The sequence below is a fragment of the Cellulosimicrobium funkei genome (assembly GCF_900155925.1).
Classification (GTDB): domain Bacteria; phylum Actinomycetota; class Actinomycetes; order Actinomycetales; family Cellulomonadaceae; genus Cellulosimicrobium; species Cellulosimicrobium funkei.
Genome location: NZ_FTMI01000003.1, coordinates 284,472 through 395,253, shown reverse-complemented (window position 1 = coordinate 395,253; position 110,782 = coordinate 284,472). Strand labels below are relative to the sequence as shown.

108 protein-coding genes, 1 tRNA gene and 1 riboswitch (1 of these 110 running past the window's edge) are annotated in these 110,782 nt (G+C 76.0%); of the genes, 48 read left to right on the top strand and 61 right to left on the bottom strand.

The genetic code is table 11. The features are described 5' to 3' along the window. The first annotated feature begins 97 nt into the window (after positions 1 to 97). Positions 98 to 490 (top strand): DUF7660 family protein, encoded by a 393-nt coding sequence (locus BXA05_RS09930; RefSeq protein ID WP_143311119.1) that lies wholly within the window; start codon positions 98 to 100, stop codon positions 488 to 490. Positions 491 to 763: 273 nt separating this feature from the next. Then, entirely contained in the window at positions 764 to 1,186 is a 423-nt protein-coding gene (locus tag BXA05_RS09925; RefSeq protein WP_076404874.1) for a hypothetical protein, read from the top strand. A 61-nt stretch (positions 1,187 to 1,247) separates the two neighbouring features. Here the strand turns inward: BXA05_RS09925 and BXA05_RS09920 are convergent, their stop codons facing one another. Next, a complete protein-coding gene (locus BXA05_RS09920; protein ID WP_076404873.1) occupies positions 1,248 to 1,772 on the bottom strand; it encodes a putative immunity protein in 525 nt (174 codons plus the stop codon). A 261-nt stretch (positions 1,773 to 2,033) separates the two neighbouring features. Here BXA05_RS09920 and BXA05_RS09915 point away from each other — a divergent pair, with 261 nt between their 5' ends. Further along, positions 2,034 to 2,792 (top strand): DinB family protein, encoded by a 759-nt coding sequence (locus tag BXA05_RS09915; protein WP_076404872.1) that lies wholly within the window; start codon positions 2,034 to 2,036, stop codon positions 2,790 to 2,792. A gap of 30 nt (positions 2,793 to 2,822) precedes the next feature. On the opposite strand, the gene BXA05_RS09910 is transcribed toward BXA05_RS09915, so the two are convergent. After that, entirely contained in the window at positions 2,823 to 3,296 is a 474-nt protein-coding gene (locus BXA05_RS09910; RefSeq protein ID WP_076404871.1) for a hypothetical protein, read from the bottom strand. Between the two features lie 37 nt (positions 3,297 to 3,333). Between BXA05_RS09910 and BXA05_RS09905 the strand changes: the two genes are divergently transcribed. Next, positions 3,334 to 3,774 carry a pyridoxamine 5'-phosphate oxidase family protein gene (locus BXA05_RS09905; protein WP_076404870.1) on the top strand — a complete coding sequence of 147 codons (441 nt, stop codon included), beginning with the start codon at positions 3,334 to 3,336 and terminating at the stop codon, positions 3,772 to 3,774. Between the two features lie 21 nt (positions 3,775 to 3,795). Here BXA05_RS09905 and BXA05_RS09900 read toward each other — a convergent pair whose 3' ends face one another. From BXA05_RS09900 to BXA05_RS09890, 3 genes are all read right to left on the bottom strand, one after another. Further along, the gene (locus tag BXA05_RS09900) at positions 3,796 to 4,539 is read right to left on the bottom strand and encodes a hypothetical protein (protein ID WP_076404869.1); all 744 of its coding nucleotides are present in this window, start codon (positions 4,537 to 4,539) and stop codon (positions 3,796 to 3,798) included. Positions 4,540 to 4,689: 150 nt separating this feature from the next. Beyond that, on the bottom strand, positions 4,690 to 5,328 hold the full coding sequence (locus BXA05_RS09895; RefSeq protein ID WP_043651674.1) for an FMN reductase: 639 nt from the start codon (positions 5,326 to 5,328) through the stop codon (positions 4,690 to 4,692). Positions 5,329 to 5,478: 150 nt separating this feature from the next. Continuing rightward, the gene (locus BXA05_RS09890; RefSeq protein WP_034656123.1) at positions 5,479 to 6,666 is read right to left on the bottom strand and encodes an LLM class flavin-dependent oxidoreductase; all 1,188 of its coding nucleotides are present in this window, start codon (positions 6,664 to 6,666) and stop codon (positions 5,479 to 5,481) included. 365 nt (positions 6,667 to 7,031) lie between these two features. On the opposite strand from BXA05_RS09890, the gene BXA05_RS09885 reads away from it, so the two are divergent. Then, entirely contained in the window at positions 7,032 to 7,376 is a 345-nt protein-coding gene (locus BXA05_RS09885) for an RNA polymerase-binding protein RbpA (RefSeq protein WP_021483180.1), read from the top strand. An 86-nt stretch (positions 7,377 to 7,462) separates the two neighbouring features. On the opposite strand, the gene BXA05_RS09880 is transcribed toward BXA05_RS09885, so the two are convergent. The 10 genes from BXA05_RS09880 to BXA05_RS09835 all read right to left on the bottom strand — a co-directional run bounded on the left by BXA05_RS09880 (position 7,463) and on the right by BXA05_RS09835 (position 19,859). Then, on the bottom strand, positions 7,463 to 8,281 hold the full coding sequence (locus BXA05_RS09880) for a polyprenol monophosphomannose synthase (protein WP_076404868.1): 819 nt from the start codon (positions 8,279 to 8,281) through the stop codon (positions 7,463 to 7,465). Next, entirely contained in the window at positions 8,278 to 9,942 is a 1,665-nt protein-coding gene (gene lnt, locus BXA05_RS09875; RefSeq protein WP_143311118.1) for an apolipoprotein N-acyltransferase, read from the bottom strand. Before lnt ends, BXA05_RS09880 begins: the two co-directional genes overlap by 4 nt. Positions 9,943 to 10,334: 392 nt before the next feature. Continuing rightward, positions 10,335 to 11,975 carry an amidohydrolase gene (locus BXA05_RS09870; protein ID WP_076404867.1) on the bottom strand — a complete coding sequence of 547 codons (1,641 nt, stop codon included), beginning with the start codon at positions 11,973 to 11,975 and terminating at the stop codon, positions 10,335 to 10,337. Between the two features lie 218 nt (positions 11,976 to 12,193). Then, complete coding sequence (locus BXA05_RS09865) at positions 12,194 to 15,166, bottom strand: DEAD/DEAH box helicase (RefSeq protein WP_076404866.1); 2,973 nt, start codon at positions 15,164 to 15,166, stop codon at positions 12,194 to 12,196. A gap of 50 nt (positions 15,167 to 15,216) precedes the next feature. Continuing rightward, the gene (locus BXA05_RS09860) at positions 15,217 to 16,281 is read right to left on the bottom strand and encodes a diacylglycerol/lipid kinase family protein (RefSeq protein WP_076404865.1); all 1,065 of its coding nucleotides are present in this window, start codon (positions 16,279 to 16,281) and stop codon (positions 15,217 to 15,219) included. A gap of 43 nt (positions 16,282 to 16,324) precedes the next feature. Then, positions 16,325 to 17,068: a twin-arginine translocase subunit TatC gene (gene tatC, locus BXA05_RS09855; protein ID WP_043660075.1), complete on the bottom strand. Its 744-nt coding sequence runs from the start codon at positions 17,066 to 17,068 to the stop codon at positions 16,325 to 16,327. Positions 17,069 to 17,104: 36 nt separating this feature from the next. Continuing rightward, a complete protein-coding gene (gene tatA / locus BXA05_RS09850; RefSeq protein WP_043660072.1) occupies positions 17,105 to 17,398 on the bottom strand; it encodes a Sec-independent protein translocase subunit TatA in 294 nt (97 codons plus the stop codon). 125 nt (positions 17,399 to 17,523) lie between these two features. Beyond that, positions 17,524 to 17,850: a hypothetical protein gene (locus BXA05_RS09845; RefSeq protein ID WP_076405032.1), complete on the bottom strand. Its 327-nt coding sequence runs from the start codon at positions 17,848 to 17,850 to the stop codon at positions 17,524 to 17,526. A 10-nt stretch (positions 17,851 to 17,860) separates the two neighbouring features. Further along, positions 17,861 to 18,883, bottom strand: coding sequence for a helix-turn-helix transcriptional regulator (locus tag BXA05_RS09840; protein ID WP_076404864.1), 1,023 nt, complete (start codon positions 18,881 to 18,883; stop codon positions 17,861 to 17,863). Beyond that, entirely contained in the window at positions 18,876 to 19,859 is a 984-nt protein-coding gene (locus BXA05_RS09835) for a helix-turn-helix transcriptional regulator (RefSeq protein WP_244550433.1), read from the bottom strand. The genes BXA05_RS09840 and BXA05_RS09835 overlap by 8 nt, the downstream gene beginning before the upstream one ends. Before the next feature lie 125 nt (positions 19,860 to 19,984). Here BXA05_RS09835 and BXA05_RS09830 point away from each other — a divergent pair, with 125 nt between their 5' ends. The 10 genes from BXA05_RS09830 (at position 19,985) to BXA05_RS09780 (ending at position 29,618) form a co-directional block, all read left to right on the top strand. Next, positions 19,985 to 21,154: a DUF3866 family protein gene (locus BXA05_RS09830; protein ID WP_076404863.1), complete on the top strand. Its 1,170-nt coding sequence runs from the start codon at positions 19,985 to 19,987 to the stop codon at positions 21,152 to 21,154. Then, positions 21,151 to 21,918, top strand: coding sequence for a DUF4129 domain-containing protein (locus BXA05_RS09825; protein WP_076404862.1), 768 nt, complete (start codon positions 21,151 to 21,153; stop codon positions 21,916 to 21,918). Before BXA05_RS09830 ends, BXA05_RS09825 begins: the two co-directional genes overlap by 4 nt. Further along, positions 21,915 to 22,451 (top strand): hypothetical protein, encoded by a 537-nt coding sequence (locus tag BXA05_RS09820; RefSeq protein WP_076404861.1) that lies wholly within the window; start codon positions 21,915 to 21,917, stop codon positions 22,449 to 22,451. The genes BXA05_RS09825 and BXA05_RS09820 overlap by 4 nt, the downstream gene beginning before the upstream one ends. Continuing rightward, on the top strand, positions 22,448 to 23,446 hold the full coding sequence (locus tag BXA05_RS09815) for an AAA family ATPase (RefSeq protein WP_076404860.1): 999 nt from the start codon (positions 22,448 to 22,450) through the stop codon (positions 23,444 to 23,446). Before BXA05_RS09820 ends, BXA05_RS09815 begins: the two co-directional genes overlap by 4 nt. After that, entirely contained in the window at positions 23,443 to 24,792 is a 1,350-nt protein-coding gene (locus BXA05_RS09810) for a DUF58 domain-containing protein (RefSeq protein WP_076404859.1), read from the top strand. The genes BXA05_RS09815 and BXA05_RS09810 overlap by 4 nt, the downstream gene beginning before the upstream one ends. Positions 24,793 to 24,794: 2 nt before the next feature. After that, positions 24,795 to 25,343, top strand: coding sequence for a hypothetical protein (locus BXA05_RS09805; RefSeq protein ID WP_076404858.1), 549 nt, complete (start codon positions 24,795 to 24,797; stop codon positions 25,341 to 25,343). 111 nt (positions 25,344 to 25,454) lie between these two features. Then, positions 25,455 to 26,033, top strand: coding sequence for a Dps family protein (locus BXA05_RS09800; protein ID WP_021483850.1), 579 nt, complete (start codon positions 25,455 to 25,457; stop codon positions 26,031 to 26,033). Between the two features lie 169 nt (positions 26,034 to 26,202). Then, positions 26,203 to 26,691, top strand: a complete 489-nt coding sequence (locus BXA05_RS09795; protein ID WP_083711782.1) for a VOC family protein — start codon at positions 26,203 to 26,205, stop codon at positions 26,689 to 26,691. A 753-nt stretch (positions 26,692 to 27,444) separates the two neighbouring features. Next, on the top strand, positions 27,445 to 28,890 hold the full coding sequence (gene argG / locus BXA05_RS09785) for an argininosuccinate synthase (protein ID WP_076404857.1): 1,446 nt from the start codon (positions 27,445 to 27,447) through the stop codon (positions 28,888 to 28,890). Positions 28,891 to 28,961: 71 nt separating this feature from the next. Beyond that, on the top strand, positions 28,962 to 29,618 hold the full coding sequence (locus BXA05_RS09780) for a YigZ family protein (protein ID WP_076404856.1): 657 nt from the start codon (positions 28,962 to 28,964) through the stop codon (positions 29,616 to 29,618). 432 nt (positions 29,619 to 30,050) lie between these two features. On the opposite strand, the gene BXA05_RS09775 is transcribed toward BXA05_RS09780, so the two are convergent. After that, positions 30,051 to 31,472 (bottom strand): UTP--glucose-1-phosphate uridylyltransferase, encoded by a 1,422-nt coding sequence (locus tag BXA05_RS09775; RefSeq protein WP_076404855.1) that lies wholly within the window; start codon positions 31,470 to 31,472, stop codon positions 30,051 to 30,053. A gap of 92 nt (positions 31,473 to 31,564) precedes the next feature. Between BXA05_RS09775 and BXA05_RS09770 the strand changes: the two genes are divergently transcribed. Further along, on the top strand, positions 31,565 to 33,106 hold the full coding sequence (locus BXA05_RS09770; RefSeq protein WP_076404854.1) for a lipase maturation factor family protein: 1,542 nt from the start codon (positions 31,565 to 31,567) through the stop codon (positions 33,104 to 33,106). Between the two features lie 60 nt (positions 33,107 to 33,166). On the opposite strand, the gene BXA05_RS09765 is transcribed toward BXA05_RS09770, so the two are convergent. Together BXA05_RS09765 and BXA05_RS09760 are read right to left on the bottom strand one after the other, a co-directional pair. Continuing rightward, complete coding sequence (locus BXA05_RS09765) at positions 33,167 to 33,787, bottom strand: L-threonylcarbamoyladenylate synthase (RefSeq protein WP_076404853.1); 621 nt, start codon at positions 33,785 to 33,787, stop codon at positions 33,167 to 33,169. A 74-nt stretch (positions 33,788 to 33,861) separates the two neighbouring features. Next, positions 33,862 to 34,842 carry a threonine ammonia-lyase gene (locus BXA05_RS09760; protein WP_244550432.1) on the bottom strand — a complete coding sequence of 327 codons (981 nt, stop codon included), beginning with the start codon at positions 34,840 to 34,842 and terminating at the stop codon, positions 33,862 to 33,864. 94 nt (positions 34,843 to 34,936) lie between these two features. Here BXA05_RS09760 and BXA05_RS09755 point away from each other — a divergent pair, with 94 nt between their 5' ends. Next, positions 34,937 to 35,860 carry a LysR substrate-binding domain-containing protein gene (locus BXA05_RS09755; RefSeq protein WP_061268459.1) on the top strand — a complete coding sequence of 308 codons (924 nt, stop codon included), beginning with the start codon at positions 34,937 to 34,939 and terminating at the stop codon, positions 35,858 to 35,860. A 19-nt stretch (positions 35,861 to 35,879) separates the two neighbouring features. Here BXA05_RS09755 and BXA05_RS09750 read toward each other — a convergent pair whose 3' ends face one another. Continuing rightward, on the bottom strand, positions 35,880 to 36,734 hold the full coding sequence (locus BXA05_RS09750) for a UbiA family prenyltransferase (protein ID WP_076404852.1): 855 nt from the start codon (positions 36,732 to 36,734) through the stop codon (positions 35,880 to 35,882). A 108-nt stretch (positions 36,735 to 36,842) separates the two neighbouring features. Between BXA05_RS09750 and BXA05_RS09745 the strand changes: the two genes are divergently transcribed. The 5 genes from BXA05_RS09745 to BXA05_RS09725 all read left to right on the top strand — a co-directional run bounded on the left by BXA05_RS09745 (position 36,843) and on the right by BXA05_RS09725 (position 40,726). Beyond that, complete coding sequence (locus tag BXA05_RS09745) at positions 36,843 to 38,021, top strand: type III polyketide synthase (protein ID WP_076404851.1); 1,179 nt, start codon at positions 36,843 to 36,845, stop codon at positions 38,019 to 38,021. Next, on the top strand, positions 38,018 to 38,569 hold the full coding sequence (locus tag BXA05_RS09740) for an isoprenylcysteine carboxyl methyltransferase family protein (RefSeq protein ID WP_076404850.1): 552 nt from the start codon (positions 38,018 to 38,020) through the stop codon (positions 38,567 to 38,569). The genes BXA05_RS09745 and BXA05_RS09740 overlap by 4 nt, the downstream gene beginning before the upstream one ends. Further along, positions 38,566 to 39,696 (top strand): NAD(P)/FAD-dependent oxidoreductase, encoded by a 1,131-nt coding sequence (locus BXA05_RS09735; RefSeq protein WP_076404849.1) that lies wholly within the window; start codon positions 38,566 to 38,568, stop codon positions 39,694 to 39,696. The genes BXA05_RS09740 and BXA05_RS09735 overlap by 4 nt, the downstream gene beginning before the upstream one ends. A gap of 106 nt (positions 39,697 to 39,802) precedes the next feature. Further along, positions 39,803 to 40,165, top strand: coding sequence for an ACT domain-containing protein (locus BXA05_RS09730; RefSeq protein ID WP_034652603.1), 363 nt, complete (start codon positions 39,803 to 39,805; stop codon positions 40,163 to 40,165). A 54-nt stretch (positions 40,166 to 40,219) separates the two neighbouring features. Then, positions 40,220 to 40,726, top strand: a complete 507-nt coding sequence (locus tag BXA05_RS09725; protein WP_143311117.1) for a hypothetical protein — start codon at positions 40,220 to 40,222, stop codon at positions 40,724 to 40,726. A gap of 45 nt (positions 40,727 to 40,771) precedes the next feature. Here BXA05_RS09725 and BXA05_RS09720 read toward each other — a convergent pair whose 3' ends face one another. Genes BXA05_RS09720 through BXA05_RS09700 form a run of 5 tightly spaced genes read right to left on the bottom strand, consistent with a single transcriptional unit; the run spans position 40,772 to position 49,292 of the window. Then, positions 40,772 to 41,407, bottom strand: a complete 636-nt coding sequence (locus BXA05_RS09720) for a GNAT family N-acetyltransferase (protein ID WP_083711780.1) — start codon at positions 41,405 to 41,407, stop codon at positions 40,772 to 40,774. Further along, positions 41,404 to 43,620 carry a penicillin acylase family protein gene (locus BXA05_RS09715; protein WP_083711779.1) on the bottom strand — a complete coding sequence of 739 codons (2,217 nt, stop codon included), beginning with the start codon at positions 43,618 to 43,620 and terminating at the stop codon, positions 41,404 to 41,406. The genes BXA05_RS09720 and BXA05_RS09715 overlap by 4 nt, the downstream gene beginning before the upstream one ends. Before the next feature lies 1 nt (position 43,621). Further along, a complete protein-coding gene (locus BXA05_RS09710; RefSeq protein WP_083711778.1) occupies positions 43,622 to 46,171 on the bottom strand; it encodes a GNAT family N-acetyltransferase in 2,550 nt (849 codons plus the stop codon). Continuing rightward, positions 46,168 to 47,730 (bottom strand): lysine N(6)-hydroxylase/L-ornithine N(5)-oxygenase family protein, encoded by a 1,563-nt coding sequence (locus tag BXA05_RS09705; protein ID WP_076404846.1) that lies wholly within the window; start codon positions 47,728 to 47,730, stop codon positions 46,168 to 46,170. The genes BXA05_RS09710 and BXA05_RS09705 overlap by 4 nt, the downstream gene beginning before the upstream one ends. After that, positions 47,727 to 49,292: a pyridoxal phosphate-dependent decarboxylase family protein gene (locus BXA05_RS09700; RefSeq protein ID WP_076404845.1), complete on the bottom strand. Its 1,566-nt coding sequence runs from the start codon at positions 49,290 to 49,292 to the stop codon at positions 47,727 to 47,729. The genes BXA05_RS09705 and BXA05_RS09700 overlap by 4 nt, the downstream gene beginning before the upstream one ends. Before the next feature lie 182 nt (positions 49,293 to 49,474). Between BXA05_RS09700 and BXA05_RS09695 the strand changes: the two genes are divergently transcribed. From BXA05_RS09695 to BXA05_RS09675, 5 genes are all read left to right on the top strand, one after another. Beyond that, on the top strand, positions 49,475 to 51,151 hold the full coding sequence (locus BXA05_RS09695; protein ID WP_076404844.1) for an NAD(P)/FAD-dependent oxidoreductase: 1,677 nt from the start codon (positions 49,475 to 49,477) through the stop codon (positions 51,149 to 51,151). 92 nt (positions 51,152 to 51,243) lie between these two features. Beyond that, positions 51,244 to 52,815: an ATP-binding protein gene (locus tag BXA05_RS09690; protein ID WP_244550431.1), complete on the top strand. Its 1,572-nt coding sequence runs from the start codon at positions 51,244 to 51,246 to the stop codon at positions 52,813 to 52,815. Continuing rightward, on the top strand, positions 52,812 to 54,143 hold the full coding sequence (locus tag BXA05_RS09685; RefSeq protein ID WP_076404843.1) for a low temperature requirement protein A: 1,332 nt from the start codon (positions 52,812 to 52,814) through the stop codon (positions 54,141 to 54,143). Before BXA05_RS09690 ends, BXA05_RS09685 begins: the two co-directional genes overlap by 4 nt. A gap of 273 nt (positions 54,144 to 54,416) precedes the next feature. Further along, the gene (locus BXA05_RS09680; protein ID WP_009863577.1) at positions 54,417 to 54,890 is read left to right on the top strand and encodes an HNH endonuclease; all 474 of its coding nucleotides are present in this window, start codon (positions 54,417 to 54,419) and stop codon (positions 54,888 to 54,890) included. A gap of 212 nt (positions 54,891 to 55,102) precedes the next feature. Beyond that, on the top strand, positions 55,103 to 56,239 hold the full coding sequence (locus tag BXA05_RS09675) for an endonuclease/exonuclease/phosphatase family protein (protein WP_076404842.1): 1,137 nt from the start codon (positions 55,103 to 55,105) through the stop codon (positions 56,237 to 56,239). A 45-nt stretch (positions 56,240 to 56,284) separates the two neighbouring features. Here the strand turns inward: BXA05_RS09675 and BXA05_RS09670 are convergent, their stop codons facing one another. Further along, positions 56,285 to 57,310: a glycoside hydrolase family protein gene (locus BXA05_RS09670; protein WP_076404841.1), complete on the bottom strand. Its 1,026-nt coding sequence runs from the start codon at positions 57,308 to 57,310 to the stop codon at positions 56,285 to 56,287. A gap of 209 nt (positions 57,311 to 57,519) precedes the next feature. Between BXA05_RS09670 and BXA05_RS09665 the strand changes: the two genes are divergently transcribed. Next, a complete protein-coding gene (locus BXA05_RS09665) occupies positions 57,520 to 58,077 on the top strand; it encodes a dihydrofolate reductase family protein (protein WP_076404840.1) in 558 nt (185 codons plus the stop codon). 6 nt (positions 58,078 to 58,083) lie between these two features. Here the strand turns inward: BXA05_RS09665 and BXA05_RS09660 are convergent, their stop codons facing one another. Next, positions 58,084 to 58,884 (bottom strand): helix-turn-helix domain-containing protein, encoded by an 801-nt coding sequence (locus BXA05_RS09660; protein ID WP_076404839.1) that lies wholly within the window; start codon positions 58,882 to 58,884, stop codon positions 58,084 to 58,086. Between the two features lie 249 nt (positions 58,885 to 59,133). On the opposite strand from BXA05_RS09660, the gene BXA05_RS09655 reads away from it, so the two are divergent. After that, on the top strand, positions 59,134 to 60,168 hold the full coding sequence (locus BXA05_RS09655; RefSeq protein ID WP_076404838.1) for an ABC transporter substrate-binding protein: 1,035 nt from the start codon (positions 59,134 to 59,136) through the stop codon (positions 60,166 to 60,168). After that, positions 60,168 to 62,009: a siderophore-interacting protein gene (locus tag BXA05_RS09650; RefSeq protein WP_076404837.1), complete on the top strand. Its 1,842-nt coding sequence runs from the start codon at positions 60,168 to 60,170 to the stop codon at positions 62,007 to 62,009. The genes BXA05_RS09655 and BXA05_RS09650 overlap by 1 nt, the downstream gene beginning before the upstream one ends. A gap of 41 nt (positions 62,010 to 62,050) precedes the next feature. Here the strand turns inward: BXA05_RS09650 and BXA05_RS09645 are convergent, their stop codons facing one another. Further along, positions 62,051 to 63,325: an MFS transporter gene (locus tag BXA05_RS09645; protein ID WP_076404836.1), complete on the bottom strand. Its 1,275-nt coding sequence runs from the start codon at positions 63,323 to 63,325 to the stop codon at positions 62,051 to 62,053. A gap of 95 nt (positions 63,326 to 63,420) precedes the next feature. Between BXA05_RS09645 and BXA05_RS09640 the strand changes: the two genes are divergently transcribed. The 3 genes from BXA05_RS09640 (at position 63,421) to BXA05_RS09630 (ending at position 67,145) form a co-directional block, all read left to right on the top strand. Further along, the gene (locus BXA05_RS09640) at positions 63,421 to 64,323 is read left to right on the top strand and encodes a LysR family transcriptional regulator (protein WP_076404835.1); all 903 of its coding nucleotides are present in this window, start codon (positions 63,421 to 63,423) and stop codon (positions 64,321 to 64,323) included. 305 nt (positions 64,324 to 64,628) lie between these two features. Further along, positions 64,629 to 66,254, top strand: a complete 1,626-nt coding sequence (locus BXA05_RS09635) for an ABC-F family ATP-binding cassette domain-containing protein (RefSeq protein WP_076404834.1) — start codon at positions 64,629 to 64,631, stop codon at positions 66,252 to 66,254. An 81-nt stretch (positions 66,255 to 66,335) separates the two neighbouring features. Next, positions 66,336 to 67,145, top strand: coding sequence for a hypothetical protein (locus BXA05_RS09630; RefSeq protein WP_076404833.1), 810 nt, complete (start codon positions 66,336 to 66,338; stop codon positions 67,143 to 67,145). A 10-nt stretch (positions 67,146 to 67,155) separates the two neighbouring features. On the opposite strand, the gene BXA05_RS09625 is transcribed toward BXA05_RS09630, so the two are convergent. Further along, complete coding sequence (locus BXA05_RS09625) at positions 67,156 to 67,695, bottom strand: hypothetical protein (protein WP_076404832.1); 540 nt, start codon at positions 67,693 to 67,695, stop codon at positions 67,156 to 67,158. Positions 67,696 to 67,826: 131 nt separating this feature from the next. Here BXA05_RS09625 and BXA05_RS09620 point away from each other — a divergent pair, with 131 nt between their 5' ends. From BXA05_RS09620 to BXA05_RS09600, 5 genes are all read left to right on the top strand, one after another. Further along, entirely contained in the window at positions 67,827 to 68,423 is a 597-nt protein-coding gene (locus BXA05_RS09620; RefSeq protein ID WP_061268453.1) for a GNAT family N-acetyltransferase, read from the top strand. 33 nt (positions 68,424 to 68,456) lie between these two features. Further along, complete coding sequence (locus BXA05_RS09615) at positions 68,457 to 68,963, top strand: VOC family protein (protein WP_061268454.1); 507 nt, start codon at positions 68,457 to 68,459, stop codon at positions 68,961 to 68,963. Between the two features lie 32 nt (positions 68,964 to 68,995). Further along, positions 68,996 to 69,811, top strand: coding sequence for a MerR family transcriptional regulator (locus tag BXA05_RS09610; protein ID WP_244550430.1), 816 nt, complete (start codon positions 68,996 to 68,998; stop codon positions 69,809 to 69,811). Between the two features lie 169 nt (positions 69,812 to 69,980). After that, positions 69,981 to 70,586 (top strand): DUF2238 domain-containing protein, encoded by a 606-nt coding sequence (locus BXA05_RS09605; protein ID WP_244550429.1) that lies wholly within the window; start codon positions 69,981 to 69,983, stop codon positions 70,584 to 70,586. Then, entirely contained in the window at positions 70,583 to 71,320 is a 738-nt protein-coding gene (locus BXA05_RS09600; protein WP_076404831.1) for a glycosyltransferase family 2 protein, read from the top strand. The genes BXA05_RS09605 and BXA05_RS09600 overlap by 4 nt, the downstream gene beginning before the upstream one ends. A gap of 61 nt (positions 71,321 to 71,381) precedes the next feature. Here BXA05_RS09600 and BXA05_RS09595 read toward each other — a convergent pair whose 3' ends face one another. Together BXA05_RS09595 and BXA05_RS09590 are read right to left on the bottom strand one after the other, a co-directional pair. Continuing rightward, positions 71,382 to 72,383 carry an MvdC/MvdD family ATP grasp protein gene (locus BXA05_RS09595; RefSeq protein WP_061268456.1) on the bottom strand — a complete coding sequence of 334 codons (1,002 nt, stop codon included), beginning with the start codon at positions 72,381 to 72,383 and terminating at the stop codon, positions 71,382 to 71,384. A gap of 40 nt (positions 72,384 to 72,423) precedes the next feature. After that, positions 72,424 to 73,905, bottom strand: coding sequence for a trypsin-like serine peptidase (locus BXA05_RS09590; RefSeq protein WP_076404830.1), 1,482 nt, complete (start codon positions 73,903 to 73,905; stop codon positions 72,424 to 72,426). 159 nt (positions 73,906 to 74,064) lie between these two features. On the opposite strand from BXA05_RS09590, the gene BXA05_RS09585 reads away from it, so the two are divergent. Beyond that, positions 74,065 to 75,873, top strand: a complete 1,809-nt coding sequence (locus BXA05_RS09585) for a DUF5979 domain-containing protein (RefSeq protein ID WP_143311116.1) — start codon at positions 74,065 to 74,067, stop codon at positions 75,871 to 75,873. A gap of 117 nt (positions 75,874 to 75,990) precedes the next feature. Here BXA05_RS09585 and BXA05_RS09580 read toward each other — a convergent pair whose 3' ends face one another. Beyond that, the gene (locus BXA05_RS09580; protein ID WP_076404828.1) at positions 75,991 to 76,407 is read right to left on the bottom strand and encodes a VOC family protein; all 417 of its coding nucleotides are present in this window, start codon (positions 76,405 to 76,407) and stop codon (positions 75,991 to 75,993) included. A 135-nt stretch (positions 76,408 to 76,542) separates the two neighbouring features. On the opposite strand from BXA05_RS09580, the gene BXA05_RS09575 reads away from it, so the two are divergent. Continuing rightward, positions 76,543 to 77,712 (top strand): helix-turn-helix transcriptional regulator, encoded by a 1,170-nt coding sequence (locus tag BXA05_RS09575; RefSeq protein ID WP_076404827.1) that lies wholly within the window; start codon positions 76,543 to 76,545, stop codon positions 77,710 to 77,712. Positions 77,713 to 77,715: 3 nt separating this feature from the next. On the opposite strand, the gene BXA05_RS09570 is transcribed toward BXA05_RS09575, so the two are convergent. Further along, the gene (locus BXA05_RS09570) at positions 77,716 to 78,525 is read right to left on the bottom strand and encodes an SDR family NAD(P)-dependent oxidoreductase (RefSeq protein WP_076404826.1); all 810 of its coding nucleotides are present in this window, start codon (positions 78,523 to 78,525) and stop codon (positions 77,716 to 77,718) included. 196 nt (positions 78,526 to 78,721) lie between these two features. Between BXA05_RS09570 and BXA05_RS09565 the strand changes: the two genes are divergently transcribed. After that, a complete protein-coding gene (locus BXA05_RS09565; RefSeq protein WP_076404825.1) occupies positions 78,722 to 79,915 on the top strand; it encodes an NAD(P)/FAD-dependent oxidoreductase in 1,194 nt (397 codons plus the stop codon). Here the strand turns inward: BXA05_RS09565 and BXA05_RS09560 are convergent. After that, positions 79,879 to 80,484, bottom strand: coding sequence for a DUF4334 domain-containing protein (locus BXA05_RS09560; RefSeq protein WP_076404824.1), 606 nt, complete (start codon positions 80,482 to 80,484; stop codon positions 79,879 to 79,881). The two genes, BXA05_RS09565 and BXA05_RS09560, sit on opposite strands and share 37 nt — an antisense overlap. Before the next feature lie 103 nt (positions 80,485 to 80,587). Here BXA05_RS09560 and BXA05_RS09555 point away from each other — a divergent pair, with 103 nt between their 5' ends. Next, positions 80,588 to 80,965, top strand: coding sequence for a hypothetical protein (locus tag BXA05_RS09555; protein ID WP_143311115.1), 378 nt, complete (start codon positions 80,588 to 80,590; stop codon positions 80,963 to 80,965). A 19-nt stretch (positions 80,966 to 80,984) separates the two neighbouring features. Here the strand turns inward: BXA05_RS09555 and BXA05_RS09550 are convergent, their stop codons facing one another. Beyond that, positions 80,985 to 82,244, bottom strand: a complete 1,260-nt coding sequence (locus BXA05_RS09550; protein ID WP_083711776.1) for an AI-2E family transporter — start codon at positions 82,242 to 82,244, stop codon at positions 80,985 to 80,987. 97 nt (positions 82,245 to 82,341) lie between these two features. Here BXA05_RS09550 and BXA05_RS09545 point away from each other — a divergent pair, with 97 nt between their 5' ends. Further along, entirely contained in the window at positions 82,342 to 82,722 is a 381-nt protein-coding gene (locus BXA05_RS09545; protein WP_076404822.1) for a VOC family protein, read from the top strand. A gap of 4 nt (positions 82,723 to 82,726) precedes the next feature. Here the strand turns inward: BXA05_RS09545 and BXA05_RS09540 are convergent, their stop codons facing one another. Next, positions 82,727 to 83,593, bottom strand: a complete 867-nt coding sequence (locus tag BXA05_RS09540; protein WP_076404821.1) for a helix-turn-helix transcriptional regulator — start codon at positions 83,591 to 83,593, stop codon at positions 82,727 to 82,729. Between the two features lie 100 nt (positions 83,594 to 83,693). Here BXA05_RS09540 and BXA05_RS09535 point away from each other — a divergent pair, with 100 nt between their 5' ends. Then, positions 83,694 to 84,458, top strand: coding sequence for an SDR family oxidoreductase (locus tag BXA05_RS09535; RefSeq protein WP_076404820.1), 765 nt, complete (start codon positions 83,694 to 83,696; stop codon positions 84,456 to 84,458). 92 nt (positions 84,459 to 84,550) lie between these two features. Here BXA05_RS09535 and BXA05_RS09530 read toward each other — a convergent pair whose 3' ends face one another. From BXA05_RS09530 to BXA05_RS09475, 12 genes are all read right to left on the bottom strand, one after another. Beyond that, the gene (locus BXA05_RS09530) at positions 84,551 to 84,916 is read right to left on the bottom strand and encodes a nuclear transport factor 2 family protein (protein WP_076404819.1); all 366 of its coding nucleotides are present in this window, start codon (positions 84,914 to 84,916) and stop codon (positions 84,551 to 84,553) included. A gap of 77 nt (positions 84,917 to 84,993) precedes the next feature. Next, positions 84,994 to 85,770, bottom strand: a complete 777-nt coding sequence (locus BXA05_RS09525; protein ID WP_076404818.1) for an Rv2133c family protein — start codon at positions 85,768 to 85,770, stop codon at positions 84,994 to 84,996. After that, a complete protein-coding gene (locus BXA05_RS09520; protein WP_076404817.1) occupies positions 85,767 to 86,315 on the bottom strand; it encodes an Rv2134c family protein in 549 nt (182 codons plus the stop codon). Before BXA05_RS09520 ends, BXA05_RS09525 begins: the two co-directional genes overlap by 4 nt. A gap of 64 nt (positions 86,316 to 86,379) precedes the next feature. Beyond that, positions 86,380 to 87,084, bottom strand: coding sequence for a histidine phosphatase family protein (locus tag BXA05_RS09515; RefSeq protein ID WP_076404816.1), 705 nt, complete (start codon positions 87,082 to 87,084; stop codon positions 86,380 to 86,382). Positions 87,085 to 87,108: 24 nt separating this feature from the next. Further along, a complete protein-coding gene (locus BXA05_RS09510; protein ID WP_244550428.1) occupies positions 87,109 to 87,552 on the bottom strand; it encodes a hypothetical protein in 444 nt (147 codons plus the stop codon). 199 nt (positions 87,553 to 87,751) lie between these two features. Next, on the bottom strand, positions 87,752 to 88,546 hold the full coding sequence (locus BXA05_RS09505) for a C40 family peptidase (RefSeq protein ID WP_076404815.1): 795 nt from the start codon (positions 88,544 to 88,546) through the stop codon (positions 87,752 to 87,754). Between the two features lie 18 nt (positions 88,547 to 88,564). Next, a riboswitch (cyclic di-AMP (ydaO/yuaA leader) is annotated at positions 88,565 to 88,686 on the bottom strand. A 95-nt stretch (positions 88,687 to 88,781) separates the two neighbouring features. Continuing rightward, complete coding sequence (locus BXA05_RS09500; protein ID WP_143311114.1) at positions 88,782 to 89,723, bottom strand: F510_1955 family glycosylhydrolase; 942 nt, start codon at positions 89,721 to 89,723, stop codon at positions 88,782 to 88,784. A gap of 82 nt (positions 89,724 to 89,805) precedes the next feature. Further along, on the bottom strand, positions 89,806 to 90,435 hold the full coding sequence (locus BXA05_RS09495) for a DUF305 domain-containing protein (RefSeq protein ID WP_076404813.1): 630 nt from the start codon (positions 90,433 to 90,435) through the stop codon (positions 89,806 to 89,808). A gap of 93 nt (positions 90,436 to 90,528) precedes the next feature. After that, on the bottom strand, positions 90,529 to 90,942 hold the full coding sequence (locus BXA05_RS09490) for a hypothetical protein (RefSeq protein WP_137280537.1): 414 nt from the start codon (positions 90,940 to 90,942) through the stop codon (positions 90,529 to 90,531). Positions 90,943 to 91,038: 96 nt separating this feature from the next. Continuing rightward, positions 91,039 to 91,112: transfer RNA gene (locus BXA05_RS09485), tRNA-Pro, on the bottom strand. 57 nt (positions 91,113 to 91,169) lie between these two features. After that, entirely contained in the window at positions 91,170 to 92,522 is a 1,353-nt protein-coding gene (locus tag BXA05_RS09480) for an MFS transporter (RefSeq protein WP_244550427.1), read from the bottom strand. Beyond that, positions 92,519 to 93,163, bottom strand: coding sequence for a GntR family transcriptional regulator (locus BXA05_RS09475; protein ID WP_076404811.1), 645 nt, complete (start codon positions 93,161 to 93,163; stop codon positions 92,519 to 92,521). The genes BXA05_RS09480 and BXA05_RS09475 overlap by 4 nt, the downstream gene beginning before the upstream one ends. A gap of 151 nt (positions 93,164 to 93,314) precedes the next feature. Here BXA05_RS09475 and BXA05_RS09470 point away from each other — a divergent pair, with 151 nt between their 5' ends. Continuing rightward, the gene (locus BXA05_RS09470) at positions 93,315 to 94,535 is read left to right on the top strand and encodes a Fic family protein (protein ID WP_076404810.1); all 1,221 of its coding nucleotides are present in this window, start codon (positions 93,315 to 93,317) and stop codon (positions 94,533 to 94,535) included. A 29-nt stretch (positions 94,536 to 94,564) separates the two neighbouring features. Here the strand turns inward: BXA05_RS09470 and BXA05_RS09465 are convergent, their stop codons facing one another. Next, positions 94,565 to 95,149 carry a putative immunity protein gene (locus tag BXA05_RS09465; protein WP_076404809.1) on the bottom strand — a complete coding sequence of 195 codons (585 nt, stop codon included), beginning with the start codon at positions 95,147 to 95,149 and terminating at the stop codon, positions 94,565 to 94,567. Positions 95,150 to 95,273: 124 nt separating this feature from the next. After that, the gene (locus BXA05_RS09460; RefSeq protein WP_021483134.1) at positions 95,274 to 96,110 is read right to left on the bottom strand and encodes an alpha/beta fold hydrolase; all 837 of its coding nucleotides are present in this window, start codon (positions 96,108 to 96,110) and stop codon (positions 95,274 to 95,276) included. Positions 96,111 to 96,306: 196 nt separating this feature from the next. Here BXA05_RS09460 and BXA05_RS09455 point away from each other — a divergent pair, with 196 nt between their 5' ends. From BXA05_RS09455 to BXA05_RS09445, 3 genes are all read left to right on the top strand, one after another. Next, complete coding sequence (locus tag BXA05_RS09455; protein WP_083711810.1) at positions 96,307 to 97,824, top strand: MFS transporter; 1,518 nt, start codon at positions 96,307 to 96,309, stop codon at positions 97,822 to 97,824. A gap of 172 nt (positions 97,825 to 97,996) precedes the next feature. Then, the gene (locus BXA05_RS09450) at positions 97,997 to 98,746 is read left to right on the top strand and encodes a cohesin domain-containing protein (RefSeq protein ID WP_076404807.1); all 750 of its coding nucleotides are present in this window, start codon (positions 97,997 to 97,999) and stop codon (positions 98,744 to 98,746) included. Between the two features lie 68 nt (positions 98,747 to 98,814). Then, complete coding sequence (locus BXA05_RS09445) at positions 98,815 to 100,671, top strand: amidase family protein (RefSeq protein ID WP_076405023.1); 1,857 nt, start codon at positions 98,815 to 98,817, stop codon at positions 100,669 to 100,671. Positions 100,672 to 100,764: 93 nt separating this feature from the next. Here BXA05_RS09445 and BXA05_RS09440 read toward each other — a convergent pair whose 3' ends face one another. The 12 genes from BXA05_RS09440 to xerD form a co-directional block, all read right to left on the bottom strand. After that, complete coding sequence (locus BXA05_RS09440; RefSeq protein WP_076404806.1) at positions 100,765 to 101,832, bottom strand: hypothetical protein; 1,068 nt, start codon at positions 101,830 to 101,832, stop codon at positions 100,765 to 100,767. Next, a complete protein-coding gene (gene der, locus BXA05_RS09435; RefSeq protein WP_083711774.1) occupies positions 101,829 to 103,364 on the bottom strand; it encodes a ribosome biogenesis GTPase Der in 1,536 nt (511 codons plus the stop codon). The genes BXA05_RS09440 and der overlap by 4 nt, the downstream gene beginning before the upstream one ends. Before the next feature lie 75 nt (positions 103,365 to 103,439). Next, entirely contained in the window at positions 103,440 to 103,811 is a 372-nt protein-coding gene (locus BXA05_RS09430; RefSeq protein WP_076404805.1) for an iron chaperone, read from the bottom strand. A 69-nt stretch (positions 103,812 to 103,880) separates the two neighbouring features. Continuing rightward, complete coding sequence (locus tag BXA05_RS09425; protein ID WP_082774640.1) at positions 103,881 to 104,801, bottom strand: EamA family transporter; 921 nt, start codon at positions 104,799 to 104,801, stop codon at positions 103,881 to 103,883. Between the two features lie 14 nt (positions 104,802 to 104,815). Next, entirely contained in the window at positions 104,816 to 105,514 is a 699-nt protein-coding gene (locus BXA05_RS09420; RefSeq protein WP_076404804.1) for a lysophospholipid acyltransferase family protein, read from the bottom strand. Continuing rightward, positions 105,511 to 106,275 (bottom strand): (d)CMP kinase, encoded by a 765-nt coding sequence (gene cmk / locus BXA05_RS09415; protein WP_076404803.1) that lies wholly within the window; start codon positions 106,273 to 106,275, stop codon positions 105,511 to 105,513. The genes BXA05_RS09420 and cmk overlap by 4 nt, the downstream gene beginning before the upstream one ends. After that, the gene (gene aroH / locus BXA05_RS09410) at positions 106,272 to 106,634 is read right to left on the bottom strand and encodes a chorismate mutase (protein WP_043660429.1); all 363 of its coding nucleotides are present in this window, start codon (positions 106,632 to 106,634) and stop codon (positions 106,272 to 106,274) included. Before aroH ends, cmk begins: the two co-directional genes overlap by 4 nt. A 78-nt stretch (positions 106,635 to 106,712) precedes the next feature. Beyond that, positions 106,713 to 107,795 (bottom strand): pseudouridine synthase, encoded by a 1,083-nt coding sequence (locus BXA05_RS09405; protein ID WP_083711773.1) that lies wholly within the window; start codon positions 107,793 to 107,795, stop codon positions 106,713 to 106,715. Then, complete coding sequence (scpB, locus tag BXA05_RS09400; protein WP_083711772.1) at positions 107,792 to 108,568, bottom strand: SMC-Scp complex subunit ScpB; 777 nt, start codon at positions 108,566 to 108,568, stop codon at positions 107,792 to 107,794. The genes BXA05_RS09405 and scpB overlap by 4 nt, the downstream gene beginning before the upstream one ends. Beyond that, positions 108,565 to 109,494: a segregation and condensation protein A gene (locus tag BXA05_RS09395; RefSeq protein ID WP_076404802.1), complete on the bottom strand. Its 930-nt coding sequence runs from the start codon at positions 109,492 to 109,494 to the stop codon at positions 108,565 to 108,567. The genes scpB and BXA05_RS09395 overlap by 4 nt, the downstream gene beginning before the upstream one ends. Then, positions 109,478 to 110,467, bottom strand: a complete 990-nt coding sequence (locus BXA05_RS09390; protein ID WP_083711808.1) for a ParA family protein — start codon at positions 110,465 to 110,467, stop codon at positions 109,478 to 109,480. The genes BXA05_RS09395 and BXA05_RS09390 overlap by 17 nt, the downstream gene beginning before the upstream one ends. Before the next feature lie 142 nt (positions 110,468 to 110,609). Then, a protein-coding gene (xerD, locus tag BXA05_RS09385; RefSeq protein ID WP_076404801.1) for a site-specific tyrosine recombinase XerD crosses the window boundary here: on the bottom strand, positions 110,610 to 110,782 show its final stretch. It continues 781 nt past the right edge of the window; the window shows 173 of its 954 coding nt (coding positions 782-954); its start codon lies beyond the right edge, outside the window; it ends in the stop codon at positions 110,610 to 110,612.

Sequence of the window (110,782 nt, the reverse complement as noted above, 5' to 3'; positions counted from 1 at the left end):
TATCGGCGGCTGATGATGAGTGTTGTCATGGGTCGCCAAGCTCCTGCCAGCACGGGTCCGGAGCCTGTTCGACGGCTCGCTCTGACAACATCGCCGCATGGAGCTCGTGTGCCGCCGGTGCCATCGAAGCGTGCGCGTGGGCGCGGCCGAGTACGAGACCTTCGAGCGGATGCACTACGTCTGCTTCCACTACGAGTTCGAGCACCAGGACTTCGACGTCGACGAAAGCTGTCGACTGGCCGGCTGCCCCTCCGAGGCGAACGGCTCCGGCAGGCGGACGGTCATCGCGACGGCCCGAGCCTTGGCGACTGCCGCAGCTGCCGACGACCCTTGGAGCAACCGTTCCCTCCACGAGTACCTCGAGGCGCTCGCGCGATGGCTCGAGAACTCAGACGCGTACTACCGCAACGATGCCGACCGCAGGACCACACCCCCCGACGGGTGGACGGTCGTCGACGATGCCCTGCGCGCGGCTGCGACGCACGAATGAAGACCCGTTGCCTCACGCGCGCCAGGACATCCGCGTGGTGTTCGCGTCACCGGGCGGTTCCAGGACCTCACGAACGACTTCCCCTGGTCTTGGCATGCTGCTGACCTAGACGCGCAGATCGCCGAACGCTGTTCCACGGACGCGACAGGCACGTGAGATGCGAGGTACCAACTACTCCCCCGGCGCCCTCGTCGAGCAGAGGTGCGGCCGAGAGCCGCCGAGCACCGCGACCTTCGACGGCACCCTGCGGGTCCGCGGGTGTGTACTGGCCCTATGGGATCCGCCGGCCTGGAACCGTCCACCCGCTGCGCGATCGACGCGGTCACCGCGCTGCGTCTCGTGCTCGACGACGTGACCCTCGGTGCGCGCCGCCCGCTCGTCGGGCCGTCCGTCCTGCGCAGCCACGCGCTGTCGATGCTGTACCAGGACGTGCGCCGCGGCGCCCTTGACGAGAAGACGGCGCGCGAGCGTCTCGAAGGTGTCGCGTCGCTGCGGATCCGTCTGCTCGGTGACCGGGTCTCGCGCGCGACGGCGTTCCGCATCGCGCGCGAGATCGACGCCGACGACACGTCGGCCACCGAGTACGTCGCGGTCGCGACGCTCCAGGCCGACGTCCTCGTGGCCGGTGACGAGCAGGTCGCCGCCGCGGCGGACGGCCGGATCCCCCTCGTCGCGTACGAGGACCTCCTGCACTGAGCCACCAGGTCCGACCGCGCTCGTGACACCACGGTCGAACCCGTCCGAGCCGGGCTCGGGGTCAGTCGTCGAACACGTGCCAGCAGATCGCGCTGCGACGCCTCTGGTCGTCGAGCACGAGCTCGCGCAGCTCGGCCGGGATACGCCCGCGCTGTCGGTCCCGTTCCGCGAGGCGCGCCGCCTCGGCGTCCTCCCCCCGTGCTGCGGCGTCCGCGGCAGCCGCGCGGATCGCGTACGCCGCCGCGCCCAGCCCGTGGGCGGCGACGTGCGCCACCGCGACGGCCTGTCCGGCCGCGAGCGCCGCGTACTTGAGGGGTGCGGCCTGGTCGCGGCCGGCGGCGTTGGCGACGAAGGCGGTGGTGTGGGCGGTCTTCATGGGGACGTCGCCGCGGATCCAGGCGCGGGCGACGTCGAGAGCGTCCCGGGGTCGGGTGTCGTCGGGTCGTGCGCGTTCGAAGAGGGGCAGGACGTGCTCGGCACAGTCGACGGCCCATCGGGCGATCTGGTGGTGGTGCTCGTCGGTGAGGGTGCCTCCGCGTCGGATGGTGACGAGGCGGGGGTCTCGGTCGGTGGGAAGGATCGGCATGGTGTGATGCTCCCCCGGTCCGGTGTCGGGGCACCAGCCCGGGGGGTGCGTGGGCCAGGTCGTGGGGCCGATGGCCGGGGGGCTCTGGTGGGGCGAGGGTCGGGCGGCGTACGGTGCGAACGTCCCCGTTCGCCGTCCGCCCGGGAGGTGCTGACGCCTCTCCCCCGGGCCGGGACCTTCGTGTCGTGTCGTCGGCGCGATGGGTCCTCTCCCCCGGGTCTGGCAGGTCGTGGCGGGCGGGCCGTTCTCGAGGAGGCGCTCATGGTCCGGTTCACCCGCTCCGACGATCTACGGGGTGCGACGTTCGAGGGTGTGGATCTGCGGGGTTCGCGGTTCGTGGAGCCGGACCTGTCCGGGGTCGTGGTGCGGGGTGCGCAGGTGGAGGGTCTGGACGTCGACGCGCCGTGGTTGTCGGACGGCGATGCTCCGGTGCTGGTGAACGGGGTGGACGTGCGGGGGTTCGTGGAGGCGGAGCTGGACCGGCGGTTCCCGGGCCGGGAGCTGCGGCGGGCGGCGGATCCGGAGGGTCTGCGGGTGGCGTGGGCGGCGCTGGAGTCCACGTGGGCGGCGACGCTGGAGCGGGTGGCGGCGTTGCCCGCGAGCGCCGTGGACGTGTCGGTGGAGGGTGAGTGGTCGTTCGCGCAGACGGTGCGGCACCTGGTGCTGGCGACGGACGCGTGGCTGGGGCGTGCGGTGCTGGGGGTGGAGCAGCCGTTCCATCCTCTGGGGCAGCCGGGTCCGCAGGCGGCGGAGGACGGGTTGGACCTGTCGCTGTTCGCTGTGGGGACGCCGTCGTTCGGCGACGTGCTGGAGGCGCGGGCGGGCCGGGTGGCGATGGTGCGGGACTTCCTGGCGGGGGTGACGCCGGAGTCGTTGGGGGTGGTGCGTCACAACCCGTGGTCGCCGGAGTATCCGGAGACGACGTTGTCGTGCGTGCACGTGATCCTGGAGGAGGAGTGGGAGCACCACCGGTTCGCGGTGCGGGACCTGGCTGTGGTCGAGGCGTCGTTGGCGGGGTGAGCGCGGGCGTTCCGGCTGTAGTGCGTGGGGTCAGGTGGTGCGTGTCACCTGGGCGGCGAGGTTGGGGGTGAGCCGGGTGAGGTCGGGGTCGGTGGGGAGCCCGTCGGGGACGAGGGTGGCGGTGACGAGGGTCTGGGCGTCGCCGTACTCCAGGCGGAGGTGGCCGTCGTCGAGGTCGGTGACGAGGCCGCAGGTGGAGGCTCCGGCGTCGTCGTCCGGGGTGTCGCCTTCGACGACGGTGACGAGGCAGACCACGTCCTGCCCGTCGCGGGTGCCCGACCCGGCGTAGAAGGTGGCCCCGTCGAGCTCGCTGAGGCGTCGCGCGGAGGTGGGGTCCATCTCGTCGGGCGTCATCGTGTCGACGAGGGCGTCGTCGGGGGTGGGTGCGTCGGCGAGGCGGGTGACGAGATCCTGGGGTGTCACGGGCCCGGAGCAGGCGGTGAGGGCGACGAGCGCGGCGCCGACGAGGAGGGTGGGTCGGGCCGGGTGGCGGGACAGGTCCATCGTGGATGGATATCACGGCGGAGGCTACGGTGGCGGCATGGATCGTGCGGCGTTCGTCGGCTTCGTCCGTTCTCAGGGGTGGGGGGTCGTGGCGTCCATCGGTCATGACGGTGGCCCGCAGGCGGCGTTCCTCGCGGTGGCGGCGACGGACGCGGGTGAGCTGGTGTTCGACGCGCGCGCGTCGTCGCGCAAGGTGGCGAACGTGGCCCGGGACCCGCGCGTCGCCGTGACGGTCGGGGGGACGGACGGGACGACCGTGCAGTGCGAGGGTGTCGCGGACGTCCCGGCCGGTGCGGGCCGGCGGCGCTGCGCCGCGGCGTACGCGGCGGCGTTCCCGCAGTTCGCGGGGTCGTTGCTGGACGACGACATCGTGCTGCTGCGGGTCACGCCGGCGTGGGCGCGGTACGGGGACTTCCGCGACGGCCGGTCCGTGATGATCGAGGTCGACGTGATCGGGTGGGGTCCGGTCGGGGACTGAGGTACTCCCCCGTCGGGCCGGTCAGTCGAGCAGGGCCTGCTTGGCGCGGGCGTACTCGGTGTCGGTGAGGTCTCCGGCGCGGTGGAGGGCGGCGAGGCGTTCGAGCCGGGTGACGAGGTCCGCTCCCCTGCCGGTCGGTGCCGGGTCGGTGGTTACGCGCCCGACGACGCGCCACAGGGCACGCGTGAACACTCCCGGTCGGCGGTCGGTCCCGGCATGGTCGGGGCGCAGGTGCGGGACGCGGGCGGAGGGCGCAGTGCGGTCGTCGAGCTCGATGGCGCCGGGGCGGGTGGCGGCGAGCGAGCGGGCGAAGCGCGCGAACCGGGCAGAGGAGCCCTCGAGCAGGACGGCGCGCGTGGCGCGGGCGGTGGGGTGCTGGTCGTCGCGCCAGGTGACGGCGACGGTGGGGCCGTCGCCGGTGACGGTGACGACGGGCCGCCCGGCGGGCTGCAGGACGGTGTCGTCGCCGCGCACGAGGCGCAGGCGCGTGCCGTCCCACACGAGGCGGCCCCCGGCGACGTGGAACATGGCGGGGTACCGGGGTGCGGCGGTGAACCGGGCGGCGTCGGGGGTGGGCTGCGGTGCCCGGACGATGCCGACGGGCCGGCGCCGGGGTGGGGCCGCGACGTCATGGTCGGGGCGGGGCGCGTGGTCGGCGAGGGCTTCGACGACGGGGACGGCGAGGGTCTGCGGGGCGGCGGGGCGCGTGGCCGGTTCCGGGTCGCCGGGTCGCGCGGCCTGGTCCTCGGTGGTGCTGCGGCGCATGGTGCTCCCCCGTCGTCGGTCCCCCGATCCTGCCGCGACGGGCCTGCCGGGGGCAAGGCCGGTCGCGGTGCGGGCGGGGTGTCGTCGCAGGTCGGGCGGGGGTGCGCGCCCCGGCCGGAGCACCGGTGGCCGGGGCGCGCGGTCAGGAGGTCACAGGCCGCCGAGCAGGGCCGTGAAGTCGGGCGTCCCGGCGAACGGGTCGGCGGGGCCGGTGTTCTTGCGCAGCGCGACCTTCTCCGCGAGCTCGCGGCCCGCGCGGGCGATGCGGGCGGGCAGGCCGCCCCCGGAGTCGCCCTCGGCGGCCGCCCAGTCGTCGGTCGCGGCGAACACGGACGTCGTGGCGACGTCGGCCCGCAGGTAGGTGAACAGGGGGCGCAGCGAGTACTCGAGCGCGAGCGAGTGGCGGGCGGTGCCGCCGGTCGCGCCGAGCAGGACGGGCGTGCCGGTGAGCGAGTCCTTGTCGAGGACGTCGACGAACGACTTGAGCAGCCCGGAGTACGTGGTGGTGAACAGCGGGGTGGTCACGACGATCCCGTCGGCGGCGGTGAGGCGCTCGAGCACGCCCGCGAGGTCGCCGGTCGGGAAGCCGGTGAGCATGGCGTCGACGACGGCGTGCGCGTGGTCGCGCAGCTCGACGGTCTCGATCTCGGCGCTCACGCCGAGGCCCTGCAGCTCGCGCACCGTGGCCTCGCCGAGCCGGTCGGCGAGCAGGCGCGTGGAGGACGGCTTGGACAGCCCGGCGGACACCACGACGAGGCGGCGGTCCGGGGCGGGGGTGCTGGCGGTCATGCGGTGCTCCTGAGGTGCTGACGTGCGGTGCGGGGTGCGGCCCGTCGCGGGCCGGGTGCTGCAGTGCCCGACGGCGGCCGGTCGCGGGTGCGGGGCACTCCTCGACCGTACGCCGTCGGGCGGGTGGTCACGGCGCGGGTGTCGCGGGCGTCACAGGCCGAACGCGGCACCGGCGGTGGCGGTGCGGGTGTCGTCCTCGGCGGTGCGCCCGGTCCAGAGGTCCTCGGTGCCGCCGACGTGCGCGGCGCCCTCGGTCCCGGCGGCGCGGGCGGCCGCGACGCGCTCGGCGTGGCTCGGCGGGTTCGCCGGCACGTGCGCGGGGCGGACGGCCTCCATCTCCTTGCGCAGCACGGGCACGACCTCGCCCGCGAGGAGGTCGATCTGCTCGAGCACGGTCTTGAGCGGCAGGCCCGCGTGGTCGACGAGGAACAGCTGGCGCTGGTAGTCGCCCACGTGGTCGCGCATCGCGGCGTACCGGTCGATGACCTGCTGCGGCGAGCCGACGGTGAGCGGCGTCTCGCGCGTGAAGTCCTCCATCGAGGGCCCGTGCCCGTAGACGGGCGCGTTGTCGAAGTAGGGGCGGAACTCGTCCCACGCCTTCTGGGAGTCCTTGCGCATGAACACCTGGCCGCCGAGCCCGACGATCGCGGTGTCCGCGGGGCCGTGGCCGTGGTGCTCCCACCGCTGACGGTAGAACTGCACCATCTGCTTGGTGTGGCTCATGGGCCAGAAGATGTTGTTGTGGAAGAACCCGTCGCCGTAGTAGGCGGCCTGCTCGGCGATCTCGGGGCTGCGGATCGACCCGTGCCACACGAACGGCGGGACGCCGTCCAGCGGCCGCGGCGTCGAGGTGAAGCCCTGGAGCGGGGTGCGGAACTTGCCCTCCCAGTCCACGACGTCCTCGGTCCACAGCCGGCGCAGCAGCGCGTAGTTCTCGATCGCGAGCGGGATGCCCTGCCGGATGTCCTGCCCGAACCACGGGTACACCGGGCCGGTGTTGCCGCGGCCCATCATGAGGTCCATGCGGCCGTCCGAGATGACCTGGAGCATCGCGTACTCCTCCGCGAGGCGCACCGGGTCGTTCGTCGTGATGAGCGTGGTCGAGGTCGACAGGACGATGTTCTTCGTCACGCCCGTCAGGTAGCCGAGCATCGTCGTCGGCGAGGACGGGACGAACGGCGGGTTGTGGTGCTCCCCCGTGGCGAAGACGTCCAGCCCCGCCTCGTCCGCGTGTTTCGCGATCGTCAGCATGGACCGCACGCGCTCGGTGTCGTCGGGGGTCCGGCCCGTCGTGGGGTCCGTCGTGACGTCGCCGACGGTGAAGATGCCGAACTGCATGGTGTGCTCCCGTGAGTCCTAGGTCGATGCGTTTGCATGTACATGCCGCTCAACCCGGCTCCCCCCGGGTTTGTTCCCACACTCCCGGCCCGGGGGTGTGAGCGTGCACACGTCCGGGGCCGGGCGGGGGCCGCGGAGTTGCGCGGGGCATCGAAACCCGGGAGCCTGGGACGGCGCGCCGAGGCGGGCCGGCACGACGCACCGCGGGGGCCACCAGGTCGTGAGGCCCCGCGACGTTCACCGGACCTTCACGGCGCGTCGGAACACCGACCGCACGTGAGGCGTTGCCTCTCGTAGACCGGGCCGCTGCCCGCACCCCCACCGGGCGCGCCCACCCACCCCCGAAGACCCCTCAGGAGGACACCATGGCCGACCGTTCGCTGCGCGGGATGAGCATCGGTGCGAAGAGCATGGAGTCGGACGAGGGCGTCGACTTCGCCCCCCGCTTCCAGGCGCACTACGACTGCCCCAACGGGCACACCATCATCCTGCCGTTCTCGACCGACGCCGAGGTCCCCCCGGTGTGGGAGTGCCGCTGCGGCGCCGAGGCGCTGCTGCGCGACGCGGAGCGCCCCGAGCCCAAGGCCGGCAAGCCCGCCCGCACCCACTGGGACATGCTGCTCGAGCGCCGCACCATCTCCGAGCTCGAGGAGCTCCTCGACGAGCGCCTCGGCCTGCTGCGCGCCGGCAAGCTGCGCCGCAGCGCCTGACGCCTCGCCGCACCCGTCACGAGAGGCCCGGACCCCCGCGAGGGGTCCGGGCCTCTCCGCGTCGCGCCCAGCACCGCGGCGACGCCTCAGCGCGTGCCGTGCCGCCCCGCGACCGACCGCGCGAGGCTCGCGAGCTGGGCCGCGCGCCGTCGGGCACCCCAGACCGTGACCTTCCACAGCGCCTCGGTGACGATCGCGCGGCTCATCTTCGACCGCCCCGCCGTGCGCTCGACGAACGTGATCGGCACCTCCGTCGCGCGGCCACCCGTCCGCACGACCCGCCACGCCATGTCGACCTGGAAGCAGTACCCGTGCGACTCCACGCTCGCGAGGTCGACGGCGCGCAGCGCGGACGCGCGGTAGGCGCGGTAGCCCGCCGTCGCGTCGCCCAGGTGCAGCCCCAGCGCGAGGCGCACGTACGCGTTGCCCGCGCGCGAGAGCACCTCGCGGTGCCGCGGCCAGTTCTCCACGCGCCCGCCCGGGACCCAGCGCGACCCGATGACGAGGTCCGCGCCGTCGTGCGCGCCGTCCACCGTGGCGGGGCCGAGGGCGGCGAGCAGGGACGGCAGCTGCTCCGGCTGGTGGGAGCCGTCGGCGTCCATCTCCACGAGCACGTCGTACCCGGCGTCCAGGCCCCACCCGAACCCCGCGACGTACGCGGCGCCCAGGCCCTCCTTCCCGGCCCGGTGCAGCACGTGCACGCCCGGGTCGGCGGCGGCCGCGGAGTCGGCGAGGTCGCCCGTCCCGTCCGGGCTCGCGTCGTCCACGACGAGCACGTCCGCGTCCGGGACGGCGGCGCGCAGGCGCGCGAGCGTGCCCGGCAGGGTCAGCGCCTCGTCGTACGTCGGCACGACGACGAGCACGCGCCCGCCCGGGACGCCGCCCTCCCCCGCGCGCGGACTCACGGTGCCTCGTCCCCGGCCGGCGCCGCGGCGGTCCGGGTGCGCCGCTCGCGGACGGCGGTGACGACGCCCGCGGCGAGGAGGCCGAGGGCGAGGAGCTCGACGGCGCGGCCCGGCCAGTCCCCGGCCCGCACGGCGGGCGTGAGGCTGGTGCGCAGCGGCAGGTCGGCGACCATCTGGTCGGCGGTGAACAGGCCCGTGCTCTGCAGGAGCGTGCCGTCGGGGGCGATGACGCCGCTCACGCCGACGGTCGAGACCTGCACGGTCGCGCGGCCCGTCGACACGGCGCGCAGCCGCGACATCGCGAGCTGCTGCGTCGACTCGGCGGTGTACCCGAACGAGGCGTTGTTGGTCGGCACGACGAGCAGCTCGGCGCCCGCGTCGACCGCGTCGTTCACGAGGCCGTCGTAGGCGACCTCGAAGCAGATGACGACGCCGAGCGGCACCGTGCGCCCCAGGCGGGGCGCGTCGAGGTCGACGACGCCGGTCTCGGTGCCCGCGATCATGTCGATGCTCACGCGGTCGACCTGGTCGGAGAACACGCGCAGCAGGGAGCGCAGCGGGATGTACTCGCCGAACGGTGCCGGGTGCTGCTTGGCGTAGCGGTCGACGACGCCGGTGCCCGGCTCCCACAGGAGCGACACGTTGTACCGGCCGCCGGTCTCGGGGTACTCCTGCGCGCCGACGAGGATCGGCGCGCCGACCTCCTGCGCGACGTCGTCGATGGCGCGCGCCACCTCGGGCGTGGTCTGCGGGTCGAGGTCGGACCCGTTCTCGGGCCACAGCACGACGTCGAGGTCGCCCGGCTCGACGTCGTCGAGGAGCGCGAGCGTGCCCTGCAGGTGGTTGTTCAGCACCTCGGCCCGGTTCGCGAACGACCCGAGGCCGGGCTCGCCCACGTTGCCCTGCACGGCCCCGACGGCGAGCGTGCCCGCCTCGGCGCGCGTGTCGAGCGGCACGAGCAGCGGTGCGACCACGAGCGCGGCCGCGACGGCCACGGGGACGACGGCGCCGGCCACGACGTCGCTGGTCGCGACGTCACGACGGCGCACCACGGCGAGCACCGCGACCGCGAGCAGCGCCCCGACGAGCGCGACGAGCAGCGACACGAGGACCTCTCCCCCGAGCCACGCCGCGCGACCCAGCGGGGAGTCCGCCTGGGAGAACGCGAGCCGGCCCCAGGGGAACCCGCCGAACGGCACCTCGGTGCGCGCCTGCTCGGCCCCGACGAACAGCACCGCGAACGCGACGGCCTGCTGCCCGGGGTGCCCCGTGAGCCATGACCAGCGGCGCGCCCAGACCCACGCGGCACCGAGCAGCCCGACGAAGCACGCCTCCATGACGGACAGCGCGAGCCACGGCACGGTCTCGGTCGCATAGTTCGCCCACCACAGGTGCGGCAGGAAGAACGCCAGGCCCCACACCAGGCCCACGAGGAAGCCCCAGCGCGCGCCGTCGCGGCGCAGCGCCCACAACAGGGCGGCCACGCCGACGAACGCGAGCGGCCACCACCCGCGGTCGGGGAACGCGGTGTCGGTGAGCAGGCCGCCCGCCAGGGCGAGCAGGAGCGTCAGGGGCCGCGACGGGACGGCGGTCGACGGACCCGCGGGGACCTCGCGCTCGGGTCGGCCGTCGGGCCGTGCGTTTGGCCCAGCGTCCGGCACGGCGTCGGGCTGCCGGTCGTGGGGCGTGCCCGTCTCGGGCGCACGGGCGGCCGTGCCTGCGGGGCGGGATCGCCCGGCGGAAGCGGCCGGGGGCTCGGGGGCGTGCACGGGTGCACCCTACGCCACGGACCTGCACGAAGACCTGGCGGGCCGCCGCCGTCCGCGGAGGGTCGGCGGGGGCGGGAAAGGAGTGTGTGCGGGCTCGCGCGCCCTTCGGCCCGTACGACGCCGCCACCGGCGGAGCACGTTTTCTACTGAGCGCGCGAGCCCGGCCAGGTACCCGGCGCGGCACGCCGAGGGGTCGTCGTCGGTGGCTGATCCCCCTGCGGCCACGGGGGCCGGAACACCCTGTCGAAACTACTCCGGCTCACCGCCCTGTCAAGCGGGAGCGATCAGACGAAGGTGTCGAACAGGGGCACTCCGGCCCGCACGGTCTGCAGGCACCGCGGTCGCGGCACGTCCGGCCCGAGCTCGGGCAGCAGCGGCTGCCCCGCGCGCGCGTCCGTGCTCCACGACGACGTCGTGCGGCCCAGCGCGCCCTGCACCACGAGGTGCTCCCCGCGCCACACCGCGAGGTGCGCGGGCGCCCCCACCCGCAGCTGCCCGGCGCCGGTGTGGTCGAGCCCGGCGATGCGCCACCCGCCGCGCGTGTGCGCACGGAACGCGGCACGCGCCGAGATCTGCTGGTCCGGGTCGACGTGCGACATCGCGGCGAGCACGCCCGCCCACGGGTCGATCCGCGTCACCGGCGCGTCCGACCCGAACGCGAGCGGCACGCCCGCACCCGCGAGGTCCGCGAAGGGGCTCAGGCCCTGCGCCCGCATCGCCCCCACGCGCGCCGCGTACATGCCGTCCGGGCCGCCCCACGCGGCGTCGAACGCGGGCTGGATGCTCAGGCTCACCCCGTACAGCAGGAGCGTGGCGAGCGCGGTCGCGTCGACGAACAGCGCGTGCTCGACCCGGTGCCGCGCCGCGCGCACCGCGCCCTGCCCGTGCGCCTCGGCCGCGAGGCCGAGCCCGAGCACGAGCTCGTCCATCGCACGGTCCCCGATGACGTGGAACCCGCCCTGCGTGCCGGCCGCCGCGACCGCGGACAGGTGGACCGCGATCTGCTCCGCCGTGAGGTACAGGTTCCCGCGGTCGCCGCGGTCCGGCCCGTCCTGGTACGGCAGCCGCATCGCCGCCGTACGCGACCCGATCGACCCGTCCACGTTGAGGTCGCCCGCGATGCCAGCGAGCCCGGGCACGTCCGCGAGGAGCGCACGGGCGTCGTCGGCCGTGGCGCACAGCTCGCCCCGGTACCCCACGACGTGCGGCAGGCCCGACGACGCGTCCGCCGTGAGGGCGAGGATCTCCCGCAGCCCGGCGCGCGTGTCGATGTGCGGGGCGCTCATCTCGTGCACCGACACCACGCCCTGCTCGGCCGCGGCCTGCAGCGCCGTGCGGTACAGGTCCGTGCGCCGCGCCGGGGACACCGCCCGGGCGACGTCGCGCGCGACGTGGTGCGCCTCCCCCGCGACCCAGCCCGACTCGTCCCACCCGGGCCGCGTCTCGAGCGCGCAGCGGCGCGCGAGCGTCGTGGACACCACCGCCGAGTGCACGTCGACCCGCGCCGCGTACACCGCGCGGCCGCCCGCCGCGGCGTCGAGCTCCTCGCGCGTCGGGGGCCGCCCCTCGGGCCAGGACCGCTCGTCCCACCCGAAGGCGAGCACGACGTCGTCCTCGTGCGCGCCGGCCGCGGCCTTCGCGACGGCGTCGAGCGCGGCCGCGAGCGACGTCACGCCGGCGCTCGCGGACAGGTCGACGCCCGCCAGGGCGAGCCCGACCTCGAACAGGTGGACGTGGGCGTCGACGAACCCGGGGGCGACGAGCGCCCCGTCGAGGTCGATGACGCGGTCGGCGCGGGCGGCGAGCCCGTCGGCCGTGTCGTCGGCACCGATCCAGGCGATGACGCCGTCGTCGACGAGGAGCGCTTCCGCGAACGGGTCGGCCGGGGAGTGGATCACGCCGCCGCGGTACAGGGTTGAGGCCACAGTCCTTCACGATACCGCCACAACCCGCCGTGCTTCACCGCCCGGTGGCGGCGTCGGCGCAGGTCCGGGCGCGTGTCGTGCACGTCACGCCGTACGGCCGCAGCGCCGACCTTCCGAGCCGACCTTCCGAACCGGCCTCGCGAGCCGGCCTCGCGAGCCGGCCTCGCGAGGCGGTCCCACGCCCGGGCCGACGGGGGCGCCGCCGGTGCGGGGTGCGCTCAGACGCTGGAGTAGGCGACGACGCCGCGGCGCAGGCGGTCGATCGCCTGGCGCGCGGTGCGGCGGACCTCGGGGGTGGGGGCGGCGCCCGCGACCTGGTCGAGGACGTCGATGACCTGCTTGCACCAGCGCACGAAGTCGCCGGCCGCGATCTCGGAGCCGCGCAGCACGGCGTCGAGGCTGCGCCCGACGGCCCAGCGGTGCACGGCGGTGACGAGGCCCTCGTCGAGCGGGCCGGTCGCGTCGATGTCGTGCTCGTCCTCGAGGTCGTCGACCTCGGACCACACGCGCGTGGTGGCCTCGAGCGCGCGCGCCAGCCTGCCCTGGGGGCCGCCGGGGACGTCGGGCTCGCCGTGGTCCTCGCGGCGCCCGGCGTACACGCACGTGGACACGACGGCGGCCAGGGCGGGGGCGTCGAGGTCCTCCCACACGCCGCGGCGCAGGCACTCGGCCAGGAGCAGGTCGTTCTCGGCGTAGAGGCGGCGCAGCCACTGCCCGTCGGGCGTGACCTGCAGCCCGGTGCGCGCGGCCTCGCGGGCGGCGCGACCGGTGGGCGGGCCGCCGGGGGTCTCCTCCTCGTCGAGGGCGTCCTCGAGCGGTGCGGCCGGGTCCTGCGCGGGCTCGGCGGGCGCGAGGTAGCCGAGCGTGACGAGGACGTCGCAGATGCGGTCGAAGACGCGCGCGATGGAGCCGGTGCGGCCCTCGACGCGCCGCACGAGCTGGTCGTGCTCCTTCTTCAGCCGCGCCCACCGCTCCGCCCAGCGGGCGTGGTCCTCCCGGTCGGGGCAGTCGTGGCACGGGTGGGCGCGCAGCTGGGCGCGCAGGCGCGCGAGCTGGGCGTCGTCGGACGCGCCGGACCGGGCGCGGGTGGTGCGGCCGGGGCGCGTGCCCGGCTCGTCGAGCGCGCCGAGCGCGTTGCGCAGGGTGGAGGCGAGGTCGCGCCGCTGGGCGGGCACGCGCGCGTTGAACGTCTTGGGGATGCGCACGCGGGCGACGGTGCGGATCCCGCCGGGTGCGTCGGCGACGGTGAGCTTCTTCACCTGGCGGTCCTGCGTCAGGACGGTGGGGCGCGGTCCGTCGAACCCGGCGCCCTCCCCCGGGTCGAGCACGACGACGTAGCCCGCGCGCCGCCCGGACGGCACCTCGACGACGTCCCCGGGCCGCAGGCGCTCGAACGCGGCGACGACCTCGGCGCGGCGCGACCGGCTCGCGGCGCGCGACAGGTCGCCCTCGCGCGCGGTGATGCGCCGCCGCAGCGCCGCGTACTCGGCGAAGTCGCCGCGGTCGCACGTCATCGCCTGCGCGTACCCGTCGAGGGCCTCGGCGTGCGCCTGCGCCTGCTTGGCCAGGCCGACGACGCCCCGGTCGGCCTGGAACTGCGCGAACGACGTCTCCAGGACCTCGCGCGCCCGGTCGCGCCCGACCTGCGCGACGAGGTTGACCGCCATGTTGTACGTGGGCCGGAAGCTCGAGCGCAGCGGGTACAGGCGCTTGGACGCCAGGCCCGCGAGGTGCACCGGGTCCAGGCCCGCGTGGTCGACGACGACGGCGTGCCCCTCGACGTCGATGCCGCGCCGCCCGGCGCGCCCGGTGAGCTGGGTGTACTCCCCCGGGGTGACGTCGACGTGCGCGGTGCCGTCCCACTTGACGAGCTTCTCCAGCGCGACGGACCGGGCGGGCATGTTGATGCCGAGCGCGAGCGTCTCGGTGGCGAACACGACCTTGATGAGGCCGCGGCTGAACAGCTCCTCGACCGTCTCCTTGAACACGGGCAGCAGGCCCGCGTGGTGGGCCGCGATGCCGCGCGCGAGGGACTCCGTCCACGTCCAGTACCCGAGGACCTCCAGGTCCTCGGTGGGGATGGTCGCGGTGCGTTCCTCCGCGACGCGCCGGATCTCGGCCTCCTCCGCGGGCGACGTCAGGCGCAGGCCCGCGGTGAGGCACTGCTGTACTGCGCCCTCGCACCCGGCGCGGGAGAAGATGAAGTAGATCGCGGGCAGCAGCCCGTCCGCGTCGAGCGCGTCCACGACGGCGAACCGGGCAGGGGTGCGCCGCCCGACGACGGACCGGTCCGGCCCCGGGCGACGCCCGCCGCGGCCCCGGTACCCGCGGTCGCCGGACCCCCGCCGTCCGCCCGGCCCGGGCCCGCCGGTGCGGGGCGCGGTGCGGAACGCGGCGAGCAGGTCGGGGTTGATGGGCGGGTTCACGCCCGGGTCGGTGGGGTCCACCGTCCCGGCGTACAGGTCGAGCAGGTCCGCGCCGGGCGCGCGCCCGGCGCCTACGTGCGCGACCCCGGCCGCGGGGTTCGCGGACGCGACGAGGACGTGCTGCCACAGCGGCACGGGCCGGCGCTCGCTGACGACGACGGTCGTGTCGCCGCGCACCATCTCCAGCCAGTCGCCGAACTCCTCCGCGTTGGACACGGTCGCGGACAGGGACACGAGCTGCACGTCGTCGGGCAGGTGGATGATCACCTCTTCCCACACGGGCCCGCGGAACCGGTCGGCGAGGTAGTGCACCTCGTCCATGACGACGTACGCGAGCCCGTCCAGGGTGCGCGACCCCGCGTACAGCATGTTGCGCAGCACCTCGGTCGTCATGACGACGACGGGCGCCTCCCCGTTGATCGTCGTGTCACCGGTGAGCAGGCCCACGGCGTCGGCGCCGTGGCGGCGCACGAGGTCGGCGTACTTCTGGTTGGACAGCGCCTTGATGGGGGTGGTGTAGAACGCCTTGCGCCCGCTCGCGAGGGCGAGGTGGACCGCGAACTCGCCCACGACCGTCTTCCCCGCGCCGGTGGGTGCGGCGACGAGCACGCCGCGGCCCTCCTCGAGCGCCTCGCACGCGCGCACCTGGAAGTCGTCGAGGGGGAAGTCGAGCACCTGCCGGAAGTCCGCGAGCTGCGTGCGGGACGCCGCCTGGCGGGCCCGGGACGCGGCGTAGCGGGCGGCGGGCGATTCGTCGGCCGTCATGCCGTCAGCCTACGGTCCGCCGCCCACCTCGCCGGTCGAGAGCCCCCTGCTCAGCGGGCCGCGTCGTCGAGCACGCGCAGCGCGCCGGGGACGACGTCGACGCGCAGCGGCAGCGGGCCGAGGTGCTCCCCGTCGGCGAACGCGTGCGGCGGCGCGGCGCCTGCTGTGGTCGGCTCGACGGTGACCGACGTCGCGCGCACGGTCCCGACCGCGCGGTGGGTGAGGTGGCGCCCCGCGTACATGCCGGGGAAGACGCGCGCGGCGCCCCACCGCCCGAGCGGGCCCGCGACGACGACGTCCAGCAGGCCGTCGTCGGGCGTGGCGTCGGGCGCGACGCGGACCCCGCCGCCGAAGCGGGGGCTGTTCGCGACGGCGACGAGCGCGCCCGGCGACTCCCACACGAACGCCCGCCCGTCCGGGCCGTCGGCCGCGTCGGGGTGCTGCGCGGCGTCGGGCGCGGGCAGCAGGGGCGCCCCGGCGAGGACGTCCGGCACGTCGTCTCCCGCGGGCACGCCGCGCACCGTGACGCGGTACCCGTAGGGCCGGTAGCGGGTGATCTCGGTCAGGGCGGAGCGCGCGTACCGGGACCGTCCGCGCGGCCAGGTCGCCGCGTTGGCGTGCGCGTTCACCGCGGCGTCGATCCCGGCGGACAGCACGCCCGCGTACCAGCGCGCGACGGGCACGTGCTCGCCCGCGACCCGGGCGGCGTCGACCACGCGCACGCGCGCCCCGGCGCTCGCGGCGGGTCCGAGCGCGCCCAGGAGCGCGTCGACGCAGCGGTCGGGGCGGCCGGTGGGCAGGTCGAGGGCGTGGGCGAAGTCGTTGCCGGTCCCCACGGCGACGATGCCGAGCGGCACGCCGGTGCCCGCGGTGGCGTTGACGCCGAGGTGCACCATGCCGTCGCCGCCGACGACGACGAGCGCGTCCACGCCCGGTGTCGCGCCGGTGCCGCGGACGGCGGCGTCGGCGGACTCCTGCGCGAGGGGCAGGCTGGGGGCGCTGAGGTCGAGGACGTCGTGCCCGGCCGCGGTGAGCGCCTCGGCCGTGCGTGCGCCTGCGGTGCGGCCCCGCCCGCGCCCGGCCGTCGGGTTGACGACGAGCGCGACCGTGCTCACGCGCGGCCCCCGCGCCCGGTGGGGCGCGGTCGGGGCGTGGTGCTCACAGGGCGAGCCGTGCGGCGTCGCGCTGGTCGACGCGCCGGTCGTGCAGGACGGAGATCCCGTAGGCGAGGAAGTACAGGGCGCAGATGGGCAGCGCGACGCAGAACATGGTGAGCACGTCGGGCGTGGGCGTCATGATCGCGGCGAACAGGAACGAGATGAGCACGGCCCAGCGCCACCCGGCGAGCCACGTCGCGGCGCGCACCACGCCCATCGTGTTGAGCGCGACCATGATCACGGGCACGAGGAACGCGATGCCGAACGCGAGCATGAGGCGCATGACGAACCCGAGGTACATCTGGGCGTTGATGAGGTTCGCGCTGCCGTCGGGCACGAACTCGTTGAGGAGCGCGACCGCGCGCGGCAGCATGACCCACGCGAGCGCGACGCCGGCGAGGAACAGCGGGACGGCGGCGCCGATGAACCCGAACGCGTACCGCTTCTCCTTGGACGTCAGGCCGGGCGTGATGAACGCGAAGAGCTGGTACAGCCACCACGGGCTCGACAGCAGGACGCCGAGGAACAGGGAGACCTTGACCTTCATGTCGATGGCCGTGGCGACGCCCTCGAAGTTCAGTCCCGTCAGGACGTTGCGGCGCTCGGCTGCGTCGACGAGCGGCTGCTGCAGGGCCTGCAGCACCGGCTCGTACACGATCCACCCGACGACGGCACCCAGGACGATGCCGATCGCGGCGAGGAAGAGGCGCTTGCGGATCTCGACGAGATGCTCGCGCAGGGGCATGCGCCCCTCGGGGTCACGGGGAGTGCGGGACACCGACTACGCCTTGGGGGTGTCGTCCTGCGTGGACGACGCCGTGCCCCCCGTCACGCTCGTCGCACCCGTGCCCGTCGCGCCGGTGGTGGTGCCGGTGCTCGTCGTCGCGGTGGTGCCCGACGGCGTGGTGGTCGTCGTCGTGTCGTCGTCCTCGCGCAGGTCCTTGACCTCCTTCTTGAAGATCTTCAGCGACTGGCCGACGGAGCGCGCCATGTCGGGGAGCCGCTTCGACCCGAAGAGCAGCAGGACCAGGAGGATGAGGACGACGATCGTCGCGGGGTGACGAAGGATGTTCACGGCGGGAACCTACTACCTACTCGTGGGCGGCCAGGGGCGACGTTGCTCTTCGCGCCATCATAGGTCACGGTCCTTGCGCCCCGAGGCGTCGCCCGCGCGCCGTGCACGGTCGCGACGGGTGCCCGTCAGGCGTTGAACCGCCGCCAGCGGGACCACACCTGCTCGTCGCGGCGGCGCCGCTGCACGCGCCGCTCCTCGCGGTCCGCGCGCAGCACGTCCACCCGGGCGCGCAGCTCGACCGGGTCGTCGAACAGCGTGGGCGCGGTCGAGGGCTGCGCCTCCTGCTGGGCGCGCGCCAGCTCGTCCGCCCGCGCACCGAGGTCCGCCGCGACCTGCGACGCGCGCGACAGCTCACGCCCCAGGCCCTTGACGGAGCGCCACAGGCGCCGCGCGAGGAAGAACGCGCCCACGAGCGTGCCCACGACGAGCAGCGTCCAGACCCAGAACCACATGCCGCCCACCCTAGCCAGCGGGCCGCTCGCCCGAGCGCCCGCTCCCCTCGTGCGGTGCCTCACCCGGCGCGTCGCCGGGCAGGTGGGCGTACGCGGCCAGGGCGGCGCTCGCGGCCTCGCGCACGTCCTGCGCGACGGCGGCCGGCTCGACGGCCAGGACGTGGCGGGCGCGCTCGGTGAGGAGCTGGCGCAGCCACACCGGGTTGGTGACGCGCAGCCGCACCTCGAACGCGCCGTCCGGCAGGTTGCGCACCGCCTCCACGGGGACCTGCTCGGCCACGGCGCGCGCGGGGCTGGCGAACGTGATGGTCGCGAGGGGCGCGTCGCCGGTGGGCGTGAAGTCCACGTCGGGGTCGACGTCGTGCCCCTCGACGGCCTGGTCGAGCTCGGTCGCGGCCAGGATGCGGTCGACGCGGAACGTGCGCCGCCCCTGGGCGCGGTGGCACCACGCGAGCAGGTACGCGTGCTCGTCCTGCGTGTGCAGGGACACGGGGTCGACCTCGCGCTCGGACTCCTCGTCCGCGGCGGTGACGTACCGGATGCGCAGCCGGTGGCCCGCGACGAGCGCGCTCGTGATGGCCGCGACCACGCGCGGGTCGCCCTCGGGTGCGAGCTGCACGTCGAGCGCCGCCGCGGCCTCCCCGGTCGCGTCGGTCAGCTTGCGCAGCACCGACTCCACGACGCCCGCACGCTCCGGGTCGGCCTGCACCGCCGCCGTCTCGCGCATCGCACGCAGCGCCGCGATGAGCGCGACCGCCTCGCGCGTGCCGAGCCGCAGCGGACGGGTCATGCCACGGGCCTCGGTGAGGCGCACCACGCCGCGCTCGATCGAGTCCGCGTCGAAGTCGATGAGGTCGTCGGGCCAGTACCCGGGCGTGCCCGACACCCACAGGGCGTCGACGTCGTCCAGGACCTGGCGCTCGCTGACGCCGAAGTGCCGCGCGAGCTCGCCCACCGGCACCGGGCCCGCCCCGTCGAGGTACGCCACGATGCCCAGCAGGCGCACCAGCCGGTCGTCCGCGCGCTCAGCCACGCTCCACCTCCGCCTGCCCGCCGCCGTCGGCCGGGCCCGTCGCCAGTCCCGCCGCGTCGCGCAGCCGCCGCACGACCGCCTCGCGCAGGTCCGGCGGGCCCAGCACCAGCACCGCGTCCCCGTACCCCACGACCTCGTCCGCCATCGCGTACCGCACGTCGTACGCCACCTCGAGCACGTCGCGGCCCGCGCCGTCGCCCGCGCGCGCGTCCGGTACCGAGCCCACGACCGTGCCGCGCGCCCGCAGCGCCCCCGCACGCTCGGGCACCACCGCGAGGCGCGCCAGCCCGCCCGCGTCGCGCGTGCCCAGCGCCGCGTCCACGTCCACGTGCGCCGGCACCTCGAACGCGTCGCGCGGCCCCGACGCCCGCACGCGGCCCTCCACCCGGCTCAGCCGGTAGGACCGCGGCGCGCCCCGGTCCAGGTCCAGGCCCACCAGGTACCAGCCGCCGCGCCGCGCCGCGATGCGCCACGGCTGCACCCGGCGCGGCCGCACCTCGCCCGTGCTCGCCGCCCGGTACGTGAACGACACCACGCGCCGCGCCGAGATCGCGTCCATGAGCGTCGCGTACGCGTCCCCCACCGCCCGCACCCGCGGCGCCAGACCCGCCACGACGTCCATCGCGGTCTCCCCCGCACCGGCCGCCCGCAGCTTCGTCAGCGCCCGGGAGATGTCCGTCCGCAGCGTCTTGTCCTGCCAGAACTGCGCCGCCAGCGCCAGCACACCCAGCTCCGCCGGCGTGAGGTCCACCGCAGGCAGCGCGTACGCGTCCTGGTCGATCCGGTACCCCACCTCGTCCGCGTGCCCGCCCGCGTCCACCGTGACGATCGGGATACCGAGGTCGCGCAACGTGTCCTTGTCCCGCTCGAACATCCGTTCGAACGCGTCGGGCGAAGGGGCGTCCCCGTACCCCGCCACGCTCGACCGGATCTGCTGCTTCGTCATCGACGCGTTCGTGTTCACCAACGCGATCACCAGGTTCAGCAGACGCGCCGCAGGGTTCGTCGACGAACCCCCCGACGACGACGCGACGGAGGGCGCGGAGGCAGCAGTGGGCTCGGACATCGGCACCACGCTAGTCGGTCGATAGGGTGTGCCGCGTGATCACGTGGCGGACCGCGACCGTGGTGTCGCACGCGAAGGCCTGGACCGGAGCCCAAGAGCTCGACGTCAAGCTCCACACACCCCTGCCCGGACGGCCCGACGACCCCCACGCCACCGTGCGCGCCCTCGCCTACACCCAGCTCGTCGGCACCCCCCACCCCGGCGACCACGTCCTCCTCAACGTCTCCGCCCTCGCCCGCGGCCTCGGCACCGGCGGCTACGCCCTCGTCGTCGGCCCCGCCCAGCCCGCCACCCCCCTCCCGCCCGACCCCACCCCCGGACCCGGCCACCTCGTCAAGGCCCGCTACACCCCCCTGCAAGCCCTCGTCCTCGGCGTCGACGAGCAGGAGTCCCCCCACCACGACACCCTGCGCGACGCCGACGACCTCGCCGACACCCCCGTCGTCGTCGCCGACCTCCACTCCGCCCTGCCCGCCGTCGTCGCCGGCGCCCGCCACGCCGCGGCGCTCGCAGGCCGCCCCACCCCCCGCATCGCCTACGTCATGACCGACGGCGGCGCCCTGCCCGCCGCGTTCTCCCGCACCATCGCCACCCTGCGCGACACCGGCTGGATCGACACCTGCATCACCGTCGGCCAAGCCTTCGGCGGCGACCTCGAAGCCGTCACCGTCCACACCGGCCTCCTCGCCGCCCACCACGTCACCGGCGCCGACCTCGTCGTCGTCGCCCAAGGACCCGGCAACCTCGGCACCGGCACCCGCTGGGGCTTCTCCGGCGTCGCCGCCGGCGAAGCCCTCAACGCCGTCGCCACCCTCCGCGGCCGACCCGTCGCCTCCCTGCGCGTCTCCGGCGCCGACCCCCGCGACCGCCACCTCGGCATCTCCCACCACTCCCTCACCGCCTACGGCCGCGTCGCCCTCGCCCCCAGCGACCTCCCCCTGCCCGTCCCCACCCCCGACGTCGAGAACCTCCCCGGCTGGGGCCCCGACCTCACCGCCCGCATCACCCACCAGGCCCACACCCTCGCCGCCCCCACCGGCCGCCACCACCCCGTCCACGTCCCCGCCGGACCCGACCTCCTCCACGCCCTGCACGACACACCCGTCCGCCTGTCCACCATGGGCCGCGGACTCGACACCGACCCCGCCGCCTTCCTCACCGCCGCCGTCGCCGGCGCCCACGCCGAGTCCCTCAGACCCGCATGACCACGACGCAGGGGGACCACGACCACCGCCGGTCCGGCCCGGCCCGCTTCACCGCCGTCACCGCACTGGCGCTCGCGGCCGTCCTCGCCGCCGCGACCAGCGCCCCTTGGAGCTGGGACGCACCCACCTGGCTCAGCGACCTCGCCCGCGACCCCACCGGCCCGCCGCCCGAGAACGTGCCCCAGGAAGCACCCACCGCACCGCAGGAGCTCGAGATCCCCCTCGACGCGACCGGCATGTCCTTCGACACCTACCTCCTGTGGTTCCTCGGCGCCGTCGTCCTCGTGGTCCTCGTCGTCCTCGCCCGCCGCCACCTCCCACGGCTCCTCGCCCGACGACGCCACCGCGACCTCCTCCTCGCCCGACCCGGCGACACCGCGCTCCTCGCGCAGGACCAGGTCGTCCCCGAGCTCCGCGACGCCGTCCACCGCGTCCGCGCCCACCTGCGAACCCCCGACGCCGACCCCCACGACGCCGTCGTCGCCGCCTGGGTCGCCCTCGAGCACGCCGCCGCCCGCGCCGGCACCCGACGCGACCCCGCCCAGACCCCCACCGAGTTCACCACCGCCGTCCTCACCAGCACACCCGCCGACCCCCACGCCGTCGCCACCCTGCGCCGCCTCTACCACCGCGCACGCTTTGGCGAGAACCCCCTCGGCACCACCGACCTCGACGCCGCCCGCCACGCCCTCACCCGCATCGCGACCGACCTCGGCTCCCCACCCGACACCGGCGCCCCCACCGACCACCGAGCACGACCGTGAACCCCCGCGCACACCGGACCCGCCTCCGCCCCACCGACCGGACCACCCTGCGCACCGCCGCCACCGTCGTCGGGCTCGGCATCCTCCTCACCACCCTCGGCGCCTCCCCCGCCCACACCCTCACCCTCACCGCCCTCGGGATCGCCGCCACCCTGCTCCGACACCGCACCGGCTACGCCGGCGACACCGTCTGGCCCCACCTCCCCACCCTCCGACGCGACGGCAACCGACGCGACGTCTCCGACCTCGGCTGGTCCGTCCTCGGACGCGACGGACGCGTCACCCCCTCCGCAGCACGCCGCATGCGCCACCTCACCGACCAGACCCTCGACCGGCACGGCACCGGACCCCTCCACGACCCCACGGCAGCACCCGACATCGCCCGCCTCCTCGGCCCCCGCGTCGCCCGCACCACCCACGACCTCACCACCACCGGACGCCTCCCCACCCCCGCCGAGCTGCGCGCCTGGCTCACCGCCCTCGACCGCCTGCCCACCACCCCGGACCGCCCCGACGAAGGGACACCCCGATGACCACCCACCCCGGTACCACGCCGCCCGCGACCCTCGACGTCCCCACCGTCGCCGCGCACGGCCACGCCGTCCTCGACGAGGTCGCCACCGCCGTCGTCGGAGCCCGCGAACCCCTCACCCTGGCGCTCGCGGCCGTCCTCGCCGGGGGCCACGTCCTGTTCGAGGACGTGCCGGGGCTCGGCAAGACCCTCGCCGCGCGCAGCCTCGCGCGCGCCCTCGGTCTCGACTTCACGCGCCTGCAGTGCACGCCCGACCTGCTGCCCTCGGACGTCACCGGCTCCTCCGTGTACGACCCCGCGACCCGGACCTTCGAGTTCCGGCCCGGGCCCGTGTTCACCGGGCTCCTGCTCGCCGACGAGATCAACCGCACCGCGCCCAAGACCCAGTCCGCGCTGCTCGAGTCCATGGCAGAGCGTCAGGTCACCGTCGAGGGCACCACGTACCCGCTGCCGCGGCCCTTCCACGTCGTCGCGACGTCGAACCCCGTCGAGCACGAGGGCACCTACCCGCTCCCGGAGGCCCAGCTCGACCGCTTCATGGTCCGGCTGTCCGTCGGGTACCCGGACCGCGACGAGGAGCGCGAGGTCCTCGCCCGCCGCATCGCGCGCCGGCACGACGACCCCGTCGTGCGCCAGGTCGTCGACCGCGGCACCGTCCTCGCCATGCAGGCCGCCGTCGAGCAGGTCGACGTCCACCCCGACGTCCTCGCCTACTGCGTCGACCTCGCCGCCGCGACCCGCACCCACCGCGACCTCGAGGTCGGCGCGTCGCCCCGCGGTTCCCAGAACCTCGCGCTCCTCGCGCGCGGCGTCGCCGTGCTCGACGGACGCGACGTCGTGCTCCCCGAGGACGTCAAGCGCGTCGCCGTCCCCGTGCTCGCACACCGCCTCACCCTCACTCCCGGCGCCTGGGCCGCCGACCTGCGCCCCGAGGCGCTCGTCGACGACCTCCTGCGCACCGTCGCCGGACCGGCCACCGTCGGCCGGGCCGCATGACCGGCCCCGGGACGCCGGACTGCGACGCGCCGCCGCCGTGGCGCACCACCGTCCACCTCGGTGCCGGCCTCCTCCTCGGCACCACGCTCCTCGCGCTCGGCGTCCTCGTGCGCCGCCCCGACGTGGCGCTACTCGGCGTCGCGCCCCTCCTCGCCGCGGTCTGGGGCTGGATCCACCGGCCGCGAGGGCCCGTCACGCTCCGCGTCGCCCTCGACCCCGCCGCGGCTCCCGGGACCGTCACCGCGCGCACACACGCCCACGTCCCTCCGGGCGTCGAGCTGCTGCGCCTGCGCGGCGTCGCCCCCGGCGGCCTCGTCATCGAACGCCTCGTCGACGTCACCCGCGGCTCGCGCGACCTCGCCTGGCACGCCCCGTCGGTCCGCACCGGCCCGACCGACACCCTGCGCGTCGACCTCGCCGCCTACGGGCCCGACGGCGTCGAGGAGCAGCCTCCGCACGTCGCCGCCGGGCCGCGGCGCCTCGTCCTGCCCCGCGCCACGCCGCTCGGCCGCACGCCCCTGTCCTCCCGCCTGCGCGGGCTCTCCGGTCCACGCACCTCCCGCCGGCCCGGAGACGGGACCGAGCTCCGCGACGTCGACGCGTACCGCCCCGGTGACCGCCTGCGCCGCATCGACTGGCGCGCCACGGCCCGCCGCGCACCCGACCTCGACACCCTGTACGTCCGCCGCACCTACGGCACCGCCGAGGCCACCGTCGTCCTCGTCGTCGACTCCCGGGACGACGTCGCCCCCGACCTCGCCACCTGGAACGGCGTCGGCGAGCAGCGCCCCGACGAGCCCACGTCCCTCGACCTCGCGCGGCACGCCGCCGCATCCGTCGCGCACGCCGTCCTCGCCGACGGCGACCGCGTCGCCCTCGACGACCTCGGTCGCCTCGCCCGGCCCGTCCGCCCCGGCGGCGGACGGCGCCACCTGCGCCGCATCCTCCACGGGCTCGCCCTCGCCCGGCCCGTCGGCGACCCCACCGCGCGCCACCGGCCGCCCCAGGTCCCGGCCGGCGCCGCTGTCTACCTCTTCTCCACCCTCCTCGACGACGAGGCGCCCCGCCTCGCCCACCAGTGGCACGACACGGGCCACGTGGTCGTCGTCGTCGACGTCCTCCCGCCCGTCAGCGTCGCCGACGTCGACGAGCACGTCGCCGTCGCCTGGCGCATCACCCGCCACGAGCGCGACGCCCGCATCCACGAGCTGCGCCGCAGGGGCGTCACCGTCGTCCGCTGGTACGACGGCACCCCCGACGCCGACGGCGCCCGCGGCGCGCTCGAGCTCGCCGCACGACGCCTCGACCGGCATCCGGCGGGCGCGACCCCGGGCGGTCGACCATGAGGATGCCCGCACGTCGCGAGACCGTCACCGCCGGACCGCCGCCCCGGCTCGTCGTCGAGACGGGTCCCACGTTCCCCGCGTGGGCGGCGCGCGCCGCCCTGCTCCTCCTCGCGACCGGGTTCGCGGCCGCCGCCCTCCAGACGACCGGGCTCGCGCCGTCCTTCGTGTGGGGCGTCGCCGTCGGCCTCGGTGTCCTCACCGCGTACCTCCCCGCCCCGCCCGTGCCCCACCTCCTCGTCCTCGTCGGCGGCGTCGTGCTCCTCGTGGACGGCACCGCGCCCTTCGACCCCGCCGTCTTCGCCCTCCTCCCGCTCGGGCACCTCGTGCTCCGCACCGCGTGGTGGAGCGACCACGTGCCGCCCGGAGCGCGCGCCGAGCTGCGCGCCCTCGCGCCCGACCTGCGCCGCGTCGTCGTGCTCCAGGCCGCGCTGCTCGTCGTCGCGCTCGCCGTGCGGTCGGTCGCGCTGGCCGACGTCTCGTCCGCGGTCGCGGCGGCGCTCGGCGGCCTCGCCGTGCTCGGCGTCGTCCTGCTCGTGCGGCCGCGGGACTGAGCACTCGTCCTGCGAGGACCGCGCCCCGGCACCACGATGGACGCAGACGGCACCCGCGCCGTCGTCCCGCCGCCGTCCCGGCGCGCGTCACCGACCCCGAGGAGGCAACCCATGGCTGCTCGTTCCGACCTGCCGAAGTACACGGTCCCGTCGCTCACCCCTGAGGAAGGGGCCCAGGTCGCCGGGATCCTCCAGGAGCGGCTGCACGCGCTCAACGACCTGCAGCTCACCCTCAAGCACATCCACTGGAACGTCGTCGGTCCGCACTTCATCGCGGTCCACGAGATGATCGACCCCCAGGTCGACGCCGTCCGCGCGATGGTCGACGCGACCGCCGAGCGCATCGCGACCCTCGGCGTCTCCCCGCAGGGCACGCCCGGCGCGCTCGTCGCCGCCCGCACCTGGGAGGACTACTCCCTGGGCCGCGCCTCGACGATCGCGCACCTCGGCGCCCTCGACGAGGTGTACGTCGGCGTCATCACGGCCCACCGCGAGGCGGCGGCCGCGACCGAGGAGCTCGACGACGTCACGAACGACCTGCTCATCGGGCACCTGCACGACCTCGAGCTCTTCCACTGGTTCGTCCGCGCGCACCTCGAGTCGACGGGCGGCGACCTGTCCACCGAGGGTGCGCGCACCGAGGCCGGTGCCGCGCGCAAGGCCGAGGAGGCGGCGGCCGGTCAGCCCTGACCCCGCTCCCCTCCACGGCCGTCGTCCCGACGGCGACCGGGCCCCGTCACGCGAGTCGTGGCGGGGCCCTCGCCTTTCGGGGCTGGTTGGCGAGGTTCCTGCTCTGGGTGCGGGACGCATGTGTGCGCTTGGCACACTATTTATTTCGAGAGGAGCGTAGGGTCTCGGCATGACCGATCCGCACGCCGCACCGCCGCCCGTCCGCCAGCTCCGGCTCGTCGTCGAGGCGGAGGACTACGACGCCGCCCTCGCGTTCTACCGCGACGTCCTGGGCCTCCCCCAGCAGATCGCCTACGCGGACGGCGAGGACGACCGGGTGGCGATCCTGGACGTCGGGCGGGCGACGCTCGAGATCGCCTCCCCCGGGCACGTGCGGGCGATCGACGACCTGGAGGTCGGGCGTCGCGTCGCGGGGCACCTCCGGGTCGCGCTCGAGGTGGACGACGCCGAGGGTGCGACCGACCGGGCCGTCGCCGCCGGGGCGTCGCTCGTCGCCCCGCCGACGCGCACGCCCTGGGGGTCGCTCAACTCACGCCTCGACGCCCCCGCCGGCCTCCACCTCACGCTGTTCCAGGAGCTCGGCGGCGAGGAGGGCGTCCCGCCCGGCGTCGTCGCCGAGACCGGGCCCGGCGACGATCCCGCTCCCCGCCGGGGCTGACGCCTCGACCCAGGCCCGCCGGACCTGCTCGAAGCGCGTCGGGAGCGGCGCCCGCACGGCCCCGTAGCGCGCGTTCGTGCGGTGCACGAACCGCCGCCACGACAGCACGAGGCCTTGCTTCGTGATGGGCAGGCCGCTGGACACCGTGACGCCGTTGTCGTGCGTGTGGTGGACCGTGAGCAGCAGCGCGCGCGGCACCGACCCCTCGAGGTCCGCCGCGAGCACCTCCCGCACCGCCATCCAGCGACGCAGCACGACGACGACGCTCGCGCTCAGCACGTGCTCGCGCACCGTGCGGTGCTTGCCGTGCGTGAGCACGACCCTCCCCTCCCCCGCGCGCTCCGTCGCCGGGCCGAGGTCGATCGCGTCGACCGTGCAGCGCAGCAGGTCGCCGTAGCGCGCGCCCGTCGCGCGCGTGAGGCCGGCGATCACCGCGAGGCGCACGGTCTCCGGCTTCGCGGCCTCGACCATCGCCTCCGTCGCCAGCAGGCGCCACACCCACTCGGCCTCGTCGAGCGTGACGGTGGGGCGCGGGTAGCGGGACGCGGCACTGGTGCTGGTGCTGGTGCCGGTGGTCGCGCGGCCGGCCGTGTCCGGGCTGGTGGGTGACGTCGCGTCGTCGGGCATGGGTGGACCCTACCGCTTGGCACACTTTTTGTGCCGAAGTGACTGGCGGGCGTGTCGCCGCCCGGCCCGTCGCGACCCCTGACCACCGAATTGAATACGTATGCAGAATGCTGCATACTCGTGCCCATGTCCAAGGTTCTCACCTCCCTGCCCGTGGGCGAGCGCGTCGGGATCGCGTTCTCCGGGGGCCTCGACACGTCCGTCGCCGTCGCGTGGATGCGCGACAAGGGCGCGGTGCCGTGCACCTACACCGCCGACATCGGCCAGTACGACGAGCCCGACATCGGCTCCGTGCCCGGTCGCGCGACCGCCTACGGCGCGGAGATCGCGCGCCTCGTGGACTGCCGCGCCGCGCTCGTCGAGGAGGGCTTGGCCGCGCTCGCGTGCGGCGCGTTCCACATCCGCTCCGGCGGCCGCGCGTACTTCAACACCACTCCCCTGGGCCGCGCGGTCACGGGCACGCTCCTCGTCCGCGCGATGCAGGAGGACGACGTCCAGATCTGGGGCGACGGGTCGACCTTCAAGGGCAACGACATCGAGCGGTTCTACCGCTACGGGCTGCTCGCCAACCCGCACCTGCGCATCTACAAGCCCTGGCTCGACGCGGACTTCGTCGCAGAGCTCGGCGGCCGCAAGGAGATGTCCGAGTGGCTGCTCGCGCACGACCTGCCGTACCGGGACAGCACCGAGAAGGCGTACTCCACGGACGCGAACATCTGGGGCGCGACGCACGAGGCGAAGACGCTCGAGCACCTCGACACGGGCATCGAGACCGTCGACCCGATCATGGGCGTACGGTTCTGGGACCCCGCGGTCGAGATCGAGACCGAGGACGTGACGATCGGCTTCGTCCAGGGCCGTCCGGTGACGATCAACGGGGAGGAGTTCGAGTCGGCCGTCGCGCTGGTCCAGGAGGCCAACGCGATCGGCGGCCGCCACGGGCTCGGCATGTCCGACCAGATCGAGAACCGCATCATCGAGGCCAAGAGCCGCGGCATCTACGAGGCCCCCGGCATGGCGCTCCTGCACGCCGCGTACGAGCGCCTCGTCAACGCGATCCACAACGAGGACACCCTCGCGCAGTACCACGCGGAGGGCCGCCGCCTCGGCCGCCTCATGTACGAGGGCCGGTGGCTCGACCCGCAGGCGCTCATGATCCGCGAGTCGCTCCAGCGCTGGGTCAGCACGGCCGTCACCGGCGAGGTCACGCTGCGCCTGCGCCGCGGCGAGGACTACTCGATCCTCGACACCACCGGGCCTGCGTTCAGCTACCACCCGGACAAGCTGTCGATGGAGCGCACCGAGGACTCCGCGTTCGGCCCGATGGACCGGATCGGCCAGCTCACCATGCGCAACCTCGACATCGCCGACTCGCGGGCCAAGCTCGAGCAGTACGCCGGCATCGGGATCGTCGGCACCACGCACGCGGCGCTCATCGGCGCCGTGCAGGCCTCCACCGAGCTCATCGGCGCGATGCCCGAGGGCGGCGCCGAGGTCATCGCGTCGCGCGGCATGGCCGAGGGCGACGACGCGCTCCTCGACCGCGCCGCGATGGAGTCCGGCGCGGACTGACCGCCACGACGCCCGTCGACGGCGCCCGGGTCGACGACCGACCCGGGCGCCGTCGCGGCTAGGCTCGCAGGGTGAGCGCGGGCACCGGGGAGCTGTGGGGGACGATCGCCGGACCCGTCGACCACGAGCTGGTCGTCAAGAAGTCCCGCTTCCTCGCGCACCTCTCCCCCGTCCCGTCCGTCGCCGCGGCCGACGCCGTCGTCGCACGCGTGCGCAAGGAGCACTGGGACGCGCGCCACCACTGCGTCGCGCTCGTCGTCGGCCCGCACGCCGACCAGCAGCGCTCCACCGACGACGGCGAGCCCTCCGGCACCGCGGGCATCCCCATGCTCGAGGTGCTGCGGCACCGGCACGTGACCGACGTCGTCGCCGTCGTCACGCGGTACTTCGGCGGCGTCCTGCTCGGCGCGGGCGGCCTCGTGCGCGCCTACTCGAGCGCGGTGAGCGAGGCGCTCGACCTCGCGCGACCCGTGCGCCGCGCCGTGCTCACCGCGGTGCACGTCGACGTCCCGCACGCCGACGCCGGGCGGCTCCACGGCGTCCTGCGCGACTGGTGCGACCACCACGACGGCACGCTCGAGGGCGTCGACTACGGCACGACGGCCGCGTTCACCGTCCTCGTCCCCCCGGCCGAGCTCGACCGGTTCGACGCCGACCTCGCCGCCGCGTCGTCCGGCGCCCTCGTCGCGCGCCGCGGCGACAGCCGCGTCGTCGACGTCCCCGCCTGACCGCGCCCGCACAAGAACCCCGCACACCGCGCAGGAACCCCGCACACCGCGAGGTAGAGCCGTCGTCGCGCGAGGTAGAGCCGTCGTCGCGCGAGGTAGAGGCCCGGTCACGCGAAGTAGAGCCGTCGTCGCGTGACGCAGAGCTGCTCGCAGGTCGATGCTTGCTCGCTCGACCCGTCGGTGCAGGCGACCACGACAAGCTGGGCCGCCACCGCCGTCGGGCCGAGAGGCGAGGCGAGGCGAGGCGAGGGCAGCGCACCCGCCCGGCGCCTGCAGTGCCCGGCCGACCACGCCTCTACCCCGGCGGACCAGGCCTCTACCTCGGCCGACCACGCCTCTGCCCCGGCGGACCACGCCTCTACCTCGGCCGACCGGGGCTCTACCTCGGCCGACCGGGGCTCTACCTCGGCCGACCCGGGCTCTGCCTCCGCGTCAGGCGCTGAGGCCGTCCGGGCCGACGACGGCGCCGTCGGGGACGCGGGCGGAGCCGCCCGGGTCGGCGAGCTCGGCCTCGCCGGTGACGGTCACGCCGGAGCCGAAGGTCCAGTCCCCGCGCACCGTGAGCGAGCGGGCTGCGCGCAGGGACGGGGTGCCGTCGTCGAACCGGGCGTCGAACGCGGCGATGGTCTTGTAGTGGGCCGGGTCGAGGTCCACGAACGGGGCGTCGGTACGCGCGACGAACCGGTACGCGTCGTCGAGGTCGTAGACGTCGGAGCGGAGCACGAGGAGGTCGTTCGTCGTCTTCACCGGCAGGAACCGGTCGCGGCCGACCTCGATCGCGACGGCGCCGTCGAACACCTCGACCGCGGCCCCCATGGCGGACTCGATCTGCACGACCTCGGGCGACGACGGGTCGGTCGGGTCGACGGTCTTGGTGTTCTTGATGAGCGGGAGCTCGAGCACCCCGCCGGTGCGGTCGAGCTCGGCCGACAGCGCCTCGAGGTCGAACCACAGGTTGTTGGTGTTGAAGTACCGGTGCCGGCCGATGTCGGCGGCGGCGTCCTGGTCGTCGGCCGGGGTCTGCGCCGTCTCACGCAGGACGAGGCGCCCGTCGCTGCGGCGCACGACGAGGTGACCGCCCTTGCGGTCCGCGGGCGTGCGGCGTGCGACCTCGGCCGCGAACGGCGCCCCGCTCGCGGCGAACCAGCCGGCCATCGCGGCGTCGGGCGCGGCGCCGAGGTTGTCGGAGTTCGAGACGCTCGCGTAGCGGTACCCGGCGTCGAGCAAGGCGCGCAGCGCGCCGGACGCGTAGAGGGCGGTGTACAGGTCGCCGTGGCCGGGCGGGCACCACTCCAGCTCCGGGTCGGCGGGCCAGTCGACGGGCGTGAGGTCGCTCGCGAGGAGCTTGGGCTCGCGGTTCTGCAGGAAGTCGAGCGGGAGGTCGCCGACGGCGAGGTCGTCGTGCGGGGCGAGCGCGGCGAGCGTGTCGGCCTGTGTGCGGAACGAGTTCATGAGCAGCAGCGGCAGCGGCGCCCCGGTCGCGCGCCGCGCGGCGCGCACCTGCGCGACGATGACGTCGAGGAAGGTCAGCGGCCCGCCGTCGGGGTGCTGGGGGTCGGCGTCGCGCACGGTGAGGAGCGACTTGGCGCGGTCCATGCCCATCGACGTCCCGAGGCCGCCGTTGAGCTTGATGACCGCCGTGCGGCGCAGCGCCTCGCGGGCGGCGTCCTCGGGCACCTCGAGCTCGTCGCGGTGCGTGACGTCGGTGAGGGGCTCGACGTCGGACTCGGGGATCATGCCGGTCGCGCCGGACTCGAGGAGCCGGTAGAACCGGGCGAAGACGTCGATGGCGGCGGGCGCGACGCCCGCGTCACGCATGCGGTCGGTGGACTGGCTCAGGCCCTGGCTGCTCATGCCCCGATGGTAGGGGCGTGACGCGGTCGTGGCCCGGCGCGGGGACGGGCGGACCACGGGTGAGACAGGGCTCACAGCCCTACCGTGGGCAGATGGCGGACGTCCTGCCCGACGACGTGGCGACCTGGCTCGGGTCGTGGTTCTGGGCGCCCGGCTACGACGTCGCGCGCGAGGTGCTGCAGCGCGGCACGGCGGCGGTCCTCGTCGTCGCGTTCGTCGTCGTCGCGCGGCAGTGGCGCCCGCTGCTGGGCGAGCGCGGGCTGCTGCCCGCCGCGACGTTCGTGGCACGCACGACGTGGCGCGACGCCCCGAGCCTGCTCCGGTGGCGGTGCTCGGACCGGTTCGTCGTCGCCCTCGCGTGGGGCGGGGCGGGGCTGGCGGCGCTCCTCGTCGTCGGGGTCCCGCAGCGCGGGCCGTGGTGGCTGACGACGCTCGCCTTCCTCGTGCTGTGGGCCGTCTACCTGTCGGTGGTGAACGTCGGGCAGCGGTTCTACGGGTTCGGCTGGGAGTCGCTCCTGTGCGAGGTGACGTTCCTCGTGGGGTGGCTGGGCTCGTCCGGCGAGGGCGCCCCTCCCCCGCTGCTCGTCCTGCTCCTCGCCCGCTGGTGCCTGTTCCGGCTCGAGCTCGGCGCGGGACTCATCAAGCTCCGCGGGGACCGCGCGTGGCGCGACCTCACGGCCCTGGAGTACCACCACGAGACGCAGCCCCTCCCCGGCCCGTTCTCGTGGCACGCGCACCACCTGCCGCGGTGGTGGCACCGCGTCGAGGTGGCGGGCAACCATGTGACGCAGCTCGTCGTGCCGTTCGCGCTCTTCGCGCCGCAGCCGGTCGCGAGCGTCGCGGGCGGGGTCGTGGTGCTCACGCAGGCGTGGCTGCTCGTGACGGGGAACTTCGCGTGGCTGAACTGGCTGACGATCGTGCTCGGGCTCGGCGTCGTGAGCGACGGCGCGTGGGCCGCCGTCGGGTCGTGGCTCGTGCCCGCGCTCGGCCGCGGCGAGGCTCCGGTGCCCGACGGCGGCGCCGCCCTGGGCGGCCCGGTCACCCTCGTCGTGGCCGTGCTCGCGGTGTCGGCGCTCCTGCTCGTCCTCGGCGTGCGCCCGGCGCGGAACCTCGTCGCGCGCCGGCAGCTCATGAACGCGGGCTTCGAGCCGTTCCGCCTCGTCAACGCGTACGGCGCGTTCGGCTCGGTCTCGCGGCGTCGCGACGAGGTCGTCGTGGAGGGGACGACGGCCCGCTCCCCCGGTCCCGACGACTGGGTCGAGTACGCCTTCCGGGGCAAGCCGGGCGACGTGGCCCGCCGTCCGCCGCAGGTCGCGCCCTACCACCTGCGGCTGGACTGGCAGATGTGGTTCCTCGCGCTCGGGTCGCCCGGCACGCGGTGGTTCGAGGTGCTGCTGCTCCGGCTCCTGGAGGCCGACCGCCCGACCCTGCGCCTGCTCGCGGCGGACCCGTTCGCCGACGATCCCGACGGACCCGCCCCGCGCTGGGTGCGGGCCCGCGTCTTCCGTTACCGGTACACGACGCGCGCCGAGCGGCGACGCACCGGCGACTGGTGGGTGCGCGAGGAGCGCGGGGCGCTCGTCGACCCGGTGGACCGCGAGCGGCTGCGGCTGCTCCTGGGCCCGCGGGCGTGAGCGGCCGGCGGGCGCGGCCGATCCCGTCCGGGGTGGCCGCGACGACGACCCGGCAGTGTCCTACTCGAAGCGGGACGGGTCGCCCGCGCCGACGCGCACGACCTCGGGGGCGCCGTCGGAGAAGTCGACGACCGTCGTCGGCTCGCTGCCCCGCTCGCCGCCGTCCACGACCGCGTCGACGACGTGGTCGAGCTCCTCCTTGATGGCCCAGCCGTCGGTGAGCGCCTCGGTCGAGCCCGGGAGGATGAGCGAGCTCGACAGGATCGGCTCCCCGAGCGCGGCGACGATGGCCTGGGCGACGGTGTCCTCGGGGATGCGGACGCCCACGGTCTTCTTCTTCGGGTGCGCGAGGCGGCGCGGGACCTCCGACGTCGCGCGCAGGATGAACGTGTACGGGCCCGGGGTGGCGGCCTTGATCGACCGGAACGCCGCGTTGTCGACCATGACGAAGTGGCCGAGCTGGGCGAAGTCGGCGCACACGAGCGTGAAGTGGTGCCGGTCGTCGAGGTGGCGGATGCGGCGGATGCGGTCGGCGCCCTCGCGGTCGTCCATGCGGCAGCCGAGCGCGTAGCCGGAGTCGGTCGGGTAGGCCACGAGGCCGCCGTCCTCGAGGAGGGCGACGACCTGCGCGATCGCGCGCGGCTGCGGGTTGTCGGGGTGCACGTCGAGGTAGCGGGCCATGGGGCGAGCCTAGGCCCGGGGCCGCGGTCCGGCCGCCGGGACCGCCGTCGTCGCGCGCTCCGGCTCCGAGGCGGCTACCGGGGCAGGTGCGCGGAGACGCGGCGCAGCTCCGCCGGGCTCGCGTTCCCGCCCGAGCAGACGACGCCGACGCGGCGCCCGGCGAACCGGGCGGGGTCGGCGAGGACGGCGGCGAGGGCGGCCGCGCCCGCGCCCTCGGCGACGGTCCGCGCCGCGGTGAGGTAGAGCGCGGCGGCGCGGTCGATCGTGTCGTCGTCGACGAGCACGAAGTCGTCGAGGTGCTCGCGCAGGACGGCCTGGGTGAGCGCGAAGCCGGTGCCGGTGGCGAGGCCCTCGGCGCGCGAGGTGTTGGGCCGGGCGACGAGGTCGCGCGCGCGCCACGAGTCGTGCGCGGCGGGCGAGGCGGCCGACTGGACGGCGACCACCTCGAGCCCGGGGGCGAGCGCCTGGGCGACGAGGCACGCCGCGGCAGCGCCGCTCCCCCCGCCCACGGGGACCACGAGCACGTCGAGGTCCGGCGCGTCGGCGAGGAGCTCGAGGTACGCCGTCGCGACCCCGGCGACGAGGAGCGGCTCGTTCGCCGCGCTGACGAGCCGGGACCCGTCCTCGCCCGCGAGCGCCGTGGCGTGCTCGCGGGCGTCGTCGAAGGTGGTGCCGGTGAGGACGAGGCGGGCGCCGAGGTCGCGGACGGCGTCGGCCTTGGTGGGGTTGGGGTGGGTGGGCATGACGATGGTGCAGGGGGTGGCGGTGGTGCGGGCTGCGTGGGCGACGGCCTGGGCGTGGTTGCCGGTGGAGAAGGCGGTGACGCCGTGGGTGCGCTCGTCGGGGGTGAGGCGCAGGAGGAGGTTGAGGGCGCCGCGGACCTTGAAGGCTCCGGTGGGCTGGTGGTTCTCGTGCTTGACGACGACGTGGGTGCCGGTGGCGCGGTCGAGCGCGGGGTAGCTGCGGGTGGGGGTGGGCCGGAGGTGGGTGGCGAGGAGGCGGCGGGCGTCGAGGACGTCGCGCATCGTGGGCGGGGCGAGGTCTGCGGGGGGCACGGGTCCACGGTGCCGCGAGGCGTCTCATCGGTCCAATGCCTGTTCTGTGGCGACTGATCGACGGGATCTATGCTTCGCGCAGGAGGGTGGGGACGTGGACCTGACGCGGTTGCGGGTGCTGGCGGCGGTGGCGCGCGAGGGCTCGGTGACGGGAGCGGCGCGTGCGCTGCACTATGCGCAGCCGTCGGTGAGCCATCATCTGGCGCGCCTGGAGGCGGAGGTGGGGGTGCCGCTGACGGAGCGGCACGGCCGGGGCGTGCGGCTGACGGCGGCGGGTCGGCTGCTCGCGGCGCGGGCGGACGAGATCCTGGGGCGCGTGGGCGCGGCGCGCGAGGAGCTGGACGCCCTGGTGTCGTTGTCGGCGGGTCGGGTGCGCCTGGCGGCGTTCCCGTCGGCGCTGGCGACGCTGGTGCCCGACGTCGTGGGTCGCCTGGCGCGCGAGCACCCGGGTCTGGGCGTGGGGCTGGTGGAGGCGGAGCCGCCTGAGGCGCTGGACGCGCTGCGGCGCGGTGCGGTGGACGTGGCGCTGGTGTTCGAGCACGACCGGTCGCCGCTGGACGTGGAGGGGCTGCGCGCGGTGCCGGTGCTCGCGGAGGAGCTGTTCCTCGTGCGGGCGGGGTCCGGTCCGCAGCCGGGGACGGACCCCGGGAGGGACTCCGCCACGGACGAGGCCGCGGCGTCGTCAGGGGAGGTGGACCTCGCGCCGCTCGCGGACGCGGCGTGGATCGCGGGCTGCGAGCGGTGCCGGGCGGACCTGGTGGGCCGGTGCGAGCGGGCGGGGTTCACGCCGCGCGTCGCGTTCGAGACGGACGACTACGTCGCGGTGCAGGCGCTCGTGGCGTCGGGCGTGGGGGTGTCGCTGCTGCCCGCGCTGGCGCTGCGGGCGCACCGGGACCCGCGGGTGACGGTGCGGGCGCTGCCGGGGGCGGCGCGGCGCGTGCTCGTGGTCACGTACGGGGAGCGTCGGTCCCCGGGTGCGGCGGCCGTGGTCGAGGGTCTGGTGCGCGCGGCCGGCTGACCGTCATGCGGGCTGACCGTCAGCCGGGCACGACGACGGCGGGCGCCGCGAGGACGAGCAGCACGACGCACACGCCCGCGACGGCCATGGAGAGCGCGAACGGGGCGCGGCTGCGCGGGCGCACGACCCCGACGGCGCCGGCGGCGAGGGCGAGCACGACGGCGACGGCGCCCAGGGCCCACGTCACGGGGCCGGGGGCCGTGGGCGGTGCGGTCACGACGAGCGCGGACGCCGCGGCGAGCAGCACGGGCGCGAGCACGGAGCTCGCGCGGCGCCCGAGCCGGTGCGGCAGGCCGCGCACGCCCGTGGCGGCGTCGTCCTCGAGGTCGGGCAGCGTGTTCGCGACGTGCGCGCCGACGCCGAGCAGCGCGGCGGCCGCGACGGCCCACGGGGCGGGGCGGCCCTCCCCGGGGGCGGCGAGCACGACGAACACGGCGAGCAGCCCGAAGGAGACGGCGTACGGGGCCCAGGACCACCACGTGGCCTTGAGCAGCGCGTTGTACGACCACGCGACCCCGACGGCGACGACGTGCACCGCCCCGGGCAGCAGCCCGGTCGCGAGGGACAGCACGACGCACGCGCCGAGCGCCACGAGCGCCGCGGCACGCAGGGTGGCCGCCGTGACGAGGCCCGTGACCACGGGCTTGTCGGCGCGACCGACGGCGACGTCGCGGCGCGCGTCGAGCCAGTCGTTCGACCAGCCGACGGAGAGCTGGCCGGTGAGGACGGCGAGCGCGACGAGCGTCGTCGTGCGGGCGCCGGCGCCGATGCCCGCGGAGAGCGCGAGGGCGAACGCGGTGACCATCACGGTGGGCGGGAAGTGGCTCGCGACCACGAGGCCGCGCACGAGCCCTCGCGAGCGACCGGTCACCATGGCGGCAACCTAGCCCGCCGCCGGGTCGCGCGCCCGGCGCCCGGGCTCGTCGCCGCGGCGCACCCCTCCCCCCGCGCGGGCGGACCGGGCCGGTGGGACGATGCGGGCATGTCGCGCGTCGTCGCCGTCGGGACCTCGCTTCCCGCGCATGCGTACCGCCAGGACGAGATCTCCCGGGTCACGAGCGAGCTGCTCACCGACGACCCGGTGCGCCGTGCGCTCACGCGCCGGCTGCACGCCCACGCGGGCGTCGAGACCCGTCATCTCGCGCTGCCCCTGGAGGACTACGGCGGACTGTCGTTCGGCTCGGCCAACGACGCCTTCCTCGCGCTCGGGACCGACCTCGCGGAGCAGGCGTGCCGCGCGGCGCTCGACGACGCGGGCCTGCGCCCGGACGAGGTCGACCACGTGGTCCTCACGACCGTCACCGGCGTGGGCGCGCCGACGCTCGACGTGCTCGTCGCGGCCCGGCTCGGCCTGCGACCGGACGTGCGCCGCACGCCGTCGTTCGGGTGGGGCTGCGCCGGGGGCGCGGCGGGCCTGGCGCGGGCGGACGACCTGCTGCGGGGACGCCCGCGGGACGTCGCGCTCCTCGTCGCCGTCGAGCTGTGCTCCCTGACGCTGCAGCGCACCGACCCGTCGACGGCGAACATCGTGGCGTCGGGCCTGTTCGGCGACGGCGCGGGGGCGGCCGTCCTCGTCGGGGACGAGCACCGCCTCGCCCGCCGCCCGGGCCCGTACGGACGGGCAGGCGCGGGCGTGCACGCCCGGGGCGTGCGCGTCGTCGACTCGCGCTCGCACCTGCACGCGGGCACGACGGGCGACCTGGGGTGGCGCGTCGGCGACACAGGGTTCGAGATCGTGCTGTCGGCGCGTCTGCCGGAGCTCATCGGGGCGCACCTGCTGGGCGACGTCAAGGCCCTGCTCGCCGAGCACGACCTCGAGCCCGGCGACGTCGGGGCGTGGGTCGTGCACGCGGGCGGCCCGCGCGTCCTGGACGCGGTGCGCGAGACCCTGGGACTCGCCGAGGAGGAGCTCGCGCTCAGCCGGGCGTCCCTGCGCGACGTGGGGAACCTGTCGTCGGCGTCGGTGATGCACGTGCTCGGCGCGACCCTGGCCCGCACGGACGTGCCGCCCGGCGCGCCGGCCGTCCTCATGGCGTTCGGGCCCGGGGTGAGCACCGAGCTCGTCCTGCTGCGGCTCGACGGCCGCGGCCCCCGCCGGGCGCACGGGCCCGGTCACGCGGGCGGGCACGCGGTCGCGCGAGCCGAGGAGGTCCAGGGATGAGCCTCGCCTGGTACGTGGTGCTCGTGGGCGCCACCGCCGTCGAGCGGCTCGCCGAGCTCGTCGTCTCCACCCGCAACGCCCGCTGGTCGTTCGCCCGGGGCGGCGTCGAGTCCGGCCGCGGCCACTTCCCCGCAATGGTCGCCCTGCACACGGGTCTGCTGATCGCGTGCGTGGCCGAGGCGTGGCTCGCCGACCGCCCGTTCCTGCCGTGGCTCGGCTGGCCCATGCTCGTCCTCGTGCTCGCGAGCCAGGGCCTGCGCTGGTGGTGCATCGCGACCCTCGGGCCGCGGTGGAACACGCGCGTCATCGTCGTGCCGGGCCTGCCGCTCGTCGCACGCGGCCCCTACCGGTGGCTGCGCCACCCCAACTACGTCGCCGTCGTGGTCGAGGGCGTCGCGCTGCCGCTCGTGCACTCGTGCTGGATCACGGCCGTCGCGTTCACGCTGCTCAACGCCGTGCTGCTCGCCCGCTTCCGCATCCCTGCCGAGGAGCGCGCCCTCGCCCGCGCGACCGCGGGCGGCGCCGCCGCGCACCCGGCCGTGCCGTGACCCCTCCCCGGTCGACCGACCGCCGCACGACCGACCGCGACGTCGACGTGCTGGTCGTCGGCGGCGGGCCCGTCGGGCTCGCCGCCGCCCTGCACGCCCGCCGCGCCGGGCACGACGTCCTCGTGGTCGACCGCCGCGCGGGCGTCATCGACAAGGCGTGCGGCGAGGGGCTGCTCCCCGGCGCGCTCGCCGCGGTCCTCGCCCTCGGCGTCGACCCGCCGGGCCACCCGCTCGCCGGCATCAGCTACCGCGACGCCACCCGCCACGCCGACCACCCGTTCGCCGCCGGCCCGGGCCGCGGCGTCCGGCGCACCGCGCTGCACGCCGCCCTGCGCGAGCGCGCGCTCGCCGAGGGCGTCACGATCGAGCACGCCACGCTCCGGACCCTGCGCCAGGACGCCCGCGGGGTCGACGTCGTGCTCGGCGCGGCGCGCGCACCCGCCGGAGAGGCACCCGGGCCGGACGGCGGCGCGGACGAGGTCGTGCGGGCCGCCCGCGTGCTCGGCTGCGACGGACTGCACTCCACCGTGCGCCGTCTGACCGGCCTCGACGCCCCGCCGCACGGGCGCGCCCGGTTCGGCCTGCGCACCCACTACCGGCTCGCCCCGTGGAGCGACCTCGTCGAGGTGCACTGGGCACCGGACGCCGAGGCGTACGTCACCCCGGTCGCGCCCGACATCGTCGGCGTCGCCGTCCTCACCCACCGCGACGGCGCCCGCGGCACACCGCAGGACGCGCACCACGGGCTCGACGCGTTCGGCGAGCTCACGGACCGCGTGCGCGACGCCCCCGTGCTCGGGCGCGTCCGCGGCGCGGGGCCGCTGCGCCAGCGCGCCCGACGCCGCACCGCCGGGCACGTGCGCCTCGTGGGCGACGCGTCCGGGTACGTCGACGCGCTCACCGGCGAGGGCGTGCGCGTCGGGCTCGCCCAGGCCGAGGCCGCCGTGCGTCACCTCGACGACCCGGCCGGGTACGAGCGCGCCTGGTCCCGCGCCACGCGCGACTACCGCGTCCTCACCTCCGGGCTGCTCGCCTGGGCGGGCAGCCCCGCCCGCCGCGCGATCGTGCCCGCCGCGAGCGCCGCGCCGTGGCTGTACGGGGCGGTCGTGGAGCGCCTGGCCCGCTGACGGGCGGCTCCGTGCCGGTCGCGGTACCCGCCCGCCGCCCTCGTCCGGCGAGCAGCCCGTCGTCTCGCCACGCCCCGGTGTGGGCGCCCACCGCTACCGTGCGGCCATGACCTCGCTCGACCTGCACGTCGTCCCCGACCGCTTCCTGCTCGGCCACGTCCCGGGCGCCACGTTCCCCGAGGACGACGAGTGGGTCGCGCTCGTGCGCGCCCCCGAAGGGCTCACGGTCGTGCGGCACGCCTCGCCGTTCGACGACGCCGAGCGGTGGGCGGGCTTCTACGGCTCGGCGCACGGGCTGGAGACGTCGGGCGTGCTCGCGTCCGTCGTCGGGCCGCTGGGCGAGGCGGGTGTACCGGTGTTCGTCGCGTCCACGTTCCACGCGGACCTCGTGCTGGTCCCGGAGGTGCGGCTCGAGCAGGCCACCCGAGTGCTGCGCGACGCCGGTCACGCGGTCGCCGCTCCTCGGTGACCCCGGGTCGCCGCCCGTCGTCGTGCGCGGTCCCCGTACCGGTAGCATGCGCGGATGCGAGCGCGAGGGTGGGTGGCGGCAGCGGCCGTGGTGCTGAGCACGGCGGTCCTGGTCGGGTGCGGGTCCGGCGGTGCGGGCCCGGCGGACGGGACCGAGGGACCGGAGGCGGCGAGCAGCGCTGCGCCGTCGCCCGCCACGGACGCCCCGGCGCAGGACGGCGCCCCGGACGACGCCGCGACCTGCGTCGCCTTCAGCGACGTCATGACGATCGTGGAGAACGCCGACCTCGGCCTCGCCGACGGCCGCATGGCGGAGCAGGAGCGGGACGGCTGGTACAGGCTCGCCACCCGCGTGCTCGGCCGCCTGCCGTCCGGCGGGGACAGCGCCGTGCAGACGGCGGTCGGTGACCTCCAGGCGGCCGCGCCGGCCGTCGCGGTCGGGACGTTCGCCGAGTCGACCGGCGTGGGCTCCCCGGAGTGGTCGCAGGCCCAGGCAGACCTCGGCGACGCGTGCGAGGCGCTCGGGACTCCGCTGACGATCGCCCCGTTCACCGGCGGCTAGCCCGACGCCCGGCCGGCGCGCCACCGCGCTCAGCGGCGCAGCCGGTCAGCCCGGCGCCGCCGCCTTCTCCGCCCGGTCGAGCAGGTCGCGCGCGCGGTCGCGCGGCAGGAACGCGAGGAGCGCGTCCTTCTCCCCCACGCGCACCCGCTCCGCCACCTCGAAGCCGAGGGCCCGCATCCGGGTGTGCGCCCGCTCGTTCGCCGCGTCCGGCTCGACGACGATCCGGTCCACCCGCGGGTCGGCGAGGCAGAACGCGACGACCAGCGGCCCGACGGCGGCCCACAGGTCCGTCCCGCGCGGACCGCGCCCGCCGAGCAGGAAGTGCAGCCCGACGTCGCCCGGCGCCACCGCGTACGCCTCCCCGACGGGGTCGTGCTCCGGCTCGTAGGTCTGCAGGAGCGCGACGGGGGTGTCGTCCCATCGCACGAGGAACGCGTGGTGCGTCGGCAGCGAGCCGACGTAGGCGTACAGGTCGCGCAGCTCCGTCCGGGACAGGTCCCCGAGTCCCCAGAACCGTGCCCACGGCCGGGTCACCCAGGCGTGCAGGACGTCCAGGTCGGCGTCCGGGTCGAGGGCGCGGAGCGTCAGGCGCCCTCCGCCCGGCGCGTGGTGCGTGAGGAGCAGCTCCCCGGGCGCGCCGGTGCGCAGGCGGCCGGGGGCGGGCGGGTCGGTCGTGGTCATCGGGTCTCCTCGTGGCGCAGCAGGGCCCAGTCGGTCACGACGGGCACGGTCTCGGCGTCGGCCCAGGCGGCGAGCCGGTCGGCGAAGTGGGGCGAGCGCGGGTCGCCGCTCGCGCCGAACGGCACGCCCCAGCGGCTCGCGTCCCGGTCGGCGAGGTCCCACACCCAGCGCGCGACCGACCCGCGCACGCACACGTCGCTGACCCCCGGCACGCTCGCGGTGCAGCGCACGGTGTCCGTGTCGCCCCCGAGCGGCACGTCCGGCACGCGCGGGACCGGCGCGCCCGGCACGTCGAGGAGCACGTGCAGCCCGAGCACGCGGTGGGTGTCGCCCCACACCGGCGCCGGGCCCGGCTCGTCGTCCCGCGCCCGCACGACGTCGGCGAGCGCGGCCCACGCGAGCGCGGCGCCGTCGATCCCGAGCCACGCGGCGCCGAGGAGCGCGGGCAGCGCGTCGGCGACGCGCGCGGTGACCGACAGCCACGGCGCGAAGACCGGGTCGAGGCCGTGGGGCGCGTGCAGAGGCGCGAGCGCGGGGTGCGCCGCGACCCGGCCGACGAGCGCGCCGCGCCAGGACGCGAAGAGCGCCGCGTCGGCGCTGTCCGCGTCCATGCGGCGGTCCCACGCGCGCAGCCGGGCCGCCGCGCGGACCGTCGCGGGGTCGGGACGCGCGGTCGTGCTGCCGTCGGCCCCGGCCGCGCCCGGGGCGCGAGCGTCGCGGTCGAGCCACCCGAGCAGGTCGTCCGCGCCGCCGAGCAGCGTGTCCGCGTGGACGCGCGACTGGTTCGCCGCGGTCGCGTCGTCGCCCGCGGCCGCGAGGAGCGCCCGGATCCGGCGAGCGCGGTGCGGCGGGGCGTACGTGCGGCCCAGGTCGAGGTCGGGCCGCGCGGGCCGCTCGTTCGCGTCGACCGCGACGTCGTCGACGACCACGGGCGGGGGCGGCACGACCCACGGGCGGGCGCGCCCGGCGTCGGCCCACCCCGGCAGGGGCAGCGCGCGCTCGGCCGGGTCACGGCGGGGCGCGCGCCCCGCCGTCACCGACAGCACGGTCGCGCGGTCCGCCGCCAGCACGCGGTCGACCGGGTCGACCCACGTCGCGAACGCGTCCGTGACGTCGCGCGCCGACCCGGCCCGCAGGAGCCGTCGCCACGCGGCGACCCCGAGGTCGGCGTCCACGCGAGCGGGCAGGCGCACCGCGAACGTCCGGCCCGGGTCGTCGGGGCCGCCCGTGACGACCACCCCACGCGCCGTCTCGATCGTCTCCACGCGGTGCTCGACCGGGCCGCCGACCGCGCGCACGCGAACCGTGGCGTGGACGACGTCCGCCGGCTCCGGACCGTCCGGCCCTTCCGCGACGACACCGCCGTCCGCGGTGCGGTGCAGCCGCTCCGCCACGACGTCCACGTGGTGCGCCATCGCGTTCGTCACGCCCCACGCCGCCGCGCCCGCGTGCCCGAAGTGCGGGACCCCCGGGACACCGGGGAAGGCGAGGCCGACGACGTCGTACGCGTCGCACGCCAGGCGCACCTGCTGGTAGACGCCCGGCAGCTCCAGGAGGCGGTGCGGGTCGCCCGCGAGCAGCGGCGCCCCGCCGCGCGTGTGGGCGCCCGCGAGCGCCCACGCGTTCGACCCCGAGCCGGGGCCGCCGTCGACGGCGAGCAGGTCGAGCACCGCGGTGGGGGGAACGTCGGGCCGGGACCGCGCGACGGCGGCCCCGAGCGTGCGCGCGACGTGGTCGCGCCACAGCACGTGCGGGAAGCCGGAGAACAGGACGTGCGCGACAAGGAAGACGCCGAGCGGCGCCCACGCGGGCCACCGCTCGTGCGGCGGCAGGTCGCCCCCGCCGTGCCAGGCCGGGTCGGCGAGAGCGTGCATCTCGGGCACGTCGCGCCCGCGCTCGAGACCGTCGTTCACGCCCGCGGTGTACGCGTCGACCCAGGCGCGGTCGTCGTCCGCGAGCGCCGCGTAGGCGCGACGCGCGGTGTCGGCGAGACGGACGCGGTGGGCGAACCGGTCCCACGCGAGGCCCGGCTCGCCCAGGCGCTCGGCGAGCCGTCCCTCGGCGCGCCACCGGTCGACCTCGATCTGCCAGCCGCGGTCGAGCGCGGTGACGTACCCCTGGCCGCGCGCGAGCGCGAGCTCGTCGGCGGCCCGCACGTGCGGGACGCCCCACGCGTCGCGGTGCACCGAGAACCCGCCGGGGCTCGCCGTCACGTCAGCCCTCCCGCGCAGCGGGGTTGGCGAGGGTGCCCGCGTACAGCAGGGACGCGGACTGGTCGGCGAGGTCGACCATCTGGAGCGTGTTGCGCAGCTGGAGGCGGTTGAGGCACGAGTGCGCGAACCGCGGCGCGCGCAGGTCGACGCCGCCGCGCAGGTCCGGGTGGTCGGCGCGGTGGGCGTCGAGACACTCGGCGACGAGTCGCCAGAACCGGTCCTCGGGCAGCACGCCGTCCCCGGCGAGGATCGCGGCGAGGTGGCGCAGGACGCCGTCGAACACGTCTGTGAAGATCGCGAGCGCCTTCTCCTCGTCGTCGACGACGGCGCGCACGCGCTCGACGCCGGGCGGGAGCGGCGCGTCGCCGAGGACGGCGATCTCCTCGCCGACGTCCTTCATGACCGCGCGGACCACGACGTGGTCGCGGAGCACGAGGATGAGGTTCTCGCCGTGCGGCATGAACGCGAGGTCGTGCGCGAGGAGCGCGTGGGCGAGCGGGCGCAGGTAGGCGTCGAGGTAGGCGCGTACCCAGTCGGCGGGGTCGAGCCCGGAGGCGCGCACGAGCGCGGTCGCGTGCGCGGCGCCGTCGGGGTCGCGGTGCAGGAGCGCGGCCATGGTGGCGAGGCGCTCCCCGGGCGCGGTGCGCGGCACGGGGCTCTCGCGCCACAGGGCGGCGAGCATCTTGCGGTGCGGGGACGGCGTGGCGGTGCGGTGGTAGACGTCGCCGGTGTACCCGATCGAGGCGAGCTCGCGCAGCACGGTGAACCCGCGGCCGCCGAGCTCCGGGTCGGCGGCGACGAGGTGCGCGACCCAGTCGTTGATCGCGGGGGTGTCGCGCATGTACGCGGGCGACAGCCCGCGCAGGAACCCCATGTTCTGGATCGCGAGCGCGACCTTGACGTAGTGGCGGGCGGGCCGCGTGAGGTTGAACAGGGTGCGGATCGACTGCTGCGGCTGGTACTCGTCGGCGCCCGGCCCGAGCGGGACGAGGTCGCCGCGCGCGACGTCGGCAGCGAACGTGATGGGCACGCGGTGCTCCCACTGCCACGGGTGCACGGGCAGGTAGAGGTAGTCGGCCGGGTCGAGGCCGCGCGCGGCGAGCCGCTCGGCGAACGCGGCGCGCTCGTCGGGCGTGAGCTCGGCCCCGTAGTGCGTCTCCTCGTCGAGCCCGGCGCCGAGCGCGAGGTGGGTGTGCTCGCGCCGCGCGGCGAGCCACAGCAGCCGCACGCGACCCCCGTTCTCGGGCGCGTACGCGCGGTACTCCGCGAGGCCGAACCCGATGCGCCCGTTGTTCGCGACGAACCCCGGGTGCCCCTCCGTCATGGCCGCCTCGACCTCCTGGAACGACGCGCCGAGGAGGTCGGTGGCGCTCGGCCCGCCGGTGCGCTCGTACCGCTCGAGCTTCGCCGTCGCGCTCGCGAGCGTGGACGACACCTCCTCGAGGTAGGTGGCGAGCAGGTCGTCCGGGATACGCAGGTCGGGCTGGAGCTCGACGACGAGGTCGAGCGCGTCGACCGGCAGCTCACGCCGCGCGAACGTGCCGCCCGCACCCGCGGGGTCGCCCACGTCGCCGCGCCGGCCCGCCGTGCCGTGCCCGGCCGTCGTGGTGCGCCGGATCGACGCCTCGTCGAGCACCCAGTGCTCGAGCGCGTACCGCCGCGCGACGAACCGGTACTCCACCGAGCCGTCCGCGACGGGCAGCACGTACTGCCCCGCCCCGTCGGCCTCGACCGGCCAGACCTCCGCGCGCGGCGCGAGCAGCCGCTCGTGGGTGAGCTCGGCGATCGTCTTCGCGACGAGGTGGCGGTGCGCGCGCTCGGCGAGGTCGGGGCGCAGGTGCGGCGCGTGGTCGACGCCGTCGCCGAGCGGGCTCGCGTCGAGGTCGGCGCGCGTCGCGACGGCGAGGTGCGCCGTCTTGCCGGGGAGCTCCACCTCGCGCAGCACGCGGAACCCGGCCGCGGCGTTCTTCGCCGCGATCGCGGCGTTGCGCACGTCCGGCTCGACGACGACGCGGCGGGCGCCCCGGCCCGCGGGGTCGAGGCAGAACCGCACGACGGCGCCCATCACCGCCGAGGTGAACCCGCCGCGCGCGGGCCCGGCCGGGGGCGCGACGAGCAGGTGCATCCCGACGTCGCCCGGCTCCAGCAGGGCGACGGCCGCGGGGACGTCGGCGAGCGTGACGCGCGCCGGGTCGTACGTCTCCAGAAGGAACGCCGGCACGCCGTCGACCCGGCCGAGCCACGCGTCCTGGTGCGGGTCGGCGCGGACCCCGGCGAGGTAGTCCCGCACGCCGTCGACGTCGAGGTGGCCCAGCTGCCAGAACGCCGAGCGGGGGTGCGCGAGCCAGCCCTGCACGAGCGCGGCGTCGCGCACCGGGTCGGCGGGCTCGAACGAGACGTCCGCGCGGCCGTCGCCGAGCCGGACCCGCACCGCGAAGGCGGCGCCCGGGCTCGCGCTCGACGCCGCGTCGTCCGACGCCGCAGCACCTGACGCCGTCGGGCCCGGCGACGGCACGGCCGACGCCGCCGTCGCCGTGGTGGTGGCGCTCATCGAGCCTCACCTCCCGTGCGCTCGCCCGCCGCGACGCGCGCCGCGGCGTCCGACGTGGCGGGGGTCGTCGCGGGAGTGGTGGCCGGGGACGGGGAAGCCGAAGGAGCCTCGTCGTCGGGCAGACCGAACGTCTGGAACGCGATGCGCTCCTCCACCGGGTACACCTCGCGGCCCGTGACGGTGCGCAGCACGACGGCGTTGCGCCACGCCGCGAAGCCGAGGTCCGGGGCGGTGATGCCGTGCGTGTGCTCCTCGCCGTTGAGCACGTGGACGCGGCGCGCGCCGTCGACCGTGTAGTCGCGCGCGACGTCGAACCGCCCGAGCTCGTCGAACCGGAGCAGGTGGCGAACCGGGTCGAGGAACGCCGGGACCGAGGCGGCGTAGCCCGTCGCGACGACGAGCGCGCGCGTGCGGCGCTCGACCTCCCGCCCGAGCTGCGCGTGCCGCAGCCGCAGCACGTACTCCCCGGCCGACCCCGCCGCGTCGGGCTGCCCGGCAGCGCTCGCCCCGTCACCCCCGCGGGCGGCCGGCTCGTACCGCGCCGCGACGACCTCGGTGTCGGTGAGCAGCGTCGTCGGCACCGGACGGTCGAGGCTCAGGCGGTACAGCGCGTCGTAGATCTCGTCCACGAGGTCGCCGCTGATCCCCTTGTACAAGCCCCGCTGCTCGCGGCCGAGGAGCTGGCGCAGCTCGAGCGGCAGCGCGTGGAAGTGGTCGGTGTACTCCGGCGACGTCATCTCGAGCGTGAGCTTCGTGTACTCCATGGGGAAGAAGCGCGGCGAGCGCGTCACCCAGTCGAGCCGGTAGCCGGGGCGCCGCGCGTCGCCGTGCACGCCGTCGAGCAGGTCGCGGTAGACCTCGGCGGCCGACTGGCCGCTGCCCACGACCGTGACCGAGCCCGCGTCCGCGAGCGCGTCGCGGTGCGGCAGGTACTGCGCGCTGTGCACGAGCGGCCCGGCACCCGGGTGCTCGCCGCGCGCGACCTCGTCCGCGAGCGCCCGCAGCGCGGGCGGCAGCACCGGCGAGGTGCCGACGCCGAGCACAAGGTGGCGACCCCGGTGCTCCTCGGTGCCGGTGACGCTCCCGTCGGGCGCGAGCGTCTCGGCGCGCACGACGAACGCGTCGGCGGCCGGGTCGTGCTCGACGGCGACGACGCGCCGCGACCAGCGCAGCGAGCCCAGGCGGGCCGCGACCCAGCGGCAGTACGCGTCGTACTCGGCGCGCAGCGGGTAGAACGACTCGCGGATGTAGAACGGGTAGAGCCGGCCCGTGGCCTTGAGGAACGCGAGGAACGAGTACGGCGACGTCGGGTCCGCCATCGTGACGAGGTCGGCGAGGAACGGGACCTGGATCGTCGCGCCCTCGATCATCATGCCGGGGTGCCAGCGGAACTCGGGGGCGGCGTCGAGGAACACGGCGTCGACGTCGTCGAGGGGCGCGGACAGCGCCGCGAGGCCGAGGTTGAACGGCCCGATCCCCACGCCGACGACGTCGCGCACGCGCGCCGGGTCGTGGGGCGCCGGGCCGGGGCCGCTCGTCGTGGGGGCAGTCGTGCTCATCGGGTCACCGCCCCGGCGGTCGCGAGGGACGCCACGAGGTCCGCGGCGTGCGCCGCGACGTCGTCGTCGTGCAGCAGCTCGTCGCGCTCGACGAGCGCCTGGGCGGTCGTGCGCACGAGGTCGAGCACGTGGCGCACGTCCGCGAGCGTCACGGTCGGGTTGAGCAGCGTGAGCTTGAGGCACGGGACGCCGTCGAGCACGGTCTTGGCGACCACCGCGCGACCGGACTCGAACAGCACGCGCCGCACGAGCGGCACGAGGCGGTCCGCGTGCGCCGCGGACAGCCCCGGCGGCTCGTAGCGGAACAGGACCGTGGACAGGTCCGTGCGGCCGAGCACGCGCAGCTCGGGGTCGTCCGCGAGGTCGGCGTGCACCTGCGCGGCGAGGTCGCACACGGCGTCGACCATCGCGCCGACCCCGCCGGGCCCGAGCGCGCGCAGCGTCGTCCAGAGCTTGAGCGCGTCGAAGCGGCGCGTCGTCTGGAGCGACACGTCGACCTGGTTCGGCTCGGCGTTCTCGCGCGGGTTGAGGTAGTCCGCGTGGTGCGCGACGCGCTCCAGGTCGGCGCGCTCGCGCACGAGCAGCGCGCTCGCCGACACGGGCTGGAAGAACGCCTTGTGGTAGTCGACGGTCACCGACCGCGAGCGCTCGATGCCGTCGAGCAGGTCCCGGCGCGTCGGGGACACGAGGAGGCCGCACCCGTAGGCGGCGTCGACGTGCAGCCACACGTCGGCCGCGTCGCACACGTCCGCGACCGCGGCGAGCGGGTCCACGCAGCCGCGGTCGGTCGTGCCGGCGGTCGCGACGACCGCCATGACGACCTCGCCCGCGGCGTGCACCGCGGCGACGGCGGCCGCGAGCGCCGCGGGCACGACGCGCCCGTCGGCGTCGGCCTCGACCCGCACGACCGCGTCGTCGGCGAGGCCGAGCAGCAGGGCCGAGCGCGCGACGCTGAAGTGGCTGGACCCCGCGGCCAGGACGCGCAGGCGCGGCAGGACGGCCGAGCGTCCGAGCCCGTCGCGGGCCGCGCGCTCGACGGCGCGCTCGCGGGCGAGGAAGAGCGCGTGGAGGTTGGACTGGGTGCCACCCGACGTGAGGACGCCGTCGCCGGCGACGTACCCGACGCGGCCGGCGGTCCAGGCGACGAGGCGGCGCTCCATGAGGGTCGCGACGGTCGACTGGTCGTAGGTGTCGACGGACGTGTTGATCGCGGCGAGCAGCGCTTCGGCGCCGACGGCGGGCAGCGCGACCGGGCAGTTGAGGTGCGCGGCGTAGGCGGGGTGGTGGAACCACACGGCGTGGGTCGCGTAGAGGTCGGCGGCCTCGCGCAGCGCGGCGTCGGTCCCGACGCCGGGGCCGTCGAGGTCGGCGGCGTCGACGAGCGCGGCCAGATACGTGCGGCTCGCGCCGGACCAGGGCTGGTCGACGGCGGCCATGCGCGCGGCGACGTCGTCCACCACGGCGTGCAGGGTGCTCGCGTAGGCGCCCGCGGTCGCGCCGGTGAGCAGCGCGGGGGCGGTCGGGGTACCGTGCGCGGGCGCGCCGGATCGTGCTGAGAGCATGCGAGGCTCCAGGACGGGGAGAGGACCGCCGCGGATCGCGGCGGGGCAACCTGAGGTTTGCCTTGCCTAACCTAGCGCAGCGCGGTCCCGCGTCAAGAGTGACCTGCGCCACGTCGCCGTGGACGCGCGGCCACGGCGGGGAGAGGATGGCAGTCGCCCGTCCTGGTGCCCGAGGAGGCCGTGTGGAACCCACCGTCGCGACGACCCGCCCCGCCATCGTCACCGTGGACGACGACCCCGGGGTCTCGCGCGCGGTCGCGCGCGACCTGCGCCGCCGCTACGGCGACCGGTACCGGATCGTGCGCGCCGAGTCCGGTGCCGAGACGCTCGCCGCGCTGCGCGAGCTCGCGCTGCGCGGTGAGGACGTGGCCGTCGTCCTCGCCGACCACCGCATGCCCGGCATGACGGGCGTCGAGCTGCTCGAGCAGGCGATGGACCTCTTCCCCGCGGCGCGCCGCGTCCTGCTCACCGCCTACGCGGACACCGAGGCGGCGATCGAGGCGATCAACGTCGTCGACCTCGACTACTACCTGCTCAAGCCGTGGGACCCGCCCGAGGAGAAGCTCTACCCCGTCGTGGACGCCCAGCTCGAGGCGTGGTCCGCGACCGACCGCCGCCGGCCCGCCGAGACCGTCGTCGTCGGGCACCGGTGGTCGGCACGCTCGTCGCAGGTGCGCGAGTTCCTCGCGCGCAACCGCGTCCCCTACCGGTGGTACCCGTCCGAGTCCGCCGAGGGGGCGCGCCTGCTCACCGCCGCGCAGGCCGACGGCGAGACCCTCCCCCTCGTCGTCACGCCCGAGGGCGAGCCCCTCGTCGCGCCCGACGACGCGACGCTCGCCGAGCGGGTCGGGCTCGCCACGCGCCCCGCGGCCGACTTCTACGACCTCGTCGTCGTGGGCGGCGGACCCGCGGGGCTCAGCGCGGCACTGTACGGGGCGTCGGAGGGGCTGCGCACGGTGCTCGTCGAGCGCACCGCGACCGGCGGCCAGGCCGGCCAGAGCTCGCGCATCGACAACTACCTCGGCTTCCCCGACGGGATCTCGGGCGCCCAGCTCGCCGAGCGCGCGCGCCGCCAGGCCGTGCGGTTCGGTGCCGAGATCGTCACGACGCGCGACGCCGTCGAGCTCGACGTCGACGGCCCGGCCCGCTCGGTGCGGTTCCCCGACGGCACGTCGATCGACGCGCACACCGTCATCCTCGCCTCAGGCGTCTCCTACCGGCTGCTCGACGGCCCGGGCCTCGCCGACCTCGTGGGCCGCGGCGTCTTCTACGGCTCGGCGCTCACCGAGGCGTCCGCATGCCAGGACCAGGAGGTGTACGTCGTCGGGGGCGCGAACTCCGCCGGGCAGGCGGCTCTCTACCTCGCGCGCGAGGCCAAGCAGGTGACGCTCGTCGTCCGCGGCGACTCGCTCGCCCGGTCCATGTCGTCCTACCTCGTCGAGCAGGTCGAGGCCCACCCGCGCGTGCGGGTCCTCACCCGCACGGAGGTGGTCGCGGCGTCGGGCGACGACCACCTGGAGCACCTCGAGCTGCGCGACCTCGACGCCGGCGCGACGTCGCGCGTCGAGTGCGGGTGGGCGTTCGTGTTCATCGGCGCCGCGCCCCGCACCGACTGGCTCGACGGCGTCGTCGCGCGCGACCCCCGCGGGTTCGTGCTCGCGGGACCCGACCTCCTGCGCGACGGCGCCCCGCCCGCCGGGTGGACGCTCGACCGCCCGCCCTACCACCTGGAGACGTCCGTGCCCGGCGTGTTCGCCGCCGGGGACGTGCGCGCGGAGTCGGCCAAGCGCGTCGCGTCCGCCGTCGGGGAGGGGGCCATGGCCGTCATGCTCGTCCACCGCTATCTCGAACAGCTCTGACCCCGTCCCGCCACGCTCCCGCCGACACCACCGACACAGCACCACCGACACAGCACCGACGACACAGCCCCGACCGACCCGGAGGCGACACCGTGACCAGCACCGAGGACCCCACCACGACCCCGCCCCCCGCGGGCGCCAGCACCGCGCCCGGCACCGCCGCGGCCGCCGCCGCGCGCGGCTGGCTGCCGTGCGACGTCGACGAGCTGCGCGCCACGTTCCTGTTCGAGCACCTCACCGACGACCAGCTCGCCTGGCTGTGCGCGACCGGCCACGTCGAGCGGCACGACGCGGGCTGGCTGCTGCACGAGGGCGCGCCCGCCGAGGCGTTCTACGTCCTGCTCGACGGCGGCGTCGCGCTCTACCGCCGCGTCGGCGAGGACGAGGTCGAGGTCTCGCGCACCCGTCAGGTCGGGGTCTACCTGGGCGCCTGGAACGCCTACCTCGGCGACCGGCTGCCCCAGACCTACCTGCACTCGGCGCGCGCGCTCGAGCCCTCGCGCTTCTTCGTGCTCGCGGCCCACGACTTCGCCAAGCTCATGACCGAGTGGTTCCCCATGGCGGTGCACCTGCTCGAGGGCGTGTTCTGGGGCACGCGCGACGCGCAGCAGCTCGTCGGGCAGCGCGAGCGGCTGCTCGCGCTCGGGTCCCTGTCCGCGGGCCTCACCCACGAGCTCAACAACCCGGCCGCCGCCGCCGTGCGCGCCACCGGGACCCTGCGCGAGCGCGTCGCGGCCATGCGGCACAAGCTCGCGCTCATCGCCGACGGCCCCTACGACCGCGCCACGCTCGCCGAGCTGATCCGGCTCCAGGAGGAGGCGCTCGAGCGGTACGCGGACACGCGCACCGCGGACGCCGTGGGCGCCCTGGAGACCTCCGACCTCGAGGACCGCCTCACCGACTGGCTCGACGACCACGGCCTGCCCGAGGGGTGGCGGGTCTCCCCCGCGCTCGTCCAGGCCGGCATCGACGAGCCGTGGCTCGACCGCGTCGCCGGACGGGTCGACGCCGGCGCGCTCACCGGCGCGGTGAGCTGGCTCGCGTACACCATCGAGACCGAGCAGCTCATGGCCGAGATCGAGGACGCCACCGTGCGCATCTCCTCCCTCGTCGGGGCCGCCCGCCAGTACTCCCAGCTCGACCGGGCGCCGTTCCGGCCCGTGGACCTGCGGGAGCTGCTCGACTCCACCCTGACGATGCTCGACCACACCCTCGACGGCGTCGACGTCGTGCGCCGCTACGACCCCGACCTGCCCCCCGTGCCCGTGTACGCCGCCGAGCTCAACCAGGTGTGGACCAACCTCGTCGAGAACGCCGCCCAGGCCATGGCCGGCACCGGGACCCTCACCGTGACCACCCGGCGCGTCGACGACCACGCCGAGGTCGAGGTCGCCGACACCGGCCCCGGGATCCCCGACGCCGTGCGCCCGCGCATCTTCGAGCCGTTCTTCACGACGAAGCCCGTCGGGCAGGGCACCGGGCTCGGCCTCGACATCTCGTGGCGCATCGTCGTCAACAAGCACCACGGCGACCTCGCCGTGACGTCCGTGCCGGGCGACACGCGGTTCGTCGTGCGGCTCCCGCTCGAACCCGCGCCCGTCCCCACCTCGCCCACCTCACCCACCTCGACCGACGCGCCCGACGCGCCCGACGGCCGCCCGTGACGGCCGCCCCCGCGGCGGGGACCTCGCCCGTCGGCGAGGAGCGCCACGCCTCCTGGCTCGAGCTGTTCTTCGACCTCGTCGTCGTCGCGGGCATCGGCATGCTCGCCCACCTCCTCCAGGAGGACCACGACGGCGGCGGGCTCGCGCTGTACGTCGTGGCGTACACGGCCTTCTGGCTCGTGTGGGCGTGCTTCACGACGTACGGCAACGTCGCGGGAGAGGGCGCGCGGTCCCTGCCGATCCTCGCCGGGATGGCCGCGCTCGCCGTGATGATCGCCGCCGTCCCCGGCATCCACGACGAGCACGCCCGGGCGTTCGCCGTCGCCTACGTCGTGGGCCGCCTCGTGGCCGCACGCCCGTGGCGGCGCACGACCGTCGTCGTCGACCTGCCCGTCGTGCAGGCGCTCGCCGGCGTCGTGCCGTGGGTCGTGTCGTGGTGGGCCGACGGCCAGACCCGCTACGTGCTGTGGGGCGTCGGCCTCGCGATCGACCTGGTGCTGCTCCTCACGCTCTCGGGCGAGCGGCTCGTGCGGCGCGCGCAGGAACGCCTCGACGAGGTCCGCGAGCGCCGGGGCCGGGGTCGTGCGCTCGGCGGCCGTCGTGCACGATCCGGCGCGCCGGACCGCGGGCGGCGGCGCGACCTGGAGGTCCCGACGACGGTCGACGCCGCCGCGAGCGACGTGCCCCACCTCGGCGAGCGGCTCGGGCTGTTCGTCATCATCGTGCTCGGCGAGGGCCTCATCCAGGCGATCGACGCCGCGAGCGAGGCGGAGTGGGACCGCACCCTGCTCGTGGCGGGTGCGGGGGCGTTCACCCTGCTGGTCGGGCTGTGGGCGCTCACGGTGCGCTCGGGCTACGCGGGCGTGGCGCTCCTGCGCCCGGCCGGCGTGCCGCCCCGGGTCGCGTGGTTCCTGCACCTCGTGACGACGGGGGCCCTCGCCACGCTCGCGGGCGCGCTCGGCGGCGTGCTGGACCACCCGGCGCGCGCCCTCGAGCCGGCCGAGCTCGCGCTGCTCGTCGGGGCGTTCGCCGTCCACGGCCTGGTGTCCGCGGGCGTCCACGCAGTGCTGCGCGACGTCCGCACCGCGCTGGTCCTCGCCGTGCCCGTCGTGGCGGCGGGGGCGGTCGCCGCGCTCGCGGGCGGGTCGGTCTCGGCCGCCGGGCTCGTCTGGGTCCTGTCGGGCGCGCTGCTCGTCCAGCTCTCCGGTGCCGGGCGCGCGCACCGTCCGGCGTCGGGCGACGCGGCGTCGGGCACGGAGCGCGACCCGGGGCCGGGCGCCGAGCCCGGTGCGACGGCGGCGGGGACGGACGCGGGGGACGACGCCTGACGCCGCCCGGGCGCAAAACCGTGGACGTCGCGCGCTCGCGGGCATAGCCTCGTGGCGTCCGGTCGAGACCCGCCCGGACGCTCGACCATGACGACCGGTGAAGGGCAGGTGGACCCGCGTGACGCACGAGTGGTCCGTCGACCCGTCCCGAAGGGCGCTCCTCAGGTAGACGACGTGCGTCGTCCACCTGCAGAGCCGTCCTGGGGCACCGTCCTGGGGCGGCTCTCGTCGTCCCGGGGCACGGCACGCGAACGCACGACAGGAGGAGCGACGATGAGCGAGGTGGTCATCTACAACCTCGGCGGCAGCCAGGTGCTCGGCCGCGTGTCGTTGCGCCACGCGATCCGCATGCTGCACCGGCAGGTCGCCGAGGTGCTGGAGGCCGTCGAGGGCGAGACGTTCGGGCCCTACCAGCGGCCCCGGTCGGTCGCGCTCGTGCGGTACGTGCACGCGCGCTGGGTGTACGAGCGGCAGGGCCGCGTGCCGTACTCGCGCGCCGCGCTCCTGCGCCGCGACCGCTACCGGTGCGCGTACTGCGGCGGGACCGCGACGACGATGGACCACGTCGTCCCGCGGTGCCAGGGCGGCACGACGACGTGGCTCAACGCCGTCGCCGCGTGCGAGCCGTGCAACGCGGCCAAGGGCGGGCGCACGCCCGAGCAGGCAGGCCTGTCGCTCCTGTCCAGACCGTTCGAGCCCGCGTTCCGCGACATCTACCCGTCGGCGCCCGCCCCGCGCAGACGCTGACGGGTCACCGGCCGGCGCGCCCGGCCGGTCACGGGCGGCCCGGCCGGTGGCGGTGACACCGGCCGGGCCGGCCGCGTGGTGCGGTCCTGCGACCGCGACCGCGACCGCGACCACGGCGGCGTCCGGGACACCGGCCGCGCCCCTCCCTCCTGGTGGAGCCGGTCCGCGCCGCGCACCCACCTCGGGTCCCGGGCCGCGCGAGGGAGCCCACGATGGCGACGGTCCGGATCGGGACGTTCAACGTCGAGAACCTGTTCGAGCGGCCGCGCGCGATGGCGGGCCCGCTGACCGCGGGGAACGCGGTCCTGGCGGCGCACGCCCGGGTCAACGCCCTGATCGCCGAGGAGCGGTACGGCCCCGACGTCCGCGCCGAGATCCTGGAGCACCTGGAGACGCTCGGCCTGCTGCGCGCCGACGCCGCCGCGCTCGCGGTGCTGCGCCAGGTGCGCGGGCGGCTCGTGCGCCGCACCGGGTCGCAGGCCGCCGGGACGGCCCGCACCGAGGTGGTCGCGACCGGGCGGGGCGACTGGGTCGGCTGGGTCGACCTCGTCAAGGACCGGGTCGACGAGCTCGCGATGGCCCACACGGCGCGCGTCGTGGCCGATGTCGGTGCCGACGTCCTCGCCGTCGTCGAGGCGGAGAGCCGCGTCGCGCTCAAGCGGTTCACCGACGCGGGCGTCACCCGCTCCGGGCGCGCGCTCTACCCGCACGTCATGGTCATCGACGGCAACGACGACCGCGGGATCGACGTCGGGCTGCTCACGCGGCGGCCCTACGAGATCGGGACGGTGCGCTCCCACGTCGACGACCGGGACTCGCGCGGACGCCTCGTCTTCGGTCGTGACTGCCCCGAGTACGTCGTCGTGCTGCCGGGCGGCGACACGCTCACCGTGCTCGTCAACCACTTCAAGTCCAAGGGGTACGGGACGCAGGCCGAGTCGGACGCGACCCGGCGCCGCCAGGCGACCCGCACCGCGGCGATCTACGCAGGCCTGCGCGCCCGCGGCGAGGAGCACGTCGTGGTCGTCGGCGACCTCAACGACACACCGGGGTCGGTGCCGCTGCGCCCGCTCCTCGAGGGGACCGACCTGCGCGACGTGAGCGTGCACCCGGACTTCCGGGGCGACGGGCGTCCCGGGACGTACGGCAACGGGACCGCGAGCCAGAAGATCGACTACGTCCTGCTCTCCCCCGCGCTGTTCGAGCGCACCGTCGGCGGGTCGGTCTTCCGCCGGGGCGTGTGGGGCGGGAAGGACGGGACCCTGTTCCCGCACTACGACACGATGACGTCGCCCGTGCACGCGGCGTCCGACCACGCCGCCCTGTGGGCCGACGTCGACCTCGCGTGACGGGCCCGACCGGGCGCCCGGGGCGATGGACGCCCGGCCGGCGCGTCAGTCCGCGCGGGCGAGGGCGATCGTCGTGGAGCCGCGCTGGCCGGCCTCGTAGAACATGTGCAGGCGGCCGTCGACCTCCACGAACGACGGCGCCGCGGCGCGCCCGTGGTCCGGTGCGGCGGACCCCGAGTCGTACAGGACCCCGAGGTGGTCCTCGCGGTCGAAGCCCGTCCCCACGCGCGCGACGTGGATGTTGCCCGAGCCCGCGTGGTAGACGACGTGGCCCCCGCCGTTGCGCGACCAGTAGTGCGCCCCGGAGACCTGGCCGCCCTCCCCGGCGGCCGGCGTGATGAGCGGCTCCGGCTTGACCTGCCAGCCGGAGGTCAGCGACTGCGACCAGCCGACGTAGATCTTGCGAGTCCCGCCGTGGTTGCCCATGAGCAGCATGACGTAGATCCCCGACTGCGTCGGGTGCGGGAAGACGCGCGCGTACGACGTCTCGCTCACGCCCGGGAGCATGTACGTCCCCACGACCCGGTTGTGGTACGTGAAGCTGCGGCCGTCGGCGGAGCTCGCGACCCGGGTCGTGTGGTTCTCGCCGTGGAAGAACAGGTAGATCCGGCGGTCCGCCGGGTTCCAGAACGCGTCGGGGCTCGACACGTGGCTCACGTCGAAGCCCGCCCACGTGCGCGGGATGATCGGGTTGGCGGGGTGCTCGCGCCACGGGCCGGTGACGGAGTCCGCGTAGGCCAGGCAGATGCCGCCCGGGGCGTCGTGCGGGGCGTAGTACATGTACCAGCGGCCGAGCGGGTTCTCGACGCGCCCGGCGACGTACCGGACCGAGGGGAAGATCAGCTCGTTCGTCGGGTTGTACCGCAACGTGCTCCGGTCGAGCGGCTGCCCGAGGTAGCGGAAGGTCGGGAAGCCGGGCACCGCCGCGTGCGCGGGCGCCGGGGCGGCGATGCCGCCCACGGTGCCGGCGAGCGTGCCGGTCGCGGTCGCCGCGCCGAGCACGACGGCACCGCGCAGGAGCGCGCGACGGGTCAGGGGACGAGGGACGGGTGGGCGAGGGTCGTCCGGCATGCTGCCTCCACGGTGAGAGAGCGGGTGGGACCGCAGCCACTCTCACGACGGCCCGCGAACAGGGTCAACACGATAATGAGAACTGCCGAACGGCCCGACGGCGGGCACCGTCCGGGAGCGGGCCGATCCGGAGGCCGCCCGCCGACCGATGAGTCCGCGCGCCGCCCCGGGTCTCCCCCTCGACCGCGCAACAGGGACGAGGAGGATCCATGGCCAAGGTGATCGCCGGGGCGACGTTGTCGCTCGACGGGTTCGTGCAGGACGCCGCCGGGAGCAGCGCCGCGCTCTACGCGGACTTCGACACGCTCGTGGGCAGCGACTACATGCGCCGGCTCCAGGACGAGACCGGCGCCGTGCTCATGGGGCGACGCACGTTCGACGGCGCCGAGGACCCCGACAGCTACGCGGAGGACTACGAGTTCCAGGCGCCGCTCTTCGTCGTGACGCACCACCCGCTGCCCGTCGCGCCGCGCCGCAACGAGCGGCTGTGGATCGAGTTCGTCACCGACGGGGTCGAGGAAGCGGTGCGCCGCGCCGTCGAGGCCGCCGGCGACCGCGACGTGACCTTCGTGGGCGGCGCGGACCTCTTCCGCCAGCTCCTCGCGGCGGACCTCGTCGACGAGCTCGCCGTCGACGTCATGCCGGTGCTGCTCGGCGGCGGCGTCCGGCTGTTCGACGGCGGCGTCCCCGCCACCCTGGAGAAGGTGAGCGTCGACGAGGTGGGCGTCCGCACCGCGCTGCGCTACCGGGTCGTGCGCGACCGCTGATCCGGCTCAGGCGCTCAGCCGCTCGGCGGGGCGAGCCGCCCGGGTCCCGCGTCCCGCGTCCCGCGGCGCGCGGTCGAGGACCGCCAGGGGGTCCCGCGCGAGGTCGGCGACCGGCTGCCCGGTCTCCCGGCTGAGGGCGCGCAGCAGGCCGGCCCGCGTGGCGTAGCCGGCGGCGCGCGCCGCCGCGTCCAGCTGCGAGCCGCCCCGCAGCCGCGCGATCGCGACGTTGAGGTGGGCGCGTGTGCGCCAGCGCCCGAACGGGAGCCCCGTCTCCTCGACGAAGAGCCGCTGGACGTGGCGCGCGCTCGCGTGCCGTCGGTCGGCGAGCTCCTCGAGCGTCGCACCCCCGCGCCGGGCGTCCTCGGCCACGGCGCGCGCGACCGGGTGCGACGGGAGCGTCAGCACGAAGTGGTCGCCCGTGACCCCGCGGAGCACCTCCTCGAGGGCCGCGCGGAACGGCGCGACCTGCTCCGGGGTCACCGGGCCCGCGCAGAGCACGGCGGTCAGGACGTCCGTGACGGCCGGCACGACGCCGAGCCGGTGCACCCGGACGGGGGGCTCGACGCCCGGCGAGAGCACCGGCCCGAGGGCCATCGCCCCGCCCGGCAGGCGCACGGAGTGCGGCACGCCGGGGGCGAGCCACACGCTCTCGTGCGTGCGCAGGGTCAGGGGCGCGCCGTCGGCCACGAGCTCCGCGGTGCCCGCGACGACGTGGACCAGGTGCGGCTCGTCGTGCGCGTGGGTGTCGTGGCCGAGGAAGCGGACGGCGTTCTCCGGGACGACGGCGCCCAGCGCGGTCGGGGTCATGCGGCGCTCCTCTCCTCGGCCGGACCCTCCGGTCCGGCCGTCCCGCGCGACGACCTCGGACGCGTCCCGCGGCGCACCGTGCGGACGTGTCGCGCCCGGTTCTGTCGCGCCCGGTCGTGTCGCGTCCGGGAGCGTCCGTGTCATGTCCGGACACGGCACGGCGCGCAGGTGTGGTTAGCCTAACCTCGCGAGGTGCGCCCCGGTCACGCCGTGCGGCCCCCGCGTCCCTGCTCCCGAGTGCGAGGTCCCATGCTGCCGTCCCGCCGTCCCACCCGCCGGCCCCTCACCGCGCTGGCCGCGCTCGTCGCCGCCGCGACGCTCGCGCTCTCCGCGTGCTCGGGCGGCACCACCACGTCCGACGCCGGGGCGGAGGGCTCCGGAGAGCCCACCGGCTCGTCCGCAGCGGAGCGCGTCGTCGCCACGGACCAGGGCGACGTCACCGTCCCGACGGAGCCGCAGCGCGTCGTCGTGCTCAACCACGCGCTCGCCGGCTACCTCTACGCGCTCGACGTCCCGGTCCTCGCCACCGTGCCCGAGGTGACCGACGACCCCGAGCCGGCCTTCTCCCCGCTCTGGGCGCAGGAGGCCGAGGCCGACGGCACGGAGCTCCTGGAGTGGAGCGCCGACGGCTTCAACCTCGAGGCGATCCTCGCGCTCGAGCCCGACCTCATCGTCGGTGGCGGGTGGGGCTTCCCGCTCAAGCAGGCGACGGACGTCTACGACGGCCTGAGCCAGATCGCCCCGACCGTCCTCGTGAGCGGCACGTACACGACGTGGCAGGAGCAGCTCGCGTTCCTCGCGGAGGACGTGTTCGACGACGCGGCGACGTCCGAGGAGCTCGCCGCCGGGTACGAGGACCGGCTCACGGAGGTGCGCGACGCGATCACCGTGCCCGCGGGCGAGACGGCGTTCCTCGCCCGCACGGCGGAGGGCACCACGTACGCCCTCCAGGAGGGCGAGGGGCTGCCCGCGATCTTCGAGCGGCTCGGGTTCGCGGTCCAGCCGATCCAGGAGCAGACCGGGGCCGAGCCGTACACGCCGGGCGGTGACATGTTCGAGGTGTCGGCCGAGCAGGTGACGTCGGTGGTCACGGCGCCGAACGTGTTCGTCATCGGTTTCAACGGCGCGGAGGTCGACCTCGACGCGCTCGCCGCCGACCCGGTGTTCGCCGCGCTGCCGTCGTTCGCCGCCGGGACCGCGCACGAGCTGCCCACGTGGACGATCCGCAGCGACTACCACGAGGCGATGGCCCTGCTCGACGTCGTCGAGGAGCAGTTCTCCTGATGGCCCAGCACCGCCTGCGCACCCACCCCCTCGTCCTGCGGCGCGTCGAGGTCGCGCGCGTCGTCGACGTCACGCCCCGCATGCGCCGCGTGACGCTCGTCGGGCCGGAGCTCGGCGCGTTCGAGCGCGACGGCCTGCCGATGCCGGCGTTCGACGCCCCGGGGTTCGACGACCACGTGAAGCTCGTCCTCGCGTCCGACGGCGACGTCGCGTCCGCGCTGCCCGTGCAGCGCGCGCACGGCATCGACTGGCCGCCCGCGCCGAACCGGCAGGGTCGGGACTACACGCCGCGCCGCTGGGACCCGGTGGCGGGCGAGCTCGACCTCGACCTCGTGCTGCACGGCGACGGGCCCGCCGCCGCGTGGGCCGGGGCGGCGCGCCCCGGCGACGCTCTGTGGTTCGTCGGCCCCAAGGCCTCCACCGTGTGGCCCGACGACGTCGACTGGGCCCTGCTCGCGGGCGACGAGACGGCGCTGCCCGCGATCGGCCGCTTCCTCGACGAGCGTCCTGTCGACGCGCCCGTGCAGGTCGTCGTGACGGTCGGCGACGCGTCGGCGCGCCAGGACCTCGCGCTGCGCGACGGCGACACCGTCCGCTGGGTCGTCGCGCCCGAGGGCGACCGCGGCGCGCTCGGCGAGGCGGTGCGCGCGATCACGTGGTGGCCCGGGCGCGTCTACGCGTGGGCTGCGAGCGAGAGCCGGGCCCTGCTGCCGGTGCGCCGCCACCTCACGCGCGAGCGCGGCGTGCTTCGCACGCACGTCGACGTCACCGGGTACTGGCACGCGCAGCCGGCGCCCTCGGGCGCGAGGCCGGGCGACTCCGCGAGCACCGTCGGCGACACCTCGGGCGGCGTCCCGGGCAGCACCGCGAGCGACGCGCCCGGCAGCATCGCGACCGGCACCGCCCCCGCGGCGCAGCCCGCGGGCGTGCCGTCCCCCGTGCCGTGGTTCGCGACGCGCGCCGCACTCCAGCTCGGGCTGCTCGACGCGCTCGGCGACGGCCCGCGCGACGTCGCGGCGCTCGCCGAGGCGGCCCGCGTCGCGCCCGCGGCGGTCCGGGTCCTCGTGGACGTCCTCACGGCGTCGGGGGTCGTGACCTCGGACGGTGACAAGGTGGCCCTGGCCGACGCCGGCGAGGACCTCCTCGACGACGAGCACGCGCGCGAGGAGTACGAGGGCCTGGAGGCCGACGCGGTCCTCGCGCTCGCCGCGCTCGCCCCGGCGCTGCGCGAGGACGCCCCGGCGTGGGCGCGCTCGCGCGGCCGGACCCTGCGCGCAGAGGTCGAGGCCGACGTCGACTTCGCCGCGGAGGTCGTCGAGGGCGCCGACGTCCTGCCCTACGTGCTCACCGGCCTCCCGACGTGGCCCGTGTGGTCGGGCGCGCGGTCGGTGGCCGTCGGAGGGCCGGGGGCGCTCGTCGTGGCCGACCTGCTCGCGGACGTGCCCGGTGACCGCACGACGACGCTCGTCGAGGACCCCGTGCCGCTCGCCGTCCTGCAGGAGCAGGCCGGCACGGGCTCGCCCCACGCCACGTCCGGCTCCTGGCCCGGCGCCGACCTCGCCGTGTGCGCGCTCGGGACCGGGCACCGCACCGACGACGAGGTGGTCGCGCTCCTCGCCGCGATGGGGGCGGCCGCGCGTCGGGCCGTGCTCGTCGAGGACCTCACGCCCGACGGCCTGAGCCCGCACGCGCACGAGCACGCGCTGCTGTCCCTCGCGACGACGGGGTCCGGACCCCGCACGCCCGACGACGTGGCCCGGCTCGCCGCGCGCGCCGGGTGGCGCGTCGTCGGGCACGACGCCCTCGGCTGGGGCGTCGCGCGGGTCGAGCTCGCCCGCTGACCCACGGCACGGCGGGGCGGACCGCGGTCCGCCCCGCCCGCTCAGGACCGGCGTGCCAGGCCCGGCGCGGCCGCCGCGACGAGCAGCGCGGTGGCCGCCGCGAAGACGACGACCATGAGGCGCAGCGGCTCGACCGTGAGCGAGAGCCCCAGGAGCAGCACGGGGACGGCGAGCCCCAGGTACGCGACGAGGAAGACCCCCGCCAGGACCTCCCCCCGGCGGCCGGGCTCCGCCAGGGCCCCCGCCGTCGCGAGCGCGCCCCGGAAGAGGATGCCCACGCCCGCGCCCGCGACCACGGCGCTCGCCACGAACCCGGGCAGGCTCGCGGTGCCGACGGAGACGGCGAGCACGGCGAGCCCGGTGAGCGTCAGCGTGACGGCGAGCGCGACCTGGCGCCGGCGGGCGAGCCGGCCCGTGGCGAGCTGCGCGACGGCGGCCGCGGCGAAGACCGTGGCCGAGACGAGCCCGGCGACGAGGCGCGACTCCTCGTGCATCACGGTCGCGAGCACGCTCGGGGTGAGGGACGTGAAGAGGCCGAAGACGGCGAAGCCCGCGAACGCGGCGGCCGCCGCGGCGACGAAGGTGCCGCGCCCGCCGCGCGGCACGGCGACGCGCTGCGGGCGGTAGCGGTACGGGGCGACGGCGGGCGGCACGGTCTCGGGCACGAGCGCGGCGGCGAGGACCGCCGCGGCGAGCAGGACGGCGAAGGCGACGTACGGCGTCGTGAGCGGCGCGGGCGCGGCCTGGGCGAGCAGCCCGCCGACGAGCGGTCCGAGCGCGAGGCCGCCGATGTTCGCCAGGCCCGCGACGGCGCTCGTGTCCGCCGGGCCGCCGGGCCGGGCTGCCGCGCGGAGCTCGGCGAGGTGCGCGGTCGCCGTCGCGGTGACGGCCCCGATCCCCACGCCCGAGACGAGCCGCGCGACGACGAGGCCGCCCAGACCGTCCGGCAGCAGGAACAGCACGGCCGCGACGAGCTCGGCCACGAGGCCGAGGACCACGACGCGGCGGCGCCCGAACCGGTCGCTGAGGTGCCCGACGAGGTAGAGGCTCGCGGCGACCCCGACGGCGTACGCGGCGAAGACGACGGTCACGGCGACGGTCGGCAGGCCGTCGCGCGCCTGGTACAGCGGGTAGAGCGGCGTCGGGACCGTCGAGAACGCCATGGCCGTCGCGAACGCGAGCGCCACCACGAGGAACCCCGACCCGTGCGAGACGAGCGGCCGCGTGCGCCGCGCACGCGGCGGCCGGGAGGACCGCTGCGCGTCGTCCGGTCGCGCGGGTGCGGGGCGGGTCGGAGGTGCCGAGGTCGTCGTCATGCGTCCACCGTGCGCCTGTGCTCCTGATCGTGTCCAACGACTTGTACCGATCCTCTTGATCGATGTCAGCGATAGAACGTCGTAGGGTGAGCGGCATGGAGACGCGCCAGCTCGAGTACTTCGTCGCGGTGGCCGAGGAGCTGAGCTTCACGCGCGCCGCCGCGCGCGTCTTCGCCGTGCAGTCGAGCGTCTCGGCGGGCGTGCGCGCCCTGGAGGCCGAGCTCGGCGCCCGCCTGTTCGAGCGCACGCGGCGCTCGGTCGCGCTGACCTCGCAGGGCGAGGCGCTGCTCCCCCGGGCCCGGGCGGTGCTCGACGCCGTCGACCAGGCCCGTGCCGCCGTCGCGCCCGGGCCGCACCACGTGCGCGGCACGGTGCGGCTCGGGGTGTTCACGAACCTCGGGTACCTCGGCCTGCCGCGCACCCTCGCCGCGTTCCGGGACCGCCACCCCGGCGTGGTGCTGCGCCTCACCCCGTCGCCCGCCGGGTCGACGGGCCTCGGGGAGGACGTGCGGCGCGGTGTCGTGGACGTCGCGTTCACCGGGCTCGGGCCCGAGGACCACCCCGGTCTGCGGTACACGCGCCTCACGTCGTCGACGTTCGTCGCGGTGCTGCCCGCGGGCCACCCGCTCGCCGGGGCGCGGTCGGTGGCGCCCGGCGACCTGGCCGACGAGCACGTCGTGACGACGCCGCGCGGGTTCGGCAACCGGGTGGTCGCCGAGCGCGCGTTCGCGCACGCGGGCGTCGCGCCGCGCGCGGACACGGAGGTGGCCGACGTCGGCGACCTGCCCGCGTTCGTCGCCGCCGGGTTCGGCGTCGCGGTGGTCCCCGCGGACATGTACGAGCCCGCGCCGGGCGCGGTCGCGGTGCCGCTCGACGCGCCGGAGGCGTGGTCCCTCGGGCTCGTGACGCGGCCGCACCCGGGCGCGGCCGCCGCGGCGCTCGTCGCCTCGCTCGTCGCCTCGCTCGCCACGGGTCGGGAGCAGGCTCCGGCGGGGTGACGGGCCCCCGCGCCCGCAGACCCCGCCGGGCCGCGCTGCTAGCATCGGCACGTGCTCATCGAGGTCGACAGACTCTAGCCGCCGAGCCGTCGGCGGCCCGTCCCAGCGCACCCCTCGCCCCGCTCCGCCCCGTCGGAGCCCTCGTCGGCGACCCCTGCCCGGCTCGTGCCGCGGCCTCGGCGTGCCGGGACGACGCCCCACCGCTCCCGCCACCGGCGGCCCGTCCGCGCGCCCGCGCGACGACGGCCCGCCCGACCTTCCCGGCACGACCACGCCCGCGGCACCGCGGGCCGAGGAGCACACCCATGTCCACCCTGCACCGGTCCGCGGTGACGCTGACCGACCTCACGTTCGAGTGGCCCGACGGCACCGTCGCGCTCTCCCACCTCTCCGGCACGTTCGGCACCGGCCGCACGGGCCTCGTCGGCGACAACGGCGCCGGCAAGTCGACGCTCCTGCGCCTCGTCGCCGGCCTTCTCACGCCCACCTCCGGGCGCGTGACGACCACCGGCGACGTCGCCTACCTCCCCCAGACGCTCACGCTCGGCCGCGACGCGAGCGTCGCGCGCCTGCTCGGCATCGACGCGACGCTCGACGCCCTGCGCGCGATCGAGTCCGGCGACGTCGACGAGCGGCACTTCGACGCCGTCGGCGACGACTGGGACGTCGAGGCGCGCGCCGCCCAGGCGCTCGCCGAGATCGGGCTCGACGGCGTCGGCCTCGACCGGCGCGTCGGCGAGCTGTCCGGCGGCGAGGCGATGCTCGTCGCGATCAGCGGCCTGCGCGTGCGGCGCAGCGCGATCACGCTGCTCGACGAGCCGACGAACAACCTCGACCGTGCCACCCGGGCCCGGCTCGCCGTGCTCGTCGACGACTGGCCCGGGGCTCTCGTCGTCGTGAGCCACGACCTGGAGCTGCTCGAGCACGTCGACGAGACCGCCGAGCTGCACGCGGGCGCGCTGACCACGTTCGGCGGCCCGTACAGCGCGTGGCGCGCGCAGCTGGAGGTCGACCAGGCCGCGGCGGCGCAGGCCGCGCGGAGCGCCGAGCAGGCCCTGCGCGCCGAGAAGCGCCAGCGCGTCGAGGCCGAGACGAAGCTCGCGCGCCGCGAGCGGACGGCGCGGACCGCCCAGGCGAACCGCACCGGGTCACGCATCTCCATGGGGCTGCGCGCGTCCGCGGCCCAGGTCTCGGCGGGCTCGATGCGCCAGGGCCTGGACGCCAAGGTCCAGGCCGCGCAGCAGGCGCTCGACGCGGCGGCGGCCCGAGTGCGCGACGACGAGCACGTGCACCTCGTGCTGCCGGACCCGGACGTCCCGCGCGGGCGTCGGCTCGCCGAGCTGCACGGGACGAACCGCACGGTCGTCGTCCAGGGGCCCGAGCGGGTCGCGCTCGTGGGGGCCAACGGCACCGGCAAGACGACGCTCCTGGAGAACCTGCTCGCCGGGCGCGCGCCCGAGCCGGGACGCGCCGGCGGGACGCTCCTCACGGACCGGGTCGGCTACCTCCCGCAGCGGCGCGACGAGCTCGACGACGCGCGCAGCGCGCTCGACACCGTCCGCGACGGCGCCCCGGGCGTGGCGCCGGGCACGGTCCGCAACCACCTCGCGCGCCTGCTCCTGCGCGGGTCGGCCGTCGACCGCCCGGTGGGCACGCTGTCGGGCGGCGAGCGGTTCCGCGTCGCGCTCGCACGGCTCCTGCTCGCCGACCCGCCCGCGCAGCTCCTCGTGCTCGACGAGCCGACGAACGACCTCGACGTGCGCAGCGTCGAGCGGCTCGTCGAGGCGCTGTCGGGCTACGCGGGCGCGCTGCTCGTGGTGAGCCACGACGACGGGTTCCTCGCCCGCCTCGGGGTCGACGTGCGGCTCGAGCTCGACCGGGACGGCGGGCTCCACGAGGTGGCGCCGGGCGCGGAGCAACCCGCCCGCTGAGCGCCGGTCCGGGGCGGCCCGCTCGACGGGTCGCCCCGGACCTCGGACGATGGACCCAGGACCACCGGCCGGGAGGGGACCGTGGGCTGGTACACCGAGCACGTCGTCGACACGGGCCGCGCCCCGGCGCTGTTCGCGCTCGTCGGGTTCGTCGTGACGTTCGTCGTCGTGCGGTCGATCACGCGCCGCATCCGCGCCCGCGCCGCGGCCGCCGCGGCGACGACCACGGGGGCGCCCGGGCACGAGCCCGCGGACGACGCCCCGCCGCCCTCGCGGCGGTCCCTCCTCGGGGACGTGTCGATCGGGGGCGTCCACGTGCACCACCAGGTGTGGGGCATCCTGCTCGTGCTGCTGACCGGCATGCTCGAGTTCCGCTACTCCCCCGGGCACCCGTGGTCGGAGGTGCTCGCGCTGCTGTTCGGCGCGGGCGCCGCGCTCGCGCTCGACGAGTTCGCGCTGTGGCTCTACGTCGACGACGTCTACTGGGCAGAGGAGGGCCAGCGCTCGATCGACGCGATCCTCGTCGGCGGGGCCCTCGGCGGAGCGCTGCTCCTGTCCGCGTCACCCATCGGTGTCACGTCGGACGACGCGTCCGGCGGCTGGCTCGCCTACACCGTGACGGTCGTCGTGCACCTCGCGCTCGCGTTCGTGTGCGTCCTCAAGGGCAAGCTCGCGACGGGCCTGGTCGGCGTGGTGGTGCCGGTCGTCGCGCTCGTGGGCGCGCTGCGGCTGGCAAAGCCGTCGTCGTTCTGGGCCCGACGTCGGTACGGTCGCCGGCCGCGCCGGCTCGCCCGCGCGCAGGAGCGCTTCGGGGCGCGCTACCGGGCGCGCAGGGAGCGCGTGCGGAACCTCGTCGGCGGCCGCGCCGACGACGACCCGCCGCCGGCGTAGGCCGGGGTCGTCAGGGCAGGTCCGGCGCGGCCCGCACGACGGCGGCCATCGCGGCGGTCGCCGCGGCGTCGGCGTCGGCGTGCCGCCAGCCCGGGCTCACGGCCCGCGCGTGGTCGTTGAGGGCGGCGAGCACGTCGAGCACCGCGACGCCCAGGGCCCGCGCGTGAGGGGTGAGCCCGCCGCGGATCTTCAGCTGACCGAGCACGATGGCGATCTGCGCGCGGGCCTCGGCCGCGAGCGCCGCCTCGTCGACGTCGCCGCCGCGGAGCCGGTCCGCGACACCCTGCCGCCCGGACGCCCAGACGTCCTCGGGGACGCCGAGGTCCCACGCCGCCAGGAGGCCGTCGACGAAGGCGGGAAGCGCGTCGTCGCGCCCGTCGGCGGCGTACCACTCCTCGAGGTCGCGCAGCGCGTCGTGCCCGGAGTCGTTGCCGAACGGCGCGAGGTCCTCGCCCTCGTCGTAGAACGGCTCCGGCGCGAGGGACACGAAGGCGGGGTGGCTCGTCGCGGGCGACAGACCCTCGTCGGGGTCGTCGAGGAACAGCGTCATGGGGGCGACCCTAGACCGGCGCGGGGCGTGCCGTCGTACGCGCCCGTCGTCGGGACCGCGGCGCGGGCCGACGGTCCGGCGCCGCGGGAATCCCCTCGATGCGCAGGCCACGCACGTGCCAGGGTGGGCGCATGACCGACGCCACCGACGTGCGCCCCGACGCCCTGGAGCGGGTCGCGTGGCCCGTGCGGACCGCTCGCCTGACGCTGCGCCGCGCCCGGCCGGACGACGCCGACGCGTTGTTCGCCTACCGCGGCCTGCCCGAGGTGGACCGGTGGCTCACGCAGCGGTTCACCGCGGTCGAGGAGTGGCGCGAGCACCACGCCGAGCCGGGCCGGCTCGCGACGACCCTCGTCGTGGAGCGCGAGGGTGCCGTGGTCGGCGACCTCTACCTCGCGGTCCGCGACGGCTGGGCGCAGCGCGACGTCGTCGACCGTCCGCACGACGACGAGGCCGAGATCGGCTGGGTGCTCGACCCGGCGCACCAGGGGCAGGGCTACGCGACCGAGGCCGTGCGGGCGCTGCTGCGGGTCTGCTTCGAGGACCTCGGCCTGCGGCGCGTCGTGGCGAGCGCGTTCCTCGCGAACGAGCCGTCGTGGCGGCTCATGGAGCGCGTGGGGATGCGGCGCGAGGGCGTGGGGGTGCGCGACTCCCTGCACCGGGACCTGGGCTGGGTCGACGGCGTCGTGTACGCGCTGCTGGCCGACGAGACGCGCGCGGGCGCTTGACCCTGACGCGACGTCAGGGCGCAGGCTGCCCGCATGACCGACACGTTCCCCGCCTTCGACCTCTCCCCCGTCCCCGTCCCGGGGCCAGACGCCGTCGCCCCGGAGCCGTTCCGCGGCATCTACGGGATGCCGCAGTTCGTGACCGTCCCGACGGACGACCTCGCGGCGTCCGTCGAGCTCTGGACGCACGGGCTCGGGTTCTTCGACCTGTTCTCCGTGCCGGGCGGCATGGTGCACCTGCGCCGTTGGGCGTTCCAGGACGTGCTCCTCGTCCCGGGCACCCCCGCGCCCGACCTGCCGGCCCTGACGGTGAGCTTCTCGTGCGTGCTGTCGCAGGTCGACGCGATCGTCGCCGCGTGCGAGGCGGTGACGCCCGGCTGCACGACGGGCCCGCGCGAGATGCCGTGGGGTTCCGTCGAGGTCGAGGTCCGCACGCCGGAGAACGCGCGCGTCGTCATGACGGCGGCACGCCCGTTCGTCGCCGGGAGCGACCCCGCCCGGTTCCTCGAGGGCATCGGGATCGAGGCGCCCGCCCCGTGAGCACCGCGGCTCCGCGGTGGACACTGGGTCACGTGACCACCGACCCGATGCCCGGCCGCGGCGCCGACCCGCTGACGGTCGGCGACGCAGCCGCGGCGGCGGGCGTCACCGTCCGGACGCTGCACCACTGGGACGCGGTCGGGCTCGTGCGCCCCTCGGCACGGACGCCGGCGGGCTACCGGCTCTACGCGGCGGCCGACGTCGCACGGCTGCGGCGGGTGGTGGCGTACCGGGAGCTGGGCGTGGCGATCGAGGACGTCGCGGCGCTCCTCGACGCGACCGGCGACGAGGCGGTGGACGCGCTGCGCAGGCACCGGGCGCTGCTCGGGGAGCGGATCGCCCGGATGGAGCGCACCGCCCGCGCGCTGGACCGCCTCGTCACGGCGCGCGAGCGCGGGCTCCTGCTCACGCCCACCGAGCAGGTGGCGCTGTTCGGCGAGGGCTGGGACCCGGCGTGGCCCGGGCAGGCGCGCGCGCTCTGGGGCGACACCGCGCAGTGGGCGCAGTACGCCGAGCGGTCGGCGGAGCGCACGCCCGAGGACTGGCAACGCCTGGCCGACGACGTCGCGGCCCTGGAGGCCGACCTCGCGGCGGCGTGCCGCGCGGGCGTCGACCCCGCGTCGGCGCGGGCGGCCGCCCTCGCCGAGCGGCATCGAGTCTCGATGGGCGCGCACTTCGACTGCCCGCCGGCGCGGCACGTGTGCCTCGCGCGGCGGTTCGTCGACGACGCCGGGTTCCGTGCCCACTACGACGGCCTCGCCCCGGGCCTGGCCGCGTGGCTGCGCGCCGCGGTCGAGGCGAACGCGCGCTCGCACGGCGTGGACCCGGCGACCGCCACCTGGGACTGACCCCCTGCGCCGTGCCGCACGGGACACGGCGGACGGGGAACCGCGGACGGGCGCGCGACGGGCGCCTCGGGAGGCGCGACGAGCGCTCCCGGCGGACGGGCGTGCGAACGCGGCGCCGGGGTGTGAGGCTGAGATCCCCGCCGCCGCACCACCCTCCCAGGAGCCCCGCATGCCCGCCACCCCCGCCCCCACGGCGGGCCCCTCCCTCGCCGCCCCGGCACGCGGCGCGATCCTCGCGGGCGACGCGGTCCGGGCCGGGGCCGCGCTCAGCGTCGTCGTGGCCGGCGCGACGCTCGACGGCGTCGGCGTCGCGCTGTTCCTGCTCGTGCTCGGCGGGACGATGGTGCCGCGCGCCCTCGGGGTGACCGGCGTGCTCGACGTCGGCTACGGGGCCGCGCTGCTCGCCTCCGCCTGGGCCGCCCAGCTCGAGTGGTACCGCGCGGTGCCGTGGCTCGACCTGCCCGTGCACGCCGTCTGCACCGGTCTGATCGCGGCGCTCGCGACGGTGACGCTCGTCCGCGTCGGGGCGCTGCCCTCCCCGCACGCCGACGACCGACCGTGGCGCACGGGCGTCGCCGTGGTGACCACAGGTCTCGGGGCGGTCCTCGCGATCCTGTGGGAGCTGGGCGAGTGGGCCGGGCACACGTTCCTCGACGACCGGATCGGCGTCGGCTACGGCGACACCGTCACCGACCTCGCGACGGGGCTCCTCGGCTCGGTCGTCGCCGGGATCCTCCTCGCGCGCGGCACCGCGGTCCGCCAGGACCGGCCGTGACGCCCCGCACCGCCCCGACCGTGTCGGTCGTCGTCCCGGTCCGCGACGACGCCGCCGCGCTCGACCGCTGCCTGGCGCGCATCGCGCGGCAGACCGTCGCGCCGCTCGAGGTCGTGGTCGTCGACAACGCGTCGCGCGACGACTCCGCGCTCGTCGCGCGCCGCTGGGGCGCCGTCGTCGTGCGCGAGGAGCGCGTCGGCATCCCGGCGGCCGCCGCGACCGGGTACGACGCCGCGCGCGGCGACGTCATCGCGCGACTCGACGCCGACTCGCTCCCCGACCCGGGGTGGGTGCAGCGCGTCGTCGACCGCATGGCCGCCGACCCGACGCTCGACGCGATGACCGGCACGGGCACGTTCGACGACCTGCCGCGCGGTGCGCGCGCCGCCGTGGCGATCGCCTACCTCGGCGCGTACTACGTGCTGTGCCACCTCGCGCTCGGCCACACCGCGCTCTGGGGCTCGTGCATGGCCCTGCGCCGCTCGGCGTGGACCGCCGTGCGCGACGCCGTCGTGCGCGACGACCCGGAGGTGCACGACGACCTCGACCTGTCGTTCCGCCTCGGCCCGGGCCGGCGCACGGTGCTCGACCGGTCGTGGCGCGTCGGGGTGTCGGCGCGCTCGCTGCGCGGGCGGCGCCAGCGCCGTCGCCGCATGGACCGCGCGTGGCGCACGCTGCGCCTCAACTGGACGGTCGCGCCACCGTGGGAGCGGTGGCGCGACCGCTGGCGCTGACGCGCACGGACACCGCCCCGCGCGCGACCGGTCGGCGACAGCCCGGCGACAGGCCCAGCGCTCAGTCCGCGCTGCCGCGCCAGGTGCGCCGCCGCGTCGCGCCCGGGGCCTCCTCGCGGTCGAGGCGGGCCAGCAGCGCCGCGAGCGCCGCGGCGATCGGCTGCCCCGTCGCGTACTCGACGAACAGCCACTGCCCGGCCGGGTTGATCTCGAGGAACACGTAGTCACCCTCGGGCGTGCGGCGCAGGTCGACCGCGCCGTACCAGAGGCCGAGCACCTCCATGAGCCGCAGGAGCGCCGTGGCGACGTGCTCGGGGAGGTCGTGCACGGACGTCGGGCAGTGGTGGGTGTCGACGCGGAAGTCGTACGCGTACGCCGACTCCTCGGTGCGCAGCTCGGCCGCGAACAGCTGCGTGCCGACGATCGTCACGCGCACGTCCGACCCCGCGACGGCCTCCTGGAAGATGACCGGCGCGTACCGCACGCTCTCGATGAGCGCGAGGTCCGAGTCCCGCACGGGGCGGGTCTCGCGCCACGTCGCCGGCGTGCCGCTGAACGGCTTGAAGATCACGCGACCCGGTTCCCGGTGCAGGAACTCCCGGGCGCGTGCCGGGTCGTTGGTCATGCACGTGCGCGGCACGCGCAGCCCGAGGCGCGCGGCGACCTGGAGCTGCCACATCTTGCGGGAGCCGGCCTCGTCGCGGTCCGGGTCGTTGACCCAGGTGGCGGGCAGGCACGACCACAGCCCGGACACCGCCGCGGCGACCTCCCCGTGGGCGAACCCGCGGTCCTGGGCGGAGCGCAGGTCGTCGTGCAGCGCGAACGGCTGCGGTCGGCGCCACCACACGGCGCGCAGCGTGGTGGTGTCCACCGCGCTCACGCCCTCGGCGCTCGTGTCGACCCAGTCGGCGCGCCACCCGGCGGCGTCCTGGGTCGAGGTCAGCGCCACGTCGCGGGGCGCGTGCCCCGTGTCGAGGAGCGCGTGGGGCGCGCCGAGCGCGTCCAGGTGGCGGACGACCTCCGTGGTGTGGAGGTCGTCCGCGTGCGACACGATGCCGATCATCGCGGGCTCCCGGTCCGGTCCGTGGGCGAGGTCGCCCGGGTCACTGCCCGGCCTGGAGGGTGGCGAGCGTCGCCTCGACGGCCTCGAGGGTCGCGCGCGCCTCGGCGACGGCCTCGACGAGGGCGCCGACGACGTCGACCGCCTCGCCCGGACCGTCCTCGTCCACGAGCGACTCCGCGCCCTGGACGAACGGCCGCGCCCCGGCGAGCACGCCGGCCTGCACGAGCCGCCCGATCGCGGGGTTGACCACGGGGTCGAAGACGTCGCCGGGGTCGACGATCCCCTCCTGGAGCGTGTCGCCGGGTCCGGAGCCGACGTCGCCCGCGATCCCGGTGCCGACGGGGTTGTCCGCGGCGAAGCGGGTGTCGCCCTGGAAGACGGAGTCGAGGGCGCGCGGCGTCCCGCCCTGGTCCCGGAGGAACGACGTCCCGATCTGGTCGGCGACCGTGTGCGAGTCGGCCTGCCGGATCGTCAGCACGTCGACGGCGCGCGCGGTGTCGGCGCCCAGGAGCGTGCCGACCTGGTCGGCGGCCTTGACGGTCGCGATGACGTCCTGCGCGAGGGACGTGAAGCCGTCGTCGGCGGTCGCGGTGCGCGCCCCGTGCGGCAGGGCCTGGAGCGTCGGCGACACGGCACGGATGCCCGCGATCGCCGTGCCGAAGTTCGACCCGGTCCCGGCCGCGTTGCAGCCGCCGTTCGTGTGGACGCCGACGAGCTCGCCCGCGGGCCCGAGGATCCCGGACCCGGAGTTGCCGCCGAGCGTGTCGATGTCGTCGTACCGGATCTGGTTCGTCGTGACGACCGTCGCCGGGCCGGCCTCGACGCGCTTGGGCATCCCGGCGGGGTGGCCGATGATGGCGAGCATGTCGCCCACGGCCGGGTTGGCCGTGGCCACGGCCGTGAACCCGTAGGTGCTGCCCGGGTTGCCGCCCACGCGCACGACGGCCATGTCGAGGCCGCCGAGCCGGTACTCGACGAGCGCGACGATCGGGAAGCTCTGCTCGGTGCGCAGGACGCCGGACGGGTCCACCTGGAAGAGCACGTTGATGTGCATGCTCGTCGCGATCTGCTGCGGCGTGAGGACCTGCATCGACCCGTTCTGGCGGGGCAGGACCCAGCCGTCGGCGCTCTGGTCGAACAGGTGGCCGCACGTGAGGACGAGGTCGGGAGCGATCAGGGTGCCGCTCCCCCAGCGCACGCCGTCGACGTTGCCGGGGTTGGTGAAGACGCCGCCGAGCCCCGCGTTCCACTGGACCTGCACGGCCTGCTTCTGGTGGGCGTCCACGTACGCGCGCGTGACGCCGAGCGTGCCGTCGTACTGCTCGACGGGCTGGGAGTCGTCGGTCGCGCCGCAGATGGACTCGAGCATCTCCGCGTACGTGGGCTCGTCGCCCGCGATGGACTCGAGCGTCAACGGGATGCGTTCGGGCAGCGGCGGGTAGAGCGCGTCGACGGTGTCGGGCGTCTGCGGCACCTCGCGCCGGCTCGGCTTCCGCGGTGCCGACTTCTTGCTTCCGGGCATGGGTTCCCCCTCGGTTCGGTCCCCCTGCACCTGGAGAGAGGAGCGCACCTCGCGGCTCGTACAACCGACACGCCGAGGCGCACACCGTCGAAAGTGTGGCGCTTCTCACTCCACGGCGGGAATCTAGGACGCGCCGACAACTTTCGACCAGGGGGAACAGTGCACGCAGCGACCACGACGACGCCCCCGACCGCATCGCTGCGGCCCGTGGCCTGGCTCTCCGCCCTGGCTCTCCTCGCCGTCCTGCTCGTGGTCGGCTCCCCGCCCGCCCACGCGAAGCCCGACCCCGACGGGGTCGGCGCCGGGCCGCGGGGTCCTTTCACGGAGATCTCGATCACCGGGTTCGGCGCGGGACAGGCCGTCACGGGCTTCACCGCACCCGCCGGGTTCGACCCGCTCGCCGGGTATCCCGCGGACGTGCCCGCCGGATCGACCGCCAACGACGCGGAGTTCGCCGGGGCGATCCAGGTCACGGACACGGCGTCCGGCCAGACGACGTTCACCTACTGCATCGACCTGCTCACCGACACGCGGACCGGGGTCAACTACGAGATCGGCACCTGGGACGAGGCGAACGTGCCCAACCTGGGGTACGTCGGCTACATCCTCCACAACTACTACCCCGTCACGAATGAGCCCGCGGCCGCCCCTTCGGCGAACGCCCGCGCCGCCGCGGTCCAGGCCGCGATCTGGTTCTTCTCCGACGAGTACGTGCTCGCGACGACCGACCCCGTGCGGCAGTACACCGCGCAGATCGTCGCGGACGCCATCGCGAACGGGCCCTCGCCCGAGCCCACGCCCCCGCTGCTCGAGGTGACGCCCGAGAACCTCGCCGCACCGACGACGGGCGACATCGTCGGGCCCTTCACCGTCGAGGCCGGCGGGCCCGCGACGATCCGGTCGTTCGGCGCCGAGGTGTTCACCGACCCCGAGGGCACGGACCTCCTCGCCGACGGCGCCACGGTCCCACCCGGCGCGACCCTCTGGGCGCGGCTCGCCGGGGACACCCCGCCGTACGGCTTCGTCCTGGAGAGACAGGTGACCGTCCTCGAGAGCACCGTCTATCTCTACGACGGCACGAACACGGGCCGCGACGAGGCGCAGAAGCTCGTCCTGGCACAGCCGACGGAGCTGACCCGACGAGCCGGCGCGCTGCTCGAGCCGTTCGCCGCGGGCAGCCTCGAGGTGACCAAGGTCGTGACCGGCGACGGCGCCGGGCTGCAGTCCGACGTCGTGCTCGACGTCGTGTGCACGGCGCCGGGCGGTGGCGAGACCGTCGAGCGGACGGTCACCGTCCCGGCCGGAGCCGCCGCGGGCGAGCACACGGAGGTCGTGAGCGGTCTGCCCGCCGAGTGGACGTGCGTCGTCACCGAGAGCGACGACGGTGACAACGGCCGCGTCGTCGTCACGGGGACGGACATCACTCCGGAGTCCGTCATCATCAGCAACGGCGACACCACCACGGTGACGGTGACGAACACGTACGTGGTCGCCACGGGCGGGCTGCTCGTCCGCAAGGCCGTCGACGGACCTGCCGCCGGCTCCCAGGGGCCCATCACCCTCGCCCTGACGTGCGACGACCCGGACGGCGCGTTCGACCAGGAGGTCGAGCTCCCGGGCGGGCTGACGGGCGCGGACAACGTGGCCCTGGAGCTCGACGGCATCCCCGCAGGCACGACCTGCACGGTCACCGAGACCGTCGACGGCAGCACCGCGACCACGCTCCTCACCCGGACCGTCGTGGCACCCGAGAGCGTGACGGTCGCGGAGGACGAGACGGCGGAGCTCGTCGTGGCGAACACCTACGACCGGGCCCCGACGCCCACCTCGGCCCCGACACAGCCGGCGACGGCGGGCCCCGGCGGGCTCGCGTCCACCGGCGCGGACGCGGCCTCCCTCCTCGTCCTCGCGCTCCTGCTGGTCCTGGGCGGCACCGCGACGGTCGTCCTCCTGCGCCGTCGGGCGTGACGTCGCCGACTCCTGGTGCGCGAGCACGGGACCGGCGACCGGATCGGGGCAGATCCGGTCGCCGGTCCCGTGCTCGCCGGCGGGTTCTCCCGGTGCAGGAGGGGCCAGGGTCCGGGGTCAGCGGGGCGCTGCGACGTCCAGCACCCAGGTCACGCCGAAGCGGTCGGTGAGCATGCCGTACACAGGCGCCCAGTCGGACGACGCGAGCGGCGCGACGACGGTCGAGCCGTCGGCGAGCGCGTCCCAGTAGCCGCGGACCTCCTCGACGTCCTCGCCGCGCACGGACACGAAGAACGGCGCCTCGCCCGGGCTCCACGGCCGGTCGGCGGGGACGTCGTAGGCCATGACGCGGAACCCGCTCGGGGCACTGACCTGGCCCCAGACGACGAGGTCGGCGCCCGCCGGGTCGGCGGCCTGGCCGAGGTCGCCGTACGTCGTGACGACGAGCTCGCCCCCGAACACGGACCGGTAGAGCTCGAGCGCGGCACGGGCGTCGCCGCGGAAGTTGAGGTGCGGGGTGGTCTGGACGGACATGGGCTCTCCTCGGGAGGCTCGTGGCCCGCGACGGTCGCCGGGGGCCGTGCGCCGGGCCGTCGGCCCGTGCGCACCCCACGACTCTCGCGCTCCATCAGGACGGATCGTGTCCGCATTCTGCGCGAGCATGGAGCCATGACCGAGACCTCGCGCCGCACCCTCCTGCTGCTCGCGCTGCTCCAGGCACGCCCGGACCGCACGGGCCCCGAGCTCGCCGCGCGCCTCGGCGTCGACGCCCGCACGGTGCGGCGCGACGTCGACCGGCTGCGCGAGCTCGGCTACCACGTCGTCGCGACGCGGGGACGCGTGGGCGGCTACCGCCTCGACGCGGGCGCCGAGCTCCCGCCGCTCCTGTTCGACGACGAGCAGGTCGTCGCCCTCACGGTCGCGCTGCGCACGATCACCGCGAGCGGCGTCGGCGACGACCTCGCGGAGGCCGCCGTCCGCGCGCTCACGACCGTGCGGCAGGTGCTGCCCGCCCGGCTGCGGCACCGCGTCGACGCGGTCGACGTCACGACCGTCGCTCCGACACCTGGGCGCCCGGCCGTCCGGCTCGACCTCGACGTCCTGCTCGCCGTGAGCGCGGCGGCGCGCCGCCGGGAAATGCTGCGCTTCGACTACGCGGCCGTGGCGCTCGACGCGCCACCGGAGGCGATCCCCGACGTGAGCCCCGGCGCGACATCCGGGACGGTGCGACCCGACGACCCGCGCGCCGGCGTCCGGCAGCCGCGCCGTGCCGAGGTGCACCACGTCGTCGTGCACGACGGGCGCTGGTACGCCGTGGCGTGGGACCTCGACCGCGACGACTGGCGCACCTTTCGGCTCGACCGGATGACGCCGCGCACTCCGACGGGACCACGGTTCGCTGCGCGCGAGGTGCCCGGCGGCGACGTCGGCGCGTTCGTCGCGGCGCGCTTCACGGGCGCCGTCGCGGGCCCCGTGCCGCCCGCCGGCAGCACGACGGCAGGCAGCACGGCGACGGGAAGCACAGCGCACCGGGCCTCGGGCACGGCGGCGACGTCCAGCAGCCCGGGGGCCTGGGAGGCACCGGCCACGCGGTGGCCGTGCGAGGGCTGGGTCGAGCTCGCCGCCCCGGCGCGCGTGGTCGCACCGTTCGTCGAGGACGGCGCGGTCGAGGCCGCGGGCCCGGAGCGCTGCCGGGTCCGGCTCGGGTCGTGGTCGTGGGTGGCGCTCGCTGCGCGTGTCGCGGCCTTCGACGCCGACCTGCTCGCCGCGGGCCCGGCCGAGCTCGTCGCCGCGTGCGACGCCGTCGCCCGGCGCCTCGGTGCGGTCGCCGCGTCGTGACGGTCAGTCGGGCACCGCGCCACCGGTGAGGTTGACGATCGTCCCCGTCATCGCTGCGGCGCGGTCGGACGCGAGGAAGGCGGCGGCCTCGGCCACCTCCTGGACCGTCGGGAGCCGCCCCCGCAGCGTCCCCGCGGCGAGGGGGCCGTCGTCGAGCAGCTCCTGGACGGTCTGTCCCGCCGCGGCCGCGGCGGGCGCGAACAGCTCGCGCGTGTACGAGCCGTGGGCCGGCCCGTCGAGGACGGCGTGGGGCCGCAGCCCGACGACCCGCACCCCGGCCGGGGCGAGCTCGGCCGCGAGGAGCCGGGTGAGCGTCTCCTTGCCAGCCGCGCTCACGCCGTGCCCGAGGATGCCCGGCACGACGAGCCGCGCGCCCGGCTCGGACAGCGTGAGGAGCACTCCGGGCCGGTCGCGCGCGAGGTAGGGCGCCACGGCCCGGCTCGTGAGGAACAGGCCGCGCAGGAACCCCTCGACCGGGCGCCAGAACTCCTCGAACGAGAGGTCCCCGAGCAGGGTGCCCTGGTCGTGGGGGACGCTCACCGCGTCGAGCACGACGTCGATCCCGCCCGCGGCCGCGGCGACGGCCGCGGCGTGGGCCTCGACCGACGGCTCGTCGAGCACGTCCAGTCGAGCCGTCTCGGCGCGGCCGCCCGCCGCGGCGATGTCGCGCGCGACGGCGTCGAGACGGTCCTGCGTGCGGCCCGCGAGGAAGACCCGAGCCCCCTCCCGCGCGAAGGTCCGCGCCACGGCCCCGCCGATCGCGCCTCCGCCGCCGTAGACCACGGCGACCCTGTCCTGCAGCAGTCCGGTCATGTCGCCCTCCCGGTGCGTCCCGTCGAACGGGTCTCGGTCCCGCCGGCGCGACCCGCGACCGGCGCTAATGATGCAACCTCAGGGTTGCACTTCACCCTTACGCTGTGCAACCCCTTGGTTGCATGCAGTTGGCAGGGCGTGCGGGCTCACCCGGCCGTAGCGTGGAGCGCCCCACCCCCGGCAGATCGGACCCGCCATGAACGCACCGGCACGCCACGACGTGCTCGTCCTCGGCGGCGGCAACGCAGGGCTCTCTCTCGCCGGGCGCCTGCGCCGCGACGGCTGCCCCGACGTCGCCGTCGTCGACCCGCGGACCACGCACCAGTACCGGCCGCTGCTCTCCTACGTCGCGTCGGGCATGGCGACCCTCGACGACCTCACCCGGCCGCAGGAGGACGTGGTGCCCGACGGCGTGCGCCTCTACCCCGACCGCGTCGTCGGCGTCGACCCCGAGCGCTCGCTCGTGCACCTCGCGGGCGGGCGCGCCCTCGGCTACGGGGACCTCGCGGTGTGCCCCGGGTCGGAGGTCGACTGGGACGCGGTGCCCGGCGCCGAGCAGGCGATGGGCACGCCGTTCGCCGCGACGAGCTACCTGCCCGACCTCGCGCCGAAGACGTGGGAGCTGCTGTCGTCCCTCACCTCCGGCACGGTGGTGTTCGCGATCTCGGCACGGCACGTGCCGTGCTTCCCCGTGGGCCTCAAGCCGCTGTTCGTCGCCGCCGACCACTGGCGCCGCACCGGCGTGCTCGACGCGATCCAGGTCGAGCTCGCGGTCGAGTCGCCGCGCCTCGTCGACGACCCGCGCGCGGAGCCCGCGCTGCGCGCCGCCGCCCGGCGCTACGGCGTGCGGGTGCGTACCGCGACGTCGCTCGTGTCCGTCGACGCGACCCACCGCACGGCCCGGCTCCGCGGGCCGCACGGGACCGACGAGATCTCCTACGACGCGCTCTACGTCGCACCGCCGCACCGCGCTCCGGCGTGGGTCGCCGCGAGCGGGCTCGCGTCCTCGGAGAGCGACGGCTTCGTCGCGGTCGACCCCGGGACCCTCCAGCACGTCGCGCACCCGCGCGTCTGGGGGCTCGGCGACGCCGCGGCGGTCGACGCGATGCCGTCGGGCGGCGCCCTGCGCCGGCAGGTGCCCGTCGTGGCGCGCAACATCCAGGCCCGACGGCGCGGCACCCCGATGCAGCGCTACGACGGCTACTCGGTCGCGCCCGTCACGACGTCGCGCGACCGCCTGCTCCTCGCCGAGTTCGACCGGGACCGGCGGCCCGACCCGGGGTTCGGCGTCGTCGACCTCGCGCGCCCGCGCCGCAGCCTGCTGCTGTTCGACCGCTACCTGCAGCCCACGATCTACTGGCGGCGGCTGCTCCAGGGCAAGGTGTCCTGACCCGCGGCACGCCGCAGCACGAAGAAGAACGGGCGGCCCATGCCGCGCGCCTCCATGCACCCGACGAGCGTGTCGTCGGCGACGGCGCGCAGCGCGTCCTCGACCGGGAGCGCGTCGTAGGTCATCGCCGCGGTCACCACGCCCCGGTGCACGACGGCGCGCACCCGCGCCCGGGGCGACCGCGTCCGGGTGAGCGGCAGCAACGCCCGCACGACCCGGGCGACCGGCGGTCGGCGCAGCGCCGGGGCCGCCCGCAGCACGAGCGATAGCGGCACGAACGCGGGGTTGACGTCCACCAGGCCGCCGCCCGCGCCGTCGAACAGGAGGGGGTGCGCGTCGCCGCCGCGCTCGAACCGCTTGCCCGCCCAGCCCAGCGCCTCGAGCGCGCCGTCGAGCACGTGCCCCGTCGGCAGCCCGGACCCCCACCAGAACCCCGGGAGCGACTCGCCGTCGACGGGCGCGAGCGTGTCGAAGAACGCGAGCGCCCCGGCCATCGTCGTGCCGCGCGCAAGGTCGTCGAGCGTGCCGGACGGCGCGCGCTCCTGCTGCGGGGCGTCGGGGTCGGCCATGCGTCGCTCCTCGGTCGTCCGGGCGGGACCGTCGTCCCGATCCTCGCGCGCGGCGCGGGACGACGCCCGTCGTGCCGCCCCCCGCGGTGACACACTGGTCCCCGTGCAGCACGGCGACATCGAGACCGACCAGGACGCCGCGGCGCACGCGCTCGCCCGGAGCGTCGCGACGCTCCGCCGCGCGGCCGACCACGCGGACCGCTGGTGGTACCTCGCGAGCGGGCGCGAGCTCGACGGGCGGGCCTACGCGTGGGCGTGCGTGCCGCTCGCGGGCGAGGTGGTCGCCGTGCGACAGGTCGTGGGGCTGGAGGACGGGACCTGGCGCCGGTACGCGTACGACGAGGTCGTCGAGGACGACGCGGGGTTCCTCACGGACCAGCCGTTCGGCGACGACGACCTCGCCGGGACCGGCGACGTCCACCCCATCGACACGACGGAGTTCGCCGCCCTCTGGGCGCGCGCAGGGACCGCCAGGGCGTGAGCCCGGCCGGCGCCCGCCGTCAGGACGACGACGCCGGCGCGCCGTCCACGGTCTCGTGCCGCTTCTGGCGCGCGAACCGCGCGGGGAGGTCGGGGCCGTCCCAGACCTGGATCGCGCGCCAGATCGACGCCGCGATGGGCACGGCGAGCACGGCGCCGGTGAGGCCCGCGAGCACGGTGCCCGCGGTGAGGGCGACGAGGATCACGAGCGGGTGCAGGCGCAGCGTGCGGCCCATGACGACGGGCTGGAGCAGGTCGCCCTCGAGCTGGTTCACCGCGATGACGATCGCGACGACGATGAGCGCCTCGACCGGCCCGACGGCGACGAGCGCGACGAGCGCGCACAGGACACCCGCGAGCGTGGCCCCCACGAGCGGGATGAACGCGAGCAGGAACACGAGCACGGACAGCGGGAGGACGAGCGGCACCCCGACGATCGCGAGGCCGATGCCGATCGCGACGGCGTCGACCGCGGCGACGATCGCCGTCCCGCGCACGTAGCCGCCGAGCGTGCGGACCGTCGTCTCGCCGATGCGCTGCCCGCGCGCGTACCGGGCGCCCTCGAACGGACGCAGCAGGAACTCCCAGATCGCCGGGCCGTCCTTGAGGAAGAAGAACAGCACGACGATCATCACGAAGAACCCGGCGACGAAGTCGACCGTCTGGGAGGCGCCCGCGAGCGCCCCGGCGCCGACCGCGTCGGACTGGAGCAGACCGACGAGCGAGTCGCGCACCGACGCGATCTGCTCCTCCGTGATGTCGAACGGCAGGTTCTGCACGTAGGTCTGGAGCTCGTCGAAGCCCTCGACGGCCTGGTCGCGCAGCTCCGGCCACTGCTTGACGACCGCCGCCGCGACGAGCCACACCACCACGCCGAGCACGACGACGAGCGCGAGCAGCGCGACGACCGTCGCGAGGAACGACGGCACGCCCTTGCGCCGGAGCAGGCCGACGAGCGGCGAGATCGCCGCGGCGAGCACGAGCGCGATGAGGACGGGGATGACGATGAGCGTCAGCCGCGTCACGGCGAACACCGCGACGGCGACGAGCGCGACGAGGGCGAGCACCTGCACCGAGCGCGTGCCCGCGCGACCGAGGCCGTCCGACCAGAGCGCGGACGCCCCCGCCGGGCGCGCGGGCTCGACGGCGTCGGCCCGGTCCGCGGCGGTGCCCGTCTCCCCGGCAGGGGCACGTTCCGCGACGGCGACCCGCTCCGCGGCGGGAGCCTCCTCGGCGCGCTCGTCCGCCCGCTTGCCCGACCGCCGTCTGCCCAGACCCATCCCGCTCCCTCTCTCGCCGCACGTGTGACGGCCAGGGTGCCACGATCGGGCGTCACCCGCCGGGTGCCGGGACGGGGCGCCCCCTAGGCTGCGAGGCATGGCGTCCCGCATCAGCGAGCTGGTCCTCGACTGCGCCGACCCCGAGCTGCTCGCCCGGTTCTGGTGCGACGTGCTCGGCTACGTCGAGCTCGACCGCGAGGAGGACGGGTCGATCGAGATCGGCCCGCCCGACGTCGGGTTCGGCGGCCCGCAGCCGACCCTCATCCTCAGCCCGAGCACCGACCCGCGCTCCGGCAAGCTCCCGCTGCACCTCGACGTCAACCCCACCGACCGCGACCAGGACGCCGAGCTCGAGCGGCTCCTCGCCCTCGGCGCGCGGCCCGCCGACGTCGGCCAGACGGGCGACGAGCCGTGGCACGTCCTCGCCGACCCCGAGGGGAACGTGTTCTGCCTGCTGCGCCGGCGCCTCGACCCCTGAGGCGTCAGGAGGGCTGCGGGCCGGACGACGGCACCGCGAGGTCCTGCGTGCCCACGACCCCGAGCAGGCGGATCCTGTCCGCCGCCTCCGTGCCCGGCGCCGCCGTGAGCACGAGGAGCACCTGGAGCTGGTCCTCCGTGGTGAGCGCCTGGCAGTCCACCTCGATCTCCCCGACCACCGGGTGCACGAGCGTCTTGTGGTCCACGAACCGGCGCGCCACCTCCTGCCGGTCCCACAGCGCGACGAACTCCGGGCTCGTGCGCGACAGCACCCGCACCAGCTCGCCCGCGCGCGACGACGCGCCCAGCACCGCCACGGCCGAGCGCAGGCTCGCGACGAGCGCGCGGCCCTGCCGGTCCCGGTCGTCCGCCGGGTAGATCGCCCGCGCCGTCGCCGGGTGGGCGAACCACCGGTAGATCTCGCTGCGGTCCCACCCCGAGTACGCCGACGCGTCGCCGTAGAGCGCGCGCGCCAGGTCGTTCTGCGCCAGCGTCTGCGCGAGCGGGTCGAGGATCAGCGCCGGGGTGTCGTCCAGGCGGTCGAGCACGCGTTGCAGCGCGGGAGCCACGTGCCCGGGATCGGTCGCCCGGTCGGGCACCCCGTGGCCGGCGACCCGGTAGAGGTAGTCGCGCTCGTCGTCGGACAGGCGCAGGGCTCGCGCGATCGACGCGAGCATCTGCGTGCTCGGCTGCGGCCCGCGCTGCTGCTCGAGACGCGTGTAGTAGTCCGTCGACATGAGCGCGAGCTGCGCCACCTCCTCGCGGCGCAGGCCCGGTGCCCGACGGCGCACCCCGGCCGGGAGCCCCACGTCGCCCGGCTGCAGCGCCTCCCGGCGACGGCGGAGGAAGTCGGCGAGCGCGGCGCGGTCCATGCGCCCATCGTCCGGGGTTCACGGCGCCCGTGCCAGGGATCGCCGGTCCCCCGTCCACCGGACTCTGCCGCGCCGCGCGCACGGCGTTCAGGATCGAGGCATGGACATCACGAGCAGCACCGTCTTCATCCCCGGCGCGACGAGCGGCATCGGGCTGGCGCTCGCGGTCGCGCTGCACGAGCAGGGCAGCACCGTCGTCGTCGGCGGGCGCCGCACCGACCTCCTGGAGCGGATCGCCGTCGAGCACCCCGGTCTCGACACCGTGCGCATCGACACCACCGACCCCGAGAGCATCGCCACGGCCGCGAAGGAGGTTCTCGACCGCCACCCCGACCTCGACACGCTCGTCACCATGGCCGGGATCATGCGCACCGAGGACTGGCATCACCCCGAGGGCTTCCTCGACACCGCGGAGCAGATCGTCACGACCAACGTGCTCGGCCCGATCCGGCTCGTCGGCGCGTTCGTCGAGCACCTGCAGACCCGGCTGCGCGCGACGATCGTCACCGTGTCGTCCGGGCTGGCGTTCGCGCCGCTCGCGGCCACGCCGACGTACGACGCGTCGAAGGCCGCGATCCACATGCTCAGCGAGGCGCTGCGGCTCCAGCTCGCCGACACGAGCGTCGACGTCGTCGAGCTCGTCCCGCCGTCGGTGGCGACGGATCTCATGCCGGGTCAGCGCGAGAGCGCGATCGCCATGCCGCTGGACGAGTTCGTCACCGAGGTCGTCGACCTGCTGCGCGCGCAGCCCGACGCGCACGAGATCCTCGTGGAGCGCGTGAAGTTCCTCCGGTACGGCGAGGCGCGCGGCGACTACGACGACGTCGTGCGGACCCTCAACGCGTCCGACCCGCACGGTCGCTGAGCCGGCCGGGCCGTCGGCCCGGCACGGCCGCCGCGGTCAGGCGGCCTCGGCGCGGGCGGCTCGGTCAGGCGAGCCCGGTCGGGCGGGCCCGGTCAGGCGGGCTCGGGGGCCGGGGCGAGGGTCGCGGCCAGGACCTGCCATGCGCCGTCGGCGCGCACCCACAGGCGCGTGTAGACCAGACGCGCGGACAGCGCGGCCCCGTCCTGGACGGCGTCCACGGCGGCGACGAGCCGGGTCGTCCCGCTCGGGCCGTCCTCCTGGACGACGAGCGACTCCTCCTCGAGCCGCGTGATCCGCAGCGCGCCCGAGCGGTGGCTCGCGAGGTCGTCCTCCTTGGAGAAGACCGACCCGTCCGGACCGGCGCCGACGCACCGCGGGTGCAGCAGCGCGTCGAGCGCGGCGACGTCGCCCGCGCGCTGGGCTGCCTGGAGAGCGTGCTCGGCGGCAAGGAGGCTCATCGCGCGAGTCTACGCACGGGGTCGGGACCGGCGGACGTCGGGCGCGGCGCCGTCGACGGGTCAGCCGCGGCGACGCGTCAGAACAGCGGCCACGGGACGGCGGGCATGTCGCCCTCCGGGGCGGGGAACCGCGCCGTGCGCAGCAGCCGGTCGCAGCGATCCGCGAGGGCGGCCACCTCGTCGGGCGCGAGGAGACCGCGCAGGCGGTGGGCGAGGTCGCCGTCGACGCCCGCGCGCACCCGCTCGACGCCCGCGAGCTCGTCGTCGGCGAGGGGCTCGCCGAGCCAGCCCCAGAGGACGGTGCGCAGCTTGGGCTCGACGTGGAAGGTGACGCCGTGGTCGACGCCGAGGCGCCGCCCGTCCGCCAGCGGCAGCACGTGCCCGCCCTTGCGGTCGGCGTTGTTCACGACGGCGTCGAGCACCGCCATGCGCCGCAGCGCCGGCGAGTCCTCGTGCACGACGCTCACCGGGCGGTCGTCCTCGTCGACGCCCTCCAGCACCGTCCGCACGCCGTCACGCGGCACCTCGTCGGTGGGCACGACGTCGACCGGCGACTGCGCCGCGTCGACGTCCTGCCAGAGCTGCACCATGCCCGGGCCGAGCGGCCCGTCGCGCAGCCACGTGCGCGGCACGACTCCCCCGCCGAACACCTCCGAGACGAGGTACGCGGCGACCTCGCGACCCGCGAGCGTGCCGTCCGGGAAGTCCCACAGCGGCTTCTCGCCCGCGACCGGCTTGTACACGACCGAGACGTCGCCCAGCCGGGCGAGGAACGTCGCGTTCGACGCGACGCGGATCCGCCCGACGACGTCGAGCGGCGCCTCGGTGAAGGCGTCGTCGTGCGGGGTCGTCACGCCTCGTCGGGCGACGGGCACTCGTGCCCGTCGGGGTCGACCGGCCGGCCGCACAGCGGGCACGGGGGGCGGCCCGCGCTCACGACGGCGCGCGTGCGCTGCGCGAACGCGCGGGCCGTCCCCACGGGCATCTTGACGAGGAGCGACTCGGCGGGCTCCGGCTCGTCCGCCTCGGGATCGAGGTCGTCGTCGTCCACGAGCGGGAACGCCTCGACGATGACCTGCGCCGTGCGCGGGTCCCAGGTCAGCCGCATCGCGCCCGTGCGGAACTCCTCCTCGACCGGGAGGTCCAGCGGGTCGTCGTCGACGAGCTCGGCCGGGACGTCGGCGGGGACGCTGTACCGGTTGTCGGGCTCCTCCATGAGCTCGTCCAGCAGGCGCTGGATCGTGTCCGCCAGGACGGCGGACTGCTCCTTCTCGAGCGCGACGCTCGTCGTCCGCGTGCCTTCGCGCGCCTGCAGGTAGAACGTGCGGGAGCCGGGCGACCCGACGGTCCCCACGACGACGCGGTCCGGCCAGTCGTACTCGTGGACGAGAGTGGGCATGACCTCACTCTACGAGCGCACGGCCCGTCCGCACGGGACGGCCACGGGTCGGACGTCGGCCCGGCTACCGCGCGGCGTCGGCCTGGCCCGGCCCGGCGCCCCCGCCCACCGGCGCGTCACCGGCAGGCGCGGCGCTGCGCAGCCAGGAAAGGTCGCCCGCGTCGGTGTTCATGGCGACGACCTCCGGGCGGTGCGGCCCGTACCGGACGACGGAGATCGACGCCGGGCCGACGACGATGCGCTGGAAGAGGTCCAGGTGCACCCCCAGCGCGTCGGCGAGCACGGACTTGATGACGTCGCCGTGCGAGACCGCCGCCCACACCGCGTCCGCACCGTGGCGGGCGGCGACCTCAGCGTCGTGCCGCCGGACCGCCTCGACGCCCCGGGCCTGCATCGCGGCCATCGACTCGCCGCCCGGGAAGACGGCCGCCGACGGCTGCGCCTGCACGACCGACCACAGCGGCTCCTGGGCGAGGTCCTTCAGCGCACGCCCCTGCCACTGCCCGTAGTCGCACTCGGTGATCCCGTGCTCGGTCAACGACTCCGGGTCGTCCGCCTGGTGGTCGAGCAGGGCTCGCGCGGTCTGCCGGCACCGCTCCAGCGGGCTGGTGACGACCCGCGCGAGCGGCACGCCCGCGACGCGCTCGGCCGCCCGGGCCGCCTGGTCGCGCCCGACGGCGTCCAGCGCGACGCCGTCGGCCCGCCCGGCGAGGATGCCGCTCGCGTTCGCGGTGGTGCGGCCATGACGGACGAGCAGGACGGTCGGCATGCCCCGAGCGTAGGTGACGGACCCTCACCCTGTGGTGGCGACGTCCGGGGGCGGTGGTACCTCGGCCTGGGCCGAGATCACTCGCGGGGCCAGCTGGTCGGGCAGGGGCGCCAGGCCCGGCCCGCCCGCGCGGATCCACGAGTGCAGGGCGGCGGTGAGCTCGTCGCCCGCCAGCTGCTCGAACCAGGCGGGGCCGGCGGCGCGTGCGGCGGGGACCGGCCGCACCACGACGACGTCCCCGCGCTCGCACGCGTCGAGGCAGTCCACGACCGTCAGGCGCGCGTCCCCGCTCTCGGCGATCCGGCGCAGACGCTCGAGCTGCCCGCCCGGACGGGTGTCGGTGGCGGCCAGCGTCTCCCCCGCGCACAGCCCGCACGCCGTGATGCCGGGCACCGTGCGCGCGGGGCGGGGACGACGTCCCCGCTCTTCAGTGGGGGTCGTCTCGTCGGTCGAGGTCGTCGCCGTCACGCGTCGATGCCCTGGTGCCGCACCTGGTGGCGGGCCTGGTGGCGGACCGCCGTCGGTCCGTGCTCGCCGCGATGTCCCCGGGACGCCATGCCTGTCCTTCTTCCTGTCGTGCCGACGGGACCGACGCCCGCGAGCCATACCCCACAAGGGTATATCGGCCGAGGGAGGGCCCCACCCGCCGGGTGGGGCCCTCCTGCGGTCAGCCCACCCGGATGAAGGTGGGGTTGGACTGCCAGATCTCCCCGTACCGGACGGTCTTGCCCGGCGACGGAGCCTCGATCTGCTGGTTGTCCCCGACGTAGATGCCGATGTGCCCCGGGCTCCAGATCAGGTCACCGGGTTGCGCCTGGTCTCGGGAGATCACCGTCCCCGCGTACCGCTGCTGGGACGAGGTCCGGGGCAGGTCGATGCCGACCTGGGCGTAGACGTAGGACGTGAAGCCGGAGCAGTCGAACCCGTCCGGGGTCGTCCCGCCCCACAGGTACGGCACGCCGAGGTAGCGCGCCGCGATGCTGACCACGGCCGAGCCCGCCGCCGACGACGGCACCGCGACGGGAGCCGAGGCCTCCTCCGTGGCACCTTGCTCCGCCGAGGTGCTCGTCCGTTCCTCGCTCCGGGACGGACGCTCCTGACGCTCCGGCTCCGGCTCGGGTTCCGGCTCCGGTTCCGGGGCGGGAGTGACGGTCACCGGTGCCTGCTCGATCGCGAACGACGCGTCGGCGGAGACGGTCACCGCCGGTGCGGCGCTGAGCGCCTGGCGGGCCTGCTCGGTCAGCGCGCTGAGGTCGACCCCGGACACGGCCTGCGGCTCCGTGCTCGGCGCGGCGCTGGCAGGCGCCGCGAACCCCGAGACCAGCAGCCCCGACCCGGCGGCCAGGAGGACGCCCTTGCGGGCGGCGTTCGCCGTCCCCTCCTGCGCCGTGCGGGCTATCGAGGTCAGCGGCGTGATCGGTCGGTGGGACGCACGGTGGCGTCCCGCGTTTCTTGCGTTCATGGTGGTCTCCTTCGTGCCTACGGGGTGAGCTGTCGGGTTCGGGTCGGAGAGTGACCCGGCCGGACCGGTGGTTGCGGCCCGGCTTCACCCCGAGAGCACCGCGGTGCTCGCCTGAGTGGTTCCCCCGCCCCTGTCGTGGTGGTCGATGGTGTGCTCCCGGAGCTGACGGGGCTCGGCACCCTCCGGGATCCCTCGCGGACCGTTCCGCGAGGAGCATGAGGCTGCGGGCGACGTCTCACCCGCGGTCGGCGCCGAGCGCCGCGTCCCAGCTCGCACCGAGGTCGCGGCTGGTGAACAGGCCGGTCTCCGTGGCGACGAGGATCCACGGCTGGTTGCCGGGGCTGTCGTCGGGCACGTAGGTCATGGCCTGCACGCCCTCGGGCGCGGTGCCGTGGCTGTCCCAGCTCTCGGTGCCGGGCGTGCCGGTCCAGACGACGCCCCGGGCGTCGATCCCGATCAGCGCTCCGCCCCGCTCGTCGTCGACGAGCACGAGGGCGGGCGCCGCCCGGTCGGGGGCGAAGCTCCGGCCGGCGTCGCGGCTGAGCTGCAGGCCGGTGGGCGTGGTCGCGACGACCGTGTCCGGGTCCGCATCCAGGAGGTGCAGGTCCCGGGCCTCCACGGTCGCGCCCCGCGACCACGTCTCGCCCGAGTCGTCGCTGACGAGCACGGTGGAGGTCCCCGAGTCCAGCCCGACGACGCGGACGGTGCCGTCGCCGGTGCTCGCGGTGCTCAGGGCGTGGAAGTCGACCTCCCCGGTGAGGGAGACGGGATCCCACGTCGCGGCGCCGTCGGTGCTGCGGATCAGCCCGAGGTTGGGCTTCTCGAGCTCCGGCTGCTCCCCGGGCGCAGGGTGGCCCGAGGCGTACACGGTGCCGTCGACGGCGAGGGTCATGCCCATCGTGTCCTGGCGGCCCGTGCCGACCCGCTCGACCGGCCCGGGGTCGTCCTGGAACGGGTCGCCGAGGGTCCAGACCCCGGTGTGGGTGGCGATGAGGAGGGAGTGGTCGTCGCGCACGACCTGGACGTCGTGCACGTGCCCGAAGTCGGGCAGGTCCTGGGACGCGAGCGTCGTCGCGTCGGGTGTCGGTGGTGGAGTCGGGGTGCAGGCGGCCAGCAGCAGCACGGATCCCGCTGCGGCCCACCCGGTCACCCGCCTCGTGAGGGCAGGGTCGAGCACGGTGTGGGGTCCTTCGGCCTGGGCCCGCGGGGCGCGCGCACGTCAGACGCGTGCGACAGCGCGCACGCCCCGCGGGGCGGGATCAGCTCGAGGCGAGCAGGTCTTCCATGGTGGAGATCTCGGCCTGCTGGGTCTCGACGATCTCCTGCGCCATCGCGACCGCGTCCGCGTTCTCGCCCTCGTCGACCTGGGTCTGCGCCATCTCGACGGCACCCTCGTGGTGGACGATCATCTGCTCGAGGAACAGCTGCCCCGCCTCCGCGCCCTGTGCGGCGTCCAGGGCCTGCATGTCCTCCTCGCTCATCATCCCGTCCATGGACCCGTGGCCCATCGCCTCGTGGTCCATGGCGCCGAACTCCTCCATCGGGGAGCCCCACTCCTCGAGCCACGTGGTCAGCTGCTCGATCTCCGGACCCTGGGCGTCCTTGATCTGGTTCGCCAGGTCCGTGACCTCAGGGTCGACGCCCTCCTTGGCCAGGATGACGTCGGACATCTCGATCGCCTGCTCGTGGTGCGGGATCATCATCTGGGCGAACATCACGTCCTGGTCGTTGAACGTGCCGCCCTCCGCCGTGCCGTCCTGCTCCTCGGCCCCGGTCGTGGCGGACGACGGCGCCGCCCCGCTCCCGGGCTCGTCGTCGGTCGAGCACGCCGCCAGGCTCGCGACGGTCACCAGCGCGATCGCCGGCACCAGCACACTCTTGAACTTCATGGGAAAGACCTCTCGTCTCGGTACTCAGGAACCACACGCGCCCCGGTGCGGGGCGTATCGGTCGACGCAGGGCGCGTCGACGGCGTGCGGCTCCTACGTCCGAGAGATGCCGAGAAGGTGCAGCGACGGCGCGAGGCCGACGAAGGGCTGAGCGCGCCCCGGTTCGACGAGGCGGGACCAGACGGGGGTGAGGCGTGCGAGGAGGCCGCGCCCGGGGCGCACGAGGGCGAGCAGCACGACCAGCACCATGAGGCACATGGCCGACGCCATCTCGTGCCCGCCGCAGTCGAGGCAGCCACCCTGCTCGTGGTGCCCGGGGCCGTCGTCGGCCACCGGTGCGCCCGCAGGGTGGCTCGTCTCGGCGATGACCGCCGCAGGCCCGACGTGGGCCGTCGACGACCCGCTCATCGCGTGCATCGTCACGATGCCGAGAAGCAGCGCAGCGATCAGCAGGGCACCCGAAAGCCCTCGCCGGCGCCCGGCGAGCAGCGAACGGAGTGCGGCCATGAGGTGCATGTCGCCGCCACCCTAGCAAGCGGCCATCGCGTCCGGTCACGGCACGACGAGAAGAGGGACCGGCAGGTGCCGGTCCCTCTTCGTGTGTCGGGCTGACAGGATTTGAACCTGCGACCCCTTGACCCCCAGTCAAGTGCGCTACCAAGCTGCGCCACAGCCCGTGGCTGGATCACCGAGCCAGATCCGACCGGATCGGACCCCGTGAAGCCTCGGATACTCTACCCCATCCGTGACGCCTCCAGCGCACCGTTTGCCCCGGTCGGGGCTGTGCGGTCGGTCTCGCCGGAGGTCGCCGCGGCGTCCCGCTCCCCCGTCGGCAGGTGCGCGCGCCACGCGCTCGCCACGATCACCAGGCAGACCGCGGCGATGACCAGGCCGCCGAGGAACATCTGCGCGTACGTCCACCGCACGGACAGCGCCGCGAGCGCCACGGGCACGCAGAACCCGATGTACGTGAGCGAGTAGTAGACGGCCGTCAGGCCGGCGAGGTCGTCGGGCGTCGCGATGCGCTGGACCTCGCTGAGCCCGGCGACGAGCGCGAGCCCGTAGCCGGCCCCGAGCACCATGGCGGCGACGAGCGCCGTCGGGAGGTCGAGCCGCGCCGAGGCGTAGGCGCCGAAGCCCATGCCGACGACGACGATGGACATCGCCACGACGGACGCCCGCGCGCTGTGCCGGGTGTCGATGAGGCGGCCGAGCACCTGGATGCCGACCCCGCAGCCGAGGCCGAGCACGGTCATGAGCCCGGAGAACGCGATGGGCGCGCTGCCCGCGCTGGCGGACACGAGGCCGGGCAGCACGGCGTAGGCGCTGCCGGCGCACCCGAACACCCAGGGCGCCACGGGCACGACGACGCGCAGGAACCGCCGGTGCGCGACCGCCGGCACGCGCAGGTCGTCGCGCAGCCGGCCCCGGGTCCCGCCGTCGGGCACGACGCGCGTCTCCGGGACGCCGAGCAGCCAGACGCCGGTCGCGACGGCGAGCGCCGCGTGCAGCAGGTAGGCGGTGTGCGTGGGCCAGGGCGCCCACTGGGCGAGCACCGCGGCGACGCCGGCGCCGACGAGGAAGCCCAGCGTGAGGGCGAGGCCCGCGCGGCGGGCGCCGGAGCCGCCGTCGGGCACGCCGGACGCGCGGGCGGCCGCATCGCTGAGCTCCTTGACCCAGGTGGTGCCGACGGCCATGACGAGGCCCAGCGCGACGCCGCACAGGACGCGGCCCGTCGCGAGCAGCGCGGCGGACGACTCCCCCGCCGCGAGCACGAGCGACCCCGCCAGCGCGATCGGCGCGGCGGGCAGGAGCAGCGGGCGGCGCCCGTACCGGTCGGAGAGCGGTCCGCCGAGCAGGAGCGCGGGGACGATCCCGAGCACATACGCGGCGAGCAGCGCGTCGACGGTCACCGCGGAGAAGTGCCCGACCTCGCGGTACATGACGAGCAGGGGCGTGAACTCGTTGCCGCCCCACGCGACGGCGAACATCACCGCCGCGACGGCGAGCCACGCCCGCGGTCCGACGGCGGCGCTCGCCCCCGGCGCGGCGGCCTCGCTCGTGGGGCTCGAGGCAGCCGCGCTCACAGGCCGGCCCTCGCGTCCTCGAGGTGGCGCTGGACGCGGCGCTTGTAGGTGCGGGTGTCGCGCACCTCGAGCGCATCGACGAGCGCGCGGTGCCCGGCGACGAACGTCGTCGCACGGCCCGGGTCCCACCGGACGCTGTGCGCGACCATCCGCTGCTGGCGCTCGCGCAGGCTCACGAAGAACGTGGTGAGCAGCGCGTTGCCCCCGGCCGCGACGATCTCCTGGTGGAACCGCGCGTCGAGGGTCGCGTACTCGGCGACGTCCCCGTCGGCGACGGCGGCCTCCTGGGCGGTGACGAGGTCGCGCAGGAGCGCGACGAGGCTGGCGAGCTCGGTGTCGGGCAGGCGGACGACGGACTGGGCGGCGTGCGTCTCGACGAGCAGGCGCGCGTCGAGGACGTCGTCGGCCTCGCCGGGCGCGACCGGCACGACGAGCGCGCCGCGCTTCGGGTAGAGCCGGAGCAGTCCCTCGGCCTCCAGGCGCAGGAACGCCTCCCGGACCGGCGTGCGGCTCACGCCGAGCTGTTCGGCGATCTCGCCCTCGCTCGTCATGGACCCGCCGGGCAGGGTCCCGTCGAGGACGAGGGTCTTCACGTGCCGGTACGCCTGCTCCGTGGCAGAAGCGCTGGTGGTGCGTGGCATAGATACATGATGCATCTATCGTGCGCACGACATCGACCGCAACCGCTCTCCGGGGCCGTGCGGTTCGACACACCGAGCGTGGAACCCTCAAGTGATAGTTGACGCCGCCCGTTACTTACAGTTTCGCCGAAACTGTAAGTAAGGTGACGTCATGGAAGCAGTTCAGGCGCTCGCCGTCCCAGCGGTGGCTCACGTGAGCCACTACTGGACAGCAGAGAACGACGGCCTCTCGACGCGCGCGCAGGTGGCGGCTGGCTCGGGGCCCTACGAGTCCACCATCCCGACCGCCATCGCGGACTACTCCCCCGTACTGACGCCGCAGCAGTCCGCCGATGCCGAGGAAGCAGCCGCCGCTCTCGCACGCTTCGACTCGTACGCCAGCGCGACGCTCGGGCCGGACAACCCCACCCTGGGTCCGATGTCCTCGATCCTGCTGCGCACCGAGTCCGCTTCCTCGTCGCAGATCGAGAACCTGACGGTCGGCGCCAAGCAGCTCGCACTCGCCGAGATCGACCAGACGACGAGCACCAACGCACGCACCGTCGTCGCGAACGTCCGGGCCATGCAAGCCGCCATCGACCTCGCCGACCGGCTCGACGAGGCGTCGATCCTCACGATGCACCGCGAGCTCCTCGCCGGGCAGCCCGGATGGGAGGAGCACGCGGGGCGTCACCGAGGCACTCTGGTCTGGGTCGGCTCGTCGAGCATCAGCCCGAGAGGCGCGACCCACGTCGGGCCCCAGCCCGAGCTCGTCCCTGGAGCGATGGCGGACCTCATGGCCTTCGTCCGCCGGGAGGACCTTCCCGTCCTCGTCCAGACCGCCGTCGCGCACGCGCAGCTCGAGACGATCCACCCGTTCACGGACGGCAACGGCCGCACCGGCCGGGCCCTCGTGCACGCCATGCTGCGCTCGAAGGGCCTCACGCGGAACACCATCGCCCCGGTCTCCGCGGGCCTCCTCATCGACACCGAGGCCTACTTCGACGCGCTCACCGCGTTCCGCGCCGGTGACGCCTGGCCGATCGTCGAGCAGCTCTCCCGCGCGAGCCGGTTCGCCGCGACGGCCGGAGCGCGGCTCGTCGACGACCTCGCGGGCCAGGTCGCCACAGCGCGGGAACAGCTTTCCGGGCTGCGGCCCCAGGCCTCCGCCTGGAGCGTCGTGCCGCACCTCGTGGCCCATCCGGTGATCAACGCGGCGTTCCTCCGCGACCACCTCGGCTTCAGTGACGTCACCGCCCAGCGAGCGCTGAGCCAGCTCGCCGACGCGGGGGTCCTTCGCGAGCGCAGCGGCCTCCGGCGTAACCGCGTCTGGCAGCACGAGGGGATCCTCGCCGTACTCGACCTGTTCGCCCAGCGGATCCGGCGCAGCTGACGATGCCTGGAGGTCCCGGCGGGTGCCGACTACGTCCGCTCGTCCGGTACGGCGCCCTCCGACGGCCCCGTGCCGTCCCGCAGCGCCGCGTCGAGCCGTCGGACCAGCTCGCCGACGCGACCGCCGCCGCCCGGCGCGGGCGGGTAGCGACGCAGCACGGCGACGACCTCGGGCGTCGCGAGCGCCCGCGCGGTGTCGAGCCACCTGCTCGCGACGCTCTCGCCGGACCCGTCCCCGCCCGCGGCGAGCGCGGCGGCGTGCGCCGCGTGGGCCGCGGACCCGAGGACGTGCTTGACCTGGTGGGCGTCGGCGATCGGGTGCAGGTACGCGGCGCCGGCCGCCGCCATCGCGGCCCGGGCGGCCTCGGCGGCGGCGGGGTCGCCCGCCTCCTTCGCCGCGCGCAGGGCCGCCCAGGCGGTGTCGCGCAGCGCCTTGCCGCGCGCGCCGCCGTCGGCGAACGCGCGGGCCGCCTCGACCGCCTCGCGGGGGCGTGCGTCGTCGGGCCGGACCGCCTCGACGAGCTCCAGCGCCGGCTCCGCGCACCGGGCCGCGTACCCCGTGACCGCCCGCAGGTCCTCGATGCTCAGCTCGACCGCAGCCGCCGTCGTCGTCACCGCTCGTTCCTCGCTCTCGCGCGCTCCCGTCCGTGCCAGGACGCGGAACGCCCTGCGAGCACCGTACCGAGCCGTGCACCGTCACGTCCCAACCCACGACCCGGCCCGCGGCGCACACGACGGCTCACACGACCGGCCCGGCCCCCCGCGCGACCTGGAGCACCCGGGCCACACCGGGCTCGTCGGGGTCGTCGGTGATGTCGCGCCCGTCGAGCCAGCACCCGACGACGTGCGCCAGCTCGCCGGGGTGGCTGAAGTTCATGGCGTGCGGCGCGCCCTCGATCGCCGCGACGGTCACGTGCGGGGGCGCGAGCGCCCCCACCTCCCGCACGCGCCACGGCGGCGGCATGAGCGGGTCGCGCGTGCCGAGGACGGCGAGCGTCGGCACGGGGACGCGCAGGACGCGTTCGAGCGAGGGGAACCGGGCGAGCTCGGCGAAGAGCTGGAGCGCGTTGACCGGCCCGAACCGCACGTAGTCGGGCACGGCGACGCGCGCCATGCGCGGGCTCTCGCGCACGGCGTCGCGCGCGAGCTGGGTGAGGGCGCGCCCGAACGGCTGGTTGTGCACGCCCCCGGCGGGCGAGGCGAGCACCACGCCGGCGACCCGGTCGGGGGCGGCGTGCGCGACCTCGAGGCTGACGGGCCCGCCCATGGAGTTGCCCAGCAGGACGACCCGGTCGAGCCCGAGGGCGTCGAGCGTCGACAGGAGCGCCCACGCGAGGGCGGGGATACCGAGCGGGTGGCCCCACTCCTCGCTGCGCCCGTACCCGGGCAAATCCGGCACGACGGCGGTCGCGCGGTGGGCGAGACGCTCGGCCGTCGGGAGGAGATACGTGCCGGAGATGGCGAAGCCGTGCACGTGCACGATCGGCACGGCGCCCGCGACCTCGGGGCCGGAGCGCACGAAGACCTCGCGGCCCTCGACGGTGACGTGGCGCGACGTCCACCCCTGAGCGGCCATACCGCGATCCTCCCAGCGCACCGCGCCGACCTCGGCGGCGTGGGCGGCGGAGCACCCGCGACGGGTGAGGCGCCGGGACGACCCGGGCGGCGAGCATGGACGCCGGACGGGGGTCGACGTGGAGCAGAGCACGGGTCGCACCGCGGGTCGGCCGACGGCGGCCGACCGGCGCCTCGCGCTGCTCCTGGCCGCCGCGATGTTCGTGCTCGTGGTCGACACGTCGTTCATGAACGTGTCGATCTCCGCCGTCGTGCGCGACCTGGGCACGACCGTGAGCGGCGTCCAGACCGCGATCGCGCTCGAGGCGCTCGTGTCGGCGTCGTTCATCCTCGTGGGCAGCAAGGTCGGCGACCTCGTGGGCCGGCGGCGCGCGTACGTCGTCGGGCTGCTCGCGTACGGGGCGGGCGCGGTGGCGATGACGCTCGCGCAGAGCCTCGTGGCGGTCGTGGTCTTCTGGTCGGTCATCGGCGGGCTCGGGGCCGCGCTGCTGCTGCCGGCGATGCAGTCGCTCGTGCACGGCAACTTCGAGGGCACCGCGCGCAAGGCGGCGTACGCGCTCGTGGGCGCGGCGGCGTCGATCGCGGCGGCGGTCGGGCCGCTGCTCGGCGGCGTCATCACGACGACGCTGTCGTGGCGCGTGGCGTTCGGGCTCGAGGCCGTGGTGATCGTCGTCGTCCTCGTGGGCGTGCGCCTCGTGCGCGACGTCCCGTACACGGGCGACCGCGCGGTGGACGTCGTCGGGACGGTCCTGTCCGTCGTCGGCATGGGCGGGGTCGTGCTGGGCGTGCTCGTGTGGCAGGAGGGCGGCGAGGCGGTCGGGGCGCTCGTCCTCGTCGGAGCGCTGGGCCTGGTGGGCCTCGCGTGGTGGCTCGTGCGCCGCGCGCGGGCCGGGCGGACGACGCTCGTCGACCCCGGGCTGTTCCGCTCGCCCGCGTTCCGGATCGGGGTGTCGCAGCAGCTCCTGCAGCAGGTCGCGCTGGGCGGCGCGATGATCGCGCTGCCGATCTTCCTGCAGATGGCGCTCGGGTACGACGCGCTGCTCGCGGGCCTCTCGCTCGCCCCGCTGTCGCTGACGATGTTCGCCGCCGCGCTCGTCGCGGGCAAGCGCCCGGGCCGACGGCGGCCGGCCTCCCGCGTGCTCGCGGGCTTCCTCCTGCTCGTCGTGGGCGTGGTGGCGCTCGTCGCGGTGGTGCCGAGGGCGTCGTCGGGCTGGTGGCTCGCGCTGCCGCTCGTCGTGGCGGGCGCCGGGCTGGGGCTCCTGGTCTCCCAGCTCAACGCGTACACGCTCTCCCCCGTGCCGGAGGAGCGCGCGAGCGAGGCCGCGGGCGTGAGCTCGGCTGCCGGGTCGTTCGGCCTCTCGCTCGGCCTCGCCGTCGCGGGCGCGGTCATGCTGGCGTCGCTCGCGGCGGGGTTCACGGCGCGGGCGGAGGCGAGCGACGTGCTGCCCCCGGACGACAAGGAGCAGGTCGCCCGGGTGCTCGAGGACGACGCCGAGATCATGAGCGACGCCCAGCTCGTCGAGCTCCTCGCCGACGAGCCACCTGCGGTGCGGGCGGAGGTCGTGGCCATCAACGACGACGTGCGGGCGCGGGCGCTGCAGGTCGCGCTCCTCGTGCCGCTCGTCGCGGGGCTCCTCGGCGTCGTCGCGGCGCTGCGCATGCGCCGCCTGCCGGACCCCGAGGTGCGCGAGGGCGAGCCGCCGGTCCTCGGCTGACCCGCGTCGTCGGGATCGTGACCGGACCGAGACCCTGTTCGTTGCTCGTGCTAACCGTCGCGAAACGCCCGGGAAACAGCGACTTGTGAGCATCGCTGACGGCAGGGGGCCCCACCACACGACCGCCGGTCGCGCCGTACCTCCGCGCGCCCGGAGGAAGGACCGCTCGCCCATGACCCGTCCCGTCCCCCGCAGACGGCTCCGCGTCCGCGCCGCCCTCGTCGGCGGTCTCGCGGTCGCCGCGGCGGCCCTCGCCGCCCCCGCGCACGCCGCACCGTCCGTCGCCCAGGTCTCCCTCACGGCGCCCGCGTCGGTCGAGGTCGGCGCGGAGATCACCGTCACGGTCGCCGCGCCCGGCGCCGTCGACCTCTACGCCTACGACCTCGCCGTCGCCTACGACCCCGACCTCGTCGAGCTCGTGGACGACTCCGTCGTGACCCCGGACGGCGGGTTCGCCGACGCGACCGACGACGCGGCCGGGACGGTCGTCGTCACGCACACGCGGCTCGGCACCTCGCCCGGCCTCGGGGGCGACGTCACCCTCGCGACCCTGACGTTCACCGCCGTGTCCGACGGCGCGGCGGCCTTCGCCGTCCCGACCGCCACGCTCGTGGGCGCCGACGCCGGGACGGCGACGCTCACCGACGCCGCGAGCGCCACGACGACCGTCACCGCGGCCGACGTCCCGCCCACGGCGGAGCCGACGGACGGGACCACCACGCCGCCCGTCGACGACGGCGGCACCACACCCCCCGGGGACGACGGCGCGTCCGACTCGTCGTCGTCCCCGTCCGGGGAGGCCTCGGGCGGCGCGCTCGCGTCGACCGGGGTGCGCGTCGCGTGGTTCGTCGGCGCCGCGCTCCTCGCGGTCGCCGTCGGCACGGGCATCCTGCTCGCGCGGCGTCGGGCGGCCACGCGATGACCGGCCCGCTGCCCCGCCCCGACCTCTCGCCCGCGCACCGCGCGCCCGTCCCCTCGAAGGAGCCGTCCGTGACCACGACCCACCGGCGCGCCGCCACCGGCGGGCTCGCCGCCCTGACGATCGGTGGTCTCGTCCTCGGCGTCACGACGGCGCCCGCCGCGACCGGTGCGCCCAGCGCCGAACCCGCGCCGCTCCTCGCCCCCTACTGGACCGCGCTCGACCTCACGGGCGACCAGCAGGTCACGACGGACGACCTCGCGGTCGTCGCCGCGGCCCTCGGCGCGACGTCGGCCGACGCGGTGTGGGACGACGTCGCGCCCGCCGACACGGACGAGGACGGCACGATCACGGTGACCGACCTCGCCGCCGTCTCGCAGCGCATCGTGTACGACGACGGCCCGTTCGAGCTCGTCGAGGCGTCCGTGCTCGACATGCAGGCCGCGATGAACGCGGGCACCACGACGTCGGTCGCGATCACCCAGGAGTACCTCGACCGGATCGCGGCGTACGACACGACGCTCGTCGACACGGGCGCGGGCGGGCGGCCGCTGCACTCGATCATCAGCACGAGCGACGTCGCGCTGGAGGCCGCCGCGCGCGCCGACGCGGTCCGCGCGACGGACGGCATGACGAGCCTGCTGCTCGGCGTGCCCGTCGCGGTGAAGGACAACTACGACACGAAGGACATGCCCACCACGGGCGGCTGCGGCTGCTGGGACGACAACCGGACGACGACCGACGCGACGATGGTCGAGGGCCTGCGCGCCGACGGCGCGGTGATCCTCGCGAAGGCCAGCCTGGACGAGTTCGCGTTCGGGTTCGCGTCGGAGTTCTCGTCCTTCCAGGACGCCGGGACGAGCACGCTCGTCGCGAGCCCGTACGTCACGAGCCGCACCGCCGGCGGGTCCAGCGGCGGCACGGGGGCGGCCGTCGCGGCGAACCTCGCCGGGCTCGGCCTCGGCACGGACACGGGCGGGTCGATCCGCGTCCCGTCGTCGTACAACCAGCTCGTCGGCGTGCGCCCGACGGTCGGCCTCGCGAGCCGCGACGGCATCATCCCGCTCGCGCTGAGCCAGGACACGGGCGGGCCGATGGCGCGCACCGTCCTCGACGCGGCCGTCGCGCTCGACGCCGTCGCCGGGGTCGACGCCGCCGACCCGGTGACGTCGCGCCAGGAGGGCGAGGTCCCGGCGTCGTACACGCAGTACCTGGACGAGGGGGCGCTCGACGGCGCCCGCATCGGTTACGTGCCGTCGATGCTCGGCAGCAACGCGGCGACGCTCCGCCTGTGGGCGCAGACCCGCGCGACGCTCGAGTCGCTCGGCGCGACCGTCGTCGAGGTCACGCCGCCCACCACGTGGTCGCCGGTCCTGCCCAACGGCTTCGCGAGCGTCCTCTCCGAGGGGTCGGGCTCGACGAACGAGTTCAAGCACGACCTCGACGCGTACGTCGCGACCCACCTCGCGCCGCAGGTCGAGGCCCGCACGCTCCAGGGGATCGTCGACTCGAACCGCTACGTGCCGTCCCGCCGCAGCACGTACGTCTCGCGCGACGCGGTCACGGAGGAGACGTACCAGGCGTGGGCCGGTCCCGAGGGGTCGCACACGAAGGTCCTCGCCGAGGGCAAGGTGCTCGTCACCGCGATGCTCGACGACGCCGACCTCGACGCGCTCGTCTACCCGAGCGCCAACCCGTACGGGACGATCGGCACCAACCTGCGGCTCAGCCCGAACACCGGGCTGCCCGCGGTGACCGTCCCGATCGGCCAGGCGGTCGCGACGGACGGCACCGTCACCGGCGGCGGCGTCAACCTCGAGCTGCTCGGCCGCGACTTCGACGAGGGCCCGCTGCTCGGCCTCGCGTACGCCCTCGAGCAGGCCACGCAGGCCCGCACCTCCCCCGCGCTGTACGGCCCGCTCGGCTGAGCGGCCCACCACCGGCGCCGACGGCGGCCGTCCCCTCCCGGGGGCGGCCGCCGTCGTCGGTCAGGAGAGGTCGCCCACCGCGGCGACGACGCGTCAGCGGCGCGGTGTCCGACGGCGCTCGTCGTCGCCGCCGAGCGCGGCACCGAGCGCCGCGAGCACGAGCAGGTCCACCACGAGACCCGCGACGCCGACCCACTGCAGAGCGCGGAACACGAGGAGCTGGGTGAGCAGGAGCGAGACGAGCACGCCGCGCCGGACCCACACGGCGCCGGCCCGGCGGTCCTCGGGCCGCCCGCGGCGGGACACCACCACGCCCACGACGACGCACGCGACCGTCGCGGCGACGCCCGCGGCGATGCCGGCCCCGACCCAGGTGGGCACGTCGACGTCGCCGACCAGCACGCGCAGCCCCGCGAGCAGCGAGCCCAGCGCCGTCCCGAGCACGAGCACGACCACGACGACGGCGGCCCAGCGGCGCTGGAGCGTCTGCGCGAACCAGGCCGACGAGCGCCGTACGAGGGCGCGCACCGGGTCGGGCACGTCGACGTCGTCGGGCGGAACGGCCTCGACGAGCGCCGCGACCTCGTCGGCCGTCGGCTCGCCGCGGCCCAGCGCGACGAGCGCGCGGGCCTCGTCGCGCGCGTCGTCGGTGAACCCGCCGGCGACGCCCGCGACGGCGCGGTCGGTCGCGACGGCGAGGTACTCGGCCGGGTGGTGGCGCCGCCACCCGTGCAGCGCCTCGACGACGAGGACGAGCACGACGACCGTCGCGTAGATGAGCGCCGCCGTCGGCTCGTAGAAGTAGTCGTTGTCCGCGGTGACGAACTTGCCGATCTCGTCGACGAACAGCCCGAACCCGATCCCGCCCACGAACGCGCCGAGCGAGCGCGGCGCCGGGCCCACGAAGGACAGCAGCAGCACGAGGGCGAGCGCCATCCCGAGCCCGCCCCACAGCACGTGCGCGACGTGCAGGTCTCCCCCGCCGACCTGCGGGTACCCGGACGCCGCGAGGAAGAACCGCGTCACGAGCACCGTCGCGACGGCGACCACGAGGAACGTCACGACGTGCCGCACGGCCGCGGTGTCCCGGGCCGCGCCGAGGCGCAGGGCGCGGCTCCGCCGGGAGGTCCCGGCGGAGGCGCGCCCCGTGCCCGTGCTCACCGCTTGCGCTTCTCCCGCACGCGGACGCTGATCTCGATGGGCGAGCCCTCGAACCCGAACGTCTCGCGCAGACGTCGCTCGATGAACCGGCGGTAGCCCGCCTCGAGGAACCCGGTCGCGAACACCACGAACCGCGGCGGGCGCGTCGAGGCCTGCGTCGCGAAGAGGATGCGGGGCTGCTTGCCGCCGCGCAGCGGGTGCGGGTGGGCGGCGACGAGCTCGCCGAGGAACGCGTTGAGGCGGCCCGTCGGGATGCGCGTGTCCCAGGAGTCGAGCGCGCGCTCCATCGCCGGGGCGAGGCGGTCGGTGTGCCAGCCGGTGCGGGCCGACACGTTGACGCGCGGCGCCCACTGCACCTGGACGAGGTCCTTCTCGATCTCGCGCTCGAGGTACGGGCGGCGGTCGTCGTCCATGAGGTCCCACTTGTTGTACGCGATGACGAGCGCGCGGCCCGCGTCCACGACCTGGGAGATGACGCGCGTGTCCTGCTCGGTGAGCGGCACGGACGCGTCCACGAGCACGACGGCGAGCTCCGCCTTCTCGATCGCGGCCTGCGTGCGCAGGGACGCGTAGAAGTCGGCGCCCTTCGTCTGGTGCACGCGGCGACGGATGCCGGCGGTGTCGACGAGGACGTAGGGCACGTCCTTGATCGTCACGAGCTCGTCGACGGGGTCGCGCGTCGTGCCCGCGATCTCGTCGACGACGACGCGGTCGGCGCCGGCGAGCTTGTTCAGCAGCGAGGACTTGCCGACGTTCGGGCGCCCGACGAGCGCGACGCGACGCGGCCCGGTCGGCCGCACCTCGCCGTGCTCGGACTCCGTGGGCAGCGCCGCCATCGCGGCGTCGAGCAGGTCGCCCGTCCCGCGGCCGTGCAGCGCGGACACGGGGTGCGGCTCGCCGAGGCCGAGGCTCCACAGGTACGCGGCGTCCGCCTCGCCCGACTGCCCGTCGACCTTGTTGGCGCACAGCACGACGGGCTTGCCCGACTCGCGCAGGAGGCGCACGACGCGCTCGTCCGTCGCGGTCGCGCCGACGGTCGCGTCGACGACGAAGAGCACCGCGTCGGCGAGGGAGATCGCGACCTCGGCCTGCTCGGCGACCTTGGACTCGATGCCCGCGACGTCGACCTCCCAGCCGCCGGTGTCGACGAGCGTGAAGCGGCGCCCGGACCAGTCGGCCGGGTAGCTCACGCGGTCGCGCGTGACGCCCGGCTTGTCCTCGACGACGGCCTCGCGACGGCCGAGGATGCGGTTGACGAGCGTCGACTTGCCGACGTTCGGGCGCCCGACCACGGCGAGCACGGGCAGGGGCGCCTCGGGCGCCGCGCCGTCGAGCGCGTCCTCGTCGGCGTCGAGCAGCGCGAGGTCGGCGTCCTCGAGCTCGTAGTCGTCGAGTCCGGCGCGCAGCGCGCGCTCGCGCGCCTCGTCGTCCGCGGCGTCCGCGGGCGCCAGGGGCTCCTCGGCCTGACCGACGGCGTCGGTCCGTCCGGGCGTGCCGGGCTGGGCGGGGTCGGGTGTGGTCATGGGGTCCATTCTCCCAGGCCGCGGGCCAGGCTCCGAACCGGCCCGCGGGCGCGTCGTGCGGGTGCCCGTCCGGGGCGCCCGGTGTCAGCCCGCGGCACCGTCCCGGCGGGCGGCGAGCCGCGCGACGACGGCCCGCACGACGTCGTCGGGCACGGGCTCCGCCAGCGGGAACCGCAGCGTGCCCTTGCCGTCCTGGTAGCGCGCGATGCGGCGCGCGAGCGCGTCGTCGACCTCGGGCACGGGGTAGAGCGAGACGTGGTGGGCCCAGCCCGCGAGGTAGACGACGTACCGGCCGTCGCGGGTGAAGGTCGGGATGCCGTAGCTGATGCGCTCGCCCAGGCCGGGCACCGTGTCGTGCACCACGGAGCGCAGGTGCGCGACAACGTCGCGCGCGTCCGGGGCGAGCGTCGCGAGGTACTCGTCGACGGTCGTGGGCTTGCCGGGCGGCTCGGCCATGCGTGCTCCCTCCCCCGCGGGCGGCGCCTGCCCGGCCCTGCGACGGGGCGCCGGCGCCTGAGCGCGAACCTACCGCGCGGCGGGCGTGCCCGCGAGGCGCACGAGCACGACCCCGGCGACGACGAGCACGCCGCCCGCGGCCTGCACGAGGCTCGGCACCTCGCCGAGCAGGAGCCACGCGATGGCGACGGCGAACAGCACCTCGGACAGCCCGACGAACGACGCGAGGCGCTCGCCCATGCGCACGGTCGCGGCGACGCCCGAGACGTAGGCGAACGCCGTCGCGACGAGCACGACGACCGCGAGCGGGACGTACCAGGGCGCGGGCGAGCCGAGGAGCGTGACGTCGACGAGCGGGGCGGCGAAGGGCAGCACGCCCGCGAGCGCCGCCGCGCCGAGCGCGAGCGCCCCGACGCCGAGCCCGCTCGCGGCGAGCGCGACGGGCGGCAGGCGCGTCGGGCGCGCGGACAGCACGAAGTAGGCGCCCAGCCCTACTGCAGCACCGAGCGCGAGGAGGACGCCGAGGAGGTCGGGGCGGGCGCCGCCCGGGTCGACGACGAGCACGAGCCCGAGGACCGCGACGGCGCAGCCCGCGAGCGTGAGCCGGGGCGGCACGTGGCGCGTGCGGGCCCAGGCGAGGCCGACGAGCAGCACGGGCGCGAGGTACTCGACGAGCAGCGCGATGCCGACGGGCATGCGCGCGACGGCCGCGAAGTAGCACAGCTGGGTCGCCGCGACGGCGACGAGGCCGAACCCGAGGACGAGCCGCCACTCCTCGCGCAGGAGGCGGTGGCTGCCCCGCAGGGCGACGGCCGCGACCGGGGCGAGGACGAGCGCCGAGCACAGGGCGCGCGCGAGGACGGCGGCGCCGGGCGTCCAGCCCGCCTCGAGGAGCGGCTTGACGAACGGGCCGCTCGCGCCGAACGCGAGGGCGGACGCGAGCCCGACGAGCAGACCCGTGCCCGGGCGGTCGCCCACGACGTGCGCCACCGGGCGGTCCGCCCTCACGGCGTCGGCCGGTCCCCGCGCGGGTCGTCCAGCGGCAGCGCCACGCCGGTCAGCGCGACGGTGTCGGCGACCAGCTCGGCGAGCGCGGTGCGGATGCGCTCGTTCGCGTCCTCGAGCGCCTGCTTGCCGCTCACCCCGGGCGCGCGCTCGACGGTGAGCGGCTCCCCGAAGCGGACGACGAGCCGACGGCGCAGCCCGGGGATCCGGTTGACGCCCTCGCCCGCGCGGCGCGTTCCGAGGACGGCGACCGGCACCACGCGGGCGTGGCCGTTGAGCGCGAGCCACGCGGCCCCGGCACGCGCGGAGGTGGCGTCGCCGCGCCCGCGGGCGCCCTCGGGGAAGACGCCGACCGCGCCACCGCGCCGCAGCACGCCGAGCCCGGCCGCGAGCGCGGGGCGCCCGCCGGTGCGGTCCACGGGGATCTGCCCGGCCGCGCGCAGCACCCAGCCGACCGGCCCGGTGAACATCTCCTCCTTGACGAGGACGTGCAGCGGGCGCGGCGCGACTCCGAGGACGAGCGGCCCGTCGACGACGCCGGTGTGGTTCGCGGCGAGCACGACGGGGCCGTCGGCCGGAACGTGCTCCGCGCCGACGACCTCGGTCGCCCACACGACGCGCGCGAGGAAGCGGCCCACCCAGCGCGACCACGCCGGCCCGGCGGGCGACGGGACGCCGTCTCCCGTGCCGCGGCTCACAAGCCCTGGCGCGGGCCGACCACCCGCCCGGTGACCTGCTCGACCACGGAGAGCACCGCGTCGATCGTCTGCTCCAGGTCGAGGTCCGACGAGTCGACGGTCACGACGCCGTCGGCCGCGACCTGGAACTGCGAGACCGTCGCGTCGTCGCGGTCGCGCCGCAGCACCTGGTCCTTCGTCGCCTCGACGGCGGCCGCGTCGGCCGTCCCGTGCACGTCGAGCGAGCGGCGCGCGAGGCGGGCCTCCTCGCTCGCGGTGAGGAGCACGCGCACGTCGGCGTCGGGGGCGACGACCGTCGTGATGTCCCGGCCCTCCGCCACGACGCCGCGGCCGCCGGCGAAACCCGCGGGCGTGCGCTCGGCCTCGATGACCGCGCGCTGGAGACGCCGCAGCTCCGCGCGCACCGCGAGGTTGGTCGCGACGGCGCTCACGGCCGTCGAGATCTCGGTCGAGCGGATCGCCTCGCCGACATCGGTCCCGTCCACGTGGACGGTCGGACCGGACGGGTCGAGGCCCATGACGAGCGGCATGACGCGCACGGCGTGCGCGACGGCGTCCTGGTCGGCGAGGTCCTCTCCGCGGTGGAGGCACCACCAGGTGGCGGCGCGGTACATCGCGCCCGTGTCGAGGTAGGCGAGGCCGAGGCGGCGCGCGACGCCCTTCGACACGCTCGACTTGCCCGAACCCGACGGCCCGTCGATCGCGACCGTCAGCGCGCCGTCGGCGCGACCCTCCCCCGCGCCCGACGTCCCCGCGCTCACTGGGCGAGGTCCTTGCGCAGCGCCGTCGCCCCGTGCAGGTAGACGTGCTGGACCGCCGCGCGGTCGACGTCGAGCTCCGCGTGCGCCATGAGGCGCACCACGCGCGGCAGCGCGCCGGGCACCGCGATCTCCGTCGCGCACATGAGCGGCACGTCGCCGAGGCCCATCTCGCGCGCCGCGGCGGCCGGGAAGTCGGCCACCAGGTCGGGGGTGCACGTGAAGAGGATCGAGATGAGCGCGCCGGTGTCGACGGCGTTCGCGTCAAGCACCTCCTGGACGAGCTCGCGCGTGCGCGCGAACAGGTGCTCGCGCTCGTCGGCGTCGAGCTGGGTCGCGCCCCGGATCGCCCGGACCGGCATGGATGGTGCTCCTTCGTGCGGGACGGCCCGCCTCGCGGCGGTCCGTCGGGGTGGTGGTGCGGGACGCGCGGGCCGGGCCTAGAGCCCGACGCCCGCCATGAGCGTGCCGAGCTCGGTGCGCCCGAGGACACGCGTCGTGCCGGGGCGCAGGTTGCCGAGCGCGATCGGCCCGATGCGCGTGCGCACGAGGCGCGTCACGGGGTAGCCGACCTCCTCGAACATGCGCCGCACGACCCGGTTGCGGCCCGAGTGGAGCACGACCTCGATCATCGTCTGGTCCGCGACCTGGTCGACGACGCGGTACGCGTCCGCCTGCACGACCCCGTCCTCGAGCTCGATCCCGTGCAGGAACTTGTTCGCGACGTTGCCCGCGACCTTGCCGCGCACCGTGACGAGGTAGGTCTTGGCGACCTCGTGCGAGGGGTGCGCGAGGTGGTTCGCGAGCTCGCCGTCGTTCGTGAGCAGCAGCAGGCCCTCGCTGTCCGCGTCGAGGCGGCCCACGTGGAACAGGCGCTCGGGCCGGTCGGCGACGAGCTCGGCGATGGACGGGCGACCGTCCGGGTCGTGCATCGTCGACACGACGCCGCGCGGCTTGTTGAGGGCGAGGGTCACGCGCGAGGAGTCGAGCTGCAGGCGCATCCCGTCCACGTGCACGACGGCGCGCGCCGGGTCGACCCGCACGCCCAGCTCGGTGACCCGCACGCCGTCCACCTCGACGCGGCCCTGCGCGATGAGGTCCTCGCACGCGCGGCGCGACCCGAGCCCGGCCGACGCGAGCACCTTCTGCAGGCGCACGCCGTCCTCGACGTGGACGTCGCGCTGGGGCTCGCTGGGCTTCCCGCGCACGGGACGGCGCGGCCGGGCCGCCGCCTGACCGGCGCGGGGTGCCGACGTGCCGCGACCCGCGGCAGGGCGACCCCGACCGGCCTGGCCACGACCGGCGCCCTGCTCCCGCCCGTCGCCCGCGCCGCGGCCCGCGGACGAGCCCTGCGCGGACGAGCCGCCGCGCCGGGGCGCGCCGCCCGCGCGTGCGCCGTCGCCGCCCCGCGGGCCGCCACGACGCGCGTCGCCGTTCCCGCCGCGGCGTGCGTCGCCCGCCCCGTCGCGGGGCGTGCGCCCGCGCCCTCCGTCGCCGGAGCGGCGTCCGTCCTTCGAGCTCATGCGTGTCCTTCGTCCGTCGGTTCCTGCGTGACGTCGTGCGTCACGCGGGGTGTCGTGGCGGTCGGCGCCGGTGCGCCGTCCGCGTCGTCAGCCGCGACGTCGGGAGCGTCCGTCGGCGCCGCGACGCCCGTCGGCCGCGCGGGAGCGCGCAGGTCGGCGAGCCCGTCGAGGCCCTCGAGGTCGTCCATGTCCGGCAGGTGCGGCGCGAGCGGGGGGAGCTCGTCGAGCGACGTGAAGCCCATGCGCTCGAGGAAGTACCCCGTGGTGCCGAAGAGGCCGGCGCCGGTGTGCGGGTCCTGGCCGACCTCGGCCACGAGCCCGCGCGCCACGAGCGTGCGCACCACGCCGTCCACGTTGACCCCTCGTACCGCCGACACCTGGCCGCGGCTGACCGGTTGACGGTACGCGATCACGGCCAGAGTCTCCAACGCCGCCTGCGTGAGCCGGGCCGTCTGGCCGCCCTGCACGAACCGGCCCACGACCTCGGCGTGCGCGGGCGCGGAGTACACACGCCACCCGCCGCCCGCCGCGCGCAGCTCGAACCCGCGGGGCCGACCGCCGTCGTCGCCGCGGTACTCGGCCGCGAGCTCGTGCAGCGCGTCCAGCACCTCGTCGACCGGGACCGCGAGCGCCGCCGCGAGCTCGACCGGCGGGATCGGCTCGTCCGCGACCATGAGCACGGCCTCGAGCGCGGACGGCAGGCCGCCCGGGAGGTCGTGCACGGCGGGCGGGCGGGCGTCGTCCGTGGCCGGGCCGTCGTCGGGCTGCGTCACGCGGGGACCTCCTGGTCGGTGGTGGCGAGGGCGTCCGTCGGGTCGGGCTCGTCGCCCTCGTCGAACTCGCTGCCGACGTCGGCGAGCGGCCGCTCGGCCGCGTCGTCGTCGCCCGACCACCGCACGGTGAGCTCGCCGAGCGGCGTCACCTGGTCGAACGCGACGAGCGCCTGGCGGAACAGCTCGAGGAGCGCGAGGAACCGCGCGACGACCACGGCCGTCTCCCCCGCGTCGGCGACGAGGGCGCGGAACGTCGTCGTACCGTGGCTGCGCACGCGGTCGACGACGATCCCCGCCTGCTCGCGCACGCTGACGGCCGGGGCGTGCAGGTGGTCGAGCGAGACGCCGGGCGGGGGCGCCTTGGGGGCGAGCGCGCGGGCCGCGAGCACGGCGACCTGGTCCGGACCCATGGTCCACACGAGCTCGGGCAGCAGCGCGGCGAGGTGCGGCTCGAGCTGCACGACGCGCGGGAACCGGCGCCCGGCGCTCTCGAACCGCTCGGCGAGGAGGCCCGACACGTCCTTGTACGCGCGGTACTGCAGCAGCCGGGCGAAGAGCAGGTCGCGGGCCTCCAGCAGCGCCAGGTCCTCGTCGTCCTCGACGCTGCCCGTCGGCAGCAGCCGGGCCGCCTTGAGGTCGAGCAGCGTCGCGGCGACGACGAGGAACTCGCTCGCGGTGCCGAGGTCCCAGCCGGGGTGGTCCTCCCCCGCGGCCCGCGCGACGGCGGCGGCGCGCTCGGCCGCGCGGATGTACGCGATGAAGTCGTCCGTCACGCGCGCGAGCGCGACCTCGGTGATGTCGAGCTTGTGCTTCGTGATGAGCGACAGCAGCAGGTCGAAGGGCCCGCTGAAGTTGTCGAGCCGGACCTCGAACCCGGCCCGCGCCGGCGGCTCCGTCGGTGATGGCGGCTCAGGCGGCGTCGCCACGGGCGACCAGCTCCCGGGCGAGCTGCCGGTACGCGACGGCGCCCGGGTGGTTCGGCGCGTACACGGTGATGGGCTCAGCCGCGACGGACGCGTCCGGGAACTTCACGGTGCGGCCGATCACGGTGTGGAGCAGCTTGTCGCCGAACGCCTCGTGCACGCGCGCGACGACCTCGCGCGAGTGCAGCGTCCGCGAGTCGAACATCGTGGCGAGGATGCCGTCGACGTCGAGGCGCGGGTTGAGCCGGTCGCGCACCTTCTCGATCGTCTCGACGAGCAGCGCGACGCCGCGCAGCGCGAAGAACTCGCACTCGAGCGGGATGAGCACGCCGTGCGCGGCGGTGAGCGCGTTGACGGTGAGCAGGCCGAGCGAGGGCTGGCAGTCGACGAGGATCACGTCGTAGTCGTCCACGACCGGGCGCAGCACGCGCGACAGGACGGACTCGCGCGCGACCTCGCCCACGAGCTGCACCTCGGCGGCCGAGAGGTCGATGTTCGCGGGCAGCAGGTCGAGGTTCTCGACGTCGGTGCTCACGAGCACGTCGTGGATGTCCGCGCCGCGCTCCATGAGCAGGTTGTAGACCGTGCGGTCGAGCTCGTGCGGGTTGACGCCGAGGCCGACGGACGCGGCGCCCTGCGGGTCGAAGTCGACGAGCAGGACCTTGCGCCCGTACTCGGCGAGCGCGGCGCCCAGGTTGATGGTGGTCGTCGTCTTGCCGACGCCGCCCTTCTGGTTGCACATGGCGATGATGCGGCCCGGGCCGTGCGCGGCGAGCGAGGCCGGGACGGGGAACTCCGGAAGGGTGCGGCCGACGACGTCGACGCGCGGCTCGGCGGCGGCACGGTCCTCGGGCTGCTCGACGGGAGGCGCCGCGTCCCCCTCGGCGGAGGTCTGCGGGACGACCGGACGGACGGCGTCGCCGTGCGAGCCGTGCGCGCCGCGCGTCTCGGGCTGGGTCTCGGCCTGGCTGCTCACGTCCGCCACGGTATCGCAGGACCTCGCCGGGGCCGGTGCGTACGCGCCCGCGCGCCGCGTTCCGGGAGGACGTGGCGCGGCGGTACTCGCGGCGGTGCTGCGGCGGTGCTGGGGGGCGCATTGGCCCCGTCGCGGCGCGGGATCAGCCCAGCGCGCGGGGGTGCGCGGCCGCGTAGACCTCGCGCAGCGTGTCGGGCGTCACGAGCGTGTAGATCTGGGTCGTGGTGACCGACGCGTGGCCCAGCAGCTCCTGCACGACGCGCACGTCCGCGCCGCCGGCGAGCAGGTGGGTCGCGAACGAGTGCCGCAGCGTGT

Bases quoted from the DNA above. Each gene is read 5' to 3' on its own strand.
- BXA05_RS09930 (WP_143311119.1), top strand. From the start codon at position 98: ATGGAGCTCGTGTGCCGCCGGTGCCATCGAAGCGTGCGCGTGGGCGCG.
- BXA05_RS09925 (WP_076404874.1), top strand. From the start codon at position 764: ATGGGATCCGCCGGCCTGGAACCGTCCACCCGCTGCGCGATCGACGCG.
- BXA05_RS09920 (WP_076404873.1), bottom strand. From the start codon at position 1,772: ATGCCGATCCTTCCCACCGACCGAGACCCCCGCCTCGTCACCATCCGA.
- BXA05_RS09915 (WP_076404872.1), top strand. From the start codon at position 2,034: ATGGTCCGGTTCACCCGCTCCGACGATCTACGGGGTGCGACGTTCGAG.
- BXA05_RS09910 (WP_076404871.1), bottom strand. From the start codon at position 3,296: ATGGACCTGTCCCGCCACCCGGCCCGACCCACCCTCCTCGTCGGCGCC.
- BXA05_RS09905 (WP_076404870.1), top strand. From the start codon at position 3,334: ATGGATCGTGCGGCGTTCGTCGGCTTCGTCCGTTCTCAGGGGTGGGGG.
- BXA05_RS09900 (WP_076404869.1), bottom strand. From the start codon at position 4,539: ATGCGCCGCAGCACCACCGAGGACCAGGCCGCGCGACCCGGCGACCCG.
- BXA05_RS09895 (WP_043651674.1), bottom strand. From the start codon at position 5,328: ATGACCGCCAGCACCCCCGCCCCGGACCGCCGCCTCGTCGTGGTGTCC.
- BXA05_RS09890 (WP_034656123.1), bottom strand. From the start codon at position 6,666: ATGCAGTTCGGCATCTTCACCGTCGGCGACGTCACGACGGACCCCACG.
- BXA05_RS09885 (WP_021483180.1), top strand. From the start codon at position 7,032: ATGGCCGACCGTTCGCTGCGCGGGATGAGCATCGGTGCGAAGAGCATG.
- BXA05_RS09865 (WP_076404866.1), bottom strand. From the start codon at position 15,166: ATGACGGCCGACGAATCGCCCGCCGCCCGCTACGCCGCGTCCCGGGCC.
- tatC (WP_043660075.1), bottom strand. From the start codon at position 17,068: ATGCCCCTGCGCGAGCATCTCGTCGAGATCCGCAAGCGCCTCTTCCTC.
- BXA05_RS09845 (WP_076405032.1), bottom strand. From the start codon at position 17,850: ATGTGGTTCTGGGTCTGGACGCTGCTCGTCGTGGGCACGCTCGTGGGC.
- BXA05_RS09825 (WP_076404862.1), top strand. From the start codon at position 21,151: ATGACCACGACGCAGGGGGACCACGACCACCGCCGGTCCGGCCCGGCC.
- BXA05_RS09815 (WP_076404860.1), top strand. From the start codon at position 22,448: ATGACCACCCACCCCGGTACCACGCCGCCCGCGACCCTCGACGTCCCC.
- BXA05_RS09810 (WP_076404859.1), top strand. From the start codon at position 23,443: ATGACCGGCCCCGGGACGCCGGACTGCGACGCGCCGCCGCCGTGGCGC.
- BXA05_RS09805 (WP_076404858.1), top strand. From the start codon at position 24,795: ATGCCCGCACGTCGCGAGACCGTCACCGCCGGACCGCCGCCCCGGCTC.
- BXA05_RS09800 (WP_021483850.1), top strand. From the start codon at position 25,455: ATGGCTGCTCGTTCCGACCTGCCGAAGTACACGGTCCCGTCGCTCACC.
- BXA05_RS09795 (WP_083711782.1), top strand. From the start codon at position 26,203: ATGACCGATCCGCACGCCGCACCGCCGCCCGTCCGCCAGCTCCGGCTC.
- argG (WP_076404857.1), top strand. From the start codon at position 27,445: ATGTCCAAGGTTCTCACCTCCCTGCCCGTGGGCGAGCGCGTCGGGATC.
- BXA05_RS09775 (WP_076404855.1), bottom strand. From the start codon at position 31,472: ATGAGCAGCCAGGGCCTGAGCCAGTCCACCGACCGCATGCGTGACGCG.
- BXA05_RS09770 (WP_076404854.1), top strand. From the start codon at position 31,565: ATGGCGGACGTCCTGCCCGACGACGTGGCGACCTGGCTCGGGTCGTGG.
- BXA05_RS09765 (WP_076404853.1), bottom strand. From the start codon at position 33,787: ATGGCCCGCTACCTCGACGTGCACCCCGACAACCCGCAGCCGCGCGCG.
- BXA05_RS09750 (WP_076404852.1), bottom strand. From the start codon at position 36,734: ATGGTGACCGGTCGCTCGCGAGGGCTCGTGCGCGGCCTCGTGGTCGCG.
- BXA05_RS09745 (WP_076404851.1), top strand. From the start codon at position 36,843: ATGTCGCGCGTCGTCGCCGTCGGGACCTCGCTTCCCGCGCATGCGTAC.
- BXA05_RS09740 (WP_076404850.1), top strand. From the start codon at position 38,018: ATGAGCCTCGCCTGGTACGTGGTGCTCGTGGGCGCCACCGCCGTCGAG.
- BXA05_RS09730 (WP_034652603.1), top strand. From the start codon at position 39,803: ATGACCTCGCTCGACCTGCACGTCGTCCCCGACCGCTTCCTGCTCGGC.
- BXA05_RS09725 (WP_143311117.1), top strand. From the start codon at position 40,220: ATGCGAGCGCGAGGGTGGGTGGCGGCAGCGGCCGTGGTGCTGAGCACG.
- BXA05_RS09720 (WP_083711780.1), bottom strand. From the start codon at position 41,407: ATGACCACGACCGACCCGCCCGCCCCCGGCCGCCTGCGCACCGGCGCG.
- BXA05_RS09710 (WP_083711778.1), bottom strand. From the start codon at position 46,171: ATGAGCGCCACCACCACGGCGACGGCGGCGTCGGCCGTGCCGTCGCCG.
- BXA05_RS09705 (WP_076404846.1), bottom strand. From the start codon at position 47,730: ATGAGCACGACTGCCCCCACGACGAGCGGCCCCGGCCCGGCGCCCCAC.
- BXA05_RS09700 (WP_076404845.1), bottom strand. From the start codon at position 49,292: ATGCTCTCAGCACGATCCGGCGCGCCCGCGCACGGTACCCCGACCGCC.
- BXA05_RS09680 (WP_009863577.1), top strand. From the start codon at position 54,417: ATGAGCGAGGTGGTCATCTACAACCTCGGCGGCAGCCAGGTGCTCGGC.
- BXA05_RS09675 (WP_076404842.1), top strand. From the start codon at position 55,103: ATGGCGACGGTCCGGATCGGGACGTTCAACGTCGAGAACCTGTTCGAG.
- BXA05_RS09670 (WP_076404841.1), bottom strand. From the start codon at position 57,310: ATGCCGGACGACCCTCGCCCACCCGTCCCTCGTCCCCTGACCCGTCGC.
- BXA05_RS09665 (WP_076404840.1), top strand. From the start codon at position 57,520: ATGGCCAAGGTGATCGCCGGGGCGACGTTGTCGCTCGACGGGTTCGTG.
- BXA05_RS09660 (WP_076404839.1), bottom strand. From the start codon at position 58,884: ATGACCCCGACCGCGCTGGGCGCCGTCGTCCCGGAGAACGCCGTCCGC.
- BXA05_RS09655 (WP_076404838.1), top strand. From the start codon at position 59,134: ATGCTGCCGTCCCGCCGTCCCACCCGCCGGCCCCTCACCGCGCTGGCC.
- BXA05_RS09650 (WP_076404837.1), top strand. From the start codon at position 60,168: ATGGCCCAGCACCGCCTGCGCACCCACCCCCTCGTCCTGCGGCGCGTC.
- BXA05_RS09645 (WP_076404836.1), bottom strand. From the start codon at position 63,325: ATGACGACGACCTCGGCACCTCCGACCCGCCCCGCACCCGCGCGACCG.
- BXA05_RS09640 (WP_076404835.1), top strand. From the start codon at position 63,421: ATGGAGACGCGCCAGCTCGAGTACTTCGTCGCGGTGGCCGAGGAGCTG.
- BXA05_RS09635 (WP_076404834.1), top strand. From the start codon at position 64,629: ATGTCCACCCTGCACCGGTCCGCGGTGACGCTGACCGACCTCACGTTC.
- BXA05_RS09625 (WP_076404832.1), bottom strand. From the start codon at position 67,695: ATGACGCTGTTCCTCGACGACCCCGACGAGGGTCTGTCGCCCGCGACG.
- BXA05_RS09620 (WP_061268453.1), top strand. From the start codon at position 67,827: ATGACCGACGCCACCGACGTGCGCCCCGACGCCCTGGAGCGGGTCGCG.
- BXA05_RS09615 (WP_061268454.1), top strand. From the start codon at position 68,457: ATGACCGACACGTTCCCCGCCTTCGACCTCTCCCCCGTCCCCGTCCCG.
- BXA05_RS09605 (WP_244550429.1), top strand. From the start codon at position 69,981: ATGCCCGCCACCCCCGCCCCCACGGCGGGCCCCTCCCTCGCCGCCCCG.
- BXA05_RS09595 (WP_061268456.1), bottom strand. From the start codon at position 72,383: ATGATCGGCATCGTGTCGCACGCGGACGACCTCCACACCACGGAGGTC.
- BXA05_RS09590 (WP_076404830.1), bottom strand. From the start codon at position 73,905: ATGCCCGGAAGCAAGAAGTCGGCACCGCGGAAGCCGAGCCGGCGCGAG.
- BXA05_RS09580 (WP_076404828.1), bottom strand. From the start codon at position 76,407: ATGTCCGTCCAGACCACCCCGCACCTCAACTTCCGCGGCGACGCCCGT.
- BXA05_RS09575 (WP_076404827.1), top strand. From the start codon at position 76,543: ATGACCGAGACCTCGCGCCGCACCCTCCTGCTGCTCGCGCTGCTCCAG.
- BXA05_RS09570 (WP_076404826.1), bottom strand. From the start codon at position 78,525: ATGACCGGACTGCTGCAGGACAGGGTCGCCGTGGTCTACGGCGGCGGA.
- BXA05_RS09565 (WP_076404825.1), top strand. From the start codon at position 78,722: ATGAACGCACCGGCACGCCACGACGTGCTCGTCCTCGGCGGCGGCAAC.
- BXA05_RS09560 (WP_076404824.1), bottom strand. From the start codon at position 80,484: ATGGCCGACCCCGACGCCCCGCAGCAGGAGCGCGCGCCGTCCGGCACG.
- BXA05_RS09550 (WP_083711776.1), bottom strand. From the start codon at position 82,244: ATGGGTCTGGGCAGACGGCGGTCGGGCAAGCGGGCGGACGAGCGCGCC.
- BXA05_RS09545 (WP_076404822.1), top strand. From the start codon at position 82,342: ATGGCGTCCCGCATCAGCGAGCTGGTCCTCGACTGCGCCGACCCCGAG.
- BXA05_RS09540 (WP_076404821.1), bottom strand. From the start codon at position 83,593: ATGGACCGCGCCGCGCTCGCCGACTTCCTCCGCCGTCGCCGGGAGGCG.
- BXA05_RS09535 (WP_076404820.1), top strand. From the start codon at position 83,694: ATGGACATCACGAGCAGCACCGTCTTCATCCCCGGCGCGACGAGCGGC.
- BXA05_RS09530 (WP_076404819.1), bottom strand. From the start codon at position 84,916: ATGAGCCTCCTTGCCGCCGAGCACGCTCTCCAGGCAGCCCAGCGCGCG.
- BXA05_RS09520 (WP_076404817.1), bottom strand. From the start codon at position 86,315: ATGCCCACTCTCGTCCACGAGTACGACTGGCCGGACCGCGTCGTCGTG.
- BXA05_RS09515 (WP_076404816.1), bottom strand. From the start codon at position 87,084: ATGCCGACCGTCCTGCTCGTCCGTCATGGCCGCACCACCGCGAACGCG.
- BXA05_RS09505 (WP_076404815.1), bottom strand. From the start codon at position 88,546: ATGAACGCAAGAAACGCGGGACGCCACCGTGCGTCCCACCGACCGATC.
- BXA05_RS09495 (WP_076404813.1), bottom strand. From the start codon at position 90,435: ATGAAGTTCAAGAGTGTGCTGGTGCCGGCGATCGCGCTGGTGACCGTC.
- BXA05_RS09490 (WP_137280537.1), bottom strand. From the start codon at position 90,942: ATGGCCGCACTCCGTTCGCTGCTCGCCGGGCGCCGGCGAGGGCTTTCG.
- BXA05_RS09475 (WP_076404811.1), bottom strand. From the start codon at position 93,163: ATGCCACGCACCACCAGCGCTTCTGCCACGGAGCAGGCGTACCGGCAC.
- BXA05_RS09470 (WP_076404810.1), top strand. From the start codon at position 93,315: ATGGAAGCAGTTCAGGCGCTCGCCGTCCCAGCGGTGGCTCACGTGAGC.
- BXA05_RS09460 (WP_021483134.1), bottom strand. From the start codon at position 96,110: ATGGCCGCTCAGGGGTGGACGTCGCGCCACGTCACCGTCGAGGGCCGC.
- BXA05_RS09455 (WP_083711810.1), top strand. From the start codon at position 96,307: ATGTTCGTGCTCGTGGTCGACACGTCGTTCATGAACGTGTCGATCTCC.
- BXA05_RS09450 (WP_076404807.1), top strand. From the start codon at position 97,997: ATGACCCGTCCCGTCCCCCGCAGACGGCTCCGCGTCCGCGCCGCCCTC.
- der (WP_083711774.1), bottom strand. From the start codon at position 103,364: ATGGACCCCATGACCACACCCGACCCCGCCCAGCCCGGCACGCCCGGA.
- BXA05_RS09430 (WP_076404805.1), bottom strand. From the start codon at position 103,811: ATGGCCGAGCCGCCCGGCAAGCCCACGACCGTCGACGAGTACCTCGCG.
- aroH (WP_043660429.1), bottom strand. From the start codon at position 106,634: ATGCCGGTCCGGGCGATCCGGGGCGCGACCCAGCTCGACGCCGACGAG.
- BXA05_RS09405 (WP_083711773.1), bottom strand. From the start codon at position 107,795: ATGAGCTCGAAGGACGGACGCCGCTCCGGCGACGGAGGGCGCGGGCGC.